This window comes from Massilia jejuensis (assembly GCF_042656795.1).
In the GTDB taxonomy this organism is placed as follows: domain Bacteria; phylum Pseudomonadota; class Gammaproteobacteria; order Burkholderiales; family Burkholderiaceae_D; genus Telluria; species Telluria jejuensis.
The window spans coordinates 114,443-229,785 of record NZ_JBHSMS010000036.1 but is presented as its reverse complement, the minus strand read 5'-3'; the positions used below and the strand labels follow the sequence as shown (position 1 = coordinate 229,785).

Below are 115,343 nucleotides of genomic sequence, written 5' to 3'. Positions count from 1 at the left end.
TGCACCAGGATCTGGCGCCGCGCCACGCCGCCGGTGCGCACCTCGCCGACGCCGGCCACGCCCTGCAGGCGTTTCACGATCACCTGTTCGGCCAGCGTCGACAGCGCGCGCATGTCGCGCTCGTTCGACGTGACCGACAGGCGCACCACCGGCTGCTGGTTCTCGCCGTCGGCGCGGATCACGAACGGCTCCTTCACCTCTTTCGGGAAGCCGGGCCGCACGCGCGCCACCTTGTCCCGTAAATCCTGCATCGCCTTGTCCATGTTGGTGGCGATGTGGAATTCGATCGAGACGCCGCTGCGGCCTTCCCACGAATTGCTGCGGATGTTCTTGATGCCGCTGACGGTGTTGATCGCCTCCTCCATCGGCCGCGTGACGTCGTTCTCGACCTGCTCCGGCGAGGCGCCCGGATACCGGGTCTCGACCCAGGCAAACGGAATCTCGACGTTCGGCATGCTTTCCACGCCGAGCGAGCGGTACGAGAACAGGCCGAGCACCATCAGGCCGACCATGACCATGGTGGCGAAGACGGGGTGGCGAATGCTGACTCTGGTGATCCACATGGTATCAGCCTTTCGGGGCGGGGAGGGCGGCGGCGGCCGGCGCCGCGGGCGCGGTACCGGTCCTGGCCAGCTTGACCGCGCTGCCCGGCCCGACGCCGTCGAGCGGCACGGCCAGCAGCACCGCGCCGGCTTCCACGCCGCCGGTGACTTCGGCCATGCCTTCGTCCTCGCTGCGCATGCCAAGCCGGACCGGCTGCGCCACGACCTTGCCGCCATCGACGCGGTAGACGACGTCGCGCGTGCCCTCCTTGCGCAGCGCCGCCAGCGGCACGATCGGGCGCGCGCCTGATCTGTCGGTCGCGATCTCGCCCTTCGCGAACATGCCGGCGCGCAAGCTGCCGTCGTCGTTGGCCACGTCGATATACACCATCATCGAACGCGAACCCGCCTCGGCGGCTGGGTTGATGCGCGCGACCTTGCCGGAAAAGACGCGCCCGTCGAAGCCGTCGACCTTGAAGCGCACCTCCTGGCCGGCCTGCACGCGCGCAATGTCGGAGGCCGGCACCTGGGCGTCGAGCGTCAGGCGCGCCAGGTCGACGATCGCCATCACCGGGCTATCGGGCGAGAGCTTTTCGCCGGCCTGCACGAAGCGCTTGCTGACCACGCCGGAGAGCGGCGCGCGAATGGTCGTGTCGTTCAGGGCGATGCGCGCCAGCGCGAGCTGGGCGCGCGCCGCATCCACCGCCGCCTGGGCCAGCTCGACGCTGTTGCGGGTGGTGTCGAACGAATTTTGCGAGATGTAGTTCTGCGCGAGCAGGGCCTGGCTGTTGGCTTCGTTCTTGGTCGCCATCGCCAGGCGCGCGCCGGCTTCCTTCAGCAGCGCCGCCTGCTGGGCCATGCGGGCGCGCGCATCGGCGTCGTCCAGGCGCGCGATGACCTGGCCGGCGCTCACCTTCATGCCTTCGCGCACGGTCGTCGCCAGCACCACGCCCGCGACCTTCGATTTCACCGTGGCCTGGGCCAGCGGCGCAAGCGAACCCGACAGCGGCAGGCGCAGCACCAGTTCGCGCGACTCGACCGTGACGACGTCGTTCTGCGCCAGCTCGAAGACGGCCGGGGCGCCGGGCTTGTTCGCCGCCGCGGCCGCCGGCACCGCCATGCCCTTGCCCTGCAACGCGAACCAGCCGCCGCCGGCGAGCGCCACGATGGCCAGTGCGACGGCCGGCGCGCGCCAGCGGCGCCGCGTGGAAAGAGAGAGGGCGGCGCCGGGCGGCAGGGGGTCGATGTTCATGGCGGCGATTGTTCGTGTTGTTCGGAGCTCGGGAGGGAAAAGGGACGCGCGTGCTCCACCTGGTCCGAAGCGAAGCGCCGTGCGCATGGTGGGGACTATATGAAATGACAAGTGCCGGCGCCATCGGGATGCGACAAGCAGCCGTTTCCCGACGCTGAACTGCGGAAAAAGCGGACGAAACGCGATGCGCTTGCATAATTTTATGCATGCGCGATACCTTTGCGTACGCGCAAACGAAATTACATCGGTGGCGCCAAGAATGGTCGACCAGGAAGCAGCGCCGCTTTCGTTGCATTCGAGAAAAGGATTGTTTGTGAGCAGCGATTTGCCCGAACCGCCCCTGTCCGCCTTTGGCGACGGGCCGGCGCGTGAAGTGCTGGACTGGTTGTACCGCTTCGTCGCGGCAATCGAGCTCAGCCCTTCGGTGGCGGTCCACAGCCAGGACCGGGACGGCATCGTGCGCTTCTGGAATCGCGCCTGTGCCGAGCTGCTCGGTATTCCCGCCAGCCAGGCGATAGGCCAGCCCTTCGTCAGGCTCGTCAAGCACATCGGCAAGGAGCGCGAATTCAGCGATGCCATCGATGCGGTCTGGCGCACAGGCGAGCCGGTCAAGGCACACGAATGGCATGTCGAGCTGGCCGACGGGCGCCGCTTGTGGTTGCATTCGAGCCATTTTCCGGTGCCGGGCGAGGGTCGCGGCCAGGACGATGCGCGCCAGGTCTTTTGCATGGAAGTCGACGTCACCGCGCGCAAGGCGCTCGAAGAATCGCTGCGCCAGGCAGGCCAGGTGTTCGACCACACGCGCGACGCCATCTTGCTGGTCGACCGCGAGCACCGCGTGCTGGCGGCCAACCGGGCCTACACCGAGCTGACCGGCTACCCGGCCGAGGAAGTGGTCGGCATCGAGCTGCCGAGCCTGCGCCTGGGCCTGCAGGACCGCGCCTTCTACGACCGCCTGCGCGACCACCTCGACGGCCAGCAGCACTGGGAAGGCGAGATGTGGGGCATGCGGCGCGACGGCGGCGCCATCCCGATCCGGGCGGCGCTCTCGCCGATCACCGACAGCGACGGCGCGGTGACGAGCTACATGGTCATGCTCACCGATATCAGCGAGCGCCAGCGGGAAGTCGAGCAGGCGCGCCACCTGGCCGAGCACGACCCCCTGACCGGCCTGCCGAACCGCACCCTGTTCATGGACCGCCTCGAGCAGGCCCTGGCGGGCGTGGCGCGCCAGCACCGCCAGTGCGCCCTGATGTTCATCGACTTCGACCATTTCAAGGCGGTCAACGACAACCACGGCCACGAAGTCGGCGACGCCGTCCTGCAGGAAATGGCGAACCGCCTGCGGCGCTGCGTGCGCCGCGTCGACACGGTCAGCCGCCTGGGCGGCGACGAATTCGTGGTGCTGCTGGCCGATATCGGCGGCGTCGACCAGGCCGCGCACGTTGCCACTACCATCATGCAGGCGGTCGCACGGCCGGTGCAGGCCGGGACCGGCGCCTTGAACCTGTCGGTGTCGATCGGCATCGCCATCTGCCCGAGCGACGGCGACGACCCGAAAACCCTGCTGCGCCATGCCGACGTGGCGATGTACCACGCCAAGGAAAGCGGGCGCAACGAATTCCACTTCTTCAGCCCCGAAATGAATTCGCGCGTGATCGAGCGCGTGCAGATGGAAAACCGGCTGCGCCGGGCGCTCGACAACGGCGAATTCGAGCTCGAATACCAGCCCGAGATCGACATCGGCAGCGGGCGCACGGTCGCTTTCGAGGCCTTGCTCCGCTGGCGCGACCCGGAACGCGGCCTCTTGATGCCGGACGCCTTCATCGGCGCAGCCGAGGAATCGGGCTTGATCGTGCCCATTGGCGAATGGGTGCTGCGCGAGGCTTGCCAGCAAGCGCGGCGCTGGCGCGACGCCGGCTTTCCGGTGGTGGTGGCGGTCAACCTGTCGAACGTCCAGTTCATCCACGACGACTTGCTGCGCTATGTCGACGAAGCATTGGAAGCGTCCGGCCTGGAACCTGCATTCCTCGACCTCGAAATCACCGAAAAAACCATCATGACCGGCGACGCGGCCACGCTCGACACCGTCAACACCTTGCGCGAGCGCGGCGTGCAGCTGACCATCGACGACTTCGGCACCGGCTTTTCCAGCCTGTCGAGCCTGCGCCGCTTTCCGCTGTCGAAACTGAAAATCGACCGCAGCTTCATCGACGACATCGTCACCGGGCCGGATGCGGCGGCCATGATCCCGGCCATCATCGCGCTGGCGCGCAGCCTCAAGCTCAAGGTGATCGCGGAAGGGGTGGAAACGGCCGAGCAGCTGAACTACCTGCGCCAGCACGGCTGCGACGCATACCAGGGGTTTTATGCGGCTGCCGCAGGAGCAAGCCTGGGAGCGCAGGCGGGCAATGAGGGCGCCGCGGACGCAGGCACGGGCGCGGGCGCCTGCGCCGCGGCCGGGCCGGACGCCGGAGCGCCGCCGGCCTCGAAGCCGCCTAGACGCCCGCGTCCATGAGGCCGTGGCCTTCGTCGTACAGGCGGATGCGTGCCAGCACCTGGCCATGGTCGGATGCCGCCGGCAGCGCCAGGTTCAGGTGGTCGTTCAGGTAGATCACGTCGACCACTTCGCCGATCGCGTTCGGCAGGGCGCCGTTGAATTCTTCCGATACCAGGATGTGGTCGATGGTCGAGCAATGGCCTTCGTGTACGCTCGAAAAGCCCAGGTGGCGCGCATGGTCGACGCGGCGCTGCACCTGGCTGGCGTCGTACAGGCGGTCGCCGAGCGGGGTGCCGGCGCCGAGCACGATGCTGGTCGTGACCGAATCGGCGACGTCGTTGAAGTCGCCCAGCACCACGCGCGGACGGCGGTTGGCGCGTCCCATTTCGGTGAGCAGCACGCGCAGGGCGGCGGCCTCGGTGCCGCGCCGGATCAGCGAGCGCAGGCAGGCCAGCGCATACAGGGCGGGGTCTTCGCCGGTGTCGCCGGTGCGGTAGTCGGGACGGCGCGATTTCAGGTGCACCACCACCACGTCGACCATCACGTCGGGCGAGACCGCGATGACCGCATGCAGGGGCGCGCGGGTAAAGCGGGCGGCATCGCGGCTGCCTACCGGCAGTTCTATGCCACGCGGAAATTCGACCATCGGCTTGGCAGGGCCGTGCAGCGGCAGGCGCGACACCAGGGCCACGCTCGGCGTCAGGCGCATGGCGGCCGGGTCCGGATCGAAGCCGAGGTGGAAGGCTTCGCGGTAGCGGCTGGTCCTGGCCAGCACTTCCTTCAAGGTCGCCTGCGAAAAAATTTCCTGGAAACCGATCACGTCGGCGTCGAGCAAATCGATCTGGTGCGCTGTCCAGCTCAGCTTGGCTTCGTATTCTTCAGGCGTCGTCGGCAGCAGGTTGTCGTACAGCTTCACGCCGGCCGGCGCCAGGTTGCACACGTTGAAGGTGGCAAAGCGTATTTCTTGCTGCATAATAGAAACCCTTTATTCCAGTGTTTAGCGTATCACGCATGGCCAAGAAAGAGCACGTGTCCGAGACACCCGCCACCAGCTTCCTGCGCAAGCATGCGGTCGGTTTTTCCGAGCATCCCTACGCCTACGAGGAACATGGCGGCACCGCGGTCTCGGCCCGTGCGCTGGGCGTGCCCGAGCACGACGTCGTCAAGACGCTGGTGATGCAGGACGAAGCGGCGCGCCCGCTGATCGTGCTGATGCACGGCGACTGCAAGGTCTCGACCAAGAACCTGGCGCGCGCGATCGGCTGCAAGTCGGTCGAGCCGTGCAAGCCGGACGTGGCCCAGCGCCACTCCGGCTACCTGGTCGGCGGCACCTCTCCCTTCGGCACGCGCAAGGCGATGCCGGTGTATGTGGAGGAAAGCATCCTCGCGCTCGGCAAGATCTATATCAATGGCGGACGGCGCGGCTACCTGGTCGGCATCGCCCCCGGCGTGCTGGTCGAGGTGCTCGGCGCCACGCCGGTGCAGTGCGCGCTGGCCGACTGACTATCGCCGCGCGCGGCGCTGGTGTATATTCACGAGCCCGCCAGAGGGGCATAACAGAGAGACAACAATGAACACCCTGATCTTCACCGTCCTAGCCTATCTGATCGGCTCGATTTCGTTTGCAGTCGTGATGAGCCGCCTGTTCGGCCTGTCGGACCCGCGCACCTATGGCTCGAAGAACCCGGGCGCGACCAATGTGCTGCGCAGCGGCAGCAAGAAGGCGGCCATCGCGACCCTGGTCGGCGACGCCGCCAAGGGCTGGCTGGCGGTATGGCTGGCGATCAGGCTCGGCCCGCAGTACGGCATCGGCGACGCCGGCGTGGCGCTTGTCGCGATTGCCGTCTTTCTCGGCCATCTGTGGCCGGTCTTCTTTCGCTTCGTCGGCGGCAAGGGGGTGGCCACCGCGCTCGGCGTGCTGCTCGGCCTGAACGTCTGGCTGGGCCTGGCGACCCTGGTCACCTGGGTGGTCGTCGCCTACGCCTTCCGCTATTCCTCGCTGGCCGCTTTGATCGCCGCCATCTTCGCGCCGTTCTACTACGGCCTGCTGTTCGGCGCCGACGAGATCCTGTTCGCGGTGATCGCCATGAGCGCGCTCCTGCTGTGGCGCCACAGCGCCAATATCGGCAACCTCATCGCCGGCAAGGAGTCGCGCCTCGGCAGCAAGGCCGCCGGCGCCAAGAAGAAGTAAGCGCGCCGGCCCGGACGGCCACGTGCCCCTGTTGATTCCCTCGCAAGCATCCCCATATCCGCTTGAAGCCGGCGCCCTTGCCGGCACCTAATCAGGAAGGCGGTATAAGGTGAGCAAGCAATTGAGGATTGATTTTGTCTCGGACGTGTCGTGCCCCTGGTGCGCGATCGGCCTCAAGTCGCTCGAGCAGGCGCTCGAACGCGTCGCCCCCGACGTCACCGCCGAGATCCACTTCCAGCCTTTCGAGCTCAACCCCGACATGGGCCCCGAAGGCCAGGACATCGTCGAACACATCACCGAAAAATACGGCGCCTCGCTCGAGCAGCAGATCGAATCGCGCGAGATGATCCGCCGGCGCGGCGAGGAAGTCGGCTTCACCTTCGACATGGCGCGCCGCGGCCGCATCTACAACACCTTCGATGCGCACCGCCTGCTGCACTGGGCCGCGTCGCAGGGCCGCCAGCATGCGCTCAAGCTGGCGCTGCTGGAGGCCTACTTCACCCATTGCGAAGACCCGAGCTCGCGCGCGCTCCTGGTGCGCGTGGCCGGCCAGGTCGGACTCGACACCGCCGAAGCGGCGCGCATCCTGGAAACCGGCGAATATGCCGACGAAGTGCGCGAGAGCCAACTGTTCTTCCAGCGCGCCGGCATCCGATCGGTGCCCGCGGTCGTCATCAACCAGCGGCATTTGATTTCCGGCGGCCAGCCGCCGGAAGTGTTCGAGCGCGTCCTGCGCGAGATCGCGGCGCAATCGGATGCGCCGTTGATGTGATGCCCGGGTTTCACGCGTTCGACCAGCGCGTGAAACCCGCGCCGGATCAGGTCCCCGGGACCAGGTCCAGCACCACCGGCTGATGATCCGATGCCGCCGTTTCCGACTGCACCTCCACCGCCGCCACGCGCCGCGCCAGGTCTTCGGTGACGAAGAAATAATCGTAGCAATCGGGCTTGTCCGGCCATGGGTAGCCATGCAGGCCGGTAGTGGGCGCGCGCACGCGCCCCGGGTGCTGGGCGGTCCAGGCGTCCACCAGCGCGGGTGCGCCGTCGAGGCCGGGGGCGAGCAGCGCCCCGTAGTCGGCGTCGCCGGGCGCCATGTTGAAATCGCCGCAGTAGATGGCCGAGGCGGGCCGCTCGCCCAGCTGATACGGCGCGTCCATGTCCGCATGCGCGGCGAAGATGCGGGCGCGGGCGCTCGCTTCGGCATGCAGCTCGCGCAGGCGCCGCACCTGGGCCGACCGCTGCAGCGGCGAGTGGTATTCGAGGTGGGTGGTGACGAGGCGCAGTTTCGAACCCGGCGTATCGAGCACGACCTCGATCGCGCCGCGCGGCATGCCCGGTGGGCTGTCGGGGTCGGCCGGCCAGGGCAGCAGGTGGCGGTGGGCCTGGGTGATGCGGTATTTCGAGAGGATCAGGTTGCCGAACAGGCGGGGGACGTTGTTGCGGTAGATTTCACTGGGTGCGTGCTCGACCGGATGAAAGCCGCCGAAGGCGCCGGCCAGCTGCTTGAACTGGTTGGCGGTGGCGCTGCCCTCGAGTTCCGGGTGGTTCGCGGCGACTTCCTGCAGGCAGATGATATCCGGGTTGAGCTTGCGCAGCACATCGATGATCGCGTGGATCCGGATGCGCCCGTCTTTTCCGCAACCCCAGTGAATGTTCCAACTTACAACGCGCATGGAGGACCTCCCAAAACTGAACCGCCAGAGTTTGCCACCGTTTGGGGCAGGGCGGTCACACGGTAGGATCGATGTCGGCGCTGCGAGTTCAGCGAAACCTAGGCCGCTTCCAGCTCGTCCAGCGGCCAGCGCGGACGCACGGTGAAGGCGTAATCGCGCGTCGCCAGCGCCGCATTCTTCTCCAGGCGCAGGGCCCCGGCGAAGGCGATCATGGCGCCGTTGTCGGTGCAGAATTCGAGCTCCGGATAAAAGACGCGGAACTTGCGCTTGTCCGCTGCCGCATCCAGCGACGCCCGCAGCTGCGCATTCGCGCCCACGCCGCCGGCGATCACGAGGCGCTTCAAGCCCGAGTGGCGCAGCGCGTTGACGCATTTGGCGGTCAGGACGTCGACGATGGCGTCGACAAAACCGCGCGCGATGTTCGCCTTGTCCTGCTCGCAGATATTGGCGACGACCTTCTCTTCGTGGTTCTTTACCACCGTCAGCACGGCTGTCTTCAGGCCCGAGAAGCTGAAGTTGAAGTCTTTCGAGTGCAGCATCGGGCGCGGCAGGGTATAGGCGGCGGGGTCGCCGAATTCGGCCAGGCGCGAAATCGCCGGTCCTCCCGGATAGCCGAGGCCGAGCAGCTTGGCCGATTTATCGAAGGCTTCGCCGGCCGCGTCGTCCAGGGTTTCGCCGAGCAGCGTGTAGCGCCCGACGCCGTCCACGCGCATGAGCTGGGTGTGGCCGCCCGAGACCAGCAAGGCGATGAAAGGGAAGGCCGGACGGTCGCTGGCCAGCAGCGGCGAGAGCAGGTGGCCTTCGAGATGGTGCACGCCGAGCACCGGTTTATCCAGCGCGAGCGCCAGGCTGCAGGCGACCGACGAACCCACCAGCAGCGCGCCGGCCAGGCCCGGCCCCTGGGTGTAGGCGATGGCGTCGATGTCGCTTTTCGCGATGCCGGCCTGCCGCAAGGTTTGTTCGAGCAGGGGCAGGGCGCGCCGGATGTGGTCGCGCGAAGCCAGTTCCGGCACCACGCCGCCGTACTCCTCGTGCATGGCGACCTGCGAATGCAGGGCATGGGACAGCAGCCCGCGCTCGGTATCGTACAGAGCCAGGCCGGTTTCATCGCAGGACGATTCGACGCCGAGAACAATCATGGGAAATGCCGGAAGGGAGAAGCGGAAGCTGGCATTGTAAAGCACATGCGGCGCCGCCGCCGGGAGCCGGCGGCATCGTCACGCTCAAGGACGCGCCAGCAGTTCCTTGTGCGCATTCCTCAGCATCGTCGCCGTATCGTCCCAGCCAATGCAGCCATCGGTCACCGAGCAGCCATATTTCAGCTGCGTCAGGTCGCTCGGAATCGGTTGATTGCCCGCCACGATGTTCGACTCGATCATCACGCCCACCAGCGACCGGTTGCCATGCTTGATCTGCTGGATCACGTCCGACATCACCAGGGGCTGCAGCTCCGGCTTCTTGTAGCTGTTCGCGTGCGAGCAGTCGACCACGAGGTTGGCCGGCAGGCCGGCCTTCTTCAAGGCTTGTTCGGCGATCGTGACCGAGACCGAATCGTAGTTCGGACGGTCGCCGCCGCCGCGCAGCACGACGTGGCCGTAGCCGTTGCCGCGCGTGCGCACGATCGAGACCGTGCCCTTGTCGTTGATACCCAGGAAGGCATGCGGATTGGCCGACGACAGCACGGCGTTGATCGCGATGCTCACATCCCCGTCGGTCCCGTTCTTGAAGCCGACCGGCGTCGACAGGCCCGAGGACATCTCGCGGTGGGTCTGCGATTCGGTGGTCCTGGCGCCGATGGCGGTCCAGGCAATCAAATCGCCCAGGTACTGCGGCGAAATCGGGTCGAGCGCCTCGGTGGCGGTCGGCAGGCCCAGTTCGCAGACATCGATCAGGAACTGGCGCGCGCGCTCCATGCCGACGTCGACCTGGAACGAGTCATCCATGAACGGGTCGTTGATATAGCCCTTCCAGCCGGTGGTCGTGCGCGGCTTCTCGAAGTACACGCGCATCACCAGCAGCATCGTGTCGGCCACTTCCTCCTGCAAGGCTTTCAGGCGGCGCGCATAATCCAGGCCGGCCTCCGGGTCGTGGATCGAGCAGGGGCCGACGACGACGAACAGGCGCCCGTCCCTGCGGTCGAGAATGTCGCGCAACGCGGCGCGGCCACCCATGACAGTGCCGAATGCGCGCTCCGACAGCGGCAGCTTGGCGTGCAGCTCGGTCGGGGTAGGCATGCGCCCGAACGAAGTAACGTTGGTATTTTCGATATCTGGAGTGATCAGCATGGGGCGGTCCGTTGGACAAAGTTCGATCGGCGAGTGTAGCGCCAAAAATGCTTGTCTGCAGCATGCAAGTCAAAAGCAGGGCAAACGCACGACAGTGTAAGCTGTCGGCATGGATACCGATACCCGCCTGCCTTCCTTCCCCGAACCCTTTCCGGCCGCCCGTTTCATCAAGGAGATCGGCCGCGGCGTGAAAGGCGCGCGCAGCATGGTGCGCGAGGACGCCGCCGCCCTGTACGGCGCCATGCTGGAGGGCCGCGTCTCCGACCTGGAACTGGGCGCGATCCTGCTGGCCATGCGCATCAAGGGCGAGTCGGTGGACGAACTGGCCGGCTTCATGGATGCGGCCGAAGCGGCGTTCGCGCCGCTGCCGGCGCCGCCGGGGCCGTTCGCGCCGGTGCTCGTGCCCAGCTATAACGGAGCGCGCAAGCTCGCCAACCTGACGCCCCTGCTGGCGCTGCTGCTCGCGCGCGAAGGGGTGCCCACCCTCGTGCACGGGGTGCGCAGCGACCCGGGCCGGGTGACCACGGCCGAGATCCTGGCCGAGCTGGGCTTGGCCGAGGCGGCCACCAGCGCCGCCGTGCACGATGCCTTCGCCGCCGGGCGCCCGGCCTTCATGCCGATCGAAACCCTGGCGCCCAGCCTGGCGCACATGCTGTCGCTGCGCCGCATCCTGGGCGTGCGCAACTCCACGCACACGATCGTAAAAATCCTGCAACCCTTTGAGGGCGCGGCCCTGCGCCTGGTGTCCTACACCCATCCCGAATATCTGCAGGCTCTGGGCGAGTACTTCATGACGGCCGCCAGGCCGGAGCGCGGCGACGCCTTCCTGATGCGCGGTACCGAAGGGGAGACCGTGGCCAACCCGCACCGCGCCCAGCAGATCGACTGGTTCCACGGCGGGGAGCGCACGCTGCTGGTCGAGCGCGACGCGCCGGCCGATACCCTGGCCGAAGTGCCCGGAGCGCGCGACGCGGCCGCCACCGCCGCCTGGATCGCCGCCGCGCTGCGCGGCGACGTGCCGGTGCCGCCCTCGATCACGGCGCAAGTGGCCGCCTGCGTGCGCGTCGCGCGGGCCTTGCGCGCCTGACGCTGCCAGCAAGAACCTAGCCGGGGCCTGGCGCTGGCCCGGCCTGGCGCCTCTTCCTCCGCCCCGCTCGCGGGCGATGCACTTCCCGAAGACGAAATTCTTACGTTTGCGCAAACGCAAGGATGAACCACGCGCCATCCATCACATTACTTCTAATAAATTTATCGGCGGAAACGCATTGATGATTTACAGCAAGAATGGAAAGGCGTTCTTGTTGCAGCATAGCAAGCGATACCGTAAGGCAACCCAATCGGTCACGTGGCCGATAACAATGTCGCGTTCGGTGTCGTCGCCAGACACGTCCGGCCCGATGGGCCGGTCCCCCAAAATGTGAAGGATGATCAGCATGACCAAGAACCCACGCTTTACCTCGAACGGTTTCCGTCTCGCCGTCCTGGCCCTGGCCTGCGCCGGCAACGCCAGTGCCGCAAGCGTCGCGGCCGATGCAAAAAGCACTGTCGTCGCGCCGATCCAGATCGTCAAGGCGGCCGACCTCGCCTTCGGCACCTTCGCCGCCGGCGCGACCGGCGGCACGGTCGCCATCGCCACCGCCGGCGCCCGCAGCAAGACCGGCGGCGTCACCCTGATCGCCACCAATCCGGGCGGCGCGGCGCAGTTCAACGTCAGCGGCCAGGGCGGCTTGAACTACTCGATCAGCCTGGTCACCAGCCCGCTGAACAAGGAGGGCGGCGGCGGCACGATGACCTTTACCGCGGTGAGCAACATTGCCAGCGGTACGCTGAGCGTGGGCCCCACCGGCACCCAAAGCTTCTTCGTCGGCGGCGAACTGACCGTTGCCGCCAACCAGGCGCCGGGCGATTACACGGGCTCGGTGACCGCAACGGTCGAATACAACTGACGAGCCGCATGGCGCCGCGATCGGCTCCGACCATGCTGGTACGCCGTTACCGCTTCTTTAGAAACGCGTGCATCGCACGCAGCGCCAGCCTGGTGCTGCTTGCGACCGCCGCGCCGGCTGCGTTCGCCCAGCAGGTCGTGCTGAGCAATATCCGCAGCCTCGATTTCGGCCGTTTCGTGGCCGGCAGCGGCGGCACCGTGGTCGTCAGTCCGTCCGGCCTGCGCGCGCGCACCGGCGGCCTGGTCCTGCTCAATTCCCCGGACGCCGGCCAGGCCGGATTCAATATCGGGAAATTCGGCAACGGCGCTAGCGGCGGCGAGGGCAAGGCCGTCATCGTTTCCCTGCCGGCCGACGGCGCCATCCGCCTCGTCAGCGGCGCCAGCAGCATGGCCATCGACGACTTCAACACGCCCGACACGCTGCTCCCGCTCCTGGCCGGCGGCACGACGCTGTCGGTCGGCGCCACCCTCACCGTGGCGCCGAACCAGGCGCCCGGCGCTTATTCCGGCACCTTTCCGCTGATCGTCAACTTCCAGTAATCCCGTACCGCCATCGCTCCCTGCGCAGTGAAAGGACACACCATGCTTTCCATCGCCTTTGCATCCGTTCTCGCCGCGGGCCGCCTGTTTCGGGCCGTGTTTGCCTGCATGCTGCTGGTGCCGTTCGTGGCGGCGCGCGCGGAGCTGATGCTGCATCCGACCCGCATCGTATTCGACAACAACACGCGCGCCGCCCAGATCGAGTTGATCAATACCGGCAGCAAGCCCGCCAGCTACCGCATGTCGCTGGTCAACCGCCGCATGACCGAGGCCGGACAGTTCGAGGCGGCCGAGACGGCGCAAGACGGGGAACGCTTCGCCGACCCGATGCTGCGGTATTCCCCGCGCCAGATCACCTTGCAGCCGGGAACGGCCCAGACGGTCCGGGTGATGCTGCGCAAACCCGCCGAGCTGGCCGCGGGCGAGTACCGCTCGCACCTGCAGTTCGACAAGCTGCCCGAGGTCGAGGGCCGGGCCAGCATCGAGAGCAAGGGCGCCGACCCCACCCGGATCGGCGTGGTGCTGAACGCGCTGGTGGGCGCCTCGGTCCCCGTCATCGTGCGTCACGGCGCCGCCGATGCCAGCATTGCGCTGGCGGGCCTGGCCTTGCGCAAGGACGAGGCCGGACGTGACCAGCTCGTCCTGCAGTTCGAGCGCGCGGGCGGCAATTCCGTGTACGGCGATGTCAGCGTCACCTTTACGCCCGGGAGCGGCAAACCGCACACCCTGGCCCGGATCAGCGGCATTGCCGTGTACACACCGAACCGCGTGCGCAAGGCCACCCTTGCATTGGACGTGCCGGCCGGCCTGGCCCTGGCCGGCGGGCTGCTCGAGGTCAGCTACCGCGACCGGCCCGAGGCCGGCGGCAAGCTGCTGGCACAGGCCAGCCTGCACCTGCCGTGAGTGCGCCTGGCCGCCTGCCCGGCCTGGCACTACCTGCGCCGTCGGCGATGACGGGAGTGGCCAAGCGTGCTCATGCGCCATGCTGTCATTTCGAACAGGCATTGTCCTCGCGGCGCTGACGCTGCCTGCGGCGCTGCCGGGGCCGTGCCTGGCCGCCGCACCGGCGCCCGCAGAACAGGCCGACGCCAACCTGGTCCTGCTCGAGGTGCGCCTCGGCAGCCAGGTGCTCTCCGACGCCGTCACGGCCTACGAGGCCGGACGCGACGTCTACCTGCCGCTGGGCGAGATGGCGCGCCTGCTGACGCTGGCCATCCGTGTCGCGCCCGGCGCCGGCCGCGCCAGCGGCTACATCCTGACCGAAGCACGCCATTTCAGCCTCGACGTGGCGGGCAGGGCGGCCGACATCGCGGGCCGGCGCGAAGCCGTCGATCCGGCGCAGCTCAGGCTGGAAGGCGACGAGATCTACGTCGCCAGCCGGCTGCTCGCGCGTTGGCTGCCGGTCGACTTCGACCTCGACCTGTCCAGCCTGGCGCTGAAGGTGCGCCCGCGCGAACAGTTGCCGTTGCAGGCGCGCCTGCAGCGGCGCGAGCGCGGCAGCCTGCCGGGCACGCCCGGCGGCTATGGCGATCCCGGCTATCCGCGCCTGGCCACGCCCTATCGCCTGGCCGGCGTGCCCTTCATCGACCAGACGCTCGGCTTTGCCTTCGACAAGCGCGGCAGCGCGCGTACTGCCGAGGCGTCCTGGAGCGCCTACCTGACCACCGATTTGCTGGGCATGGAAGCGGCGCTGTACGCCAGCCGCAGCCGCGACGGCCCTGCGTCGAGCCTGCGCCTGACGCTCGGGCGCAACGATCCGGACGGCGCGCTGCTGGGCCCGCTGAAGGCGCGCACCGCCTTGTTCGGCAGCGTGCCGGTACCCGGCGTGGCCAATATCTCGACCAGCAGCACGACCGGCAACGGGATTGCGCTCAGCAACCGTCGGCTCGACCAGCCGACCAGTTTCGACCGCCACACGCTGCAGGGCGACCTGGCGCCCGGCTGGGATGTCGAGTTGTACTACAACGACGCGCTCGTTGGCGTCCAGCCATCACGTCCCGACGGCAAGTACAGCTTCGCCGACCAGCCGCTGGCCTATGGCCCGAATGAATTCCGGCTCGTCTTCCACGGGCCGCTGGGGCAGTCGCGCGTCGAGCGCCAGTATTTCCTGCTGGAGCAGTCGACGCTGCCGCGCGGCGCCCTGTTCTACGACCTGGTCGGGCACCGCGACGACGCGGGGCGCACGCATGCGCTGGCCCAGGTCGAGTGGGGCATGAACCAGCATGTCAACCTCAGCGCCGGCTGGCAGCGCATGCCGCTGTTCGACGCCGCGCGCAGCTATGCCAGCCTCGGCCTGCGCGGCTATTACAAGGGCATCATCCTGACGGCCGACGCGGTGCGGGCCGATGACGGCGGCAAGCTGGCCCAGCTGGGATTGAAGACGCGCATCGGCAACGTCGCGTTCTCGGCAAGCCGGGCCCGCCTGGACGGCTTCACCAGCGCGTTCTTCGTACCCGGCGCCGACCCGGTGCGCACCCGCGACGAGCTGCGCGCCGAAGGCGTGCTCGCCTTCGGTGCGAATGTCTTCCCGCTGTCGCTCCAGCTCAGGCGCGACCTGCTCGGATCGCGCCTGGAACAGCGAGAAGTGCAAGCGCGCCTGTCGGCCTACCGCAACGGCACTGCGCTCAGCAATGCATTGCGCTGGCAGTCGCTGGGCGGCATCGAACGGGCCGACGGCCTGCTGCAGGCGAGCCGCAGGGTCGCCGGCATCGGCCTCACCGGCCAGCTGCAATACACGCTGGCGCCGCAGGCCGCCCTCGGCAGCGCGGCCGCCTCGGCCGATTGGTACCTGGCCGGCGGCTATGTGCTGAACCTGGGCCTGGCGCGCATGTTCCAGGAGCGGGAGCTGCGCGCCACCGGGTCGCTCAGCAAGAGCCTGGGCAGGTTCGGCCTGGGCGTGAGCGGCTTTTATGCGGGCCGCCACGCCTACGGCGTCGGCGTGCAAGTGTTCATGGCGATGGGACTGGAACCGCGCAGCCGGCGCCTTTTGAGGGAGGCCCAGCCGATGGCGAGCACGGGAGCGGCCTCGCTGCGCGTGTTCCTCGATAAAAACCTGAACGGCAGCATGGACCAGGGCGAACAGGGCCTCGCCGGCGCGGGCTTCACCGTCAACGGCGCCAACTACGGCGTACGCACCGACGCGGCCGGCCTGGCCTGGTTGCCGCGCCTGCCGGCCAACCGGCATATCGACATCGGGATCGACCCGAGTACGCTCGAAGACCCGCAATGGCAGCCGCGGCTGGCCGGCGTGCGCATCGTGCCGCGGCCGGGCAGGGTCAGCCAGGTCGACTTCGCGGTCGGCATCACCGGCGAGGTCGACGGCACCACCTATCTCTTCGCCAGGGGCGTACGGCGCCCGATCGGCGACCTCAGGCTCGAGCTGGTCGATGCCGCGCGCAAGGTCGTCGCCACCGTCGCCAGCGCCGCGGACGGCTATTACGTAATGACCGGTATTTTTCCGGGCGAGTATGTACTGCGCGTGGAACCGGGGCAATTGCAACGCCTCGGCCTGCGGGAGACCGGCATGCAGCGCATCACGATCGGACCGGACGGCACCGTGCTCAACGGCCGCGACCTCGACGTGCGCGGCCCGGACGAGGCCTGAACCGTTCTCGCCGCGCGCCGGCCGATTTGCGCCCCGGCCGCCGCAGTGTGCGTGCGAACGTTTACAATGGCGGGTTTGAATCTGGCGGCGGCAGCTCATGGCAAAACAATTCGATGTAGCGGTAATCGGCGCGGGCGCCGCCGGAATGATGTGCGCGGCGATCGCCGGCGCGCGCGGCAAGCGCGTGGTGCTGATCGACCATGCCGACAAGCTGGCCGAGAAAATCCGCATCTCGGGCGGCGGACGCTGCAATTTCACCAACATCAATGCCGGCCCGCAGAATTTCCTCTCCGAAAACCCGCATTTCTGCAAGAGCGCGCTGTCGCGCTACACGGCGCAGGATTTTCTGGCGCTGGTGAAAAAGCACCGTATCGGTTACCACGAAAAGCACCGCGGCCAGCTGTTCTGCAACGAGTCGAGCGAGCAGATCATCGCCATGCTGAAGGCCGAATGCAGCGCCGCCGAGGTCAACTGGCGCATGCCATGCAAGGTGCATGGCGTGACGAAAGAGCTTGATGGCTACCTGATCGACACCGACCACGGCGACCTGTTCGCCGGGAGCCTCGTGATCGCCACCGGCGGCCTGTCGATCCCGAAAATCGGCGCGACCGACCTCGCTTACCGCATTGCCACGCAATTCGGCCTGCCGCTGGTCGCGGCGCGTCCGGGTCTGGTGCCGCTGACCTTCGATGGCCCGGGCTGGGAAGCGTTCGCGCCGCTGGCCGGCATCGCCCTGGAGGTGGAAGTGTCGACCGGTTCCGGCAAGGGCAAGCATGCGAGGAATGCCAAAGGCGGCGGCCTGTTCCGCGAGGATTTGCTGTTTACCCACCGTGGCCTGTCGGGTCCGGCGATCCTGCAGATTTCCAGCTATTGGGAACCGGGCACGCCGATCATGGTGAACCTGCTGCCCGACAGGGACGTGGCCGAAGAACTGATCGGCGCCAAGACGACGGTCAAGAAGCAGCTCGGCAACGTGCTGACCCAATGGCTGCCGGCGCGCCTGGTCGATGGCTTGCTGCTGGCCAACGGCCTCGCGCCGGACGCGCGCCTGGCCGACATGCCCGACGCCAGGCTGCGCAAACTGGGCGACGCGATCAACCGCTGGGCCATCGTCCCGACCGGCTCCGAGGGGTATCGCAAGGCCGAGGTGACGCTGGGCGGCGTCGACACCCGCGCCCTGTCGCAGCAAACCATGATGGCCAAGGACGTCCCCGGCCTGTACTTCATCGGCGAAGCCGTCGACGTGACCGGCTGGCTCGGCGGCTACAATTTCCAGTGGGCCTGGGCTTCCGGCTTCGTCGCAGGGCAGAGCGTATGAGCCCTTGCAGGCAAGGTTCGGAGCCAAGTAGCAATTTCACTACACCAGCTTATTCTCTTCCACTGCTTGTCAAAAGCTGCTAGAATTTCGTTCTTCCCTAAATCCAACGGTTTGATTTTTACATGACCACTATCCGCCTTAAAGAAAACGAGCCGTTCGAAGTCGCAATGCGTCGCTTCAAGCGCACTATCGAAAAAACTGGTCTCCTGACGGAACTGCGCGCACGCGAGTTCTACGAAAAGCCGACTGCAGAGCGCAAGCGCAAGCTCGCCGCTGCCGTGAAGCGTCACTACAAGCGCATCCGCAGCCAGCAGCTGCCGAAGAAACTGTACTAAGACTGTCCGGCCGGGCTTGAACCGGTGACAGAGCAAAAGGCTCGTCCCGGCAGCCGCTAGGAAGTCCTGTGAACCCGCCCTGGTTGTTACCCCGGCGGGTTTTGTTGTTTCCATCTATCGATCCGGAGAAGCCATGAGTCTCAAAGAACAAATCACCAACGACATGAAAGCGGCGATGCGCGCCAAGGAAGCCGGCAAGCTCAACACGATTCGCCTGATCCTGGCCGACATCAAGCGCAAGGAAGTCGACGAACAGATCGAACTCAATGACGATCAAACGGTCGCCATCGTCGAAAAGATGATCAAGCAGCGCAAGGACTCGATCAGCCAGTTCGAAGCCGGCAACCGCCAGGACCTGGCCGACATCGAAAAGGCCGAACTGGCAGTGCTGGTGACCTACATGCCGGCCGGCTTGTCGGACGAGGAAATCGCCGCCGAAGTTGCCGCTGCGGTCGCCGCCTCGGGTGCCGCCGGTCCACAAGACATGGGCAAGGTGATGGCGATCGTCAAGCCGAAGCTAGCCGGCCGCGCCGACATGACCGTCGTTTCGAGCCTGGTCAAGAAAGCCCTGTCCGGCGCCTGATGCAACACAAGCGTGCTCCTTGCATCCAGGCTTGTTGTAAATCAATTTGCAGCGAGCGCTGCGGTATAGTCTGACCTTAGACAAACACTGTGTAAGCAACGTGATCCCGCAATCATTCATTACCGATCTGCTCAACCGCGTCGACATCGTCGACGTGGTCGGGCGCTACGTCCAGCTGAAAAAGGGCGGCGCGAATTACATGGGGCTGTGTCCTTTCCATAGCGAAAAATCCCCCAGCTTCACGGTCAGCCCCACCAAGCAGTTCTATCACTGCTTCGGTTGCGGCGCCCACGGCACCTCGATCGGTTTCCTGATCGAATATTCCGGCATGGGCTTCGTCGATGCCGTCAAGGACCTGGCCCAGAACGTGGGCATGGTCGTGCCCGAAGCCGACGACAAGATCCCGCCGCTCCAGCGCGCCGCCCAGCAGGCGCAATCGCAGTCGATGAGCGAAGCGCTCAGCCAGGCCTGCGACTACTACCGCGCCCAGCTGAAAAGCGCGGCCAATGCGATCTCGTACTTGAAGCAGCGCGGCCTGACCGGCGAAGTCGCGGCCCGATTCGGCATGGGTTATGCCCCGTCCGGCTGGGATAATCTGCGCACCATCTTTCCGGATTACGAGGCGCTGGCCCTGGTCGAATCGGGTCTCGTCATCGACAAGGTCGACGAGGACGGCGGCAACAAGAAGCGCTACGACCGTTTCCGCGAACGCATCATGTTCCCCATCCGAAACACGAAAGGGCAAGTGATCGGCTTCGGCGGGCGCGTGCTCGGCAGCGGCGAACCGAAATACCTGAATTCCCCCGAAACCCCGCTGTTCCAAAAGGGCCTCGAACTGTACGGCCTGTTCGAAGCGCGCCAGGCCATCCGCGACGCCGGCTATGTCCTGGTGACGGAAGGCTATATGGACGTTGTCGCCCTGGCCCAGCTCGGCTTTCCGCAAGCCGTGGCCACCCTCGGCACCGCCTGCACCAGTACCCACGTGCAAAAGCTGCTGCGCCAGACCGACAACGTCATCTTCAGTTTCGACGGCGACAAGGCCGGCCGCCGCGCCGCGCGCCGCGCGCTCGAAGCCTGCCTGCCGCAGGTATCGGACAACAAGACGATCCGCTTCCTGTTCTTGCCACAAGAACATGACCCGGACAGCTTCGTGCGCGCATTCGGCGCCGATGCCTTTGCCCAGGAAATCAACGACGCCATGCCGCTGTCGCAATTCCTGCTGCGCGAAGTGACGGGCGAACACGACCTGTCCACGCCGGAAGGACGCGCCGCGACCCAGTACGACGCCAAGCCCTTGCTGCAAGCGATGACACCGTCTTCGCTGCGCCTGCAGATCGTGCGCGGCTTGGCCAGCCTGACGGAATCGTCGCCGGCCGAGATCGAAAGCCTGTTCGAGTTGTCCAAGCCGGTGTCGAGCGCGCGCAAGGCGCCGCCGCGCCAGGGACGACCGGAACCGGTCGGCCTCGAGCTGCAGATCGTGCGCATTTTGGTTGCGCACCCGGCCCTGTCGCTGAACCTCGACGAGACGGCGCTGCAAGCGTTCGACTTTTTCGGCCAGGAATCAAGCGACGCCTTGCGCTACCTGGTCGGAGTTGCTCAGGCGCTTGGTGAATATGGCAACTTTGCAGCCTTGTCCGAACAGCTCAAGGAGGGCGGCAGCGACTATGACCGCATCATCGCCGAGATCGCTTCGGAGCCGGAATCGGACCCGGATGCAGACCGTGTCTGGCTGGTCAGCGCCGTGCGCCAAATCAAGAAAGACGCATTGAAACAGGAGTTGAACCAGTTGTTTTCCAAAGGGCTGACCCCAGATCAGGTGAGTGCTCGCTATCGTGAAATCACAGCCCAGCAGCAGCTCCTCGAGCGCGAAGAGGCTGCCGAGTTTAGCGCCCGTTAAGCCTGTGTCGCACAGTCAATAAGTGGGTTTTGTGCAACTTGGAAAAAGAGGGGTGCGTGCTATAATAAAACGCTAACTATTGCAACCTTTGAAACGACTTTCGTGTCAAAAGGGGCGTGGAGTTTCAGTTAGCGCAGCAGTGTTGTACGCTGTTTGCAGCGTGATGTAAAGTAACAAAACTTTATCTTTAACCATCGTAAAGTTCGTCGTTGTGACATCGAAAGCGCCTGTGCCAACCAAGAAACCCGAACCCAAAGTGGCTGCCAAACCCACCAGAGCGTCTGCCCAGGCAGACAACGCGCAAGACAAGGCGGATGTTCGCACAGCGGCCACCGCGCCGGTCGTCAGCCAGACCACCGATGCCGCCGCATTGGCCGCCATCGATACGTCGGGCTACGTGCTGCCGTCCGTGAAAGTCCCGGGGCGCCGCGGTCGCAAGCCAAAAGAATTTACGCCTGAGAACGACGAAGTCGCCGCGCTCAATGCCGTCGAACGCGCCGAACTGAAAGCCGTTGACAAGGCCAAGGCGAAGGACCGCAAAGCCAAGGAAAAAGCTCTGCTGAAAGATGCGTTCGCCTCGGACACCGAAGCGAGCGAGGAAGAGATCGAGCTGCGGCGCCAGAAGCTCAAGACGCTGATCAAGAACGGCAAGGAACGCGGTTTCCTCACTTATGCGGAAATCAACGACCACCTGCCCGACAACATCGTCGATCCGGAAGCGATCGAAGGCATCATCGGCACGTTCAACGACATGGGCATTGCCGTGTACGAACACGCGCCCGATGCCGAAACGCTGCTGCTGTCCGACAATGTCGCCACCGTCACCAGCGATGACGAAGCCGAGGCCGCCGCCGAAGCGGCGCTGTCCACCGTCGACTCCGACTTCGGCCGCACCACCGACCCGGTCCGCATGTACATGCGCGAGATGGGCTCGGTCGAGCTGTTGACGCGCGAGGGCGAAATCGAGATCGCCAAGCGCATCGAAGACGGCCTGCGCGACATGATCCAGGCCATCTCGGCCTGTCCGGTCACGATCGCCGAAATCATCTCGGCCGCCCAGCGCATCGAAGCCGACGAAATCAAGATCGACGAGATCGTCGACGGCCTGGTCGACGCCGAGGGCGCCGAAGAAACCTCGCCATCGGCCGTGGCCCCTGCCGGCGACGGCATGGACGAGGAGGACGAAGACGACGAAGCCGAGGAAGAGGGCGAGGAAGAAGAAGCCGCCGCCACCCCCGGCGCGGCCGGCTATTCCGCCGAGCAGCTCGAAGCGCTGAAACAGTCGGCCCTGGCCAAGTTCAGCACCATCGAGCAGCAGTTCGACAAGATGCGCAAGGCTTACGAGAAAGACGGCTACAACTCGAAAGCCTACGTCAAGGCGCAGGAAGCCATTTCCGATGAACTGCTGGGCATCCGCTTCACGGCGAAAGTCGTCGAAAAGCTGTGCGACACCCTGCGCGGCCAGGTCGACGAAGTGCGCCACATCGAAAAGCAGATCCTCGACGTGGCCGTGAACCGCTGCGGCATGCCGCGCGCGCACTTCATCAAGGTCTTCCCGGGCAACGAGACGAACCTGGAATGGGTCGACGGCGAAGTCAACGCCGGCCACGCCTACAGCGCCATCCTGGGCCGCAACATCCCGACGATCAAGGAATTGCAGCAACGCCTGATCGATCTGCAGGCGCGCGTCGTGCTGCCGCTGCCGGACTTGCGCAACATCAACCGCCAGATGGCGGCCGGGGAAATGAAGGCGCGCAAGGCCAAGCGCGAAATGACCGAGGCCAACCTGCGCCTGGTGATCTCGATCGCGAAAAAATACACCAACCGCGGCCTGCAATTCCTCGACCTGATCCAGGAAGGCAACATCGGCCTGATGAAGGCGGTGGACAAGTTCGAATACCGCCGCGGTTATAAATTCTCGACCTATGCGACGTGGTGGATCCGCCAGGCCATTACCCGCTCGATCGCCGACCAGGCGCGCACGATCCGTATTCCGGTGCACATGATCGAGACGATCAACAAGATGAACCGCATCTCGCGCCAGATCTTGCAAGAGACGGGCGCCGAGCCGGATCCGGCCACCCTCGCGATCAAGATGGAAATGCCGGAAGACAAAATCCGGAAGATCATGAAGATCGCGAAAGAGCCGATTTCGATGGAAACGCCGATCGGCGACGACGACGATTCGCATCTGGGCGACTTCATCGAGGACAACAACACGCTGGCCCCGTCGGATGCGGCCCTGCACGCCTCGATGCGCGGCGTGGTCAAGGACGTGCTCGATTCGCTGACCCCGCGCGAAGCGAAGGTGTTGCGCATGCGTTTCGGCATCGAAATGTCGACCGACCACACGCTGGAAGAAGTCGGCAAGCAATTCGACGTCACCCGCGAGCGCATCCGCCAGATCGAAGCGAAGGCCCTGCGCAAGCTGCGCCATCCCTCGCGTTCGGACAAGCTGAAGAGCTTCCTGGAAGGCAGCAGCTGATCCGATCAGCTAAAGCTTGACGGCGCAACAGTAAAAGCAATATCCTCTCGCCACTTCGTTCGGGACACCGCAGCGCGGTGGCGAGATTCTTCTTCCCATCTGTAACAAGTTTGGGCCTCTAGCTCATGCCTGGTTAGAGCAGCGGACTCATAATCCGTTGGTGCCGTGTTCGACTCACGGGAGGCCCACCATATAGAATAAGGGCTTGGCTCGATCCGGCAAGTTTGAAAAAGTAGGCTGAAGGGGCCGTGTAAGGGTAGTGTAGGAAGAAAGAAAGGCCCGATTAAGGCGGGGCAACAGGTAGGAGGCGTCCTGCCAGATGCGACCGACTAAACGCGCGCTGCTTTTGCTTCAATGGCTTATTTGGAGGTGTCGTGGCGCATCTCCGTGGAGCAGTGAATGTGCCGGCACAGCGCGGCCCGGAGCTGGTGTTATCGAGACCACGTCCCCCACGAACCTTCCTTGCCAAGTCAACGTCTGTTAGTCGATCTCATCTGCATATTCTGCTTAGTTGTTTGGCAGAGCCGCGAGTAGTCCGGCAAATTCGCCAGCTCGCACGGGGAATGATTTCGCCGGTTCGGGCCTTTTCTCGAGCTGTCCGTCAGGCCGGAGCGCCTGCCTGCCGGCTCGGCGTAGCCGCAGCGAACGCCGGATGGGCGTCGCAGGCCGCCATGATGCGGTCGATCGTCGGCGTATCCGGAATCGTAATCTTAAAAATCCTCACCATTTCCACAATGCTGGCCAGACAGATGTCGGCCATCGTCGGCGTGTCGCCATGACAAAACACGCCTGTCTGCGGCTCGGCGGCAAGACGTTGCTCGAGCGCGGCCAAGCCGGTCCCAAACCACTGGATCTGCCATGCACGCCAAGCCGTGTCGTCCATTCCAGCAGCGGCAGTCAAGTATTTTTTGACGCGCCCCGTGATCAGCGGATGCGTATCGGCAGCGAGCATTGCGGCGATTGAGCGGACTCGGGCGCGCCCATGCAGGTCCTGCGGCAGCAATGGCGGCGCTGGCTGGAATTCGTCCAGAAATTCCAAGATCGCCAACGACTGTGTCAGCGGCGCATGTCCGATCTCAACCAAGGCTGGGATCGCGCCGAGTGGGTTGATCTTCAAAAATTTTTCGTCGCGCTGCTCCCCGGCATCGATATTGACGATCCGTTCGTTCGCCGTCAGTCCCTTCAGGTTGAGGGCGACGCGCACCCGGTAGGTGGCCGAGGTGCGCCAGTAAGCATACAGTTCGAACGTGGATTGCGTGGTCATGGCTGATTTCCTTTGAGGTCAAACGTACATGTGGACTAATTGATCTATAATTATAACCATGTCCAGACTTTTACATCAACCCACACACAGCCTCACACAACAGACCTCCCCCGTGATGGGGCGGCCACGCCAGTTCGTGCCTGCCGAAGCGCTCAGGGATGCGCTAGCGGTATTCTGGGATAAAGGGTACCAGGCAACCTCGCTCGACGATCTGACCGCTGCCATGCACTTGAGCCGGTCGAGTTTTTATGCCTGCTTCGGTTCCAAGCACGCCGTGATGATGGCTGCTGTCGAACTCTACGCCGATGAGTTATTTGCCAGGCTCGAGACCGTGGCGTCGTCCATGCCCGCCGTCGAGGCCGTCCACGCCGTACTGGCGGCGATTGCCGAAGTCGATGCCGGCCGCCGTGGCTGTTTCTTTGTCAATAGCGTGACGGAACTTGCACCGCACGACGAGGCGCTGGCGGCCTTCGCTCAGCGCCACGTCGCCCGTACCGGCGCGCTGGTCGTCGGCTTGCTCGAGCGGGCCGGATTTACCCCGGCGCTTGCGCAATCGCGCGCCGCTGCCTTGCTGGCGCTGACGATCGGCACTATCACGCTGCGCAAAGCCGGCCTGCCGGTACCGGAGCTACTGACCATATTGAGCCAGGCGCAGCTGCTGCTCGCCGATACCACGCCTTCTACTTAACGGAGCCACCCATGTCACTACGCCTGCCTACTGTGTTCATCCCCGCCTTGCTGTGCGACGAAATGCTGTACCGAGATGTGATCGCCGTCCTCGGCGATGTGATCGAACCGCAAGTCTTGATGTCGCCACAAGCGAATTTGGCCGATAGCGCCGCTGATATTCTTGCGCGCGCGCCGCGCACGTTTGCGCTGGTCGGCACCTCCTACGGCGCCAATGTGGCGCTGGCAATTGCCCTCGCAGCGCCGGAACGTGTTTCCTCGCTTTGGCTGATGGGCTGCGATGCCAGCGCTCCAGCCGCCGGCGGGCCCGATCTTGCCGCCGGACTCGACGCGACGCCAGACGCGATCGTCGATTTTTTGGCAGGAATCGTCGTACGGCCGGCTGATCACGCAGCAAGTGCCGCCTTCAAAGCCATGGCGCACCGCGTCGGCGCGCCGGCTGGCGCGGCGCAGGCGCGTGCGCTGGCGAGCCGGGACGATATCTGGTCCAGGCTAAGCGAACTGCGCATGCCGGCGCTGATACTGACCGGTGACGAAGATCCGATCGCACCACCGGCGCGCGGGCAGCAGCTCGCGCAAGTGATGCCGCACGCGCGCTTTGAACTGATGCAGCAATGCGGTCACTTGCCGTCGCTGGAGCAGCCGGCGCGGGCGGCCGCGTTGTTCCACGCTTTTCTCGGTGAGAACGCACCGCAGCCGCATCCCGCCAGATAGGCGAAAGCGGAACCCGGATTCGCAATTCGTTACCTTTTCGAGCCACGCTGCAAAGCACAAGCGGAATACGCTATGAATACAATCACGACCAAGGACGGCACGCCCAGCTTCTTCATCGAGCGCGGCGCCGCCACCATCACGATTGGTACATTGTCTGCTATACGTGCGCGCTGCACGTTTTTCGTGCATCATTGATTAGTTTGGTGGCTCAAATTTTTGCGAAATGCATTAATACGCCGCCGTCACGAATAAAAATGGACCGCCACAAGAGCGCGCCACGGCCCGGATTCGATCCGGCGCCGAATGGCCGTCAGCGCCAGGAGACAGGCATGTCAGCAGCCGTACGCGTGTTACAAGGAAAGTTCGGGCGGGTATGCCTGCTCGACATGGATCGCCCGCTGGTCACCCATGGCCATTCGCAGTGCCACGTGCTGATCAAGGTCAGCGGCGAGGACACCTCGTTTACCGTCCGCGACAAGTCCTATCCGCTGACGGACCAGACCGCGGTGCTGATCAACTCGTGGGAGCCGCACGCTTACACTCACCATAATCCGGATGCGCCCGGCACCATCATCCTGGCGCTGTACATCGAACCGCTGTGGCTGGGCGAGATCGAGCGAGTCCTCATCTCCAGCGGCCAGCCGGGCTTCTTCCCGCAGTCCTGCGTCGAAATCTCCAAACCGATCCGCAACCTGTCCAACCAGCTGGCGATGCAGATGCTGTATGGCGACCAGCTCAGCGCCCAGAAGCTGGAAGTCGAGTTGTCGAATTTGATGATCGCGGTGATCGACGCGTTTTCGGAGTGGCGCCACCTGAACGACTTGCGCAAGGCCGACCTGCCGCGCATTGCCGACCCGCGCATCCGCCGCGCCATCACCTATATGCGCGCCAACGTCGGCGCCGAACTCGATATCGACAAGATGGCGTCGGAGGCGTGCCTGTCGCGCGCTCATTTCTTTAAGCTGTTCCAGCAGGACACCAGTCTGACGCCTAACCTGTACGTCAATGTGCTGCGCATGGAAAAAGCGATTGTGGGCCTGACCCAAACGCGCCTGCCGCTGGTCACCCTGTCCGACAGCCTCGGCTTCAGCGCGCAGAGCCACTTCACGCGTTTTTTTCAGCAGCACATGGGCGCGATGCCCAGCCAGTACCGCAAAGTAGTCGATCTGTACGACCACCACTGACCGCCCTGTCCAGTAAAAAAAGCGACTGTACGGTAAATCCAAACACCCACGGGTAACAGCTTTCGCACCACCCAGGAATACACTTTTTGCATCAGCCATGCCGCAAGAAGGGTATCCAAGTGAATCAGATTTCCTCAGTGCCAGTCGAAGGTTTCGCCGCGGCGGCCGATGCCGCGCCAGGCGGATACGTCGGCAAGGCGCTGCCCCGCGTTGAAGACGCCGCCCTGCTGACAGGGCGTGGCAGCTACGCCGACGACATCGGTGTCAAGCCGGGCACGCTGCACGCTGCCATCCTGCGTTCCCCGCACGGCCACGCCGAGATCGTGGCGATCGACAGCAGCGCCGCGCTGGCGCTGCCCGGTGTGCGTGCGGTGCTGACCGGCGCCGACGTCGCCGCCTGGTCGACACCGTTCGCGGTCGGCGTCAAGCAGCCGATGGAGCACTGGTCGATGGCAATCGAGCGCGCCCGCTACGTCGGCGAGCCGGTTGCGGTGGTGATGGCCGAAAGCTGCTACATCGCTGAAGATGCGCTGGAACTGATCAAGGTCGAGTACCGTCAGCTGCAGGCGGTGGTCGATCCCGAGGCCGCGCTGGAGCTTTCCGCGCCGGTGCTGCACGCTGCGGTCGGCACGAATCTGGTCAACGAGCGCCATTTCTCGTACGGCGAGCCAGCCGCCGCCTTCGCCGATGCCGCGCGCACGGTCAGCATCAAGGTGCATTACCCGCGCAACTCCTGCACGCCGATCGAATGCTTCGCCGTCGTTGCCGAATATCTGTCGGGCGACGAGGGCTACGACGTCATGTCGAATTTCCAGGGACCGTTTGCGCTGCAGCCGGTGATGGCGCGCTCGCTGAAGGTCGGCGGCACCCGGCTACGGCTGCGCGCGCCGCGCGACTCCGGCGGCAGCTTCGGCACCAAGCAGGCCGTGTCGACCTACATCGTGCTGCTGTGCCTCGCCTCGCGCAAGGCGGGCGCGCCTGTCAAGTGGATCGAAGACCGCCTCGAGCACCTGCAGGCATCGGTCGCCTCGACCAACCGCGTCACCACCATTGAGGCGGCGGTCACGCCCGAGGGCGAAGTCACCGCGCTGCGCTACCACCAGATCGACGACTGCGGTGCCTACCTGCGCGCGCCCGAGCCGGCCACCTTCTACCGCATGCACGGCATGCTGACCGGCGCCTACAAGGTGCAAAACCTGGAAGTGCATAACAAGGTCGTGCTGACCAATAAAACCCCGTCCGGCCTGGTGCGAGGCTTCGGCGGGCCGCAAGTGTATTTCGCGCTGGAGCGCCTGATGCAGCGCATCGCGGTGGAACTTGGCCTCGACCCGCTCGACGTCATCAGCCGCAACATGATCGGCGCCGACGCTTTCCCTTACCGCGCGCCGGCCGGCTCGCTCTACGACTCGGGCAACTACCAGCTGTCGTTGGCGATGGCGGTCGAGCGGGGCGGCCTGGAAGAACTGAAAGCGCGGCGCGATCAGGCGCGCGGCGAGGGACGCTTGTACGGCATCGGCTACGCCGCCGTGGTCGAGCCATCGATCTCCAACATGGGCTACATCACCACCGCGCTGACGCCGGCCGAACGCGCCAAGGCGGGCCCGAAGAACGGCGCCAACACCAGCGCCACCGTCGCCGTCGACGCGCTCGGCAGCGTTAGCGTGATGATCGATTCGGTGCCGCAGGGGCAGGGCCACCGCACGGTCGTCGCGCAGGTGGTCGCCGACGTGCTCGGCCTCGAACCATCGGATGTGCTGGTGAACGCCGAACTCGATACGCAAAAGGACGGCTGGTCTATCGCCGCCGGCAATTACTCGAGCCGCTTCGCCGGCGCCGTCGCCGGCACGGTGCACCTGACCGCGATTCAAGTGCGCGCCAAGCTGGCGCATATCGCCGCCTCGATCCTAAACGTGCCCCCCGCCGACATCGTGTTCGAAGGCCGCAAGGTGTTCTCGCGCGCCTATCCCGGCACCAAGCTGCCGTTCCACCGCGTCGCCGGTGCGGCGCACTGGTCGCCGGCCAGTCTGCCTGAAGGGATGGCGCCTGGCATTCGCGAAACCGTGTTCTGGACGCCGGTCCAGCTGCAGGCGCCCGATGACAACGACGTCATCAACAGCTCGGCCGCATACGGCTTCGTGTTCGACATCTGCGCGGTCGAAGTCGACAAGGTCACCGGCCAGGTACGCATCGACCGCTATGTCACGTCGCACGACGCCGGCCGCATCCTGAATCCGGCGCTGGCCGACGGCCAGATCCGCGGCGCCTTTGCCCAAGGCCTGGGCGCGGCGCTGATGGAGCACTTCGACTACGGCAGCGATGGCAGCTTCAAGTCCGGCACCTTCGCCGACTACCTGGTGCCGACCGCCTGCGAAGTGCCGGAGCCCGTCATCGTCCACATCGAAACGCTGTCGCCGTTCACGCCTCTGGGCGCCAAGGGCCTCGGCGAAGGCAACAACATGAGTACGCCCGTCTGCATCGCCAACGCGGTTGCCGATGCTCTGGGCGTGGCCGACCTGCGCCTGCCGCTGACGCCGTCGAAGATCCACGCGCTGCTCGGCGCCGGCGATCCGCCGCCGAGCAAGCCGCGCGCGGCGGCGCCAGTGAAAGCGCCACAAGGCGGCCACGCGCTGTCGATGTCCGGCTCGGTCGAACTGCCCGCCACGCCGGAGCAGGTGTACGCGGTGCTGCTTGACCCGGACGCGCTGGTCAAGGTCATCCCCGGCTGCCACGCACTGGAGAAAGTCGGCGAGAACCACTACCGCGCCGACGTCACCATCGGCATTGGCCTGGTCAAGGCGCGCTACGCTGCCGAGATTCGCTTGTCCGACCTCGATCCGCCGCATGGACTGGCGCTGGGCGGCAAAGGCGTCAGCTCCCTCGGCGCGGCCGAAGGCGCGGGCCGCATCCAGCTCCAGCCGGCAGGATCCGGCACGCTGCTCAGCTATGACTACAGCGCCGCCGTCAGCGGCAAGGTCGCTGCGGTGGGCGGACGCATGCTGGAGGGCGCCGCCAAGATCGTTCTGCGCCAGCTGTTCGAACAACTGGGGCGCCAGGCCGGCGGCGGCGTCGCCGCGCCCAAGCGCTCGCTGTGGCAGCGCATCCTGCATGCGCTGGGAGTGTCCAAATGAAGCCGGCCGCATTCGATTACATCCGTGCCGACAGCGCGCAAGAGACGGTGAGCCTGCTGGCCCGCCACGGCGAGGACGCCAAGATCCTGGCTGGCGGCCAGTCGCTGATGGCGATGCTAAACATTCGCCTGGCGCAGCCGGCCATGCTGGTAGATATCTCGCGCTGCCAGGACCTCGATTACGTACGCGTCGAGAACGGCCATCTGGCCGTCGGCGCCGCGGCCACCCAGGCCAGCGTCGAAACGCGCGCCACGCTGGCCTCCGAGGTGCCGTTGCTAGCGCTGGCGCTGCCATGGATCTCGCACTTCCAGATCCGCAACCGCGGCACCGTCTGCGGCTCGGTCGCACATGCCGACCCGAGCGCCGAGCTGCCGCTGTGCCTGACCGCGCTGCAGGGCGAAGTGGTGCTGCGCTCGCAGTCCGGCCGCCGCGTGCTGAAAGCCGACGACTTCTTCCAGGGGATGCTGATGACGGCCGTTCGCCCCGGCGAAATCGTCGAAGAAGTGCGCTTCCCGCTGCAGCAGCAGGGCGCGCGCTACGCATTCCAGGAAGTGTCGATGCGCCACGGCGACTTCGCCATCGTCGCGCTGGCCGCGGTGGTCAGCGACAGCGCAATCGAGCTGACTGTCGGCGGCGTTGCCGACCGCCCGGCCCGGAAACGTTGGGCGCGCATCTCCGGCGATGACCTCGACACCGCGCTCAACGATTTCGCCTGGGAGCTCGAAGCCCAGAGCGACGGCCACGCCAGCGCCGAATACCGGCGCCACTTGGTGCGCCAGCTGGGCCGTCAACTGATTCAAAAGGCAGGCACATGAAACACTACGAAAAAAACATCGAGTTTCCGGTGACCATCACGCTCAATGGCGTGACGCGCAGCGCGCCGGCCGAAGCGCGCATGCTGCTGTCGGACTTCCTGCGCCATAAGCTGGGCGCCACCGGCACCCACGTCGGCTGTGAGCACGGCATCTGCGGCGCCTGCACCGTACGCGTCGACGGCGTCGCCCAGCGCTCCTGCATGCAGCTGGCGGTGCAGGCCGACGGCCGCCGCGTCGACACCGTCGAAGGCCTGAACCATGGCGCGGGTGCGGAGCTGGGCGACCTGCAGGCAGCCTTCAAACGCCATCACGCGCTGCAGTGCGGCTTTTGCACCGCCGGCATCCTGATGTCGTGCAGCCATTTCCTCGAACGCGTGCCTGCGCCGAGCGAGCAGCAGGTGCGCGACATGCTGTCGGGCCACCTGTGCCGCTGCACCGGCTACACCAATATTGTCAACGCCGTGCTCGACGTCGCAGCGCAACGCCAGGCGGCCATTATCGGGAGTACACAACATGCTTGATTTGGGCCGCAGTTTTCTCGCATCGGTAGAACGCAGTCCGGGCCAGCTGGCGCTGGTGGACGGCGACCTGCGCCTGACCTACGGTGAATGGTTCGAGCGCGTCGCCGCAGTGGCGACTGGCCTGCAAGGGATCGGACTACAGCGCGGCGACCATCTGATCGCGCTGCTGCAGAACCGCTGGGAGATGGCCACGCTGCACTGGGCATGCCAGTTCGCCGGCATCATCGTCACCCCGCTGAACTGGCGCGCCAAGCCGGACGAAATCGACTACTGCGCCGGCGACGCCAACGCCCGCGCCATCGTGTTCCAGGACGTCTCGGCCGACGCGGTACGCGATTCCGCCGTCGCCCAGGGCTTGCCGCGCATTGCGGTCGGCGCCGCCGAAGGCGCCACGCTGGCGTTCGAGCACCTGCTGGCGGCGCTGCCCGCCGCGCACCTGCTGAACGCCGGCGCCGACGACTGGTCGCTGATGCTGTACACCTCCGGCACCACCGGTAAACCAAAGGGCGTGCCGCGCCGCCACCGCCACGAACGCGCCGCCGCGCTGGCGCACGTCGCCCAGAACCAGTACGGCCGCTTCGAGCGCACCCTTGGCGTGATGCCGCTGTATCATACCATGGGCGTACGTTCACTGCTGGCGATGGCGCTGGTCGACGGCTGCTTCGTCTGCGTTCCCAAATTTGACCCGGTGGCGGTGCTGGCGGCGATCGAGGCCGAGCGCATCACCAACCTGTACCTGGTGCCGACGCTGTACCACGACGTCATCGCCCATCCCAACTGCGCCACCACCGACCTGTCGTCGGTGCGCAAGCTGGGGTTTGCCGGCGCCTCGATGAACGAGGCGCTGCTGAAAAAACTCGATGCGCTGTTCGAGCCCGAACTGTTCGTCAACCACTATGGCTCGTCCGAGGTGTACACCTTCAGCATCGACCCGGACGCCGTCAAGAAGCCTGGCAGCGCCGGGCGCGCCGGTATCAACCAGCGCCTGCGCGTGGTGCGGCTCGACGGCGGTAACCCGGACCTGCCGGCCGAGCGCTACGAGGAAGGCGAGATCATCGCCGACCTGGCCGGCGACGAATCCTTCGAAGGCTACTGGAACCGGCCCGACGCGAACGCCAAGGCGCTGCGCGGCGGCTGGTACTTCACTGGCGACACCGGCTACCTCGACCGCGACGGCGACCTGTTCGTTTCCGGCCGCACCGACGACATGATCATCAGCGGCGGCGAGAACATCTCGCCGGTCGAGATCGAGAGCCTGCTGTCGCTGCATCCGGCCGTCGACGAGGTGGCGGTGGTGGGCCTGCCGGATCCGCGCTGGGGCCAGTGCGTCACCGCTTTCGTCAAGCGCCGCGCAGCGGTCACCGAAGCCGAACTCGATGCCCACTGCCGCACCTCCGGCCTGGCGAACTTCAAGCGCCCGCGCGCCTACGTCTTCGTCGTGGAAGTACCGCGTTCCCCGGTCGGCAAACTGCTGCGTCGAAAATTAGTCGCCAACGAATACGAAGCCGAAGCACCGAAGTGATTTTTTCCAGTCTAAACAATAAAGGAGACACCATGAAAACCGTATTCGCACGCAAGCTGTTGGCCGCCTCGATCCTGGCCGGTTTTGCCACCGCTGCGTCCGCGCAGGAAACGCCGATCCGCATCGGCGTCGTCACGCCGCTGTCGGGCACTTATTCGGCGCTGGGCCAGCAGGTCAAATGGGGCCTTGAACTGGCGACCAAGGAAATCAACGCCGCCGGTGGCATCATGGGCCGCAAGGTCGAACTGCTGTTCGAGGACGAGGAAGCCAATCCGTCGGTCGCCGTCCCGAAAGCGGAAAAGCTGTTCCAGGTGTCGAAGGTCGACTTCCTGACCGGCACCGTCAATTCGGCCTCGACGCTGGCGGTTGGCCAGCTCGCCGAGCGTAACAACCGCCTGATCGCGACCACGGTGTCGTTCTCAGACGCGATCACTGGCGACAAGTGCTCGCCCAACGTATTCCGCGTCAACGCCAAGGCCGGTCAGCAATCGGCCGCGCTGGCCGAGTGGCTCAGCAAGTCCAAACCGAACGCCAAACTGTTCTACCTCGGCCCGGATTATGAAATGGGCCGCAGCACCGTCGCCGCGTTCAAGAGCGCGGCCGAGAAGAAGGGCGCCAAGACCGTCGGGGAGGTGTTCGCCCCACTCGAAAACAAGGACTATTCGCCATTTTTCGGCCAGGTGCGCGCCGCGCGCCCAGATGTGATGTACACCTCGGTGGCCGGCAACGACGCGGTGCGCCTGTTTAACCAGATGTCCCAGTATGGCCTGCTGAAGAACATGACCGTGGTGGGCGCCTCCGGCACGCTGACGTCGCAGAACCTGGCGGCGGTCGGCAAGGCCGGCGAGGGCTTCGTCACCGGCGTCGGCTACTCGGTCGAAATCGACCTGCCGGAGAACCAGAAATTCGTCAAGGCGTTCACCGAGTTCGCCAAGGCAGCGCCCGACCTGTACGGCGCCGACTCGTACGGCGTGATGTTCTTCTACAAGGCGGCGGTCGAGAAGGCCAAGAGCACCGATACCGACAAGGTCCGCACGGCGATGCGCGGACTCGAATGGATGACCCCGCAGGGTAAGAAAACCATGCGCGCGGGCGACCACCAGGCGATCCAGGACATGTACGCGACGCAGATGACCAACGGGAAGTTCAAGATCCTGAGTAAAGTCGCCGGCGACGCCGCGATCGGTCCCGATACTTGCACCAAGTTTTGATCGGCTGAGAGGAAATCATGGGTGGCTTTATCGACACACTGCAATTCGTGCTCGCGCCGCAGGTCGTCAATGGTCTGTCGATCGGCGTGGCCGTGATCCTGATGGCGCTCGGGCTGACGATCATCTTCGGCCTGCTCGACGTCATCAACATGGCGCACGGCGAGTTCTACGCGCTCGGCGCCTACCTGGGCGTGAGCCTGGCCGCGGCCGGCGTCAACTTCTGGCTGATGCTGCTGCTGGTGCCGCTAATCATGGCGCCGATCGGCTACCTGTTCGAACGCATGCTGATCCAGCGCGTGTTCCACCACAAGGACCGCCACATCCTGACGCTGCTGCTGACGTTCGGCCTGGCGATCATCATGGAAGACCTGTTCAAGGTATTCTACGGCCCGCAGGCGCTGACCGCCGCCACGCCGATCGAGGGCGCCAGCGAAATCGCCGGCATGTTCTTCCCCAACTACCGCCTGTTCCTGATGGCGATCGGTACTGCCATCATCCTGGTCGTCTGGCTGGTGGTCTACCGCACCAGCCTGGGCGCGATGGTGCGCGCCGCCGCCTTCGACAAGAACATGGCGTCGTCGCTTGGCGTGCCGGTCTCGCACGTCTACGCCGGCACCTTCGCCTTCGGCGTCGCGCTGGCCGCCTTATCGGGCGTGCTGCTCGCCCCGGTGTACTCGGTGTTCCCGACCATGGGCAAGGACTTCATTCTGATGGCGTTCAGCGTCGTCATCGTCGGCGGCCTTGGCAGCATCAAGGGCGCGGTGATAGCGGGCCTGGTGCTGACCCAGATCCAGGCCATCGCCAGCTTGTACATTTCGCCGTCGTGGACCGACCCGCTGGTGTTCGCCATCATGGTGGCGGTGCTGATGGTGCGTCCGCAAGGACTGTTCGGGAGGCTCGGTCATGCTTGATAACGTCGCTCCAATCGGCCGTCATGCCAAACTCGCGCCAGTGCTCGGCGCAGTCGCCCGCCGCGAGCGCACCGCCCGCAACGCGGTGCGTTACTTCGCCTTCCTGTTCATCGCGCTGGCGCTGGTGTTCGCCGTCGTCGCCGCCGCGCTCAAGGATGTGTTCTTCTTTCGCCTCGCCACCGAGGCGCTGATCTACGGCGGCTTCGCGATGGGGGTGGACCTGTTGCTCGGGTTTGCCGGCCTGCTGTCGCTCGGCCACGCGCTGTTCTTCGGGCTCGGCGCCTACGTCTCCGGGCTGGTGCTGAAGGAATGGACTGCCTCGTTCTGGCTGGCGCTCGGAACCGTACTGGTGGCAGCGACCGTCGTCGGCAGCATCGCCGGTATCATCGCCATCCGCGCCCGTGGCGTCTACTTCGCGCTGATCACCTTCGGTCTCGCCGAGGTGGCATCGAAAGTGGTGTTCAACACGCGTCAACTGGGCGGCTCGGACGGTATTATCGGCATCCCTGTGGTGCAGGCCAACTTCCTGCTGTTCACGGTCGACAGCAGCAACGCCGGCAGCTTCTTCCTGCTGGTGCTGGTGCTGATCATGGCCATGTACTTCGCTCTGGAAGCGTTGCTGCAAACACCCGCCGGGCGCCTGGTGGTGGCGATCAAGGCCAACGAACACCGCGTGCCTTTCCTTGGCTTTTCGGCGCAGCGCTACAAGCTGCTCGCCTTCATCCTGGCCGCCAACGTCACCGCCATGTCCGGCGCCCTGTATCCGATGCTGCGCGGGTTCGTCTCGCCCGAGCTGATGTTCTTCCAGGCTTCCGGCAACGCCGTCATCACCGTCATCCTCGGCGGCGTCGGCACCCTGATCGGGCCGCTGTATGGCAGCGTGATCCTGTCCGCGCTGAAATCGATTGTCGGCTCGTACACCGAACACCATCTGATCGTCATCGGCGTGCTGTTCATGATTTCGGTGATCTTCTTCCCCAAGGGCCTGATCGGCTACCTGCGCCCGCGCCTCGAAGCGTGGCTGTCGCGAAAGGAGCGTCCATGAACGACCAGATCGTGCTGTCGGTACGCGACCTGACGGTGCGCTTCGGCGCCCTGACCGCCGTGAACAACGTCAGCTTTGACGCCAGGCGCGGCCACATCACCTCGGTGATCGGGCCGAACGGCGCCGGCAAAAGCACCTTGTTCAACTTGATCAGCGGCGCCATACGTCCCAGCAGCGGCAAGGTCACTTTCAATGGCCAGGACGTCACCGCGCGCGGGCCGGACCGTCTGATGAAGGCTGGCCTGGCGCGCTCGTTCCAGATCACCAACCTGTTCTTCGAATTGTCGGTGTTCGAAAACCTGCGCCTGGCCGCGCAGGCACTGGAAGCGCCGACGCGCGCGCTGCTGCCGGTGCGCCGCAGCGTCATCGCGCTGCAGCGCGCCGAAGAACTGATCGCACAGTTCGGCCTGTCGGCCAAGGCGCACGAACTGGCCGGCTACCTGTCGCACGGCGAACAGCGCCGGCTCGAGATCGCGGTGGCGCTGGCCTGCCGGCCAAGCATGCTGCTGCTCGACGAACCGACCCAGGGCATGTCGCATGCCGACACCGAGGAAACCGGCGCGATGATCAAGTCGCTGGCGGGCGACCTGTCGATCCTGCTGGTCGAGCACGACGTCGGCCTGGTGATGAATCTGTCCGACCACGTCGTTGTCATGACGCAGGGCGCCAAGCTGGCCGAGGGCCTGCCGGCCGCGGTGCGGGCCAATCCGGCGGTGCAGGCCGCCTATTTTGGACAGGGGAGCCACCATGCTTGAACTCGACAACGTCCATACCCACTATGGCCTCTCCCACGTGCTGCAAGGCGTGTCGCTGACGGTCGGCGCCGGCGAAGTGGTGGTGCTGTGCGGCCGCAACGGCGTCGGCAAGACCACCGTCATGAAAACCGTCGCCGGCTGGGTCAAGCCGAGCTCCGGCATCGTCCGCTTCGACGGCGCCGACATCGGCCCGCTGGCACCGGACCGCATCTGCCGCCTGGGCCTCGGCCTGGTGCCGGAAGACCGCCGCATCTTTCCCGGCCTGACGGTCGAAGAGAACCTCACGCTCGGTTTCCTGCAGTGCCCGGGCCGCAGCAAGGCCGAATCGCGCGTGGTGCTCGAACAGGCCTACGAGCGCTTCCCGCGCTTGAAAGAGCGCCGGCAGCAGCTCGGCACGTCGCTGTCCGGCGGCGAGCAGCAGATGCTGGCGATCGCGCGCGTGCTGGTCGGCGCGCCGCGGCTGCTGCTGATCGACGAACCGACCGAAGGCCTGGCCCCGATCATCGTCGACGAAATTTTCGCCATCATCTCCGGCCTGCGCGATGACGGCATGCCGATCCTGCTGGTCGAGCAGAATGTCCAGCGCGCGCTGGATGTCGCTGACCGCTTCTATGCGCTCGAACGCGGCCAGGTGATCCTGTCCGGCGACGCCGGATCGAGCAGTGACCGCAGCACCCTGCAAGAAGCCATCGCCGTTTAATTAGCCTCATACACAAAAAGGAACCTGACATGTCGCAACTCTCCCATCCCGCGCAAACCCTGCTCGAAAAGCTCGACGGCTTTGCCGTCATCATCGACGCCGCGCGCCAACGCGCCGACATCGTGCTCGAACGGCCTCCCTTCAACATCATCTCCATGGCCCAGCGCGACCAGCTGCGCCTGGTGTTTGAATCGCTCGACGAGAACCCGGCGGTGCGCGTGATCGTGCTGCGCTCGATCGGCGAGCATTTCTCCAGCGGCGGCGACATCCGCGGCTTCCTCGAGGCCACGCCGGAGCACGTGTCGAAGCTGGCGTGGAACATCGCCGCGCCGGCGCGCTGCAGCAAGCCGGTGATCGCCGCCAACCGCGGCTTTTGCTTCGGTGTCGGCTTTGAAATCTCGCTGGCGTGCGACTTCCGCATCGTCTCCGAAACGTCGCAGTACGCGCTGCCGGAGCAGAAGCTGGGCCAGATCCCTGGCTCGGGCGGTTCCGCGCGCCTGCAGAAAATGGTCGGCATCACCCGCACCAAGGATGTCGTCATGCGTTCGCGCCGCGTGCCGGGCCAGCAGGCGTACGATTGGGGCATCGCCACCATGTGCGTGCCGGATGCCGAGCTGGAAAAGGCCACCGACGCCTTGGTCGATGAGCTGCGGGCGTTCTCGCCGATCGCGCAGCGCACCGCCAAGAAGCTCCTCAACGACACCGAAGACTCGACCTTGGGCATCGCCATCGAACTGGAAGGCCATTGCTACAGCCGCCTGCGGGGGTCCGACGACTTCCGCGAAGGTGTCGAGGCATTCCACCAGAAGCGCAAGCCTGATTTCAAAGGAAGCTAATCCGCGCGACATCAAGCATCAAGTCGTCGCCGGCAAGGGATCGACTGCGCCGCAATCTGACTACATGCCGATCCTGGTGCGCAAGGCGCTGGCATCGGCTTCATGATCCGGGATGCTCACACTGATCCTGAATGAAATCGAAGGATCGATACTCTCATGAAAACAAGAGCGCCAGCAGGCGGGGGACCGCGTCTGCGCGCACTCAACCTGATCGGCGGCCAATGGCAGGCGGCCGCCGCAGCGCGCGAGGGCGACAGCATCAATCCGGCCAACGGCCGCGAGATCGGCAGTTTCGCCGCCGGCGAGGCTGCCGATGCGCGGCAGGCGATCGACGCGGCGCGGAGCGCGTTCGAGCGCGGCAGCCTGTCGCGTGACCCGGCGCAGCGCGCAGCACTGCTGCTGCGCTGGGCCGACCGGCTCGCAAGGCGCGGCGACCTGGCGCACTTGCTGACGCTTGAAAACGGCAAGGTGCTGGCGCAGTCGCGCCAGGAGATTGCCGCTGCTATCGCGTGCGTGCGGCAGGAGGCAGGAAGGCTGCTGCAGGCTGCAGGTGCTGGGATCATCTCGGCGTCAGTATCGCAGCCTGCAGGTGTGGTTGCGATCCTGGTTCCCTGGGATGCTCCTGTGGCGCTGCTGGTGGCGTCGCTGGCGCCGGCGCTGGCTGCCGGCTGCAGTGCCGTCGTCAAGCCTGCCCGGCAATGCGCGCAGGTCATCGCGGCGGTCATCGGTGAACTGGCGGCAGTGGAGGGATTGCCCCAGGGCGTGGTGAACGTCGTGTCGGAGACGGGGCAACAGGTGGCGTGCGAACTGGTCGCCTCGCGCGGCGTTGACATCTTGTGCTTCACAGGGGGGCGCGAGACCGGCCGCAGGATGGCGCAGGCTGCCGCTCCCAGCGCCAAGCGGCTGCTGTTTGACCTGGCCGGCAAGTCGTGCAGCCTGGTGTTTTCAGACGTCGACATGCACGTCATGGCAGGGAAATTGGCGACCGCGGCGCTGATCGCCGCCGGCCAGCACAGCGCCGCACCGAGTCGCATCCTGGTGCACGCGTCCTGCTTCGACCAGGCCAAGGCGGCGCTGAAACGAGCACTGGGGCAGGTCATCGTCGGGGCCGGTGACGACCTCGGCTGCGCTATGGGGCCGCTGATCGATGCCTCGGCGCTCGTTGCAGTCGGCGTACGCACCGAACGCGCATTGGAGCGCTGCGGCGAAGTGGTGCTGCAGGGCCGTCGTGCGGGCGGCGAGTTGTCCCACGGCTATTTCCTGTCGCCGACGCTGGTGGTCGAACGAGCTGGCGCTGACGCGTCCTCAGCCGAGGAAATTTACGGGCCATTTATCTCGATTGGCCGGTTCGAAGAAGACAATGAAGCGGTCGCCTGCGCCAATGCGATGTGCATGGCGCGCTCGGTCAGCGTATGGACCGGCGACCCGGCACGGGCGCAGCGGCTGGTACGCGCGCTGCGCAACGACGGCATCCTCATCAACCGGCATGACTGGCTGGCGGTGAATGGCTCAGCGGGTGGTGGTAGCATTGCCCCTCGCGGCACGCTGTCCGATTTCCTGGCCAGTCCGCGCCAATAGCAAAGGAGCCGACTTGCAGCATATTGCGATCGCGCTTGATGGTCGGACCGTCACACTTGAATATGAATTGATCAGCGGCCAGCGCGCCAATGCGCCATTGATTGTATTCCTGCATGAAGGACTCGGTTCGGCCGCGACGTGGGGGCGGTGGCCGCGCGCCTTGTGTGCTGCTAGCGGCTGCCGCGGCCTGGTCTTTTCGCGGTACGGTTACGGGCACTCGACGGCGCGCCCTGCATCTGGACAGGGCTGGCCAGTGGATTACATGGAGCGGGAAGCGCGCGAGCACCTGCCTGCGTTGTTTGTCGCACTCGGCATCGATGCCGCACGCGAGCCTCCGATTATTCTCGGACATAGCGATGGCGCCACAATCGCGCTGCTGTATGCCGCAGCATTCCCCGGGCATGCGGGTGCTGTGGTGGTGCTGGCCCCGCATGTGTTTGTCGAACAGTTGGCGCGCGAGCGCATCGCGCGGCTGCAGGCAAGCTGGCCCGACGGGCGGTTGGAGGCTCATCTTGCATGCCTGCACGACGACCCTGCCGGCGTATTCCAGGGTTGGAGTGATTGTTGGCTGTCTGCCGCGTTCAGCCGCTGGAGCATCGCCGAGATAATTCAAAGCATCGCGAGCCCGCTGCTAGCGATACAGGGCAAGCAAGACCAATTTGGAACGCTGGAGCAGTTATATGAAATACAGCGCCGCGTCCCCCACGCCGAACTGCTCGTTCTCGATGACTGCCGTCATGTACCGCACGAGGAACACCCTCACACCGCTTTGTCGGCGGTGACTGTCTTTTTGACAAAGTGTCGCGCTCAAGGCCACTGAGCGAGGCCGTTTTATTTGGGCGACGCTCGCCATCGAACCGATAGCAGAGAGCCGCCTTGAAATGGGTACCGAATTACGAGTCGCCGATTGCGAGGATTGATGGGTAGACTCAGTCGATTTCCATCGAGCCAACATCCCAGTGGACGTTTTCAAATTTCATCTCAAACCCCAGCAAAAAGATGGGAAGGGCAATCGCTATGCTCTGCTGCGAAACTATTGCACGAGGCGCGACAAGGGACGTGCGCCCGGATGTCGCTGCTGTTTCAGGACTCGTATCCGCCTCGACCTTGCCTCTGCGATAGCATGTTCGGCTGAAGCCCACAACGCCACCATCCGCAAGTCCACCACTGCGCTGGCTATCCTCCCCACTTGGGTGCGAATCCGGTACAGCAGCGGTACACTCGTAACGATCCGTAGATTGATCTATATTTCGCTAACCCATTGATTCGTTGTATACTATTGCCTTCACCAATCTTCGCTTACTTTACCTCGATTTCCCTACGGACATGCTTTCGCTGGCAAACTCATAATCCGTTGGTGCCCGGTTCGACTCCGGGGGGGCCTACCAATTAAATCAAGAGCTTACGTTACATTAGGCTCTTGTTTCTTTGCATCCTGAATCGCCACCGCTATTGCAGCCACCCCTGAGCCATAATTGGACTCGCGATCGACATGCGCGTCGCTCGCCTCGCGCATCGTTGGCCTACCGCCGATTCATCCCATGGCCGCGTTGCCACAAGCTGACACTTCGTAGGCCGTCCTTGCACACCACTTGTCGGCTGCTACACTGATTTGCATCATCGCTCTATCGACGCGGCGCCGACAAATAGCAAGAGCTCGCTTTTCAGCGTTGGCGATGCGCTGATACTCGGACCTGGCCACCCGTGTCCTGTCCCTCGGTCTCCTGCTGACGGCGAGCAAGCTGGGGGAGAACAACATGAACCACATGGAACGGGTACGCCGCGTGCGCTCGATGCTGCGGCAAGTATCTCCGGGCGACGATATCGAATCGCTTCCGATGCCGACGCCCGAACAGGCTGCCGCAACCGCGCCGCTCGAGGCGCCCGACGCGCCGCCCGGCGTGGCCGGCATCCGGCTCGGCTACGACGAAGCCATCGAAGGGGTGCGCAAGCTCAAGGAGCAGCGCGATGCCGAAGTCAGCCCCGAGGAATTGCTCAGCGTCGAGGCGATCGTGCTGGCGCACGACCGGCCGGCCGTCTTCGTCCGCGCCGAAACCTACGACCAGGTGGGCGGGGTCTGGTCCGCGCTCGATACCTCCGAAGTGCGCAGCCGTATCAATCCGCTGCTCGGCGCGATCGGCCGCATCGAACTGCCGAACATGTACACGGTGCCGTACGGCGGCACCGGTTTCCTGGTCGGCCCCTCGCTGCTGATGACCAACCGCCACGTCGCGCGCCTGTTCGCCGAGGGACTCGGCTCGCAGCGGCTGCTGTACCGGCCCGGCGACGCCCTCGTCGATTTCGAGTGCGAGTACGGCAGCCTGCCCGAGAACGCAACACCCTTCACTATCGAGCAAGTGCTCATGATCCATCCCTACTGGGACATGGCGCTGCTGCGGGTGTCGGGCTTGCCGGCGTCGTACCGGCCCTTGACGCTGTCGGTGCGCGCGCCCGAAGAGATGGTCGGGCGCGACATGGTCGTCGTCGGCTATCCGGCACGCGATCCGCGCAACGACCTGGCGCTGCAGGACCGCATTTTCGGCCGTGTGTATGACGTCAAGCGCTTGCAGCCGGGCAAGCTACGGCAGCGCACGCGCATCCGCAGTTTCGAGAACGAAGTCGATGCGATGGTGCACGACAGCTCGACCCTGGGCGGCAATTCGGGCTCGGCCGTGATCGAGGTCGGCAGCGGACGCGTGGTGGGACTGCACTTCGCCGGCGAATACCTGAAGGCGAACTACGCGGTGCCCAGCCACGAGCTGGCGCGCGACCGGCGCGTGCTCGACGCCGGCGTCAACTTCGACGGCAAGCTTGCCGTGACCGACCTGTGGCAAGGCGCCTGGGACCGGGCCGACGGCGCGCAGGCGCCGCAGCGCACCAGCGGCGCGCCGCAAGCCGATGCCGCCGGCGCCGGCTTGCAGTCCGCCGCGCCCGCACCCGTGCCGCAGCCGGCCGAAGGCGTCATCCAGATTCCGGTCACCCTGCGCATCGCCTTCGACCTCGGCACCGGCGAGGCGCAGGGCACCGCGCCGCCGGCGTCCCCGGTGGCGCTGGCGCCTGCCCACGGCGCGCCGGCAGGGCGGCGCATCTCGATGCGCGCGCTGCAGGAAATGGTGCGCAATCCCGACATCGACGACGCCGCGCTGCATCCGTACTTCGTGTTCGACGCGTCGGTCTCGCGCCCGTTCGCGCCGGCCGTGATCCCGAATCCCGCGCTGGTCGACGTGGCCACGCCGGCCGACACGGTCGAAGGCGCGATGATGATGGCGTGGGGGAACGGCTTGAGCCGGCTGCGCCGGCAAGAGATCTTCAAGGCCCGCATGGCGCGCGGCGACCGGCGCCCGGTGCTGGTGTCCGAAGGCGACTCCTGGTTCCAGTTCCCGATGCTGCTGGCGGACGTGGTCGACAAGCTGCGCGACGACTTCAATATCTGGAGCGTCGACGCGGCCGGCGACACGCTGCAAAACATGGTGCACGACAATGCCGAGTACATGGCGGCGCTGCGCCGCAACGCCGGCAAGGTGCGCGCCTTCCTGTTTTCCGGCGGCGGCAACGACATCGTTGGCGAAGACGCGCGCGGCGAGGCCGTGATCGGCAAGATCCTGAAGCGTTTCGAGGCGGGCAGGCCGGCCGCCTGGTACCTCGAAACGCCCGCCGTCGAACAGAAATTCCGCTTCGTCGAGGACTGCCTGCGGCGCGTGTTCGACAATGTGGCGCGCGAGTTCCCGCATCTGCCGATCGTCTGCCATGGCTACGACTACGCCATCCCGGGCGGCGCCCCCGGCGACACGCGCCGCCCAGGCTGGGTCGCGGTCGACAAATGGCTCGCTCGGCCCATGCGCGAGCAGCTGGGCATACGCGAGCATGCCTTGCAGGAGCAGATCGTGCACGCCCTGATCGACCGCCTGAACGAACTGCAGCGTCGCCTGTGCGGCAACGGCGAGCGCACCAGCGCCTATCCGAACGCCTGGCATGTCGACGTGCGCCGCGTCGTGGACGGACGCTGGGCCGACGAACTGCATCCGACCGACGCCGGCTTCGACGCGGTGGCCGGGCGCTTCGCGTCGATGCTGCGCCAGGCCCTGGGCGAAGGAGGGCACGTGCGTCCCGGCAGCGGCGCGCTCGAACGGGAACGCACGCCGAACCTGGACGACGACGCCGAGGCGGCGCTGGCCGAATTGCCCGACCTGGCCGAAGCGGGCGCCGACTGGCGCGTGGCGAACAGCCTGGCGGCGCTGCGCGACAAGGTCAACCGGCTGGCGCCGTGCAGGAGCCGGGCCGCCGACGGCACCATCGGCGACGCCAGCCACCGCACGCGCAAGTCCGACCACAATCCCTGGGTCGAGGAGGGGGGCCTCGGCGTGGTCACGGCGCTCGACATCACCGACGACCCGGGCAACGGCTGCAGCGCCGAAAAGCTGGCGCGCGCGCTGCAGGCGGCGCGCGACCCGCGCGTCAAGTACGTCATCTGGAACCGGCGCATCATGCATTCGCGCGCCATCGACGGCGCCGCCCCCTGGGAGTGGCGCAGCTATGGCGGGGCCAATCCGCACAAGGCGCACCTGCACCTGTCGGTCAAGCCGGACAAGGCGAGCTACGACTCGGGCGCCGACTGGCAGATCATGGTGTAGCCGGAAACGGCGACGCACGGGGAGGCGCGATGAGCACGATCGAGCAAGTCTATGCCGACGCGGCCCGGCGCTGGCAGGCGGCCATGCCCTCCATCGAGCGCACGCGCGCGCTCGGTCCGGCGGCCGAGCCGATCGAACGCAAGGAAGCCTACCTGAAGCACCAGCTGGAAACGGGCAACGGCGCGGCGCTCTGGGCCGGGGCGCGTGCGCCGGACCTGTTCGGCGCCTTCGGCACCGAGCGCGTGCTCGCCACCAACGACCTGCTCAGTTTCGACACCCTGCAAAAGGCCATCGCCATCGGCCGCTTCGTCGGACAGGTATGCCGGCGCGAGACGGTGGCCGGTCTCGACGCGCGCCTGATACCATTGGCGACCGGCTCGATGGTGTCGCCGCGCCTGTTCCTCACCAACCACCACGTGCTCGGCTCGGCGCAGGAGGCGGCCGAGGCGGTGGTGCGTTTCGACTACCAGCTCGGCGAGGAAGGCGACCCCCTGCCGACGTCGGTGTTTGCGTTCGAACCCGCTGCGTTTTTCGTGACCGACGAATTGCTGGACTATACGCTGGTGGCGCTCGCGCCGACGGCCCAGGAAGGCACGCCGCTGGCCCATTTCGGCTGGAACCGCCTCAATCCGCAGCAGGGCAAGATCCTGCGCGGCTATCCGGTCAACATCATCCAGCACCCCGAAGGCGACTACAAGCAGATTGTCCTGAGCAACAACAAGGTGCTCGACCTGGTCGACCATTATTTCCTGTACGAGGCCGATACCTTGCCCGGCTCCTCGGGCGCGCCGGTCTTCAACCGCCAGTGGGAAGTGGTCGCGCTGCACCGGCGCGGCGTGCCCTGCGTGATCGACGGCGCCATCGTGACCAGGGGCGGACGGGCCTGGACCCGCGGCATCCCGGAAAGCGAGATCCGCTGGATCGGCAACGAGGGCACCCGGGTCAGCAGCCTGCTGCATCACCTGGCGCGGGCGCCGCTCGCGGGCCGCCAGGACCTGCTGCGGCGCGAGCTGACGGACCTGCCCGCGCCCCAGCCCTTCCTGGTGGCGCGCCAGGCGCGTGCCGGGGCGGGCATTGCCCCCCGCCCGCAGCGCGACCGGCAGGTGGCGCCGGACAGGCGCGAAGCGCCGAGCCTGACCGTGGATATCGCGCTGCGCCTGACGGTGTCGGTGGGGCCGGTGACGATCGATCCGGGCGCGCGCTGAAGCGCGCTCTGGCCGGGGCAAAGCCGTCCCCGTGACAAATGGTGAGTGTTGGTCACCCATTCTGCTGTCACAATGGCGCCTCGATCAGTTCCGCAGGATGCGCATCGAAGTGAACACCATGGAAATCAACGCGCTCACCGGCGAATTCGCGCGCGCACCCAACGAAGCGGCTTTTCTCGCGCACAAGCAAGAGCAGACCCGCGCGCTGCTGGGCTTCACGCTCAGCTTCTGCACCGTGTTCTATCTCGGCTTTTTCGCCACCGACCTGGCCGCCCTCGGCTGGGGACCGGACACCATGGCGCTGCTGGCCGCGCGCATCGGCGTGGCGGTGACGGCCGGCGCCTGCGCCTGGCTGGCCTACCGGCGCCGCTTGCCGGTGCGCGCCACGCGCCTGGCCGCCTCGCTGGCCGAAGGCGTGGCGCTGGCCTGCCTCATGTTCATCAGCGTGCTGCGCCCGGACGAATTCCACTGGCATGCGATGTCGCTGGCGATCATGCTGGTGGTCGTCTACCTCTACATCCCGAACCGCCTGCGCTACGCCGCCGGCCTGGCGGTGGCGGCCACCCTGGCCTTCGTCGTGTTCGCCGGCCAATACGGCCACATGTCCGGCGCCGACAAACTGACGATGGGGATGCTGCTGGTGCTGGTCAATACCTTCGGCTTTCTCGCCGCGCGCCGCTTCAACCAGGTCTCGCGCGCGGAGTTCCGCTCCTGGTCGGTGCTCAAGCACGCCGCCGAGCGCGACCACCTGACCGGCTGCTTCAACCGCCGCTACCTGCACGAACAGCTGATGGGCGTGCCGGACGCCGGCAGCCTCACCGTGCTCCTGTGCGACATCGACCATTTCAAGCACATCAACGACACCCACGGCCATGGCGACGGCGACATGGTCTTGCGCAGTTTCGCGCGCATCCTGCAGGCCGCGATCCGGGACGGGGTCGACAGCGTGGTGCGCTACGGCGGCGAGGAATTCCTGATCGTCCTGCCGGGCACGGACCTGGCGGGCGGCCTCCACCTGGCCGAGCGCCTGCGCGCCACGTTCGCGGGCGCCGCGTTGATCTCCCAGGACGGCGCGACCGCGCTGCGCGCCACGGCCAGCTTCGGCGTCGCCGCTGTCGACCGGACCGCCCTGGCCAGCGACGCCCCGCTGCGGCGCCTGATCGCGGCCGCCGACGCGCTGATGTACCAGGCCAAGCGCAACGGGCGTGATCGGATCGAATCCTTGCAGCTGGCTTGATCAGGTATCGGTCAGCAGCGTCAGCACGCCATGGCGGTCGAGCGCGTACCGCTGCAAATCGCTGGCAAGGAACAAGTTTCCCCGGTACGCTGCGCGCGCCTCGGCCTCGATGTCCGCCATCGACGGCCCGTTGCCCGCCTGCTGGTAGCGTGGACTGAAATGCGTCAGGATCAGGTTCGGCAGGCCGGCCTCCTGTGCAAACGCAGCCGTGGCGCGCGCCGAGCTGTGCTGGGGGCCAGGTCCGATCTTCTGCAGCACGTCTTCGGTATAGGTCGCCTCATGCACCAGCAGCTGGGCGTCCTGCGCCTGTTCGGCGAGCAGGGACGGGGTATCGTTGTCGCCGGCCACGATGACCTTGCGCTGGCGCCGGCCGGGCAGCAGGTAGTCGGCGCTGCGCGCCACGCGGCAGTCGGGCAGGTCGATGTCTTCGCCGCGCTGGAGCTGGCCCCAGCCGGGACCGGAGGCGATGCCGTCGCGTTCGAGCTTGGCCGTGTCGAGGCGGCGCACAATGCTTTTTTCGGTAAACGCAAACGCGAACGAGGGCACCCGGTGCGACAGCGCCGCCGCCTCGATGCGGAAGTCGGGCAGCGTGGCGACCGTCCAACCGGCCTCGACCGCGGCGAATTCGACCGCATACGGCAGGCGCAGCCCGGTGCTCTCGATCACGCCGCGCACGAAGCGCTCGACCGCCGGCGGACCGGCAATCAGCAGCGGCTCGGTGCGGTTGAGGAGGCCGGCGCTGGCCAGCAGTCCCGGCAAGCCATAGCAGTGGTCGCCATGGATATGGGTGACAAATATCGCGCGCAAGCTGATCGGCGAGAAATTCGTGCGCAGGATGCGGTGCTGCGTCCCTTCGCCGCAGTCGACCAGATACCAGTGCTTCGATCCCCTCGCGCGCAGCGCCAGGCCCGAGACGTTGCGCGCGCGGCTGGGCGTGCCGGAGGAGGTGCCCAAGAACTGCAGTTCCATCGTCTATCCTTCGTTTTCTTTCATTATGCGTAATCGCGGCGAACGGGGCGGACAATTGCCGAGCGCGGGAAGCAGGCGCATTGACGACAGAAAATTTCAAAAAGAGCCAGTACATGAAATAATATGTCATGCATGGCGGGTAAAACGATGCCTGAAAACAACAACTATCAGTCAATGCTTGTGATGCAAATAGCACGACTGTAAAATTCAGCGCTTAATTTCTCGTCAACACTTGCAAGCCCGCCTATCGTGCCGGGTTTTCCCGGCCGATGCCTTCCCGAACTACATTTTCCCCACGCCCCTGGCGCGATGCCGGCGCTTATTTCCGGTCCAGCGTGTTGCGCCGCCTGGCGGTGTTGCTGGCCGTGGCGCTGCCCCTGGTCTGGCTGTTCATCGCCTACGAACGGGCGCAGCTGGGCCATGTCGCGCGCGACGAGAGCGAGCGTCATGTCGAGAACCTGTCGCGTGCGTTCGCCGAGGAAGTGCGATCGGGGATTGTCACGATCGATCTGTCGCTCAGCCAGTTGCGCCTGAGCTGGCGACGCAATCCGGAGCAGTTCGGCGCCATCGTCGCCGAACTCAACAGTTATATGCAGGGCCGCCTGCGCATCGACGTGGCCATCACCGATGTCGACGGCCGCCTCGTGTTTGCGAGCAGTCCCGATGCGCCATCGAAGCTCGACCTGAGCGACCGCGAGCACGTGAGCACGCACCTGCGCGGCGCCCCGGCCGACCGCTTGTTCGTCGGCCGGCCGCTCAAGGGCCGCCTGTCGGGCCGCTGGACGGCGCAGTTTTCGCGCCCCATCCTCGACGCCCGGGGCAAGCTCGCGGGCGTGATCGTCGCCGGCGTGTCGCCTGCCTATTTCTCGCGCTTCTACAACACGATCGATCTCGGCAAGGATGCGTCGATCGCGCTGGTGCGCACCGACGGGATCGTGGTGGCGCGCACCACGCGGGACGGGGTCATGCGCGACAGCGGCAAGGTGCTCGGCGGTTTCCCCTACGTCCCCGGCAGCGGGCCGGGCGGCACCTTCCAGCGCGTCAGCCGCCTCGATGGCGTGGAGCGCCATTACGGCTGGAGCGCGCTGCCGGAGTACGGCATGCTGGTGACCGTCGGACAGGCCGTGCGCGATGCCCAGGCGCGCTATGCCCGGCAAAAGCGCTGGCTGGGCTACACGGGCGCGGCCGTGTCGCTGCTGCTGGCGCTGGCCGGCTGGGCCGCGCTGGCCGCGCTGGCCGCGCTCGATCACCGCCGCCGTGGCGTCGCCTCGCTGGCGGCCGCCGAAGCGCGCTGGAAGCTGGCCCTGAATGCCACCGGCGAGGGCGTCTGGGATTACAGTTTCGGCAGCTGCCTGGTGACCCTCTCGCCGAGCGCCCAGGGCATCGTCGACGCCGAAGGCACGCTGCTGCCATTCGACCGCGCCGCCTTCCTTGCGATGGCCCATCCGGAAGACGCGGCCGCCGTCCTGCACGCGCTCGACGCCCACCTGGCCGGCGTCACGCCGGACTATACCGCCCAGTACCGCACCCGCCTGGGCAACGGCAACTGGCGCTGGATCCTGGCGCGCGGGCAGGTGGCCGAGCGCAACGGAGCCGGCGAGCCGCTGCGCATCGTCGGCACCGTGGCCGACATCGACGCCCGCAAATTGCAGGAAGAACAGATCCGCCACCTGGCGCACCACGACATCCTGACCGGCCTGCCGAACCGGCTGCTGTTCGGCGACCGCCTGCGCCAGGCCTTGCTGGCCGCCCGGCGCGAAGAGCACCGCCTGGCGCTCATCTTCTTCGACCTCGACAAATTCAAGCCGGTCAACGACAACTATGGCCATGCGGTGGGCGACGTCTTGCTGCAGCAACTCGCCGCGCGCCTGCGCGCCACCCTGCGCGCCTCCGACACGCTGGCTCGGCTCGGCGGCGACGAATTCGTCGTGCTCCTGCCGCGGATGGCCGGCAATGGAGATGCGAGAAAGGTGGCCGAGGATATCCTGCGCGAGCTGAGCCGGCCTTTCATGACCGAGGGATTGAGCTTGAGCATCTCGGCCAGCCTGGGCGTGGCCGTGTACCCGGACTGCGCGTCCGACGCCGACGCCCTGCTGCGCTGCGCCGACGCCGCCATGTACGAGGCCAAGCTGCACGGTCGCGGCCGCGTGGCCGAGCACGCCCCGAGCGGGCGCGGCCCGCTGCCGCCGCCGCCCTTCCTGCGCGACGCCGCCTGAGGCCGCTCAGCGCGGCCGCACCTCGGCGATCACGAGGCCGCTGGCCGGCAGCGCCGGCATGCGCTCCAGCCTGATCGAGAGATCCTGCGGCGGCACCGTGTAATCGATGGCGCCGGCCAGCAGGCGCAGCGCCGACTTGGTCAGCTCGATGGCGATCGTCTCGCCCGGGCAGGGCTGGCCCCGGGCCGGGACGGCGCCGCCTTGCCGGCCCTGGAACCGTTCCGGCCGGAAGCGCTCGGCATCCGGCCAGGTATCCGGATGGTGGTTGGTGCCGTACACGTCGAGCAAGACCCAGTCGTCCTTGTTGAACAGCATGCCGTTCCAGGCGAAGGCGTGGTTCGCGCGGCCGCCGATGGCCGGGAAGGACGGGTAGTAGCGCCGCACTTCCTCGACGAACACGGCAAGGTCGGCGTCGTGGCCGCCGGCCAGGCGCGCACTCCATTCCGGGTGCTCGTGCATGGCGAGGGCGCCGAAGACGATATGGCGGGCCACCGCCACCACGGGGCACAGCAAATGGATCAGCTCGGCCGCGGCGTCCGCCGTCGACAGCACTTCGCCTTGCGCATCGAGGTGAAAGGCGATCGCGGCCAGTGGACTGTCGGGGTCGGTCGGACGTCCTGCGCGCACCTGGGCGATGTGATCGTGCGCCCATTGCCGGGTATGCCGGCCCAGCGCCGAGCCCAGCCACTTGCGCGGCCCCATGCTGCCGGCGCCGTCGATCATGGCCGAAAATTCCGCGGTGCGCAGCACTTCTTCCTCCACGCTCGCCAGCGGCACGCCGGCCCAGGCGCAGGCGGCCCGGCACAGCACGGCCTGGGCTTCCTGCAGCAGCACCAGGCTGCGCTGGCGCGGCCAGCGTTCGAAACGGCCGCGCCATTCGCGCTCGGCCAGGTCGACCAGGCGCGTGCGCGCCGCCGGCGAGTGCAAGACCAGCAGCATCGCCTCGCGCACCTGGTGCATCTCGCCGTCCAGGTCTTGCGTGCTGCCATGGTCTTGCAGCATGGCCAGCGTGTTCGCGGGAATGGCGCGTTTGCGCGTGAAACGGCCCGGCTCGTAGAACATGCGCGCCGCCGCCGCGCCGCGCACGCACACCACGCGGCGCAGCAGCAGGCGGGTGGCGAAAATGTCCGAGCCGAGCGCGTCGCAGCGGTTGCCGATAAAGCGGTAACCCTCGCCGAGCAGCGCGGTGGTGTTGTCGAAGCCGGGCGCCGGCGGGATGGCGCGGTGGACAGGCAGGGCGGTGGATGGCGCGTTCATGGGCAATCTCCTTTACCGTGCGAGTGTGCCAGAGCGGCCGTGTTCCGAATGTGCGTTCGCGCGCGTACCGCGGACTTGTCGCGCTTTGCATACACGGGCCGCGGCGGTGGCGCTGGCGCTGCAGTGGTGTCCGAACCAGTGGTGTCCGAACGTCTTGCGCGGCGTCAGGCGCGCGGCAGGGCGCCGCGGGAACCGGCGCGGCGCCCGACGTTCCAAGAAGTGACACACCGACGCCTTTCGGAGAGTTTCATGAGCCGCTACCGCAAACGCTTGCCCCAACTCGACGGCCGCCTGTTCCTGGCCGACGCCGGACTGGAAACGATGCTCTCCTTCCAGCAAGGTTTTACGTTGCCCTGGTTTTCCGCCTTCGTGCTGCTGCGCGATGCGCGCGGGCGCGCGGCCCTGCGACAGTATGTCGAGCGCTTTGCCCGCCTGGCCCAGTCGCGGCGCACCGGCCTGGTCCTGGGAACTCCCACCTGGCGCGCCAACCTCGACTGGGGCGAAGCCCTGGGCTATAACGCGCTTGCGCTGGCCGACGCCAACCGGGACGCGGCGGCGCTGCTGGCCGAAGTGCGCGCGGCCTGCGACAGCCCGGCCACGCCGTTCGTCATCAGCGGCAACGTCGGGCCGCGCGGCGCCGGCTACCGCGCCGACCGCCGCATGGGCGCGGCCGCGGCGCGCGACTATCACCTGGCGCAGATCGCCACCTTGTCCGGCACCGAGGCCGACATGGTGGCCGCCTTCACGATGGCTTATCCGGACGAGGCGATCGGCATCGTCGACGCTGCCGCGGCCTGCGACATGCCGGTCGCGATCTCTTTCACGCTGGAGACCGATGGCCGCTTGCCGTCCGGCGACACGCTGGCCGACGCCATCCTGCGCACCGATGCCGAAACCGGCAGCCATGCCGCTTATTACATGGTCGACTGCGTGTATCCGGCCCATGTGGCGCCGGCGCTGCTCGGGGCCGGTCCCTGGCGCGCGCGCTTGCGCGGCCTGCGTGCGAACGCCTCGCGCCGCAGCCATGCCGAACTCGACGCGGCGACCGGGCTCGACGAGGGAGACCCGGAAACGCTGGGCGAGCAATACCTGGCGCTGCACAAGCGCTTGCCGCACATGAATGTGGTGGGCGGATGCTGCGGTACCGATGAACGGCACATGGAGTCGATCGCCCGCCATCTGGGGGCGCGCCCGGCCCAGGTGGGGCCGCCGTAGGCGCCCCGGCGCGCTCAGTACGTGGCCGGGACCGGGGCAGCGGCGGCATCGGCCGGCACGGCGGCGCGTGGCAGGTAGATGCTGATCGTCGTGCCGGCGCCGACCACGCTGGCAATCCGGATATGGCCGCCGCTCTGGCGCACGAAACCGTGCGCCATCGACAGGCCCAGGCCGGTCCCCTTGCCTTCGGGCTTGGTCGTGAAGAAGGGTTCGAAGGCGCGTTCCATCACTTCCGGCGGCATGCCTTCGCCGCTGTCGGAGACGGCGATGCGCACGTAGTCGCCGGGCGTGATTTCCGGGTCGAGCGCGGCGGCGGCGCTGTCGACGGCCAGGTTGTCGAGCGCGATCCTCACCTTGCCCTCGCCGCCCATGGCGTCGCGCGCATTGATGACCAAATTGAGCAGCACGTTTTCGAGCTGGTTGGGGTCGACCAGCGCCGGCCACAGGTCGCCTTCGCGCGCGAGGTCGACCTGCACCGCTTCGCCGGCGGCGCGCTGCAGCAGGCTGTCCATGCGTTCGAGCAGGTGGCCGATGTCGACCAGGCTCGGGTGCAGCGGCTGGCGGCGGGCGAAGGCCAGCAGCTGCGAGGACAGTTTCGCGCCGCGCTCGACCGCGTCGAGGATGTTGCGCAGCCGCTTTTCGCGTTTGTCATCGCTGGTGCCGGGTTTGAGCATCAGTTGCACGTTGGCGCTGATGATGTGCAGGATATTGTTGAAGTCGTGGGCCACGCCACCGGTGAGCTTGCCGACCGCCTCGAGCTTTTGCGAGCGCGCCAGCGCCATGCGCGCCTCGTCCAGGCGCTGCTGGCGCAAGTGTTCGCGCGCCTCGGCTTCGCGGCGCGGGGTGATGTCGCGCAGGAAGGCGCTGGCGCCGTGGCCGGCCTCGGCGGGCAGGGCGGCCACGACGATCTCGACCGGCACGTGGCGGCCGTCGCGGTGGCGCGCCATGACCTCGGCCGGTTCGCCCGTTACCAGTGGCCGGCCCTGGGGCGGGGCGCCGGCCGGGTCGCGCCCGGCGGCGTCCAGGCCCCGCCCGCCGTCGCCGGCGGCGGCGAATTGCGCAAAGCCGTGCTGGCCCGGCACGCGCTGTTCCCGCGGCACCAGCAGTTCGCCGACGTCGCGCCCAAGCGCTTCCTCGCGCGTCCAGCCGAATTGCTGGACGGCGCGCGGGTTCCAGTCGGTCACGCGGCCGGCGGCGTCGACGGCGACGAAGGCGTCGTAAGTGTTTTGCAGGATCGAGTCCATGCGCATGCGTTCGGCGTCGATGCGTTCGTAGGACTGGCGCAGTTCGAGCGTCATCGCGCGCGCCAGCTGCAACGCGCGGCGCCGGTCGGTGGCCAGCAGCCACACCACCACGCTCAGCAGGAAGCCGAGGCCGATGCCGGTGACGGCGATGATGCGCGGGCGGCGCGTGTCGAGGCGGGCCTCGAAGGCGGGCGAGGAGGCGATGTCGACCAGCCAGGGACGGCCGGAAATGGTGGCCGGCAGCGACCGCCGCAGCAGCGGCTGGCGCCAGGCCGTGGCGTCCTGCGAATGGAACAGCAGGGCATCCGGCTCGGGACGGGCGCCGTCGTAGATGGCCACCTGCAGGTCGGCCGCGTGGGCGCCGCCGATGCCGCGCATCAGGTCGGCCATCCGGAAGGGCGCGTACGCCCAGCCGACAATGGCGGCGCGGCGTGCGTCGACGCTGGCGGTGGAAGCGCCCTGGCGGTAGACCGGCACGTACATCAGGAAACCGGGGTGGGCGTTGCGCCCTTCCTGCACCAGCACCACCTTGCCCGACAGGGCGGCCGCGCCGCTGTCGCGCGCGGCCTGCATGGCGGCGCGGCGCACCGGTTCGCTGTGCATGTCGAAACCGAAGGCGCGCAGGTTGCGGCCGGCAAAGGGCTCGATACGGGTGATCGCCGTGGCGAAGGTACCCGCCGGCGCCGGATGGACGGCGTAGCCGCGGAAACCCTCGGCCCGCACGGCCGCCTCGTGCGCCGCCAGCTGGGCGCGCGGGATGATGCGCGCAATGCCGAGCGCCTGGATGCCCGGAAAGTGCTCCTGCAAATTCTGGCTCTGGAAATATGTGGCGAACTCGCGCCGGCCGATGTCGACGCTGCCGCGCATGAAGCCGCGCGCGCCGCGCAACACCTGTTCGTAGACGGCCATGCGGCGAACGGTCGTCGTGACCAGCGCGCGCGCGCGGTAATCGAACTGGAAGGCGAGGTCGGCGGCGGCGTCGCGTCGCGCGCTGTTCCACGCGCTCCAGGTGAGCAGCAGCGACAGCAGAAAGACCAGGCCGGCGAGTATCGGGGGTCCCCACCCCCGGCCGGCGGGCGCACCGGGGGTGGGGATGGTCTCGTCGGGGTCTGGACGCTGCATGTAGTGGGGGTCTGGGTACGGTCGCGCGGCGGTGGAATGATCGGCTCCCCGGCACGGGGCGCGGGGCTGTCTCAGGATACGCGGTCAAGCGCGGCGCGGGCGCACGAATGCCCCGCCGGCGGCCCGTCGCATCCCGCGTTTTGTTCACATAAATCAATATGCCCGATGCTACAATCCACCGCCCATCCATTCTGCTTGCCCATGTTTCCTCCCCATCCCGTCCTGCGCCGGCACTGGCTGCCGTGCGCCCTTGTCGGTGCTTTGTTGCTGGCGCTGCTGTACGGCGCGCTGGCGCCGCTGCGCACGCCCAGCCAGGAGCGTGGATTCACCTTCCCGGCGCCCCCTGCCTCGATGGCGGAGCGGCGCGCGCCGCCGCTCCCGCGCGAGGTGCGCCTGACGCTCGGGGTGCAGGATGTCCTGCTGCTGCGCAATCTGGACCGCAAGCCGCATGTCTTCGGGCCCCTGCAATTGCTCCCCGGGCAGGAATTCCGCTTGCCGTTCGAGTCCGCGGGCAGCTTCGCCTATGCCTGTCCGGACGTGGCGGGCGGCACGCTGCTGGTGCGCGTGGTGGGCCTGCCGGATCCCGGCTGGGACCGCCTGCGCTGGCGCCTGCAGGCGCTTGCGAGCGGGCTGCGCGCGTTGCCGCTGGTGGCGCCGCCGGCGTAAGCGTTCGGACTGAGGCGGAGGGCCTGTCGCCGCGTGAGCAATCGTGCTGCGGTCCGCCGGTCGATTCTGTCATGATGGGGCATGGCCACGATTTCCCTTCCATTGTTCCCACTGAGCACGGTGCTGTTCCCGGACGGGGTGCTGCCGCTGCAGGTGTTCGAGGCGCGCTACCTCGACATGGTCAGCCGTTGCCTGACCGAGGACACGCCCTTCGGCGTCGTCCTCCTGACCCAGGGGCAGGAAGTGCGCACGCGGGGCGGCCAGCCCGAGCGCTTCGTCGAGAGCGGCACCATGGCCACCGTCTGCGATACCGCGGCCACCACGCCCGGCTTGCTGCAGGTGGTTTGCCGCGGCGGCGCGCGCTTTGCAGTGGCATCGTCGCAGCAAAGACTGAACGGTTTGTGGGTTGCCGAGGTCGAACTGGTGGAGGGCGACCGCACCGTGCGCATTCCCGCCGAGCTGCAAGGGGCCGCCGACGCGCTCGACCGGGTGCTGGCTTCGCTGTACGACGTGCCGCAGGAACGCTGGCCGGTGCAGCCCCCGTTCCAGCTCGACGATTGCGGCTGGGTCGCGAACCGCTGGTGCGAATTGTTGCCTTTGCCGAATAACCAGAAGCACAACATGCTCATGCTCGACAACCCGGTCATCCGCCTCGAGCTGCTGCACGATGTGCTCGACGAACATGGCTTGATCACTTCCTAGCCGCCATGAAATTCTCTGACGAACTCTTGATCGCATTCGTCAACGGTGAGTTGGCCGAACCGGCCCGCGCGGCTGTCGAACGGGCGCTGCGGGCCGACCCGGCGATCGCCGCGCGCGTGTCCCAGCTGCGCGCCCGGCGCAGCCGGGTGTATGGGGTGGTGGCCGGCGGACGCGAGGGCGGCGCCCACGGCCATGCCCACGACGCGCCGGGCGCCGCGAAAGTGATCCAGCTCGACATGGTACGCGCCGCGCGCAACGGCCCGCTGCCCGCGCCGCCGCCGCCGGCCTGGACGCTGCGCCACTGGAGTGCCGTGGCCGTCGCCCTGGTGGCCGGGGCGCTGGCCGGCGGCCTCGGTTGGCGTGCCTGGCAGGGCGAAACCGAATTCGCTTCCCTTGGCGGCGCCGATGGTGTGCTGGTGGCGCAAGGCCAGCTGTCCTCGGCGCTGAGCGCGCAATTGTCCAGTCCCGGACCGTCGGGACGGGTACGCATCGGCATCAGTTTCCTGGCCAAGGATGGCAAGTACTGCCGCAGCTTCGTGATGGACACGACGGCCGGCCTGGCCTGCCGCGACGGCGGTCAGTGGAAGATTCCCGTGCTGGCACAGGGCGCGGCGGGCGCGGCCTGGATGGACGGCAACGGCTTGCCGCCGGCCGTGCTCGACGCCATCGACGGACGCATTGCCGGCACGCCGCTCGGTCCCGCCGCTGAACGCGCGGCGCATGCACGCGGCTGGAAACATAAAGGCTGAGTACTCCAATCTTGGAAAAAATATACTCCGATTCCGGAGTGGCCTGTTTTCGGGGAAACGGGCGCCGCCGCCGCGCTGCGAACCGGCCTGCGCTTGCGGCAGACCCGCCTGCCGTACTTTTCCCTGAAGCGGGCGCCGGTGCTGCCGGCGGTCGGCGCCGCGATCTGCTTCGTTCCCGTTGCGCACGAATCCATATACACTGTCGTGGATTTGAGGTAACCTTGAGGGCGATATATTGTGTCTCTACGTCTGCGCTCCGGTTTTGCCGGCGCAACGTGCCACCGAGCCGGCCACTGGCCGTGCCCCAGCTGGCGGCTCGCCCGCCCCTCCAGCAGTTGTCAGTGCCGGCCACGCCTGCTGGGCCCGCGCGGTCAGGCCGTCGAAGCAATGCCACGTAGAGCAAGTTGAATCAAAGGGCCCGATTCATGATCGGTTTCCCTACTCCCGGAAAGAACAATGTCTGAATTACCGAATACTGAAGTCGCGGCTGTCGAACCGGGCGTGACCTTTGCCGATTTCGGCCTTGCGCCGGAAATCCTGCGCGCGCTGACCGACCAGGGCTATGTCCATCCGACCCCGATCCAGGCCCAGGCGATTCCGGTCGTGCTGCAGGGCCGCGACGTCATGGGCGCCGCCCAGACCGGTACGGGCAAAACCGCGGGCTTTTCGCTGCCGATCATCCAGCTGCTGCTGGCGCACGCCAACAGCAGCATGTCGCCGGCGCGTCACCCGGTGCGCGCGCTGGTGCTGACGCCGACGCGCGAGCTGGCCGTGCAGGTGGCCGACAACGTGAAAGCCTATTCGCGCCACACGCCGCTGCGCTCGACCGTCGTCTTCGGCGGCATGGACATGAAGGGCCAGACGGTGCTCCTGAAGGGCGGCGTCGAGATCGTCATCGCCACCCCGGGCCGCCTGCTCGATCACATCGAACAAAAGAACGTCAGCCTGTCCCAGGTGCAGATGCTGGTGATGGACGAAGCGGACCGCATGCTCGACATGGGCTTCCTGCCCGACCTGCAGCGCATCATCAACCTGCTGCCGAAGAAGCGCCAGAACCTGATGTTCTCGGCCACGTTCTCGCCGGAGATCAAGAAACTGGCCAACAGCTTCCTCGACAAGCCGGTGCTGATCGAAGTGGCGCGCAGCAACGCCACCGCCGAGAAAGTCACGCAAATCGTCTACAAGGTCGAGGAAGAGCAAAAGCGCGACGTCGTCGAATTCCTGATCCGCGAGCGTCAACTCAAGCAGGTGATCATTTTCTCGAACACGAAGATCGGCGCGTCGCGCCTGTCGCGCCACCTCGAGCAGACCGGCATCAAGGCCTCGGCCATCCATGGCGACAAGACCCAGCAGGAACGCATGGCCGCCCTCGAGGCGTTCAAGCAGGGCGAGATCGAAGTGCTGGTGGCGACCGACGTCGCCGCGCGCGGCCTCGACATCACGGATTTGCCGTGCGTGATCAATTACGACTTGCCTTACAACGCCGAAGACTACGTGCACCGCATCGGCCGCACCGGCCGCGCCGGCGCCTCGGGTGACGCCTTGTCCGTGTACACCGAGAAGGATGAGCGCCTGCTGGCGGACATCGAAAAGCTGATCAAGCAGAACATCACGCGCGGCGAGCTGGCCGGCTTCGTGGTCCGTCCGCGCGCACGCGAATTTGAACGCGGCGAACGCGGCGAGCGTCCGCAGCGCGGCGAACGTCCCGAGCGTGGCGGCGAACGCAGCGAGCGTGCGCCGCGCCGCAGCGAGTCCGAAGTGCGCACCGAGCGTCCGGCGCGCAGCTATGGCGCCGGCCCGCTGCCGCGCCGCGAGAAGGTCGATCCGTGGTTCCTGAAGCCCTACGAGCCGGCCAGCGCGCCGCGCCCGGACGTCAACCCGGGCGTGTCGGCCGCTGCTTCGGCCAAGCCGAAGCAGAAGATCGCCGCCTTGCTGGGCGGGTTGCCGAAGCCGCAGCAGCAGTAGATCCGCGTTCGAAAAAACCCGCGTACCGAAAGGCCCGCGGGTTTTTTTACGCCGTTGCGACGTCCGTCCCGGCTCACGCAGCGACCGGCGGTGGCCGCCCGTATTCTTACCTGTCCTGCTTCGGCAAAATCGCCCGCACCCGCGCGAGCAGATCTTCCTGGCGATACGGCTTGCCGAGGATATCGAGCCGCTCCCCGCGCCCTATCGGCAACTCGTCCATGTAGCCTGTGGTTACCAGGACCGGTGTGCCGGGCCGGCGCGCGCGCACCTGGTCGGCCAGCTGCAAGCCGTTCATACCGCCCGGCATCATCACATCGGTAAACACCAGATCGATGGCCTGATCCTCCTCGAGCAAGTCGAGGGCCTGTTCGCCGCTCGGGGCCGACACCACGGCATAGCCGGCCGCTTCGAGCATCGTTTCGGCAAGCTCGCGCACATCCTCGTTGTCCTCGACCACGAGGATGCGCGCCTTGGCGCTTTCTTCCTCGGGCGGCGTGGCCTCGTCCGGCGCATGGACCAGGCTCTCGACCGGAAACACCATGCGCACCGTCGTGCCCTCGCCGGGCGTGCTGTCGATCTCGAGCCGGCCGCGCGACTGCTGAACGAAGCCATGCACCATCGCCAGCCCCAGGCCGGTGCCGGGCCCCTTGGTCGTAAAGAAGGGTTCGGTAGCGCGCTGCGCGACTTCGGGCGCCATGCCTTCTCCTTCGTCGGCCACGCATACCGCGACCTGGCCGCCGCCGGGGTCGTTGGCGGCACCGTTCTGGCCCGGCACCAGCGCTGTGCTGACGCGCACCTGGCCGCCGTTCGGCATGGCGTCGCGCGCATTGATCAGGACATTGAGCAGGGCCATCTCGAAATGCGTCGGGTCGAGCTTGCAGCTGGGCAGGCCGGGTTTCAGGTCGAGCTGGAGCGCGACCCGGTCGCCCAGGGTGCGCACCAGCAATTCCGAGAATTCGACCAGCAAGGCATTCAGGTTGACGCGTTTCGGTTCCAGGCGCTGCTTGCGGGCGAAGGTCAGTAGTTGCTGGGTCAGCTTGCCGGCCTTCATGGCCGCGCGCTGGGCACGCCGGATCGGCTCGGCCGCGCGGGTGGCCGAACCCAGGCCGAGCAGGGCCAGCTCGAGGTTGCCGTTGATAACTTGCAGCAGGTTATTGAAATCGTGGGCCATGCCGGCCGTCAGCTGGCCGATCGCTTCCATCTTCTGCGCCTGCAGCGTGGACTGCTCGCTCGCGCGGCGCTGGGTAATGTCCATTTGCGAGGCGAAAAAATACAGCAGTTCGCCTTCCTGGTCGAAGATCGGGCCGATGTACAGCGCGTTCCAGAAGGGGGTGCCATCGGCCTTGTAGTTCAGGATATCGAGCGCGATCGCGCGCCGTTCGGCCAGTGCATGGCGGATGTCGCCGACCGTGTCGGGATTGGTTTGCGGCCCCTGTAGCAGCCGGCAATTGCGCCCCATCAAGTCTTTCTCTTCGTACAGGGTGAGGTCGAGGAAGGCGCGGTTGACGAAGACGATCGGGTTGTCCGGTTGGCGCGGGTCGGTCACGATCATCGGCATGCGCGTCATTTCGACGGCGGCGAAGAAGATGTTGCCGCGATCTTGGAAGCCGGGCGCTTCGATGTAGCCGGCCTGCCAGTGCTTGCGGCCTACGCTGTTGCCGAGCGGATTAAAAACGCTACCCTCGAGCTCGCCCGCGGCGGGCACGCCCACGCTCTGCCCGTCACCTTGCCGGTCGAGGGGCTTGCCTGCGTTATCTTCGGGGGGGCGAGCCGGTTGCCATCATCCATCCTTGGGTAGCGTTTAGCACGCATTCGGCGTGAACGCGACGTGATGACCATGCTAGCGAAGCGATGACCTGCCTGACTGTGCGTCTCTTCACGCAAAAGGAATCGAGCAGGGAAGGGGCCTAGGCTGCAAGCACCTCGCCTTCCGCGCTTCGCCAAGGCGGCAAGGTGTTTCGGCCTTACTTGAAGAACGGGAATCGCAGGCGTTTCCCGTCCCGTGGCCTTGATTCCGACGCCGTGACGATTCCAGGGGCAGGAAAGCGACGGGGGCGGGAGTCGCGCCCGCCTCCCGGCTTATTCCATGCGTTCCTGCTCGATCTTCAGCAGGTACTGGCCATAGCCGCTCTTGGCCAGTGGCGCTGCCAGCTGGTGCAATTGGGCACGGTCGATATAGCCCTTGCGAAATGCGATCTCTTCGGGACATGAAATCTTCAGGCCCTGGCGCTTTTCGATGGTTGCAATGAACTGTCCTGCGTCAAGCAGCGAATCGTGGGTACCGGTGTCGAGCCAGGCGGTGCCGCGGCCCATCAACTCCACGTTCAACGCGCCCTGTTCCAGATAGATGCGGTTGATGTCGGTGATTTCCAGTTCGCCCCGTTCGGACGGCTCGATGCGCGCGGCGATGTCGCACACATCGCTGTCGTAGAAATACAGACCGGTGATCGCATAATTCGATTTCGGCCGGCGCGGCTTTTCTTCGACGCTGACGGCGCGCCGTGCGCTGTCGAATTCGACGACGCCATAGCGCTCGGGATCGGTGACATGATAGGCGAAGACCGTCGCACCCTCGGCGCGTTCGCCGGCGGCATGCAGCTTGCCGGCCAGGTCGGTGCCGTAGAAGATATTATCGCCAAGGATCAGGGTCGAGGGCGCGCCGTCCAGGAAATCGCGTCCCAGGATGAAGGCTTGCGCCAGGCCATCCGGCGACGGCTGGACCACATAGCTGAGCTCGATACCCCACTGGCTGCCGTCGCCCAGCAGCTCCTGGAAGCGCGGCAGGTCGCGCGGCGTCGAAATGATCAGGATCTCGCGCAGGCCTGCCAGCATGAGCGTACACAGCGGATAATAAATCATCGGCTTGTCGTAGACAGGCAGCAGCTGCTTCGAGACGGTGGTCGTGATCGGATGCAGTCGGGTGCCCGATCCGCCGGCCAGGATGATGCCTTTGCGTTGCAGCTTGCTCATGGTGCGTTCCTCTCCGGGGTAGCGCGGTTCGCGTAGTTGGTGTCCATCCACCCGAGGTAGTCGCCCGACTGCACGTTGCGCACCCAGTCGTCGTGCGCGAGGTACCATTCGACCGTCTTGCGGATACCCGACTCAAAGGTTTCGACCGGCCTCCAGCCGAGCTCGCGCTCGATCTTGCGCGCGTCGATCGCATAGCGCCGATCATGCCCAGGGCGGTCCTGGACGTGCACGATCTGGTCAAGGTAGCTGCCGGCCGCCTTCGGCGTCAGTTCGTCGAGAATGCCGCACAGGATGCGTACGACATCCAGGTTTGCCATCTCGTTCCAGCCGCCGATGTTATAGGTTTCGCCGCAGCGGCCCGCGTCGAGCACGCGCCGGATCGCCGTGCAATGGTCGGCGACGTACAGCCAGTCGCGCACTTGCTGGCCGTCGCCGTAGATCGGCAGCGGCTTGCCCTGGCGCGCGTTGGCGATGATGAGCGGGATCAGCTTTTCCGGGAAGTGATACGGGCCGTAATTGTTCGAACAGTTGGTCGTCAGCGTCGGCAAACCATAGGTGTGGTGGTAGGCACGCACCAAGTGGTCCGACGCCGCTTTCGATGCCGAATAGGGACTGTTGGGCGCGTAGGCCGTGGTCTCGGTGAACGGTGCATCCTCGGGTCCGAGCGTGCCGTAGACTTCGTCGGTGGAAACGTGCAGGAAGCGGAACGCCGCCTTGTCCCTGTCGTCCAGGCCCTGCCAGTAGCCGCGGGCTGCTTCGAGCAGCGCGAAGGCGCCGTTGACGTTGGTGATGACGAAGTCGCGCGGGCCGTGGATCGAGCGGTCGACGTGGCTCTCCGCGGCGAAGTTCAGGATCGCGCGCGGCTTGTGCTGCGCGAGCAAACTTGCGACCAGCTCCTCGTCGCAGATATCGCCCTTCACGAAGATATGGCGCGGATCGCCGGCCAGCGACTGCAGGTTGCCGAGGTTCCCCGCGTAGGTCAGTTTGTCGAGGTTGATCACCGGCTCGTCGCATTGCGCCAGCCAGCCGAGGACGAAATTGGAACCGATGAAGCCTGCGCCGCCTGTAACTAGAATCATTCGAATAGCTCAATGGTTGCGCCGGTCGGGCAGGGCCTGCGTCCGGCGGATAAGAAAATGCGGCGACAATCCGGCGCCGCGGGCGTCAGAGCGCTTCGGCCAGGGCCGCGACGACCTTGTCGAGCTGGTCCTCCAGGCCTACCCACAGCGGCAGGCGCAGCAGGCGTTCGGACAGTGCGTCGGTGTGTTCCATGCTGCCGTGGGTGCGGCTGTACTCGCGTCCGGCCGGTGCGCTATGCAGGGGCACGTAGTGGAAGACGGTGCTCACGCCGCGCTCCTTCATGGCGGCCATGACGCGCGTGCGCTCCTCGAGCGAATCGAGCAGGACATAGTACATGTGCGCGTTGTGCACGCAGTGCGCCGGCAGCACCGGGCGGCGCAGCTTGCCGGCCGCTTCTAGCGGCGCCAGCGCCGCGTGGTAGCGGTCCCACAGGGACAGGCGGCGCGCGGTGATATTCTGCGCTTCTTCCATCTGCGCCCACAGGAAGGCGGCGATGACTTCGCCCGGCAGGTAGGACGAGCCGACGTCGACCCAGGTGTATTTGTCGACCTGGCCGCGGAAGAATTGCGAGCGGTTGGTGCCTTTTTCGCGGATGATCTCCGCGCGCTCGGCGAACTCGGGCGCGTTGACCAGCAAGGCGCCGCCTTCGCCCGAAATGATGTTCTTCGTTTCGTGGAACGAATAGGCGCCGAGGTGGCCGATGGTGCCGAGGGCGCGGCCCTTGTAGGTCGACATGATGCCCTGGGCCGCGTCTTCGATCACGATCAGGTTGTTGCGGCGCGCGATGTCCATGATGGTGTCCATCTCGCATGCGACGCCGGCGTAATGCACCGGCACGATCGCGCGCGTGCGCGGCGTGATGGCTGCCTCGATCTTGGTCTCGTCGATGTTGAGGGTGTCGGCACGGATGTCGACAAAGACCGGTACCGCGCCGCGCAGGACGAAGGCGTTGGCGGTCGAGACGAAGGTGTAGGAGGGCATGATCACCTCGTCGCCGGGTCCGATGCCGGCCAGTAGCGCTGCCATTTCGATGGCGGCCGTGCACGAGTGCGTGAGCAGGGCGCGCCGGGTGCCGGTGCTGGACTCGATCCAGGCATGGCATTTCTTGGTGAAGGCGCCGTCGCCGGACAGGTGGCCGTTGGTGTGGGCCTGGGCGATGTACCAGAGTTCGCGGCCGGTCATGAACGGCTTGTTGAATGGGATGGTTTGCATGTTCAGCCTTGGGCAGCGATGACGGTTCCGGCGCAGATCAGGGCGACGCCGGCAATTTTGGTAAGCGACAGCGGTTCCTGGAACAGCCAGCCGCTCAGCATCAGGACGATGACGAAATTCAGGCTCATGAATGGATAGGCATGGCTCAGTGGGAATTTCGTCATCGCGCCCATCCAGGAGACCGAGGCCAGGAAGGCCGCCGCGAAGGCGCTGATGATCCACGGATTGAGCAGCAGGCGGATCAGGAACATGAGCTTGTCAGGTCCGGCTTCCGGCAAGGGGCCTGCTTGCAGGACCTGCATCTTGATGGCGATCTGGCCGAACACGGTCAGTGCGATGGTAATGGCGATGTAGAGATAACTCATGGAACGATCCGGTGGTAGATGTCTTGTGGATGTTGGAATGAAAAACCAAGCGACGCATACAGGTTGACGACGGCCACGTTCGATGCGGAAATCGAGCTTGTCACAGTCTCGTGTCCGGCGGCGAACAGTTCCTTGATGACCGCGTGCCACCAGTATTTCGCCAGCCCCTGACCGCGCATGGCGGGCGCGATTGCGTGCAGCACCAGGCTGTTGCCGCTCACGCCGATAAAGCCCCCCAGCTCCTGTTCACGGAACAGGCCATACACGCTGCCGGCATTGAGCAGCTGGCGCAGCCAGTTGTCATAGCGCAGGTCGGCATGCGCAGGCGAGAGCATGAAGTCGCGGTGAAAGCGGCCATGGCTGAAGGCGCCGTGGCAAATCGCGAGGCTTGCCTCGGCATCGACCGTTTTCGACACGTGCAGTCCGGGCAGCGTGTCCAGCGCCGTCAAGCGCGCGGCCGAGCCGGCGGTGGCGAGCAGGGTGTCACAGTAGTAGAAGCCGTGTGCATCCAGGAGCGCCTTGTTCGCCAGCGGCTCGACCTTGACCGTGTAATGCCCGGGCGTAAGTGCCGCAGCAGCCAGCGCCGCTTCGCTGTATTCGGTCAGTTCGAAGGTCGGCATGCCGAATGCCGCGCCATCCCAGGGCGTGGCCTTAATCAAGTTCCACTCCCGCACTGTCGGTGGCGCGGCGCACGATGTACAGCGGGCGCTTTTTAGACTCGTCGAACGTCTTGCCAAGGTAGACGCCGATGATCCCGAGGATGCCGATGATCAGGCCGCCGATGAAATACAGGGACACGATGAGGCTGCTCCAGCCAGGAATGGCGGAGCCGTGCCAGAGCGCGCGGCCTAGGATGTAAGTGCCGAAGCCGAACGACACTGTTGCCATGGCGAAACCGGCGCGCACGGCCAGACGCAGCGGTTTGTCGGAATAGGCGATGATGGTATCGGTCGCCAGCTTGACCAGTTTCCTGAAGGTATAGGTCGAGGTGCCCTCGAAGCGCTCGCTGTGCTGGATCTGGACCGATGCGGTGGGAAAGCCCATCCACTCGATATGTCCGCCGAAGAAGCGCAGCTGCTCGCGCATGCGCGTGAAATTGTGCACGACGCGGCGCGACATGATGCGGAAATTGCCGCTGTCGCCATCGACGTCGAGATCGGCCAGATAGCTGAACAGACGGTAGAACAGCCAGGACGTGAAACGCTTGAGCAGGGGATCCTTGCGCGGGCCGCGCAGGGCGAGCACGACGTCGAACCCTTCCTGCGCCTTGGCGTACAAGCGCGGAATCTCTTCGGGCTGGTCTTGCAGGTCGCAGTCCATCACGACGACCCATTGGCCGCTGCAATGGTCGAGGCCAGCCGTGATGCCGTAGTGCTGGCCGAAGTTGCGGCTGAATTGCAAACCGTGCACGCGCGGGTCGGCCGCGGCCAGGCGTTCGATCACGCTCCAGGAGTTATCGCCGCCGCAATCTTCGACCAGCACGATTTCGAAGCTGGCCGTGACCGTCTCGAGCGCCTGCGACAGGCGGCGGTAGAGCTCGTCGAGCATCTTCTCGGCCTTGTAGACTGGAATGACGACCGAAATCAGGGGCCGGGAGCGCGCGATTTTCACAGGATGGCCCGCCGATGGCGCAGGCTGGGGCAAGGTATCAGTTTTCATTGTCGTTCGCGAGTTGGACATTGTAGACGGTCAGTTCTCCGGCACCGGTGCTGATGACCCGGAACTCGACGGCGCTGGTGGATTTTTCGAGAACGAAAGGCACCGTTACGACATTGTCGCCTGAACGCTCGATCCCGGCACTGGCGAACACCCGGTTGTCGGCGACCACATCGACGTGGCCGAATTGGCGCACGCCGCTGCCGTGCGCGGCCAGGGTAAAGCTGGCGCGATAACGGCCAGCCGAGAGGCGCACGTACGGGCCGAAGCGCAGGATCCCGGCCTCGTTCTTCGATGCTTTCAGACCCATGGGATCCTTGGTCAGCCGGCCAATGATGTGCGGCGTATTGGCCACGCTTGGATACTCGACCGGGCCGCTAGGTTGCTGCATCTTCCAGGAAGGAAAACTGCGCGCAATATTATGGTCGAACACGGCGATTTTCCAGCCTTCGAACATGAGGATCCGCGGCACCTGCCCGGTGCGCTTGGCCAGTTCCGGCCAGTTGACCTGCTCGGTCTCGTCGGCGCCGAGCAGCAGGATCGATGGGCCGTTCCATGCGGCCGCTTCGTACCAGCGATTCGAGGACAGATGGCGCATGGGTTCCGGCAACCCATCGACGTAACGAACGGGCCGGATCTTCGTCGTCCCCTCGCTTAATACGGTTGTCTGGTTGGCAACCCAGAAATTGCCGTAGCCGTAATGCAATTTTTGCGACGCCAGGAACCGGACCAGCCGCATTTTGTTGTTAGTCGCGTCGAGCTCGCCTTGCGCCAGCCGGTTCGGAATTTCCGTCAGCGACAGCGATACCGGCGAGGTCAACACGAGCACTGCGATCGCCAGTGCGCCACAAATACGCTGTGGCACGCCGGCACCGCGGTCGTCGACAAGCACATACACCAGGATCAGTAGCAGACCCATCAATCCGGGCACGACATAGCGTATTGGCGCTTCCGGAATGCTAATATCGATGATCGAGGTGGTCACGAAAACAAACAGGGTCAGTGCTATCGACGCCAGAGAAGCGACCGCTACGAACAGGCGTGCCGGATGATTTGCGCGCAAATTGCGCAGCACGGCCCAGGGCAGCAAGGCCAGTAATACGATTGCCGAGAGAAACCGCAGTGCTGCGACGACCCCGGCGCTGGTGACGACCAGGGCGTCGGCTTGCGGCAAACCGCCGAGCAGACTGAGCAGGCCGCGGATCGCAACGCCGGCATTGCGCACCATCCCGTCATAGCCGAGCCAGCGGGGAGAGATGCCGGCTGGCTGGACACTATGCAGCTGGCCCATGGCCTGGCCGTAGAGGACGACGCCAACGCCCATGGCGGCCAGTGCCACGGCAACCAGAGCGCAGATCGCGCCGCCGTGGGGGCGCTTGATCGAACGATCGGCATGCCAGCGCAGCGCATACAGGGCTGCGCTGGCAGCAAGTAGCGGCAGTAGGTAATAGACGGCCGCACGTTGCGGGTTCGCCCATGCTTCGAGGAGCACCACGGCAGCGCTGCCCAGGGCCCAGCCGACGCGGGCGCGGCCCTTGCTGCCGAAAAAGCGCCAGGCGCTGTAGAGCATGAAGCACAGCATGTAATACATGGTGCCGTAGGCTAGTTGCCCGAACAGGTTCGAGGCCATGTTGGTCGATATGCCGCCTGCGACGAGCGCCAGCGTCAGCAGGCGGGCGCGGTATGACATGTCGATCATTGCACAGACCAGCCAGGTACCGTAAAGAATCAAGCCGGCACCGATGACACTGGTGGCGGCGCGCAATTCAAAACCATTCGGGAAAATACCCAGTAACGGAACGATCCAGCTATGGGTAAAGAATACCCATAAGTCGCCATTCACGTAATTCCAATGGCGTGGAAATAACTGGCCCGTTTCGAAAATTTCCTGCGCCAATAAATTAGCGACCGCATCGTCCGAATGAAACTCGCTCTTGTACGCTACCCAGATATAGCAAAGCAAAAGCGCAATGTTCAAAATGACCAATAAGGCCAATACCCGGTCTATCAGGGATTTTTGTACTGCTGAATTAGTCTGCATAAATCTGGGCTGGACAAAGAGTCCTGCATTATAGCCGCGAGGCGATACGACAACATAGCAGTTGTCCACCCGCCGGCAGCCTGCAGGCATCGGATTAGCGCACGTCCGCCGCTTGCACGGCATGCATGAGCCGGCGCCTGTCGCCTTCGCTTTTCTGTTGCGTAACGAACACAATGCCCCGTCGTCGCCGGGCCCGGCCATTCGGTAATCGCCTGATCGTCCAAGCGACGAAGCCAAGCCCGAGCCGCCTATTCACCATGCAGCCGCCGCCGGGTGCGCAGCCCGTTGCACAAAATCCCTGGCGCACGCCTGCCGGCGTGCGGCAGGCAAATGTCCCGGCGGCGGATGGGGGTGCAAGGACAAAAAGCAGTGACGCTGGCAACCCCTTGCCTTAAAATATCCCGCCGTCCGCGCCGCCTGGACAGTACTTGCATTCGATTCCCGGCGCCAGACCAGTTACAGCGTACTACTTGAAATTGAATCCTGCCGGGACCTGAACAATGAAAAATGGTGTGACTTCCGCTTTGCAGCATGATGTCGATGCGCTCGTTCTGCGCATGCAGGCCTTGTCTGGAACAACTTCCGCGCACAGCAATGGCGAGGACGCGCGCGCGCTGTCTGCGATGCTCATTGGTGACAACCGAGTCCTGATGGCGGCGCTGCAGGCCGACCGCGCCGCCGCGCACGCAGCCGTCGGAGTGCTGGCGCGCGCAGGTGAGGTAAGTGCCCTGTCCGCCTTGCTGGCCAACCTGGAAATCCCGCTGGACGACCGCAGCTTGCTGGAGACCGCCATCAATGCCGGTCTTGGCGGCGACATGGCCGATACCCACAAGTGGATGATCGACTACGACATCGTCGGTCAGCGCATCGAGATGATCGAAAGCGTGGTGCTGCCTTATCTCGATGCGCATTGCCGCGAGAAGACGCTATTCCGGGCGCTCAAGGAGTATGAGGCACAATCGCTCGCACTCAATACCGTGCTGGTCGACCCGCAGGCGATCCACGACGTCATCGGCGTGGCGCGCGAGGGAGGCGTATCGCGCACGGGCGGGTTTTCGCCGGCGAGCGCGGCCGGCGCGACCACCCGGCTGTTGCTTCCGAACAAGGTGTTCAACATTCTGTTGCGCCTGTCGTGGACGGCGCAGGACTACCTATTCGACCTGCACGAACGCTTCGATGCCGACGAGTTGATCGCGGTCGCCAGGACGCTTGAAAAAGTCGTGCCCGTGTACCTGATCCCGACCCACCTCGGCTACCCGATGGGGGGAGGGGAGAGCTTCCTTTACCAAACCTGCCGCATCCTTAGCGAGTTCGGCGTCACATGCGTTTGGGTCAGCTTCCTCGATCCGAAGTCCGGCTGGTACACGGCATCGTCCCGGACCATCACGCCGTATTATCTCGATGTGCGCCATGGCGGCGGATGCAGCAAGGAGGCGATCCAGCAAGCGGTCGACGAATTCCGTCCCGACCTGATCCATGCCCAGGGCGGGACCAGTGACGTGGCCATGGAAATCGCGGAAGAGAACCGCCTGACCACCATGATCGGCTACCACTTCTGGCATGGCCTGGCCGAGCTTGGCGCAAGCGGCAACCAGCATATCCTCGACAACATCACGCAGCACGCGCTGCGCAAGGGCGCGCCGCCGCAGTCGCGCCTGATCCACAAATATGTGGCATCGGAATTCATGCAGGAAGTCTACGAGCGGCTGGGCGGGAAGGAGCAGCTCCAGGTCATCCATCCAATTTCGGACGCGGCCCAGTTCCTGGCGCGCCGCGAGGGCCTGGGCGAATATGTATTGCAAGTCAATGTCTGTCGCCTGAAAGGGGGCGACATCTTCCGCGACTGCGTCAAGGCGCTCGGCGAGGATATTCCTTTCTTCGGCGTGCGCAGCGAGCCGGGCGACAACGAGTATTACGACGCGCTGCAGGCCGACGTCGACGCGCGTCCTCTGTCGCGTGTAGTGTCCTACGGCAATGTGCGCGAGTTCTACCGTGGCGCCCGCATCGTCATCGTGCCGACCCTGGTCGACGAGACCTTCTGCCGGGTGGCCTTCGAAGCGGCGATGAACGGCATTCCCGTACTGTGTACCGCGAATGGCTATCTGCCGTCGATGCTGGGCGAGACCGGCGTGTTCCTGCCCGAAACGTCGGAACAGTGGATCGACACCATCGGCGAGCTGTTTCACGACGAAGAGCGCCTGCGCCGCATCGGCGAAGCGCAGCGCGCACGCTTGACGGCCATGTTCGGCAGCGACTTCAGCGGCTTCACGTCCTCGGCCATGCGCCTGATCGACAGTGCCGCGACACGCAATATCGGCATCTTCACCGTCTGGGGCGACCTCGGTCTCGGCAACCTGAGCCACGTCCATGCCAAGCTGCTGCGCAGCGCCGGTTACCGCGTGCATATCTTTTCGTTCCAGCCGTATGCCTCGATCGGCAAGGGCCTGGTGCGTCAGCAGGATCCCGGAGACTGGAGCGTCCCACGGAATGCCGATTCAGTGTATTACTCGTTCAACCACCGGGAAGAAGTGACGGTCTATGAACTGTCGCAGTTCGTCCTGACCAACAACATCCATACGCTACTGGTGCCCGAGGTGTGCTGGCAGCCGAACTGGGAACGCCTGTTCGCGATCAAGATCAGCAAGCTCAAGATCTGCACGATTCCGATGATCGAGATCGTGATCCGCGACGAAGTGCCCAACCACAATCGGCTGACCACGACCCTGTTCTGCACCAGGTTGTCGGAGCAGGCGTTGACGGCCCATGGCGTGCATAACGGGGCCTTCCTCGGCTTCGGCATCGGCCGCCCGCTGCCGGCCGAGCGCCTGCAGGCCAAGCGCGAACGCCTCGCAGCCCGCAGCAAGATCCGTTTCCTGCACATCGCCGGCCACAACCCGCGTACCCGCAAGAACACCCCGCAGGTGATGGAGGCGTTCGCCAAGGCGCTTGCCCTGCGCGACGACATCGAACTGACCGTCACGTCGATGGACCCGCTTTCCAGCTACTATCCGCATGCGCTTCCGGCCGGGATTACCGTCATCGACCGCAGCCTGGCCCGCGACGAGATCGCCTCCCTGTACGAAGCGCACGACGTCAGCATCCAGGTGTCGTCGCACGAGGGCCTGGGGCTCGGCTTCTACGAATCGATCGCCTGCGGCACGCCCGTGGTCTCGCTCGACGCGCCTCCGCACAACGAGATCGTGCTTGAAGGCGAGACCGGCTGGCTGGTTCCAGCCATGCCGATGGCCATGCCGGACAACGACCGCTCGATCGTGTCGGCCTGGCGTTTCGATACCTTCGCGCTGACCGAGCGCATCCTCGCCCTGACCCGGGAACAGGTGGACCAGGTCACGGCGACGTCGGCACAGGTATTCAGGACCCGCTTCGACGAAGTGGCCTTGTTGACGCGCTTCCTGCAGGTGCTGCCAGCTACGCAGGTCGTGGCCCCGGGCGCGGTGGCGCTGCCGCAGCCCGGGATATCGCCGCTCGAAGAACGCGTCGTCACGGCCGAGCCGGTCGTCAACCTGCCGCCGCCGATTGCCGAGCCGGCAGCGGCCGAGGTGCCGCCGCCGCCGCGTGGCCCGAAAATCGTCGTCAAGCGCGTGCTGTACCTCTTCCTGCGCCGGGCGTACCGCAGCGTCAAGCCATTGACCGGCCGCCTCGCACAGCGTTTCCGTACCTTGATGGTCGAGGCGACCGGGGATTTGCGTCAGCAGGTGCAGTCGCTCGCCGAAGTTCAGGATGGCACGAGCCGCGATCTGTCCGCGGTGGCGCGCAGCCTGCACGAGACGACACACGGCATTGCCCAGGTCCAGTCGGCGCAGCTCGGCGCGATCAGCAGCGCCCTGGAGCAGATGAAGGCCGAGCAGAAAGCGTTCGCCGCCGCGCATGCGCAGGCGCTGGCGGGCGGGCAGGCGCAACTGAGCCGTGAACTGTTCGCGATCGCCCAGATGCTGCGCCAGGAATTGCAGGGGCTGGCCAGTGCATCTGGAAAGCTCGAGTCCAGCCTGGCAGCAAAACTCGAGTCGAGCCTGGCAACGCAACTTGAGTCCAGCCTCGCAGCGCAATTCTCTTCCAGCCTGGCAGGGCAATTGGCTCTCATCGACCGTAACGTCGGCTTCGTGAAGGACCGGCTGGCGACCTATGCCGGTCCCGGGGCCGTGCTCACCTACCTGCGCGACGAGAGCCCGCTGTTCGTCAATACCGGTGACCTCGGTTGTCCATCGCCGATTGTCAATGGCGGCGTCTGGGAGCCAGAAAACCTCGCTGTGCTGATGAGCTTTGTGAAGAGCGACACCGTGTTCCTCGATGTCGGCGCCAATGTCGGCTATTTTACGATTGCCATCGGTAACCGCCTCGGCAAGCGTGGGCGGGTGTATGCATTCGAGCCGCACCCGGAGCTGACCAACCTGATCGAACGCAGCATCCACCTCAACAGCCTGGAGGCGGTGGCCAAGGTAGTCCCGTGCGCCGTGTCCGACCGCGAGGGCAGCCTCGATCTGTTCTACCCCGAGGGCCACCTGGGACGCGGCACCGCGAGCCGTACGATCGACGAGCCGGGACGAACCGTCTCGGTGGCGGCGCGGCGAATCGACGACTTGTTGCCTGCCGGCCTGGCGGTCGACCTGGTGAAGATCGATGTCGAAGGACATGAGCTGCCGGTCCTGCGCGGCATGGAAGACGTGCTGCGCCGTTCGCCCGACATCAAGATCCTGTTCGAGAAATTGGAGAGCACGGACGGCGACGACATGGCCATCGCAGAGCTGCTCGGAAATTACGGGCTGTCGTTGTACGGCGTCGGTCCGAACGCCGTGCTGGTGCCCTTGTCAGGCGAGGCATACCGGACCTGGATAGGCGACGTGCTGGCCGCGCCCGGTGCGGCGGTCACCCAACTGGTGCGCACCGGCTTCTCGATCTATCCCGGACAGTTGTACGGGGAGGGTGAGAACCTGGGCACGCGCACCCGTTACCATGCGCAGCAGGATAAGATCGCCTTCTTCGGCCCGGACTGGCATCTACAGGCAGGGACGTGGGAACTGCGTCTGCATGCAGGCATCGATGGGCCGTTGCGCGTGTCGATCGTGGAAGAGCATTGTCGTGTGCTGGCCGAGCTCGACCTGGACGCGGCGCATCCGGCTGGCGTGTTCCAGCTTGACCATGACGTGGTGCATTTCGAGCTGCGCGCTCACTTGCCGGTCGGCACGACAGTCGACCTGGAACGGATCGAGTTCCAGCGTCATTGACGCGGGCTGCAGGAAATGAAATCGGGCTCCGCGGAGCCCGATTTTTTTGCCGGTACGGCCGTCAGGCGGCGATATCGCCGAAATAGTACGGCAGCACTTCCTCGGGGGCGCCGTCCATGCGGATCCTGCCGTGTTCCAGCCACAGCACGCGGTTGCAGGTCTTCATGATCAGGTCGCGCGAGTGGCTGGCGATGACCAGGATGCTGGTCGACTGGACCAGTTGCGTCAGGCGCTCCTCGGCCTTGTGGGTAAAGCCCTGGTCGCCTACCGACAGCCACTCGTCCATCAGCAGGATGTCGGGACGGACCATGGTCGAGACCGAGAACGCCAGGCGCAGGTGCATGCCGCTCGAATAGGTTCGCAGCGGCATGTCGATGAAGTTGCCCAGCTCCGAGAATTCGATGATCTCGTCGATGCGCTCGTTCATTTCCGCCTTCTCGATGCCCAGCAGGGCGCCGCGCAGGTAGATGTTTTCGCGGCCGCTCGCTTCCGGATCGATGCCCAGCGAAATATCGATCAGCGAACCGATTTCGCCTTCGATGCGGGCACGTCCTTCCGACGGCGCATACACGCCGCTGAGCAGGCGCAGCATGGTACTTTTGCCGGCACCGTTGTGCCCGACCAGGCCGAGCCGGGTGCCGTCGTGCAGCGAAAACGTCAGGTCTTCGAGCGGGCGTACCACGACGCGGCCCTGCTCGTCGGAAGCGATCTGGCCGCCGGTGGCGACCTGGAGAAGGCGTTTCTTGAGCGAGCGTCCACTCGCGTTGTAAATCGGGATGTCGACCGATACGTTGTCAAATTCGATGAATGCCATGATGGTCCTTCGTTACAGCCAATAGGCGATGCGGTTCCGGTAGCGCCCGAAGAACACGATGGCGCACGTCCATCCGACGATGGCCAGGCCGATCGACACGCCCCAGTTCAGGGTCGACGGCAGCTCGCCCAGCAGCGGCGCACGCACGATCTCGATCATGTGATAGAACGGGTTTGCGTCCAGCAGGAAGACGCCGGCGCGCGCCGGCAGCAGCTTCGGCATCCACATGATCGGCGTCAGGTAGAACACCACCTGCAGCACGCTGTTGACGATGTTCGGCAGGTCGCGGTAGCGCGCGCACAGGATGCCCAGGATAAGGGAAATCCAGGCCAGGTTAAGGATGGTAAGGGCCAGCGCGGGAATGCTTAGCAAAGCCAGCCAGGTAAGGGGCTTGCCCACGGCTAGCAGCACCAGCGGAAAGATGACGATGTTGTGGCCGAGAATGAGGAGATTACGCCAGATCATGCGCAGGATATGCACGAACAGCGGAATCGGCAGCTGCTTGACGATGGCTTCGGCGCTGATGAAGCCCATGCTCCCTTCCGCGATGACCGTCGACATGAAACTCCAGAGGATGGTGCCGATGGCCAGGAAAGGAAAGAAATCGTACAGCGGCGTCTTGAAAATCTGGCCGAACACGATGCCGATCGTCGCGATCATGACGGCCATGCCGATGGTGATCCAGAACGGACCCAGGGCCGAGCGACGATAACGCTGGCGCACATCTTGCCAGCCGAGCACGCCGACCAGGTGGTGGCGTTTCACGGCTGAGGTAATGTCGTTAAGGGCGAGCAAGGAGTTACTGTTGCGCATTGCTTGATTTCTGACACGTGAAAGGGAAGCATTTTAAACTGCAGAGCGCCACGGAGGGCGTTTTTCTCGCAGGCGGTGTCCTTCATGCTGCGCTGCAATACAGCGCTCTGGGGCCGGGCATGCGGGTTCTCGCCAATGACGTTTCAGGCCTGTCGGGCGGCAGGCACGGGCGCAAGGCGTGCCAGTATCTGCGCCACCTGCACGGTGCCGGTAGCGGCCTCATAGTGCTCCAGCTTCACGCCACGCGCCTGCCATGCAGCAGGCAGGGTTGTCGCCGTTTCCGGACCGAGGGCCAGCACGATATCGCCGACCGAAGCGTCGGCAACGGCGTCTTCGATCAGCAGATCCGCGCGTCCGATCAGGTCGAGCGTGAAGCGGCGCGCGTAGCGGTAACACTTGCCGTCGTAACGCACCGGTTCGACGCGCCAGCCCACCGGTGCCGCCTCCATGAGTACGGCAATCGCGGCGCGCTGCGCCGAAGCGGCGCCAGTGCCGGACGCGGCCAGGCGCGTCACGTCGACCAGCAACTGGTGCGGACCGCGCCGGGTCCGGTTGGCGGCAACCGCCGCTGCCGCCTGCATCAGGTCGGACCCGCCAGCGGCGCCGATGGTGGCGATGCCGCAGACCAGCCGCCGCTCATCGTTCCTGGCGCGGGCGCAGGTGAAGGCCTCGATCGCCTCCTGGTATAGCAGGCTGACCCTGGCAGGCGTGCGTGCCTCGACATGGACGCGGGCCGCCGCGCTCAGGCGCTCGCGCAGGCCGCGGTCGACGCGCAACGCATCAAGGGCCGTGACCAGTTCCGCAATGCTGAAATCGTCGGCGATTTGCAGGCAGACTGTAGCGGGCATCTCGACTGCGGAACCATGGGCGTTCACGATGGTCGGGAGGCCGTAGCTCAGGCAGTCGAGCACACTTCCGGAGGTCTCGCCGCGCGAGCCCCGGCGCAACTGGATCGCCCCGTCCGCCGCGGCCAGGTAAGTATTGTAGGACGCTTCGCTCACATACCCGGTGATGCGGATGCGCGGATGAGCGGCAATCCGCTGGCGCAGTTCAATGCCGAACGCATCGTTGCCGACCTCGCCGACGAACACCAGGTGGCAGCGCGGATCGCGGCCGGCGGCACTGTCGATCCAGGATTCGACGATGTCGTCGTTGCGCTTGGTCGCGGCCAGGATGCCGAACGAACAAATCAGGATATCGTCTTCCGCCACGCCAAGCTCGCGCCGCGCCGCGGCCTTGTCGACGACTGGCGGCAACGGACGCTGCAGCGGCAGGAAGCGGAATTTCCCGGCCAGATCGGGGCCGTACCAGCGCTGCGCCAGCTCGATCGAGTACATCGAATGGGCGATGACGCCGACTGCATGGTCGAGTACCGACTTATTGCATGGATAGGTGTGGCAGGAGGCAGCGCGGCCCAGACGCTTCTCTTCCGCCAGCGCGTGGTAGCCATGGGACTGGTAAAGCATGCGGCAATAATGGTTAGGCAGCGGGCTGTTGCCTTCTTCGTGGTTCAGGACACCGCTCAGGAAGAAGTCGTGCAGGACGACGATGCCTGGATGGCGTTCGAGCAAGCCGAACATGTGGGCATGGAAGGTCGAGTTCCCGAACTGATACACGATGCGGTCGAACTCATGCGCGTGCTGCTCGAACCAGTCGGCCGAACGCTGCGGGAATCGGTCGCGCAGGTTGGGATCGTCCATCTGATCCTGGGCCAGCACCAGCTCGATGTCGTAATAATTCGCCAGCTCCGGCAGCAAATCGGCACTGCAGTCGGCAATTCCCGAGCGTTCGGGTGGCAGCGGCGACACGAAGGCCAGGCGCGGCCGAGGCGCCGGTGGCGCGCCGACGGCGACGCTCGTACGCCGTGCGGCCTGCCTGCGCTGGTGGGTTTCCTCGAAGGCGGCGATGGCACGGCGCGCGCTCGCATCCCACGAAAAGCGGGTGGCCTGGACCAGGCCATGCGCGCGCAGGTCAGCCTGGCGCGCAGGGTCGTTCAGGACCGCGGCGATCGCAGCGCTGATGTCGTCGATGCTGTGCGGGTCGAACAGCGCGTCCGTTCTGCCGATTACTTCCGGAATGCTGCTGCTGTTCGATCCGATAACGGGTGCGCCGCACGCCATCGCTTCCAGCGCCGGCAGGCCGAAACCTTCATGCAGGGAAGGGAAGACGAACAGCGACGTGCAGTTGTAGAGTGCGACCAGATCGTCGTCGCTGACATAGCCGGTCAGGACCAGGTCGCCGGCAGGGAGGTCGCATCCCGCGGCAAGGCGCTGCAGGCGCTGGCGGTCGGCGTCCTGGACGCTGCATACGACTGCCAGCTGGTACTGGGCGCGCAGCGGCGCCGGCAGCCGGGCATAGGCCTCGATCAGGCCTTCGATGTTCTTGCGGTAGTCGATACCGCCGGTGTACATGATGAAGGAGCGCGTGAGGCCGAAGCGCCGCAATAGCGCTGCCCTGGCATCCGGCGCCAGGTCCAGGGGGCGGAAGATGTCGTCCACCGCCGAGGAAATATTCACGACCGCGTCCGGCGCCATGTGCAGCTCGCTGATGGCTTCTGCGCGCGCGCTGCCTGAAATGGCGAGCAGTAGCTGGGCGTTCTTCAGGCTTTCCAGCTTGCGGTGGTACCAGCGCGCGATGTTCGGGTCGCCCAGGTAGCGGTCCTGGCGCATCAGCGGAATCAAGTCGTACAGGGTCACCGCGCTGGCGAACCGGTCCCGGCCATGCAGCACGGAGACGACGGCGTCGTCGCTCAAGCCCTCGAACAGGCTGGCTACATGGACGATGTCGGGCTGCAGGCCGGCCAGGTAGTGCTCGCGGATGCGCTCGGCTGCAAGCAGGCGCCACATATTGTCCGGGCTCGCTTCGGCCGACGGTGCAGGCGTGGCGAAAGTCATGATGCTCGACGCGGGGACGAGGCCATCGAATGCCCGCCTCAGGCCGGTGACACTGGCGGGAAAGCGCTCGTTGAGCACGATGCGCAGGTCGTGTCCGACATTGTTGCGCGCCATGGCCTGTGCCAGCGCCAGCGAATAACGGCCAATGCCGCGGTGCATGCTGGAGGCCTGGCATGCTTGCAGATCGAGAAGGATGCGCATCAAAGAATGGTCATGGTTGGCGGGTACGTTCGAGCGCGCGTTTCAGGTCGTACAGGACCTGGCGCGCCGCATCGGTGAGTTCGGACTCGTCGGTCGGCAGTGTGGGCAGGGATTGCCAGTCGGCGCGGCGCGAGCGTGCGACAGCGGCGCGCACCCGTCCGGCCAGGACAGGGAAGCGAAACAGCTGGCGTCTCAGGAAACCGTCGAGGCGAGGACGCGCCACGACGAAAGCGACCGCGCGCAGCGCGATGGCCTTGGCGCCCTGGCGGGCCGTGCGTTTCAGGGAACGCAACGCGCCCGGAGCCGTGGCTGGCGAGGAATCCTGGGTCATGGCTGGCCTGTCGAATCCGCTTGCGCCTGGTCCGCGCAATGCGGACACGACATCCCATACACATACTGCGGCGAGAGCTGTTCGCGCGGCGTGACGACGGCGCGGCAGGCGAAGCACTGCGTGGTGACGGTCGGCTCGAGCTTCGGGTTGAGCGCGGTCCGGTAGTCGAAGACAAAGCAGTCGCCGTGATAATGGGCGCCGCCGACGTCCTCGAAATACTTCAGGATGCCGCCTTCTAATTGATAGACGTTGTCGTAGCCGATGTTCTGCATGTGGATCGCCGCCTTTTCGCAGCGGATGCCGCCGGTGCAGAACGTGACCACGGTCTTGCCCGCGAAGTCCTCCTTGTGGGCGGCGATCACTTCCGGAAATTCGGTGAACTTGGCGATCCGGTAGTCGACGGTATTGTCGAAGGTGCCGACGTCGACTTCGAAATCGTTGCGCGTGTCGACCATCACGACCGGCTTGCCGGCGTCGTCACGGCCCTGGTCGAGCCAGCGCTTGAGGGTCAGTGCGTCGACGGCCGGGGCGCGGCCCAGTTCCGGTTTGATCAGCGGCATGCGCATGGTGATGATCTCTTTCTTGATCTTCACCAGCATGCGCTTGTGCGACTGCTCTTCGGAGTAGCTGTACTTGACCTCGATGTCGGCAAAGCGCGCATCCAGGCGCAGCCAGGCCAGGTACCGGTCGATGTCGGCCGGCAGGCCCGACAGGAACATGTTGATGCCTTCGGGCGTGAGCAGGATGGTGCCGCGCAGGTGCAGCTGGGCGCAGATGTCCTGGAACTTCGGGCGCATCTCTTCGGTGTCGTCGAAGCTGACGAACTTGTAGGCGGCGATGTTGACGTAGTTGCCAGCGCCGGCGCCCGCGGTGGCGGCGCCGCTCGCGGCCGCCGTGTGATGGGTCGTGGTTTGCATGATTGCCAAGTAGCTCAATTCGGGTCAACCGCTATTATAAGCCGTCGGGCTCGCGCGGAAATCACCCCGGCCAGCCCGCCGGTCCCGGTGCCGCCGTTTCGGCCGCCAACTGTTGTGCAATCGCCTCCGAGGCGCACAGCAGGCGGTCGGCGCCTGCCGCCGCGCGCGGCGGCAGGCCGCCCTCGAGGGTCCGCACCATCAGGTTCACGCGCACGCCGCGCGCGCGCCAGGCCGCGAACAGGCCACCCTCGAAGGCCGCCTGCACCGACCGGGAGCCCGCATCCGGCGCCAGATACAGGTCGCTCGCGTGCACATCGACCACCGGCTCGTCCTGCGACGTCCAGTCCAGCCCCAGCACGCGCGCGGCGCTGTTGCGCGCCTGGCGATAGCGCGGAACGGTGCCGGCGGTATCGAGGAACACCGGCTCGACGCGCAGCTCCGGCGGCGCTTGTTCCAGCAAGCTGCGCAGCTGGCCGGCCACGAGCGGGTCGGGCACGGCGCCGGCCTGGACCCAGTCGCTCACGTCCACCAGCAGCTGGCGCCGCGTGGCCGGCTCGCTTGCGGCCAGGCCGGCGGCCAGTTCCCGCAGCGCTTCTTCGTTCGCCGGCGCAGCCTGTGCCAGGGCCGCACGCCAGGCCGCGTGCCGCGCCTCGGTGGCCGCGCGCGCGGCGGCGAGCGTCGCGAGATACAGCTGGGCGCACCGGGCCGGACGGAACCGTGCGTCGAGCAGGGCGACCGCGCCCTGGCCCAGCGCCGTGCGCCGCGCCGGGTCGCCGCGCAGCGTCTCGAGCGCGGCGCTCAGTTCGGCCACCGCGAAGGCGTCCGGTAACCGCCAGGCGGCGTCGGGCGGGAATTCGGCCATCGATCCGTTGGCATTGACGATCGTCGGCAGCGCATAGTTCATGCAGTCGAGGACGGCACCCGAACTCTCGCCATGGGCATGCGTGCGCAGCTGCACGCCGACATCGGCCGCCTGCAGGTACTGGCGGTAGACGGCGTCGTCGGTCCAGCCGGCGATGCGGATGTGCGCTCCCGGCCCGGCGGCGCGGATCAGTGCCTCGACCTCCATGCCATACGGGCTGTCGTGGTTGGCGCCGACCAGCACCAGGGCGCAGGCGCGGTCGGCGTGCAGTGTCGAACCGGTCCAGGCGCGCAACAGTTCGTGGGTCAGCTTGTTGGGGGCGACGAAGCCGAAGCTGCAGACGAGGAAGGTATCGGGAGCGATGCCGAGCGCGGCGCGTGCGGCGGCGCGGTCGATGGCTGGAGGCGGCGTGCGCGGGTGCGGGATGACGTCGATGTCGTGCGCGGCAGCCTGGCCGAACCAGTCGGCGGCGAGCTGGCGCGCGTGAAGCGAGTGGACGATGGTGCGGGTCGCGTTTTCCAGCACCGGCAGGCTGGCGGGCCAGTCCTTGTGCGCCTGGCCGCGCCCCGCCGCGCTCTCGCTGGCGCGCACGGCTGCATAGCCATGCGAATGGAACAGGGCATCGACCCAGGCGCGCGGATGCGCGCCGCTCATCTGCGCGTGCACCAGCGCGCCGCCCAGGAAGAAGTCGTGCAGCACGACGACGCCCGGATGGCGCGCCAGCAGCGCGAACATGTGGCTGTGGAAGGGGCTGTTGCCGAACTGGTAGAGCACCTGGTCGTATTGGTCGCCATGCGCGAGGAACCAGTTGGCCTGGCGTACCGGCAGGTGGCGCAAGGCCGGTGGCAGGATCACCTCGTCCTGGGCGACGACCAGCTCGATCTCGAAGTGGCTTGCCAGTTCGGCCAGCAGTTCGACCGCATAGGCGGCAACCCCGGTGCGCTGCGGCGGCAGCGGCGAGACGAAGGCCAGGCGCGGACACGCGCCCGGCTGGCGCGGCGCCCCCGCTTGCAGCGTGCGCAGCGAACGCAGGATCGCGTTCGCGCGCGGCGACAGGGTGGGGATGCCGTCTTCCTGGGCGTTGCCGGGCGCCGCGGCGGCGCTGCCCGATGCCATCATCATCCGGTAGGTGTGCTCATACAGCGCCGGGGAGCGTTTCAAGATGCGCAGCGCAAGCTGGCGTACCCGGGGATGGCGCAGCACGAGGCGCGCCGCCAGCATCACCGGCGCGGCCAGGCGCCGTGCCCCTGATCCCGACCGCGGAACGGGTGCCGGTGCCGCGTCCGGCGCGGCAGGCGGCAGGACGGCGATGGCGCAGCCGTCGACGGTGGAGCGCGCGCCCGCGCCAGGTTCCGCCGTGAGCAGATCGAGCAGGGTGGTCGGTGCCGCGCTCATCGGGACAGGCAAGGGACGGGCCGGGAACGAAGCAGCGGCAAGGCGGGAAGGGGGCGGCGGGACGGCACGATACGCATGGACAGTATTATAAGATGGCGCAGGCCGGGCGCGCTCCGAACGCGATGTTGTCTATTTGCAACTGGGGCCGCCTGGTCGTGCGGCAGGTTAAAATACGGCCATGACTTCCCCGACCTTCACCCACCTGCGCGTCCATTCCGAATACTCGATCGTCGACGGCCTGGTGCGCATCGACGACCTGGTCGGCGCCGCCGCCAAGGACAAGCAACCGGCCCTGGCCGTGACCGACCTGGCCAACATGTTCTGCATGGTGCGCTTCTACAAGGCCGCGCGCGGCAAGGGGATCAAGCCGATCGTCGGGGTCGACGCCTGGATCACCAACGACGATAACCGCGAGAAGCCTTCGCGCCTCCTGATCCTGGCAAAGAACCACACCGGCTACCTGCAGCTGTGCGATCTGCTGTCGAAGGCCTGGCTCACCAACCAGTACAAGGGCCGCGCCGAAATCCGCGCCGAGTGGCTGGAAGCGCTGGCGACAAGCGTGTCCACGCTGGAGCCGGGCGCCGACCAGGCCAACGCACTCATCGTGCTGTCGGGCGCCTGCTTCGGCGACGTCGGCCAGGCCATCGACAACGGCGACATCGAGCGCGCCGAACGCAATGCCGCGCGCTGGGCGCGCATCTTCCCGGGCCATTTCTATATCGAGATCCAGCGCGCCGGCGCGGCCAACCAGGAGCAGGCGGTGCGTCATTCGGTGGCGCTGGCCGGCCGCCTGGGGCTGCCGGTGGTCGCCACGCATCCGGTGCAGTTCATCAGCAAGGACGAATTCATCGCCCACGAGGCGCGCACCTGTATCGCCGAAGGCGAGATGCTGGCCAACGCCAAGCGCGTGCGCCGCTTCAACGAAGAGATGTGTTTCAAGACGCAGGCCGAGATGGCCGCGCTGTTCGCCGATCTGCCGGGGGCGCTGGCCAACTCGGTCGAAATCGCCAAGCGCTGCAACGTCGTGCTCACGCTCGGCAAGCCGCAGCTGCCGGACTTCCCGACCCCGCCGGGCATGTCGATCGACGAATTCCTCGTGGCGGAATCGCAAAAGGGCCTGGAAAAGCGCCTCGAACACCTGTACCCGGACCCGGTCAAGCGCGAGGAAGCGCGGCCGCGCTATGAAGAGCGCCTGAAGTTCGAGACCGATACCATCAACAAGATGAAGTTCCCGGGCTACTTCCTGATCGTGGCCGAATTCATCCAGTGGGCCAAGGACAACGGCGTGCCGGTGGGGCCGGGCCGCGGCTCGGGTGCCGGTTCGCTGGTGGCCTACTGCCTGCTCATCACCGACCTCGACCCGCTGAAATACAACCTGCTGTTCGAGCGCTTCCTGAACCCGGAACGCGTCTCGATGCCCGACTTCGACATCGATTTTTGCCAGGAAAACCGCGACCGCGTGATCCAGCACGTGAAGGACCTGTACGGGCGCGATGCGGTCTCGCAGATCGCCACCTTCGGCACCATGGCGGCCAAGGGCGCGATCCGCGACGTCGGCCGCGTGCTCGACTACGGCTACAACTTCTGCGACGGCATCTCGAAACTGATTCCCTTCAAGCCGGGCAAGCCCGTTTCGATCGCCGAGGCGATCGAGGAAGAGCCGCTCCTGAAGGAACGGCTGGAGAACGAAGAAGAAGTCAAGCAGGTGCTGGAGCTGGCCCAGCAGGTCGAAGGCATCACCCGCAACATCGGCATGCACGCCGGGGGCGTACTGATCGCGCCGGGCAAACTCACCGACTTCTGCCCGCTCTACACCCAGGGCGGCGACGCCGGCGTGGTCTCGCAGTACGACAAGGACGACGTCGAGGCCGTCGGCCTCGTGAAATTCGACTTCCTGGGCTTGACCACGCTGACCATCCTCGACCGCGCGGTCAACTACATCAAGGCGCTCGACCCGGCGGAGAGCGAATTCGACCTGGCCAAGCTGCCGCTGAACGACCGGCCGTCCTACAAACTGCTGTCGGACGCGAAGACGGTCGCCATCTTCCAGCTGGAGTCGCGCGGCATGCAGGGCATGCTGAAGGACGCGCGTCCCGACCGCTTCGAGGACATCATCGCGCTCGTCGCGCTCTATCGTCCGGGACCGATGGACCTGATCCCCGACTTCTGCAAGCGCAAGCACGGCGAGAAGTTCGACTATCCCGATCCGCGCACCGAGTCCATCCTGTCCGAGACCTACGGCATCATGGTCTACCAGGAGCAGGTCATGCAGATGGCGCAGATCGTCGGCGGCTATTCGCTGGGCGGCGCCGACATGCTGCGCCGCGCGATGGGCAAGAAGAAGGCCGAAGAGATGGCCGAGCACCGCGAGATCTTCCGCGCCGGCGCCGCCAAGGACGGCCTGTCGACCGAGAAGGCCGACGAGATCTTCGACCTGATGGAAAAGTTCGCGGGCTACGGTTTCAATAAATCGCACGCCGCCGCGTACGCGCTGCTGTCCTACCACACGGCCTACCTGAAGGTGCACCACACGGCCGCCTTCATGGCGGCCAACATGTCGCTGGCGATGGAAGACACCGACAAGATCAAGATCCTGGTCGAGGATGCGATCGACGTCTGCCGCCTGACGCTGCTGCCGCCGGACGTGAACGAATCGCAATTCCGCTTCACGCCCGAAGGCGAGCCGAAATCGGTGACGGGCAAGCAGGTCACGAATATCCGCTACGGCCTGGGCGGCGTGAAGGGCTGCGGCCAGGGCGCGATCGAGGCGATCGTCGCCGCGCGCAACGAGGGCGGCAAGTTCAAGGACCTGTTCGACTTCTGCAAGCGCGTCGACCGCAAGCAGATCAACCGCCGCACGATCGAATCGCTGATCCGTTCCGGCGGCATGGATTGTTTCGGCGTCGACCGCGCGATCCTGCTGGCTTCGGTCGGCTTCGCGATGGAAGTGGCGGGCCAGGAAGCGGCCGCGGCGAACCAGGTCAGCCTGTTCGGCGGCATTGACTCGGACCTGGTGGCGCCGCCCGAGTACGTGAAAGCGGTGCCCTGGACCGACCGCCAGAAGCTCTCGGAAGAAAAGACCGCGCTCGGCTTCTACCTGTCGGGCCACATGTTCGACATCTATGCCCAGGAAGTGCGGCGCTTCGCGCGCACCCGCCTGCAGGACCTGGAGCCGTCGCGCGAGCCGCGCATGCTGTGCGGCGTGATCACGGGCGTGCGCACCCAGATGACCCAGCGCGGCAAGATCCTGATCGTCGCGCTCGACGACAAGACCGGCGTGGTCGAAGTCACGGTCTACAACGAGGTGTTCGAGGCCAACAAGAACGCCTTCAAGGAAGACGAGTTCCTGCTGGTGGTCGGCAAGGTGTCGGAAGACCGTTTCAACGGCGGTCTGCGCATCACGGCAGAGAAGGTGTACGACCTGGCCAGCTCGCGCATCCAGTACGGCCACAAGCTGGAGATGGACCTGGCCTGCACGGTCAGCCCGGCAAGAATCGCCGAAGTGCTGGCGCCCTACAAGCACCCGGACGGCCTGCCGGTCAGCCTGCGCATCAAGCCGGCCAACGTCGACTGCGTCGTGCAGCTGGGCGACGAATGGCGCGTGGCGCCGTCGGATGCGCTCAAGCATGCGCTGGAGCTGACGCTGGGGGCGAAGGCGGTGGCGGTAGAGTATTGAGCCGCCGGGGCGATCGCATCGAAAAACGACGGCCGGGCGCCTCGGTCCTTACAGCTGGCGCGCCACCTTCATTGCTGCATCGCGCCTGAGCGCAGGATCACCTGACCCTGCGCCGCGGGAACACGGGCGAGCAGCGCGCGGGCCACGTCGGCGGCCCTGATTGCCCGGTAGTCGGCGGGAATGAGCGGCCGCAGCACGCCGGCCAGCAGCGCGCCGATACGCTCGCCGGGGCGCGCCGCCTGCCCCAGCGCGCCGCGGTCGCCGGTCAGCAGAGATGGCCGCGCGATCACGAGGCCCCCGAAGCCGAGTGCGCCCACCGCCTCTTCGAGTTCGCCCTTGACGCGGTTGTAGAAGACGCGCGAGCGGCTGTCGGCGCCCATCGCGCTCACCAGTCCCAGGCGCCGTGCACCGGCACGCCGCGCGGCGCGCGCCAGCGCCAGGCTGGCATCGAAGTCTACTGCGCGAAAGGCGGCCTGGCTGCCGGCTGCCTTGATCGTCGTCCCGAGCGCCAGGTAGGCTTCGTCGATGCCGGGCAGGTCGGGCAAGGCGGCGAAATCGACGACCTGCGCCGCCAGCTTCGGGTGGCGCATTGCCAGGGGGCGCCGCGCCAGCACCTGCACCGTGCCCACCGTGGCGTCGGACAGCAGCAGGCGCAGGATTTCCTGTCCGACCAGGCCGGTGGCGCCGGCCAGCAAGACCCGGCGCGCGGCCGGATTACCCGTGTTGTCCATGGCGGTGCGCGCGGCTCAGGCGGCCGGCAGCTTGTCGGTCGCCGCGGCCGGCGCCCGGGTGCCGTGCTCGCGCAGGCCGATGGCCGCCTGGGTTGTCTTGTGCACCATCCGTTCGAGGACGATGTGCTGGTTGCTCGAAGCCTGGTCGCGTTTCGCTTCGCGGTGCCACAGGTGGAACACCTCGGTCGCGTAGGCGCCGTCCTTGCGCATCACGCCGGCGTGGAACAGGCGCGCGACCGCGTCCGAATCCTCGTAGCCCCAGCCGCGGAAGCTCTCGTCGAAGCCGTTGACGCGTTCCAGGTCGCTGCGCCAGAAGGCCATGTTGCAGCCCTTGATGCGGCGGAAGCTGAAGCGGTGGCGCCGGCGGCCCAGGTCCGGCAGTTTCACCAGCAGCTGCGCCGCCTTGCCCAGGCCGCCTTGCAGGCGGTAGCGCAGCTTTTCGGCCAGGCTGAGCGCTTGCAGGTCGATCGCCTCGGCCAGCACGCGCTTGCTGAAGGCGTCGCTGAGCAGGATGCGGCTGCCGGTGACCATGTAGCCGGGTTCGGCCAGCGCGCGGTGGCGGGCGATGAAATCGTGCTGCGGCACGCAGTCGCCGTCGAGCGTGACGATATAGTCGCCGGTCGCGGCCAGGATGCCGTTGTTGCGCGATTCGGCCAGGCGAAAGCCGTCGTCGGGCTGCCACACGTGGCGCAGCGCCACCGGCGCGCGCGCCTGCAGTTCTTCCACCAGCGCGCGCGTCGCTTCGCCCGAGCCATCGTCGGCGATGATGATCTCGAAATTGCGGTCGCTCTGGCGGAAGCAGGCTTCGACGCAGGCGCGCAAGGCTGCCGGCCAATTATAGGTGGCGATGACGAGGGAAATGCGGGTGTCGTTGTCCATGCCGGCGCAATGCTGTGTGAAACGCTTATTGTGCAGCGCCGCGCCGCTGGATGCAATGTCCGTACAGCGCGCCCGCCAGCAGCAGGAACCAGTAGGCTTCGGTCGGGTCCCACAGCAGGCTGTTGAACAGCGAGGTGATGCCGTAGATCGCCACCAGCAGCGCCAGCGCATCGGCGCTCGGGTCGCGCCGCCACAGCGCGGCCTTGCCGAGCGCGCCGAGCAGGGCGAAATACAGTCCGACGCCGATCAGGCCGAGCTGAACGGCCAGCAGCAGCGGCTCGCTGTGCGGCTGGTGGCGCTTGTTCTGGTCGTGCGGGGAGCCGACCCAGATGCGTTTCGACTCGGGCGCGAAGACTTCGGAAAAGGAGCCGGTGCCATGGCCGAGCAGGGGGCGATCGACGACGGCCTGGGTGCCGACCTTGATGAAGCTCTTGCGCAGGCCGTTCGGCGAGGCTGCATTGTCGCTGCTCACTTCGGTCACCAGCAAATCCATGCGTGTCTTGAAATTGGGCGACACCATGTAGACGCCCGCGAACAGGACCGATACGGCCGCGGCCACCAATATGCTGCGCAGCAGTGTGATCCTTGCCCGCAGCAGGTACAGCGCGAACAGGCCGACGAACAGGCCGACATAGCCGGTACGGCCATTGCCCATCAGGATGGGCGCCGCGAAATAGACGCCCAGGACCAGCAGGCCGGCGCGCTTGGGCGCGTCCTGCGGATAGGTCGCGGCCAGGAAGGCGGCGCAGGCGGCGAACGAGAGCAGGATGCCGATCGTGATGTGGTTGCGGAAGGCGTACGGATCGCTGATGTCGCCCACGCGCCACCAGCCCAGGCTCGAGCTGGGCATCCTGTCGAGCCAGACCAGGTAGAGCGACGTGGCCAGCACCGCGCAGCCGGCCAGCGACCAGCGCAGCATGCGCGCCGGCAGGTCCGGCGCGCGCCAGCACAGGCAAACCGCCAGCGGCAGCACCAGCAGCTTGGCATATTTGCGCATCGCGTTCTGGACTTCGTCCGGCGGCGCGACCGACCAGGTGCCGCCGGCCAGCACCAGCGCCAGCAGGAGGAGTGCGCATAGCGACGCCGGCGTGCGCAGCGGCCGTGCCAGCGAACGGTCTGCAACGAGGGCCAGCACGAAGGCAATCAGGGCCAAGCCGATGAACACATTCATTAGCGCGGTCGAGAACGGGATGCTGAAGGCGGCGGGCAGCAGCAGCAGGCGCGCGGCGCGTTCGATGCGCCCGCCGGCGGCGGGGGAGGACGGGTACTGCATTGGTTCTTCCTTATTCAAGGCGGCGCGGCGGCGTGTCGCCACGGGGCAGCCGGCAAAATCCCGTGCATTGTACCTTAGACAATTTGCGCTTCGGCCAGCCGCGCGGGCGAACGTACGCGTGCGCGAGTATGCGAAAATGGCGAGCTGACCGTCCCCGCCAGCGGGCCGGAGTCCTTGCGGCGCCGCGGCGCCGCCACCGCATGCGGAAGAGAAAATTGGAAAACAGTGTCATCGTCAGGCGCCTGTGGGCGTTCATCAAACCCTACCGGTCGCGCGCCTGCATGGCGCTGCTGGCCATGGCGCTCACGGCGGCGACCCAGCCGCTGCTGGGCAAGGCCTTGCAGCTCTTGCTGGACAAGGGATTCAAGAACAAGGTCGAGTTTTCCCTGTGGTGGATTCCCGGCGTCCTGATCTCGATCTTCGTCCTGCGCGGGATCGGCACCTTCGCCACCGCCTACCTGAACAACTGGGTCATCAGCCGCGTGCTCAACGATATCCGCGCACGGCTGTTCGACCGCCTGTTGCGCCTGCCGGTGGCGCGTTTTCATGAAGAGTCGACCGGCAAGATCATCAACACCGTGATCAACGACGTGCGCCAGGTGGTCGACATGATCAACTCGGTTTTCGTCGCCTGCGTGCGCGACGTGCTGGTGGTGATCGGCCTGCTCGGCACGCTGCTCTACCTGAACTGGCGCCTGACCCTGGTCGCGATCGTCGTCATGCCGCTGACCGCCGGCATCGTGCGCACCACCACCAAGCGCCTGCGCCAGATGCACCGCGAGAACCAGCGCGTCACCGGCGAAATGACGCAAGTGGTCGAGGAAGCGGCGCGCGGTCACCAGGTGATCCGCGTGTTCTCCGGCGAGCGCTACGAGCGCCAGCGCTTCGACACCCGCAGCGAAGCGCTGCGCGGCTTTTCCCAGCGCAGCACCGTCGCTTTCGCCGCCACCACGCCGATCACCCAGGTTGCCACGGCCATGACGCTGTCGCTGGTGATCGTGCTGGCGATCCGCGCCAACATGACAGTCGGCGAATTCACCCAGTTCGTGACGATGATGCTGATGCTGCTCACGCCGCTCAAATCGCTGGCCGAGGTGAACGGGCCGATGCAGCGCGGGATCGCCGCCGCCGAAACGGTGTTCGAGATGATGGATTCGCCGGTCGAACGCGACACCGGCACGCGCGAACTGGCCAGGGCCAGCGGTCACCTGCGCTTCGAGAACGTCGTGTTCCGCTATCCGAACGCGGCTGCGCCGGCGCTGCAGGACGTCAACCTCGACATCCAGCCCGGCCAGACGGTGGCCCTGGTCGGCATCTCGGGCGGTGGCAAGTCGACCTTCGTCAACCTCGTGACGCGCTTCTACGATCCCGAAGGCGGTCGCATCCTGCTCGACGGCGTGCCTTACACCGACTTGCGCCTGGCGAACCTGCGCGCGCAGCTGGCGATGGTGAGCCAGAACGTGGTCCTGTTCGACGACACGCTGGCGGCCAATATCGCCTATGGGGTGGAGCGCATCGACTACGAGCGCCTGGCCGCGGCGGTGCGCGCGGCGCACCTGACGGACGTGGTGGCGCGCCTGCCGGACGGGGTCGAATCGATGATCGGCGAGAACGGCATGCGCCTGTCGGGCGGCCAGCGCCAGCGCGTGGCGATCGCGCGCGCCATCTACAAGGACGCGCCGATCCTGATCCTGGACGAAGCGACGTCCGCGCTCGACAACGAATCCGAACGCGCCGTGCAGGCCGCGCTCGACACCCTGATGGCCGGGCGCACCACGATCGTGATCGCGCACAGACTGTCGACCATCGAGCGCGCCGACCGCATCGTCGTGATGGAGCAGGGCCGCATCGTCGAGCAAGGCACGCACGAAGCGCTGCTCGCGCAGGGCGGCGTGTACGCCAACCTGTACCGGCTGCAGTTCGCGGCCACGGCGGCCGAAGCATGAACGGACGCACCCTCGTCATTTCGCCGAACTGGATCGGCGACGCCGTGATGGCGCAGCCACTGCTGCAGCGCCTGAAGGCCCGGCATCCCGAGCGCCCGATCGACGTACTGGCGCCGCCCTCGGTGGCGCCGGTCTGGCGCGCGGTGGTGGAAGTCGACACCGTGCTCGAAACGCCGTTCCGGCACAAGGCGCTGCAACTGCGCGAGCGCTGGAAGTACGCGAAGGTGCTGCGCGCGCGCGGCTATACGGACGCCTACGTGCTGCCCAACACCCTGAAATATGCGCTCATCCCCTGGCTGGCCGGCGTCAAGCGCCGCGTCGGCTACAAGGGCGAAATGCGCTATGGCCTGATCAACGTGATGCATCTGGACGACACCCCGCCGCGGCCGATGGTGCCTTTCTACGCGGCGCTGGCGAACGCGCCGGGCGCACCCCTGGCGCCAGCGCCGCGCCCGCGCCTGCAGGTGGCGCCCGCGCGCATCGAGGCCGCCATGGCGGGTGCCGGCCTGGCGCCGGACCGGCCCCTGGTCGTGTTCGCACCGGGCGCCGAATTCGGCCCGGCCAAGCGCTGGCCGCCGCGCCATTTCGCCGCGCTGGCACAGGCCATCCTGGCACACCAGCGGCATGCCCTGATCGCGCTGCTCGGCTCGCCCAAGGACCGCGAGACCTGCGACGAGGTAATGGCGCTGGCCGGCGCCGCGGCATCGGCCATGCTGAACCTGGCCGGCCGTACGCAGCTGGACGAAGCCTTTGCCCTGATCGCGCGCGCGGGTGCCGTGGTGGCCAACGATTCGGGCCTGCTGCACATCGCGTCGAGCCTGAACCGGCCCGTGATCGCGCTGTATGGCCCGACCGACCCCGACCACGCGCCGCCGTTTTCCGACATTGCCCAGGCGCTGTCGTTGCGCATCGATTGTTCTCCCTGCCGCCGGCGCGAGTGCCCGCTGGGGCATCACGATTGCATGGAGAAGATGGAGGCGCCGCTGGTGTGGAAGGCACTGGCGCCGATGCTCGCGCCGTGACGCGGTAGCCGCGACGGCGCAGGCATGTCCGGACACGAACGGCGCGTGGAGCCGGGACTCCACGCCGCTGAAGATCACCCGTGCCGGCTGTCAGCTCGCATAATGCGCCGCGCCCCCGACCATTTCCCCGTCATCGACCGCATGCTCTTCCAGCGCCCGGATATAGCGCGCCAGCGCATCGTCGAGCGAGGGCAATAACAGGGCGCGTTCGCTGCCCAGCGCCGAGTAGTGCGGACGCACCGCCACATGGCCCAGCTCCGTGGCTGGCCGCTCCTGCAAGCCGCGCGGGTCGACGCCGGCCACCGCGCAGGCCTTGCGCGCCAGCTCGGCCCAGGTGACGGCTTCGCCATTGGTCAGGTGCCAGATGCCGCGCTCGCGGTCGATCAGCAAATCGAGGCTGACGTTGACCAGGTCCGGCACGTAGGTCGGCGAGACCACCAGGTCGTTCGAGGCGGTGAACGGCCGGCCGCTGCGCAATGCGGCCAGCGCCTGCGTGACGAAATTGTGCTGGTCCCAGGGGCCGAAGAAGGAACTGGTGCGTATGACGAGGGCCTGCGGATCGGCTTCCAGGACGCGGCGCTCGGACTCGGCCTTGCTGCGCCCGTACACGCCGAGCGGCGCCACCGGATCGGATTCGACATACGGCGTATCCTTGGCGCCATCGAACACCAGGTCGCTCGAGAAGGTCATGAAGCGCAGCGCGTGGCGGATGCAGGCCAGGGCCAGCACCGTCGGGCCGTGCGTATTGCCGTCCATGCAGCCGGCGACGTCGGTCTCGGCCTCGTCGACGCGCACATAGCCGCCGGCATTGATGATCGCCCAGGGCTTGAAGCGCTGGATCGCCGCCTCGACCGAGGCGGGATCGGTAATGTCCATCTCCTGGCGCGTCAGCACGTGGTGCGCCAGGTTGCGCTTTTCGCAGATGCGGGCGAAGGCCGAACCGAGGGTGCCGGTGGCGCCCGCGATCAGGATCGGCTGGACATGTTGCGACTTGAACTGGCCGCGCACCGCGATGTCGGCCACCGCCGTGCGCGTGGCGACCGGCCTGCACAGGAAGCGTCCGGGGCGGCGCCACCAGCCCTGGCCTTGCAGCACGGGGTGCGAGAGCGGACGGCCGCTGGCCAGTTCGCGCATCAAAATCGCCACCGCGGTCGGACGCGGCACCGGGCCGCGCACGTCGAACGGCCCCGGTTCGTAATAGCCGCGGCATTCGGTGACCAGGCAATTCCAGTCGTAGGAGCCGAGCAGGGCCCAGACCGTGACGGCGCGGATGTCGGCGCCGTTCGCCTTGATCTTCTTGGCGGCGTTCCAGATCTCGAGCAGCCAGCGCAGCTGGTCTTCGCGGTTGGCATCGATGTGGGCTTCGGTGATTGCGATCGGCAAGCCGTAGCGGTCCCAGGTTTCCTGCAGCAGCGGCCCGATGCCGGGCGTCGGCGTGGCCAGCGCGCGCGGGGTCTCGATGTCGGCATGCAGGTGGCCGTCGTAGGCGTGCACGCGGTCGGCCGGATAGCGGTCGGTGCGGTGGTCCAGCCAGCGCTCGCTGGTGGCGTAGTAATTGACGCCGATGATGTCGGGCGGGCAGGGGTTGTCGCGGAACCAGAGCAATTCGTCGGGCGAGGCGCCGGAGTCGAGCAGGTAGCCCCACAGCGCATGCTCGGGGTCGACTTTCCCGCACAGGAAATCCCAGGCCAGCCAGCGCCGCTCGTTGAAGAAGTTCGCCAGCCAGGCCATTTCGGGCGTGCTGTAGGTTTTCGACAGGTCGTCGGTTTGCACCAGCCTGGCATCCGGGTTGACGGCGCGGATCGCGCGCATCGACAGCACGGTCGCGCGGCATTGATTGAGCAGGGCGCGGACAAAGGTCGCGTGGCTCTTCCCATGCGGATACCAGACGCCGGCCAGGCCGGAGAAGCGCGCCGTCGTCAGGGGTTCGTTGACGGGGGTATAGAACGCGACCCAGGGATAGCGCCGGGCGACCGCGCCGGCATACTCGGCAAGCTTTTCCGGAAAGGCCGGATCGATCAGGCTGGTGTGTTCGGGGCCGCTGCCATGGTGGATCAGACCGACGATCGGCGTGACGCCCAGGCGCTGCAGCGCCGGCAGGCGCGCGTCCGGCCAGGACCAGTCGGCGTCGTCGATGCCGTTCGGTGCGGTACGCTCCCACAGCACCGGATAACGGATCGCCTTGATCCCCAGCGAGGCGAAACGTTCGATGTCTTCGACACGGTCGGCGTGGCCATTGCGTTCCATCTGGCTGAAATAATGGTCGCCCACACGGTTGACCGTGCATTCGAGCCCGCCCCACAGCGCCAGCTCGTTGTCGGACTCTGGCTGGAAGTGCTTGTCGATGTTCATGAGAAATACCTGCTAGTTATGAGACAGGCCCTAGCCTAGCGGTGCAGCGCAGCATGCTATGTGAAACGGCCAACATATAGAGAACATTTCGGACTAATCCTACTTTTTCTCTTCATATCCATTTCCTCTGCTAAATATCTGCTATCTGCATCGAAATCGTGCGCTTCTGTTTTGTGGTGGGAGGCAAACTTTGCTACAATGTTGCCTGTTCGGCAATTTCGTCAAAATGCGCTTGTTGGAGCAGGGTATGTACATGGTGTATTGGACAGTTATTGAGGAAACCGACCCTCGTCCGCATGCGCAGGGATTTGGCACGGACGAGATGGTCAAGGCGATGGGCTTCATGGAAGACTTGCGGCGGCGCCAGCGCGCCGGCGAGGGGGTACGCTTCATCACCATGTGTTCCGAGCACCCGGATGCGGTCGGGCATCCGGGGGTGGATGTGACGGGGGCGGATTACGACTGGAAGAAGCGGCGGCGGTGAAGGAGGCCGTGATCGCGGGGCGTTTTTTACCGGGGGCGCTTCATGCGACACCGCCACCGGCAGCGATCGCGCGGATCGATGCCTCGACATAGGGGCGTTCGGGGCCGTGCACCAGGCCATGAAACTGTTTCGCGGCCGCCAGTACGAACTTCATGCGCTGCTCGGCTACCCACAGTTTGGCGTATCTGTTGGATGAAAAAGGAAAAGCGAATTCCTCTTTCGCCTTGCATTGGGCGGACAGTGTCAGTTCGATTTTTTCGGCTTCGCCAGTCGGGAATCCAGTGACCAGGGCATACTGGTTCAGGTCGAGTAACTTCTGCAGGACGGGATCGTTGTACATGATTTTTTGCAAAATGTTCACCTGTTCATGCCGGGCAAGGCGCTCGACGCTCGGCGCCAGATCTCCCGATTCGATGAGATCGAATCCGGCCCGGATTTCTTGAAATGGCGTACCGAACCGCAGCGTATTTGGATCGGCAGCCCACACCACCGGATATTTGTCGTTCCGCCTTTTAGCGAGATACCTGCTGAATTCCTCCCACCCCCGCTCCATGAAAAACCTGTGCAGTGGATAGATATCCAAAAACAGGTGCGCGTTCCCGCAGCTAAGCTTTCCGTACACATACGCCGCCCCAAGTTCCGTTGCCGCTTCAGCCCCGGCCGCCGCCTCCGCCTCCGCCTCCGGCATGGCGCCAGCAATCGACATCAATAGCGCTTGCCTCGCAAGCCGGTTCTTGTCGATCGTCTCGGCCGAGTGCAGCAGCCCGCAGCCGACCTGCTTCGATGCGAACGCTGCCAGTCCCGCCCATTGGAAGCGGTTGTCGGCCAGCCACAGCTTCGCGTAGGCGGCATTGATGCGTTTATTCCGTTCGCGGTCGTTGCCCTCGACGCTGCCATTCACCATGAGGATGCCTTCCGCCTCCGCCTGGAAACTGCCCCACAGGTGTTCGGGCGTAAGGATGGGAACGGCGATCGCCTTCTGCACGGTGGCGGCCGGGCCGACGCAGTGGTGCAGCTTGCATTCGCCGATCGGCTTGAGGTTGCCGTTGACAGGAATGCCGTGGTACTTGTGGCGTGCGAACCAGGGGTTCGGCGCTCCGGGGACATAGCGTGCCAGCATGGAGACGCTCCTCAGGTGCAGGCTTTGTCCGCGAGCCAGGTCACGGTGCCGGCGCGCTGCGCGGCGGCCAGCGGCTCGGTGCGCCCCTGGTCGTCGAGCAGGTCTTCGAGCGGCCCGTCCGGCAGGTCGAGCCGGTAAGAACCGCTTTCCAGGGGGGCGTGCGTGTCCGGGTCGACCAGCACCAGGGGCAGCACGTCGGCTTCGTCCGGATCCATCGCGGCGGCGTTGGCGCGCGCTGCCGTCTCGGTGGCCGCAGCAAGCTTGCCGGCATACCAGTCGCTGTCGATCGACTGGCATGCCAGGGCCTGGGCGGCGACCAGGCGTGGCGGCGGGCTGCACTGGCAGACGCACAGGTCGTCGTGCAGGGCGGGCAGGCGGCCGTCGACGGTTTCGTCCAGGCGAGGCCCGTCGGGCACGATGACGCCCTCGGCCAGGCAGGCGGGGCACCAGCAGGTGTCGCCGGCGAGCGCCAGCGGCGCCCCGTCGATCGTCCTGAAGCGGCTGCCTGAAGTGACCTTGCCGCCGGCCGTGGTCGGCGCGCCCAGCGTGATGAAATATCTGTCCAGCATGGCGTCCTCTTGCCCGTGCAGGCAAAGACTCCAATCTAGCGATGGACGAGGCTGCTTATTTGCGCGCGCGCAGGGCTGTAATGACGAGCTCGACGGACGGGGCATGCGGTGCGCCGGGCGGCGCGGCGCGAAAGCAACGCTTGCGCCGTGCCCGCCTCATGTTCGCGGCGAAAAGGCGTCGGCGATCGCGACCAGCTCGCCCGTGCCGGTGGCGTCGTAACCGGGCAGGGCGGCCACCAGGCGGTGGTAGGCGGGGTCGCGCATGATGGCGAGCAACTGTTGCATGGCCGGTTCGTCGACGGCATCGGTGCGTAGCGCGAAATAATAGTCTTCGCGAACCAGGGGCGCGAAATCGAGCTTGAACTGGGCGGCGGCGGCGCACATGCCGATGCCGGCGTCGGCCATGCCGCTGGCGATATAGGCGGCCACCGCCGAATGCGTGAACTCGGCGCTGTTGTAGCCGTTGATCGATTCGAGTGGCGGGCCGTCGGCGGCGAGCATCATCTCGAGCAGCATGCGCGTGCCGGAGCCGGCCTGCCGATTCACGAAGCGCACTTCGGGACGCGCCAGGTCGGCCAGGCCGGTGATGCCCAGCGGATTGCCGCGCGCCACGATCAAGCCCTGCTGGCGGCCCGCCACGCGCACCAGGCAATGCAGGTTCGGATCGAGCCAGCGCATGTACCAGGCCGCCGTGGCGGCCTGGAAACGCCCGAGTGGAATGTGAAAGCCGGCCACGTCGCATTCGCGCCGCGCCAGCGCCGCCACGGCATCGGTGCTGGTACGATAGCGCAGGTCGAGCGGCAGCGTGTCGCGGTCGATGCGGTTGATCAGGGCGGCGACGGCAAAGCCGTGGCTGCCGTCCATGCGCAGGGTGCGGATCTTGTTGGCGGCCATGCGCCCGAGTTCGGCTTCCAGTTCGGACGCCAGGCTGTGCAGCGTCGGCGACAGGCGCGCGGCGATGCGGCGGTCGGCCCAGACCAGTTTTTGCGCCAGCGGCGTGAGCAGGGTGCCGCGTCCGCGCCCGGTCTGCAGCAGTTGCTCGCCGAACAGGGTTTCTGCCGAACGCAGCAGGCCCCAGGCATAGCGGTAGGACAGGCCCACGCTTTTTGCGGCCTGGGCAATCGAGCCCGTATCCTGGATCGATAACAACAGGCCGAGCAGGTCGGCCGTGTCGAGCGCCTTTTCTCCCTTGACGCTGATTTCCCAATGCGGGCGGATGTGGACTTTTAGCATATGCTTAAAATAGCCTATTTATAGGCCAAATGCATCATGCTAACCTCCGCAGGCAATAAAAAATGCCTGATATATATGCGCAAAAAAGCATATTCAGAAACCAAAAAAACCGGAGGGGACATGGGTTTATTCGATTTTCTAAGTAAGGAGCGCACGATTGCGGGGCCGGGCTTCAACCGCTGGCTGGTACCGCCCGCGGCGCTCGCCATCCACCTGTGCATCGGCATGGCGTACGGCTTCTCGGTGTTCTGGCTGCCGCTGTCGAAGGCCATCGGCATCACGGAATCGGTGGCCTGCGCCGCCGACATGGGCTTCATGGCCCAGATCTTCTCGACCACCTGCGACTGGAAGATTTCGATGCTCGGCTGGATGTACACGCTGTTCTTCGTGTTCCTCGGTCTTGCAGCATGGCTGTTCGGCGGCTGGCTCGAGCACGCCGGTCCGCGCAAGGCAGGCATCGTCTCGGCGGTGTGCTGGTGCGGCGGCCTGGTGATCTCGGCCTTCGGCATCTATACCCACCAGATCTGGCTGATGTGGCTCGGTTCCGGCGTCATCGGCGGCATCGGTCTCGGCCTGGGTTACATTTCGCCCGTCTCGACCCTGATCAAATGGTTCCCGGACCGCCGCGGCATGGCGACCGGCATGGCCATCATGGGCTTCGGCGGCGGCGCCGTGATCGGCGCTCCGCTGGCCGACAGGCTGATGAAGCATTTCGCTACCGCCAACTCGGTCGGCGTGTGGGAAACCTTCCTGGCCCTGGCTGCCATCTATTTCGTCTTCATGGTCGCCGGCGCGCTGACCTACCGCGTGCCCGCCACCGGCTGGAAGCCGGAAGGATGGACCCCGCCGGCCAAGTCGGCCAACACGATGATCACCTCGAAGCACGTGCACGCCAGCCGCGTCTGGGGCATTCCGCAGTTCTGGCTGGTCTGGGGCGTGCTGTTCCTGAACGTCTCGGCCGGCATCGGCATCCTGGGCATGGCCTCGCCACTGATCCAGGAGATGTTCGGCGGCCGCCTGATCGGCGTCGATGTGGGCTTCAACGACCTCGATACGGCGCAAAAGGGTCAGATCGCGGCCATCGCCGCCGGCTTCACCGGCCTGCTGTCGCTGTTTAACATCGGTGGCCGCTTCGTGTGGGCATCGTGCTCGGACTACATCGGCCGCAAGGCGACCTATTTCATCTTCCTGGTGCTCGGCTTCATCCTGTACGTGTCGATTCCGTCGCTGGCGGCAGCCGGCCAGCTGGCCTTGTTTGTTGCCTGTGCTTGTATCATCCTGTCGATGTATGGCGGTGGTTTTGCCACCGTGCCGGCCTACCTGGCCGATCTGTTCGGTACGCAGATGGTGGGCGCGATCCACGGCCGCCTGTTGACGGCCTGGGCTGTTGCCGGCGTGGCTGGTCCGCTCCTGATCAACTACCTGCGCGAATACCAGATCGCCAATGGCGTGCCGAAGGCGCAAGCGTATGATGTGACGATGTATGTCCTGTCCGGCCTGGTCCTGCTGGGCGTCCTCCTCAACGCAATGCTGCGTCCGGTGGCCGACAAGTACTTCATGACCGATGCAGAACTGGCGGCCGAGAAGAAACTGGCGCACGAGCGTGACATCAGCACGATGACCGGTACCCGCGGCAGCGGCAGCGGCAGCGTCGCCACCACCAGCCCGGCTGTGACGGCCTTCGCCTGGCTGGCTGTCGGCATCCCGCTGGCGTTCGGCATCTGGGTGACGCTGCAAAAGGCGTCGGCATTGTTCAGGTAAGTAAGTTGCTGTAGAAGCGGGTCGGACGCGTGAACGGGAGCACCGTCCACGCGTCCGACCCCTTGGAAACAGCGTAGCGCATCCATCACCGAATTCTTGATCATTTAATGGGACGCCCCATGAACCACCCCATCATCCCGATCGCCGTTGCCGGCGCGACCCGCCAGCGCAAGCGCGAAGCCCCGAAGGGCCGCCGCGTCGATCCGCAAGCGCTCGCCGAGGTCCAGGCGCTGCTCGGCGCGCAATCGCGCCAGCGCGACCTGCTGATCGAACACCTGCACAAGATCCAGGACCGCTTCGGCTGCCTGTCGAGCGCGCACATGGCCGCGCTGGCGCAGGAAATGCGCCTCGCGCAGACCGAAGTCTACGAAGTGGCCACCTTCTACCACCACTTCGACGTGGTCAAGGAGGGCGGCACGGCGCCGGCCGCGCTGACCGTGCGCGTCTGCGCCGGCCTGTCGTGCGAGATGGCGGGCGCCCAGGAACTGCTGGCCAGGCTGCCGGCGCTGCTCGGACGCGAGGTGCGCGTCCTCGAAGCGCCGTGCATCGGCCGCTGCGAGCAGGCGCCGGCGGCGGTGGTGGGACAGCATGCGATCCCGAACGCCACCGTCGAGACGGTCGTGGCAAAAGCCGCGGCCGGCGAGACGACCGACCTGGTGACGCACCACGTCGACTTCATGGATTACCGCAAGGACGGCGGCTACCAGCTGCTGCGCGCCTGCGCCGCCGGCGAGCACACGGTTGAGGACGTCATCAAGACGCTCGAAGCGTCCGGCCTGCGCGGCCTCGGCGGCGCCGGCTTCCCGCTGGGCCGCAAGTGGCGCATCGTGCGCAACGAAACCGGTCCACGCCTGATGGCAATCAACATCGACGAAGGCGAACCCGGCACGTTCAAGGACCGCGTGTACCTCGAACGCGACCCGCACCGCTTCCTCGAAGGCGCCCTGATCGCGGCCTGGGCGGTCGGCATCGAAGCCATCTATATCTACCTGCGCGACGAATACCACGGCTGCCGCGCCATGCTCGAGGCCGAGCTCGACAAGCTGCGCGCCGACCCGCCGGTGCAGGGCATGCCGCCGATCTTCCTGCGCCGCGGCGCGGGCGCCTATATCTGCGGCGAAGAGTCGGCCATGATCGAATCGATCGAGGGCAAGCGCGGCATGCCGCGCCTGCGTCCGCCTTACGTGGCGCAGGTGGGCCTGTTCGGCCGCCCGACGCTGGAACACAATTTCGAGTCGCTGCACTGGGTGCGCGAGATCCTGGAACGCGGCGGCGACTGGTTCGCCGGCTTCGGGCGCAATGGCCGCCGCGGCCTGCGTTCGTTCTCGGTCTCGGGCCGCGTCAGGAATCCGGGCGTGAAGCTGGCTCCGGCCGGCATCACGATCACTGAACTGATCGAGGAATTCTGCGGCGGCATGCAGGACGGGCACAGCTTCTACGCCTACCTGCCGGGCGGCGCCTCGGGCGGCATCTTGCCGGCATCGATGGGCGACATCCCGCTCGACTTCGATACCTTGCAACCCTACGGCTGCTTCATCGGCTCGGCCGCGGTCGTCGTGCTGTCCGACCGCGACAGCGCCACCGCCGCCGCGCGCAATACCCTGGCTTTCTTCAAGGACGAGTCCTGCGGCCAGTGCACGCCCTGCCGCAACGGCACCGCCAAGGCGCTCGACATCATCCGCAAGCCCGTCTGGGACGTGCCGCTGCTGGGCGAGCTGTCGCAGGTCATGCGCGACGCGTCGATCTGCGGCCTGGGCCAGGCCGCACCGAATCCTTTCGACTGCGTCATCAAATACTTCCCGCACGAGCTGGCTAGGTAAAGCTCAGTGAAGCTCAGTAAAGCTCAGTAAAGCTCAGTAAAGCTCAGTAAAGGTTACCGCCATGAACGCAATGACTCCTACCGTCGCATTCGAACTCAACGGCCGCCTGGTGGCGGCGCTGCCGCACGAGACCATCATCGAAGTCGCGGACCGCGAGGGCATCGAGATCCCGCGCCTGTGCTACAAGGAGGGCTATGAAGCCGTCGGCAACTGCCGCTCCTGCATGGTCGAGATCGACGGCGAGCGCGTGCTCGCCCCGTCCTGCTGCCGCAATCCAACCGCCGGCATGAAGGTCAGCACCGATAGCCCGCGCGCGCTCGCATCGCAAAAGATGGTGCTCGAACTGCTGCTGGCCGACATGCCGGAAGCCGAGTACACGCGCAAGAACGATGTCGACGTCTGGGCCGAAAAACTCGGCCTGGGCCTGTCGCGCTTCCCGCGCACGCGGCCCCAGCCGCAGCGCGACGACACCCACGCGGCCATTACCGTCAACCTCGACGCCTGCATCCAGTGCACGCGCTGCGTGCGCGCCTGCCGCGACGAGCAGGTCAACGACGTCATCGGCCTGGCCTTCCGCGGCGAAGGCGCCAAGATCGTGTTCGACCAGGACGACCCGATGGGGGCGTCGACCTGCGTGGCCTGCGGCGAATGCGTGCAAGCCTGCCCGACCGGCGCCCTGATGCCGGCACGCGAAGTGGCCTTGAGCGTGCCCGACAAGCAGGTCGACTCGGTCTGCCCGTACTGCGGCGTCGGCTGCCAGCTGACCTACAACGTCAAGGACAACAAGATCCTGTTCGTCGAAGGTCGCGACGGCCCGGCCAACCAGAGCCGCCTGTGCGTCAAGGGCCGCTACGGCTTCGACTACGCGCACCACCCGCACCGCCTCACGAAACCGCTGATCCGCCGCGCAGGCATGCCCAAGACCGGCGACTTCACGATGGACCCGGACCGCGTGCTGGAAGTGTTCCGCGAAGCGACCTGGGAAGAAGCACTGGCGCTGGCCGGCGGCAAGCTGGCGACGATCCGCGACACCCACGGCGGCAATGCGCTGGCCGGCTTCGGCTCGGCCAAGGGCAGCAACGAGGAAGCGTACCTGTTCCAGAAGCTGGTGCGGACCGGCTTCGGCACCAACAACGTCGACCATTGCACCCGCCTGTGCCACGCCTCGTCGGTCTCGGCCTTGCTCGAAGGTATCGGCTCGGGCGCGGTCTCGAACCCGGTGATGGACGTGACGCGCGCCGAAGTCATCGTCATCATCGGCGCCAACCCGACCGTGAACCACCCGGTGGCAGCCACCTGGATCAAGAACGCCGTACGTACCGGCGCCAAGCTGATCCTGCTCGACCCGCGCCGTTCCGAGCTGGCGCGCCATGCGCACCGCTACCTGCAGTTCAAGCCGGACACCGACGTCGCCCTGCTCAACGCGATGATGCACGTGATCGTCACCGAAAAGCTGGTCGACGAAGCCTTCATCGCCAGCCGCACCATCGGCTACGAGCAGCTGGAAGCGAACGTGGCCGAGTACAGTCCGGAAGCGATGGCGCCGATCTGCGGCATCGATGCCGAGACCATCCGCTACGTGGCGCGCCTGTATGCGACCTCGAAGGGATCGATGATCCTGTGGGGCATGGGCGTGTCGCAGCACGTCCACGGCACCGACAACGCGCGCTGCCTGATCGCGCTGGCCCTGATGACGGGCCAGATCGGCCGTCCCGGCACCGGCCTGCATCCGCTGCGCGGCCAGAACAACGTGCAGGGCGCGTCCGACGCCGGCCTGATTCCGATGATGCTGCCCGATTACCAGCGCGTCGACAATCCGGTGGCGCGTGCCAGGTTCGAAGCCGCCTGGGGCGCGACGCTCGATCCGAAGCCGGGCCTGACCGTGGTCGAGATCATGGACGCGATCGACCATGGCCAGATCAAGGGCATGTACATCATGGGCGAGAACCCGGCCATGTCGGACCCGGATGCGAACCACGCGCGCGCCTCGCTGGCCGCGCTCGAACACCTGGTGGTGCAGGATATCTTCCTGACCGAGACGGCCTACCTGGCCGACGTGATCCTGCCTGCCTCGGCCTTCCCGGAAAAAACCGGTACCTTCACCAATACCGACCGCCTCGTGCAGCTGGGCCGCCAGGCGATCGAACCGCCGGGCGACGCGAAGCAGGACCTGTGGATCATCCAGCAGATCGCGAACCGGCTCGGCCTGCCGTGGAACTACGGCCACGTGTCGGAAGTGTTCGACGAGATGCGCCACACGATGGCCAGCATCGGCGGCATCACCTGGGACCGCCTGGAAAAGAATGGCGCCGTGGTCTACCCGTGCGTGAACGAGGGCGACGTCGGCCAGCCGGTCGTGTTTACCGAACTGTTCCCGCGCGAAGGGGGCAAGGCGCGCTTCGTCCCGGCCGACATCATCCCGGCCGACGAGCGTCCGGATGCCGAGTATCCGCTCATCCTGATCACCGGCCGCCAGCTGGAACACTGGCATACCGGCAGCATGACGCGCCGCGCCTCGGTGCTCGATGCCATCGAGCCCGATCCGGTCGCGCTGGTGCACCCGCTGGACATGGAACGCATGGGCATCACGCCGGGCGCGCCGATCACGATCGCATCGCGCCGCGGTGAAGTGGTGCTGTATGCGCGCGCCGACGACAGCTCGCCGGTGGGCGCCATCTTCGTTCCATTCTGCTACTACGAGGCGGCGATCAACCGCCTCACGAACGCCGCGCTCGACCCGTTCGGGAAGATCCCGGAGTTCAAGTACTGCGCGATCAAGGTCACGCCGGGCGGGGAGGTTGCGCACCAGAGCAGCTATGGTGGCGGCCAAATCCTCGCCGGCATGGCACAATTGGCGAGATGAGCCGCCTAGACCTGTTACGCTACCGCCCGCAACTCTCCGACGCGCGCGCCCACCTCACGCACGAGGTGAGCGCGCTCGACGAACGGGGACGCGCGTCCACGATCTCGATTCCGGCCGAGCGCCCGCTGACGGTGTATGTCGACAAGCGCGAGCTGGTCACGCTGATGACGCTTGGCGGCGCGCCCGAAGCCCTGACCCTGGGCTACCTGCGCAACCAGCGGCTGGTGCGCTCGATCGAGGACGTGGTCTCGGTGCAGGTCGACTGGGCGGTGGACGCGGTGGCGGTCGTGACGCGCAACGGCATCGCCGACGTGGAAGAGCGCACGGCGAAGAAGGTCGTCACCACCGGCTGCGGGCAAGGGTCGGTATTTGGCGGATTAATGGATGAGGTCGAGACTATTTCGCTGAGTGATACCGCAAAGCTCGGCCAGGGCGTCGTCTACCGCATCGTCGACACCATCCGCACCCAGTCATCGATCTACAAGCAGGCCGGCTCGGTGCACGGCTGCGCGCTGTTCTCGAACACCGGGGAACTGCTGTACTTCGTCGAGGACGTCGGCCGCCACAACGCGGTCGATGCGATCGCCGGCCTGATGTGGCTCGAAGGCATCGAGGGCGGCGACAAGGTGTTCTACACGACCGGCCGCCTGACGTCGGAAATGGTCATCAAGGGCGCCCAGATGGGCATTCCCTTCCTGCTGTCGCGTTCGGGCACCACCCAGATGGGGCACATGGTGGCGGAAAAAGTCGGCATGTCACTGCTGGCGCGCTGCTCCGGCAAGCACTTCCTGCTGCTGGCCGGGCAGGAGCGGCTCGTCTTCGAGCCCGAACTGCTGGACCTGCCGCACGTCCCGCGCAGCGCCTGAACGACCGCTTCGCATGTCCCTGTTCGACGCCACGGTGCACGCGTTCGCGCTGCTGTTTTCCGGCGACGCCGCGCTCTGGCGCATCATCTGGGTGTCCCTCAAGACCAGCATCATCGGCCTGCTGCTGGCCACGCCGCCGGCCGTGCTGCTGGGCTACGCGATCGCCATGCACCGCTTCCCGGGGCGGCGCATCGCGATCTGGCTGGCGCAGTGCGCGCTGTCGCTGCCGACGGTCCTGATCGGCTTGCTGCTGTACCTGCTGCTGTCGCGGCGCGGGCCGCTCGGACCGCTGGAGTGGCTGTTCTCGCAGTCGGGCATCATCGTCGGCCAGTTCATCGTCGGCCTGCCGGTGCTGCTCGCCTTTACCCTGGCGGCGGTACAGGGGCTCGATGCGCGCTATGCCGAGACCGCGCGCGCGCTGGGCGCCTCGCGCTGGCGCACCATGACCACCGTGCTGCACGAGGCGCGCTACGGCGTGATGGCGGCCGTGATCAGCGGGTTCGGACGCGTGATCTCGGAAGTCGGCTGCGCGCTGATGGTGGGCGGCAACATCGAAGGCGAGACGCGCACCATCACCACTGCCATCGCGCTCGAGACGAGCAAGGGCGAGTTCGCGCAGGGGATCGCGCTGGGCATCGTGCTGGTCGCCCTGGCGCTCTTGATGAACGGCGCGCTGATGCTGCTGCAGGGCGAGGCGCATACGGCGGGAGGGCGGGCATGAGCCAGGAGACACACGCTTTGCTGGCAGTGCGGCGTATCGCCAAGCGGCACGGCGAGCGCCTGCTGTTCGATATCGACGGCTTGCGTCTCGACGCCGCCAGCGCCTATGTGCTGACCGGCGCCAACGGGGTCGGCAAAAGCACGCTGCTGCGCGTGCTCGCCGGCCTCGAGACCGCCCAGGTGGAAGGCGCCGTCTTCGAGGGCAAGCCGGTCACGCTGCATCCGTATCCGGCGCTGCTGCGGCGCGCCGTCGTCTACGTGCACCAGCACCCGATCATGTTTTCGACGAGCGTCGCGCAGAACATCGCCTACGGGCTGGCCGCGCGCGGCGAATCGAAGGCGCGGGTGGCCCGGATCGTGGAAGAGGCGATGGACTGGGCCGGCGTGGCCTACCTGCGCGACACCGACCCGAGCCGCCTATCGGGCGGCGAGAAGCAGCGCGTGGCGCTGGCGCGCGCGCGCGTGCTGCAGCCGCGCCTGCTTCTGCTGGACGAGCCGACCGCCAACCTCGACGGCGCCGCGCGCGAGCAGGTGATCGCGCTGATTCCGACCCTGATCGACCAGGGCTGCACCGTGGTGATGGCCTGCCACGACCGCGACCTGATCGGCCTTCCCGGCGTGCGCCGTTTGAAACTGCGCGACGGGCATCTCGAATACCGACCAGTTAAACACGAATCCCAAGGAGAACATGATGAAACGCCGTAATCTGATCGCTATACTGCTGTGCGCCAGTCTCGCCTCGCCCCTGGCGACGGCGCAGGAGACGCTGCGCCTGTCGACCACCACCAGCACCGAGAACTCGGGCTTGCTGACGCAGCTGTTGCCCGCTTTCGAGGCCAAGACCGGGATCAAGGTCAAGGTGATCTCGGTCGGTACCGGCAAGGCGCTCGAGCTGGGCAAGAACGGCGACGTCGACCTGACCCTGGTACATGCGCGCCAGCTGGAAGACAAGTTCGTGCTCGATGGCTGGGGTGTCGACCGGCGCGACGTGATGTACAACGACTTCATCGTCGTCGGCCCGGAAGCGGACCCGGCCAGGATCAAGGGCGGCAAGGACGTGATCGCCGCGTTTGCCAGGATCGCCGCCAGCGGCGCCCGCTTCATCTCGCGCGGCGACAATTCCGGCACCGACGTCATGGAAAAGGGTTACTGGCAGACGGCGGGCACCAAGCCGGCGGGCAGCGCCTATGTGGCGGCCGGCCTGGGCATGGGCGAGGTGCTGAACATGGCCGCCGAAATGCGCGCCTACACGCTCACCGACCGCGCCACCTACGGCGCCTACAAGGCCAAGACCGGCCTGGCGATCCTGGTCGAGGGCGACAAGCGCATGTTCAATCCCTACGGGATCATCGCCGTCAATCCGGCCAAGCATCCAGGCGTGAACTACCGGGGCGCGCGGCAACTGATCGACTGGATCACCTCGCCCGAAGGCCAGGCGCGCATCGCCGCCTTCAAGCCGGCCGGGGAGCAGCTGTTCTTTCCGACGGCGCCGCGCTGACCGCTGCGCGGTGACCGACGTAAAAAAAGCGGCCGAGGCCGCTTTTTTCATGCTGATACCGGCTTATTTCGAGCGCGTGGCGCGCTTGCGCGACGCCGCGCCCACCGCCAGCAGGGCGATGCCGAACAGGGCGAAGGAGCCCGGCTCCGGCACTTCGGCGACCTGCGCCAGCTTGAACTGGCCGTTCGAACCGATGAAGAAATATTCCCTCGAACGGTTGCGGTAAGTGCCGCCCGCGCAGCCGGGACCGGTGAAGCCGGCGAACTGGCAAGCCACTTCGTCGACCAGGCGGCGCGTCGGCGTGCCCAGGGTATTGGCGTTGGTGAAGGCGAACGACAGGATCGCTTCTTCCGACAGGTCGTCGCCGTTGCTGTTGAAGAAGTAACCGGCGTCGAGCATGCCCGGCGCGGCCTTGGCGAAGACGCTGACCTGGCCGTTCCTGGTCGGGACGCCGTTGGTGTCGACGATGCCGCCGCCGCCCATGAGCACGTCGAATTCGGCGATGACATTGCCGAGGTTGGCGCCGTAGAAGCCCTGGGTGCCGGCGTACTGGCCGTCAACCGGGTTCTGGTACATGCGGATCGTACCGCTCTCGAAGCTGAAGGTGCCGCCGTAGTCGCCGTTACCCTTGGCCTCGAAGGTCGCGGTGATGTTTCCGCCGGAATAGTTCAGCGGGAACAGGCGGCCATTGCTGTCGGCCTGGGTAATATTGAAGACCCCTGTTTCCGTGAAGGAGAACGAGGTGCCGCCGGTGGGGGTCAACTGGATGAAGGCATTGCCGTTGATGTCCAGGTATTCATTGATGACCTGGCCGCCGGCGAAGCCGCCACCGATCGGGTTGAATACCCAATTATTCAGGACCGGGCTCGCGACCGCGGCACCGGTCGTGCACAGCGTCATTGCTGCAGCACACACTAGTTTCTTGAGGAAATTCATTGTTAATCTTTCGACAAGTTGTCGTCAGGGGTGGATGAACTTTAAGTAAAGCAATCATCATGCCTGAAGAAAATTCATGTGATAAATCAATTGCTTACAGTAATTCAATTTAACCTTTGTACTTACCTGTAAAAGTTCTCGACAAGTCGTTGTTTCTATTGAGAATTCTTTGTTATAAAAGGCGGTGGAAAAGGCTTCGAAAGATTCTCAAATGCATGCATTAATTGACAATGTTTTTAAAAAGATGAATGTCAAAACAACCAAAAGTGTTGATGTGCATTCATTTCTATAGTGAACATCGGCGGTCGATCAAGTATAAAAACCGCCAGATGAGGCATCGATCCGCGTCGCGCTACCGTAGGGAAGAAGGAAAACTGGCGTTGGTAGCGCAGCATTTTCACCGGCAGCCCGTCCATGGCAGTGAAGAACAGCGCCTTGCGCCCGGGAGTGCCAGGGCCGAACATGATTTGCTGGGCGAATGTGGTCTTGCCGCTGGCGGGAGGGCCGCCGATAACATTGAACGACCTCTCGGGCAAGCCACGACCGAGGATAGTATCGAGTTCGGGTACGCCCGTCGCCAGCAGGCGCAGGTAAACTTTGTCGGCCATGCCCCTTACTTCTAAGTACTGTTGTCGGTAGCGTGAATGGGAAATGCCGCTTGCAGGAAACGTGTCGTCACGCCGGCGCCGATCGGGTCGGCCAGTCCCGTTGCGTTGGACAGGAGCAAGGCGTGGTTGACTGAAACGATCGCGTCGGGCGTGCGATCGTCGAGGCTGCGTTCCCTTCTCTGGGAACGAACCGTCCAGTCAACGCCGCAAACAACTCGTTCGGTACAGACATGGCGTTGGGGCAGCAACATGGCCCATCGACGATCGTTACGGCATGTCCCGGCCGGGTGAATGAATGTGTCTAAAAACATCATTCTGTCCGATCGCTGCCCGGCTGGCGGAGTCCGTGGACGGAGCAAGGACCGGAATTTTCAACAGCACCTCGGTGCCGTGCGAGCGGGCGCCTTTGACGATCAGTTCGCCGCCATGCCCGGCGACACGTTCTTGCAGGTCGAGCAGGCCGAAGCTGTTCGCCTTGCGCGGCGCGCCCGGGTCGAAACCGATCCCGTTGTCGATGATACACATGGTCAGTAGGCCGTCGGCGGCGGCCAGGCGCACGCGGACCCGGCTCGCCAGCGAATGGCGGAACACGTTGTTCAGGCATTCCTGCAGCGCGCGGTAGAGGGTGAGCAGCGCTTCCTCGTCCAGGACCAGGTCGTCGATGCCGGACGCGCCTTTCAGGTCGCAGGCGATGCCGCTGGCGCGCATGAACTTGCGCAATTCCATTTCGACCGTGGCAACGAGCCCCAGTTCCAGGCCGGACGGACGCAGTTCGCCCAGCAGTTCCTTGACCGAGCGCAGCGTGACGTCGACGTTGTCGAGCGCGGCGCCGATGCGGTCGCGCAGGCGGTAGTGGCGGCTGGTGGTGCGCTGGTGCAGCATGACGATGTCGATGCGCAGGGCCAGCAGGTTCTGTCCCAGCGAATCGTGCAGTTCGCGCGAGATGCGCTTGCGCTCGTCCTCGCGCGTGGCCCGCTGGTGCGCCAGCAGGCTGTGCAATTTTTGCTCGGAAGCGCGCAAGGCCGCCTCGGCCCGCTCGCAGGCGAAGATTTTTTCAACCAATGCCTGGTTGACCAGCATCTGGTCCTGGGTCAGGCGCAGCATCGCCGCTTCGTGGTCGGCATTGACGTCGGCGAGCGCGTCGGCAATGGCGTCGGCAGTGTCCGGCGGGTAATCGCCGTGCCCGTCGTGCTGGTCTCCCTGGCGCTGGCCATGCGCTGCGCTCTTGCGGCCGGATGGTTGTGTGCGCATATCGAAAAGCAGGTTAATTCGACGCAAAGAACGCTGTGATGTACAACAGCTACCCAGTCCAGACGCTATGGATTTTCGTTCGCTAAGTCAAGCAGAAAAGCTGACCGTGTGGCAAATGCGGCAACGCAAAGATGTATTGCTACGGCCGATCGGCGTATTTGGCATAGGTTGGAGCCAAGCAATAGGAATGGTCCACTCATGGGCCTCCTTGGAAGCCCGCCTTATGCCCAGGCGCGTGCCTGAGCGTGAACGTGGCACCGCAATGGGCTCCGGATTAGCTGCCTCGCTGTATGGTATGCGGCCTGTTATTTCGACCCCGCGATTTCCCCGGAGGCACGCACACGATTCAATTGCAGTCATCGAACGGTCATATTTCTTAGATAGCATCCGGCTCCTTTAGAGGTGACTTCCAATTCAGGAGAGCAGGAATGAAAATGAAATGGTTCGCTGTGGCGACGATGTCCGCCGTGGCTTTGGCAGGATGCGACCGGTCGGGTGACAGTAACGATACCAAGCCGGCACCGGTTGCTGCGGTACCGAAAAACGTCATCTTCTTCCTCGGGGACGGCATGGGGCTCACTACATTGACCGCGGCACGCGTCTACGCAGTCGGCGAAGACGGTGACCTCACCATCGACACGCTGCCAGAGTCGGCGTTCGTGAAGACTTATTCGAATGACGCCCAGGTCACTGACAGCGCGCCCTCAATGGCCGCCTATATGACCGGCGTAAAAATGAACAATGAGGTGTTGTCGATGTCGGCAGACACGGTGGCGATCGAACCTGTGCTCGATGCCAACGGCAACAAGCTGGGCAACGCATGCGGCGCTAACAACGGCAAACCGGTCCCCTCTCTTCTTGAGCTGGCAAAGAGCCAAGGCTTGGGCACGGGCGTCGTCACCACGACCCGCGTCACGCATGCCACCCCGGCATCGACTTACTCGCATATCTGCCACCGTGACCTCGAGAACGACATTGCGGCAGCGGTTGTTCCAGGTGGCGCTGGCTTCAATGCCGCCCTGGGCACCGGCGTGGACGTGCTGCTTGGCGGCGGTAACCAGTTCTTCTTACCTAAGGAAAAGGGCGGCAGACGCGCCGACGGTCGTGACTTGATCACCGAAATGAAAGCAGCGGGCTATACCTCAGTTAGCAATTCGAGCGAGTTCAGCGCGATCAACGCGGCATCCACCAATCGCCTGTTGGGTTTGTTTACTTCCAGTCACATGAGCTATGACCTCGACCGCGACCCATCCAAGGAGCCCAGCCTGGCCGAGATGACATCCAAGGCAATCGACATGCTCAGCAAGAACTCAAAAGGTTTTTTTTTGATGGTGGAAGGTGGCCGCATCGACCACGCGCTTCATGAGACGACCGCCAAAAAAGCGCTGCAGGACACGGTGGCGTTCGATCAGGCGATCAAAACGGCGATTGACAAGGTGCGTCAGATCGACCCGGAGCTGAAGAACACCCTGATCGTCGTCACCGCCGACCACGACCATACTCTGGTGCTCAACGGCTACGCCAAGCGCACTGGCAAGACCAGCGCCACCAACGCCGGTGTGCTGGGCTTGGTAAAGAACTACGCCGACGGTTCGATTGCGAAGGATGCCGAGGGCGCACCGTTCACCATTATCGGCTTCGGCAACGGTGAGAACCGAACCCAGGGTAGCCGCTCACTGATGGCGAACCTCGACGACGCCACCGTCAGCGGCAACACCTACCATCAGGAAGCTGTAGTGAGAATGCCTGCCGGCAGCGAAACGCACGGCGGCACCGATGTCTTCCTCGGTGCGATCGGAAAGGGTGCGGACACTTTTACCGGCACCATCGATAACACGCAGGTATTCGGACTGGTTAAAAATGCTTCCGGCCTGTAACCGGTTGCCATTTGGGAGATACAACATGATTAAACAGACTTTACTCACGACCTCGCTGGCAACCGCGCTAATGGCGGGCTTCGCGCCGCACGCGTACGCCACCGGCGAAGCCAAGAACATTATTTTCTTCCTTGGCGACGGCATGGGCCCGACCACGGTCACCGCTGCCCGCATATACAAATACAAGGAAGAAGGCCAGCTCAACTTTGAAAAGTTCGCCCGCACCGCACGCATCAAGACTTTCTCGAATGACGCCCAGACCACGGACAGCGCACCTTCGATGGCTGCGTATATGACCGGCGTGAAGATGAACAACGAAGTGCTCTCCATGTCATCCGAAACGAAGGCGGTCGCGCCGGGCAAGGATGCCAACGGCAACCTGGGCATTAATAACTGCGCCCCGAACAACGGCCAGGCCGTGCCCACCATCCTAGAACTGGCCAAGGCCAAGGGCAAGGCAGTGGGCGCGGTGACCACCACCGAGCTGACCCACGCCACCCCGGCAGCCACTTATTCGCACATCTGCCATCGCGACGCGGCATATGCCATCGCCGCGCAGGCCGTCCCGGGCGGCAGCGGCTTCAATACGGCGCTGGGCGACGGCGTTGACGTGCTGATGGGCGGTGGGCGCAATTACTATACACCGTACGACGCCAGCACCAATACAAAAGGCCGGGCCGACGGCCGCAATCTGCTGACCGAGCTGGCAGCGAAGGGCTACAGCATCGCCGCCACCAAGGCGGAAATGGCCGCCGCTCCAAATACCAGGAAGTTCATCGGCATATACAGTAGCAAGAGTCACCTTGAGTATGAGCTGGATCGGGTTGCGCACGTCGGCGAAGGCGCGACCCAGCCGAGCTTGGCCGAGATGACCGTCAAGGCGATCGACATCCTGTCGCAGAACCCGAACGGTTTCTTCCTGATGGTGGAAGGCGGCCGTATCGACCATGCCTTGCACGCGACGAACGCGAAGCGCGCGATCGTCGACACCATCGCCTTCGACGATGCTATCCAGGCCGCTCTGGACAAGCTTAAGCTGATCGACCCGACGCTGGCAAACACCCTGATCGTCGTTACCGCCGACCATGACCATACGATGACGTTCAACGGTTATGGCAAGCGCGGCAACCCAATCCTGGATATTAACCGCAGCTACCGCGACGGCCAGCCGTCGAAGGATGCGGACGGCAACACGTACACCACGCTGGTCTTCGGCAACGGCCCGAATCGCCCTAATGTACGCGCTAACCTCGACAGTGCAACCGTGATGGCAGATGGCTACCTCCAGGAAGCCGGCGTACGCCTGTCGTCCGAAACGCACGGCGGAGGCGATGTCAAGCTGCTCGCCACCGGCGCAGGCGCAAAGCCATTCAAGGGTACGCTCGACAACACCAAGGTTTTCAACCTGCTGAAATCCGCCTTCGGCTTCTAACCCGAACCCTGCTCCGGCGAGCCTGCGTGCACTGCGCAGGCCCCCGGTCATCGTGACCGAACACAATGTCCATGATTGCCTTTTCCAAGCTTTATCGAGCGGTCCTGTTCTGCGCCGCCCTGTTCCCTTCCTGGGCATCGCACGCCGCGCCCATGCTGCAGGGCCCGGATCTCGACCTGTCGATCCAGCACTACAGCCGTGTCATGACCGCCGAAGGCGTGCTGCGCGAAACCCGCTACGATGAAACGATGATGCGCCGGCCGGGCCATGTGTGGCTGGCGCGCGTGCTGCCCGCGTCCCACCGCGCGAAGCACAGTTACGGCCATCAGCCCGCGGCGAAGAAGTCCCACAACCATAAGCACCCCAATTACGAAGTGCTGCCACGGCACGTGATGCTGGACCGTGACAAGATCCGGCTTGAAGTTGTCAATGCCGAGGAACGCGACATCATTTTCGTTCCGCCAGCCGAGTATGATAACGCGAACTTCGATGGCTCCTGGGTCAACGCCTTCTTCCTGATGGACCCGCAACGCGTGGCAGCCCTGCCGCTATCGAAGCGTCCCTCAGCCGTAGCCGGAGCACGCTGGCGTGAACAGGAAAAGAATGGCTTGTTCCAGCGCGTGCTGTGGGACGATACGCGCATGGTGCCGCTGGTCGTGGAAACAGGTGATCGCGCGGGGACTTTCTTCGAGCGGGTCACAATCCGACCGCTCCCAACGTTGGCAAAGTCGCTGCCATGGACAAAAACCAAGGGTTATGCACAGCGAGAATATTCAGATTTTCTTGACTAATAAGGTGCGAACAAAAGCAACACTGAGCTTTCCGCAACCCTTGCATTCATCGGGAGATAACGCTTACTCCAGCTTTTCCCCGGCTCGGCCACCAGCCCGGTCGCAATGTCCGCGCCAACGTGTGCCTTCATGCCGAAGTGCCAGTCCTTGCCTTTCTTCGACTGATGCATCTCCGGCTCGCTTTCGTTGTCGCGGTTCCTGGTCTACGGTGGCGCTGCGGTCAAGCTGGCGTCCACGATGGTCGCTGCGCGCAGTCAGGCCCTTGCTGGCAAGGGGGCCCCTGATCTTCATCGCCTTCGACTTACAGCTCTTTGAACCTATCTTAGGGTAGGTTATCAGGACGATAGGCTCGCTTACCATTCCCAGGGTTCATTAAACGGTCACATTGCTAATATAAACTCGCGTCTCGCGCAGACGGGCTCCGCCAGTCTGGCCGAGCGGGACCTGCACAAGCTTGCGCAGCAGTGGCGTGGTGTACATAATGAAATCTGCTTTTTCTTCACTTTCTCACACCAACTTTTTTCTGGCCGTTTTGTGGCCGGTGCTTGCCGCGCTGTGCTGTATTGCACTCTGGATAGTGACGCTAGCGCGCGCCGATACAGAAGCGGAGCGAGCCGAAACGCTGGTTCTCAAGGAAGCAGACACTTACGCGCAGGCCTATGAGCAATACGTAACCCGCTCAATTGCACAAATGGACCAGATCACCATGCAGCTCAAGTATGGCTGGGAAAACTCGCGCAGGCCGGGCCTAATTGAAGACATGCGGGCCGGCGGCATGTTCACCGACCAAGCCTTCGTTTCGGTCAGCATCGTCGGTGCGGACGGCGCCGTGCTTTCTTCCAGCAGGGGCGCAGGGATGCCGCCATCAATGGCCCAAGCTGCCTTTTTTCTCCAGCACAAGAACAACAATTCCACCGCGCTACGCGTTGACGTTGCGCCTGTCGGGTTCCAAGCCGATCGCCAGCAGGTCCTGTTCACGCGCAGGCTCGAGCGTGCCGACGACGAATTCGACGGTATTGTCGTAATGGCGGTCGACGGCAGTTATTTCACCTCCTTCGTGAGCGCCTCCTCACTCGGACAGGACGGGGTGCTGGCCCTGGCGGACAGCGGTGCCAAGTTCTGGATTGAGCAGGGAGCTGCTGGACGCACTGCGAACACACAAGTCCTGGATCTGGACGCCGTCGGCATCGTCGGCGATGGAGCGCGGCTGCTTGGCGCCGAGGCTTTTCGCGACGGCATCGCACGCGCAGTGGGCTGGCGCGATTCCCCGGTCTATCCTGTAGTGGCCGTCGCGGCGCTCTCGCGACAAGAGGGCAGTGCCGCCGCACGCCACTATTGGGAAGCTAGCCGCGACCGTGCCGTGGTCGCCAGCGCCTGCCTGGTGCTGCTCTCCGCCCTGGCCGGCGTCCTATCGCTGCGCGCGGCCGCGCGCGAACGCGAATACGAGGCAGTACGCTTGGCGTATCGCACTGCGACCGAAAGCGCGAACGATGGTTTCTACATGGCAGCACCTGTGCGCGATCGCAAGGGCCAGATGGTCGACTTCCGCATCGTCGATTGCAACGAGCGCGGCGCAGCCTTTTACGGTTTCCGGCGTGCCGACCTGGTAGGGCGCGCACTGTCGACGCTCGATCGCGGTATC

Annotated in this window: 90 protein-coding genes, 1 tRNA gene and 1 pseudogene (2 of these 92 running past the window's edge); 56 read left to right on the top strand and 36 right to left on the bottom strand. The window is 65.7% G+C overall.

Annotated elements, in window-relative coordinates; translation table 11 throughout:
- A protein-coding gene (locus ACFPOU_RS11610) for an efflux RND transporter permease subunit (protein ID WP_379721034.1) crosses the window boundary here: on the bottom strand, nt 1-563 show its 5' end (the start). Its footprint begins 2,557 nt before the window's first position; 563 of the gene's 3,120 nt are visible here — the first part of the coding sequence; it begins with the start codon at nt 561-563; its stop codon lies off the left edge, out of view.
- A gap of 4 nt (nt 564-567) precedes the next feature.
- On the bottom strand, nt 568-1,794 hold the full coding sequence (locus ACFPOU_RS11605; RefSeq protein ID WP_379721031.1) for an efflux RND transporter periplasmic adaptor subunit: 1,227 nt from the start codon (nt 1,792-1,794) through the stop codon (nt 568-570).
- Nucleotides 1,795-2,107: 313 nt separating this feature from the next.
- On the opposite strand from ACFPOU_RS11605, the gene ACFPOU_RS11600 reads away from it, so the two are divergent.
- Complete coding sequence (locus ACFPOU_RS11600; protein ID WP_379721028.1) at nt 2,108-4,312, top strand: putative bifunctional diguanylate cyclase/phosphodiesterase; 2,205 nt, start codon at nt 2,108-2,110, stop codon at nt 4,310-4,312.
- On the opposite strand, the gene ACFPOU_RS11595 is transcribed toward ACFPOU_RS11600, so the two are convergent.
- The gene (locus tag ACFPOU_RS11595) at nt 4,293-5,267 is read right to left on the bottom strand and encodes an endonuclease/exonuclease/phosphatase family protein (protein ID WP_379721025.1); all 975 of its coding nucleotides are present in this window, start codon (nt 5,265-5,267) and stop codon (nt 4,293-4,295) included. The two genes, ACFPOU_RS11600 and ACFPOU_RS11595, sit on opposite strands and share 20 nt — an antisense overlap.
- Nucleotides 5,268-5,305: 38 nt before the next feature.
- On the opposite strand from ACFPOU_RS11595, the gene ACFPOU_RS11590 reads away from it, so the two are divergent.
- The 3 genes from ACFPOU_RS11590 to ACFPOU_RS11580 all read left to right on the top strand — a co-directional run bounded on the left by ACFPOU_RS11590 (nt 5,306) and on the right by ACFPOU_RS11580 (nt 7,257).
- The gene (locus ACFPOU_RS11590; protein ID WP_379721022.1) at nt 5,306-5,797 is read left to right on the top strand and encodes an aminoacyl-tRNA deacylase; all 492 of its coding nucleotides are present in this window, start codon (nt 5,306-5,308) and stop codon (nt 5,795-5,797) included.
- A 67-nt stretch (nt 5,798-5,864) separates the two neighbouring features.
- The gene (plsY, locus tag ACFPOU_RS11585) at nt 5,865-6,485 is read left to right on the top strand and encodes a glycerol-3-phosphate 1-O-acyltransferase PlsY (protein ID WP_379721019.1); all 621 of its coding nucleotides are present in this window, start codon (nt 5,865-5,867) and stop codon (nt 6,483-6,485) included.
- A gap of 109 nt (nt 6,486-6,594) precedes the next feature.
- A complete protein-coding gene (locus ACFPOU_RS11580; RefSeq protein WP_379721016.1) occupies nt 6,595-7,257 on the top strand; it encodes a DsbA family oxidoreductase in 663 nt (220 codons plus the stop codon).
- Between the two features lie 46 nt (nt 7,258-7,303).
- Here ACFPOU_RS11580 and ACFPOU_RS11575 read toward each other — a convergent pair whose 3' ends face one another.
- From ACFPOU_RS11575 to ACFPOU_RS11565, 3 genes are all read right to left on the bottom strand, one after another.
- A complete protein-coding gene (locus ACFPOU_RS11575) occupies nt 7,304-8,158 on the bottom strand; it encodes an endonuclease/exonuclease/phosphatase family protein (protein ID WP_379721013.1) in 855 nt (284 codons plus the stop codon).
- 98 nt (nt 8,159-8,256) lie between these two features.
- A complete protein-coding gene (gene tsaD, locus ACFPOU_RS11570; RefSeq protein ID WP_379721010.1) occupies nt 8,257-9,297 on the bottom strand; it encodes a tRNA (adenosine(37)-N6)-threonylcarbamoyltransferase complex transferase subunit TsaD in 1,041 nt (346 codons plus the stop codon).
- Nucleotides 9,298-9,381: 84 nt separating this feature from the next.
- Entirely contained in the window at nt 9,382-10,443 is a 1,062-nt protein-coding gene (locus tag ACFPOU_RS11565) for a 3-deoxy-7-phosphoheptulonate synthase (RefSeq protein ID WP_379721007.1), read from the bottom strand.
- A gap of 109 nt (nt 10,444-10,552) precedes the next feature.
- On the opposite strand from ACFPOU_RS11565, the gene ybiB reads away from it, so the two are divergent.
- The 11 genes from ybiB to ACFPOU_RS11510 all read left to right on the top strand — a co-directional run bounded on the left by ybiB (nt 10,553) and on the right by ACFPOU_RS11510 (nt 23,341).
- Nucleotides 10,553-11,530 carry a DNA-binding protein YbiB gene (ybiB, locus tag ACFPOU_RS11560; protein WP_379721004.1) on the top strand — a complete coding sequence of 326 codons (978 nt, stop codon included), beginning with the start codon at nt 10,553-10,555 and terminating at the stop codon, nt 11,528-11,530.
- 346 nt (nt 11,531-11,876) lie between these two features.
- Nucleotides 11,877-12,389 carry a DUF4402 domain-containing protein gene (locus tag ACFPOU_RS11555; RefSeq protein WP_379721001.1) on the top strand — a complete coding sequence of 171 codons (513 nt, stop codon included), beginning with the start codon at nt 11,877-11,879 and terminating at the stop codon, nt 12,387-12,389.
- A 32-nt stretch (nt 12,390-12,421) separates the two neighbouring features.
- Nucleotides 12,422-12,928, top strand: coding sequence for a DUF4402 domain-containing protein (locus ACFPOU_RS11550; RefSeq protein ID WP_379720998.1), 507 nt, complete (start codon nt 12,422-12,424; stop codon nt 12,926-12,928).
- A 42-nt stretch (nt 12,929-12,970) separates the two neighbouring features.
- A complete protein-coding gene (locus ACFPOU_RS11545) occupies nt 12,971-13,831 on the top strand; it encodes a fimbrial biogenesis chaperone (RefSeq protein WP_379720995.1) in 861 nt (286 codons plus the stop codon).
- Nucleotides 13,832-13,910: 79 nt separating this feature from the next.
- On the top strand, nt 13,911-16,532 hold the full coding sequence (locus ACFPOU_RS11540) for a hypothetical protein (RefSeq protein ID WP_379720992.1): 2,622 nt from the start codon (nt 13,911-13,913) through the stop codon (nt 16,530-16,532).
- A 97-nt stretch (nt 16,533-16,629) separates the two neighbouring features.
- On the top strand, nt 16,630-17,850 hold the full coding sequence (locus ACFPOU_RS11535; protein ID WP_379720989.1) for a BaiN/RdsA family NAD(P)/FAD-dependent oxidoreductase: 1,221 nt from the start codon (nt 16,630-16,632) through the stop codon (nt 17,848-17,850).
- 122 nt (nt 17,851-17,972) lie between these two features.
- Nucleotides 17,973-18,185: a 30S ribosomal protein S21 gene (rpsU, locus tag ACFPOU_RS11530; protein ID WP_005665410.1), complete on the top strand. Its 213-nt coding sequence runs from the start codon at nt 17,973-17,975 to the stop codon at nt 18,183-18,185.
- A gap of 133 nt (nt 18,186-18,318) precedes the next feature.
- On the top strand, nt 18,319-18,768 hold the full coding sequence (locus tag ACFPOU_RS11525) for a GatB/YqeY domain-containing protein (RefSeq protein WP_379720986.1): 450 nt from the start codon (nt 18,319-18,321) through the stop codon (nt 18,766-18,768).
- 100 nt (nt 18,769-18,868) lie between these two features.
- Complete coding sequence (gene dnaG / locus ACFPOU_RS11520; protein ID WP_379720983.1) at nt 18,869-20,665, top strand: DNA primase; 1,797 nt, start codon at nt 18,869-18,871, stop codon at nt 20,663-20,665.
- Between the two features lie 256 nt (nt 20,666-20,921).
- Nucleotides 20,922-23,150, top strand: a complete 2,229-nt coding sequence (gene rpoD, locus ACFPOU_RS11515) for an RNA polymerase sigma factor RpoD (protein WP_379720980.1) — start codon at nt 20,922-20,924, stop codon at nt 23,148-23,150.
- 112 nt (nt 23,151-23,262) lie between these two features.
- A tRNA-Ile gene (locus tag ACFPOU_RS11510) sits at nt 23,263-23,341 on the top strand.
- A 410-nt stretch (nt 23,342-23,751) separates the two neighbouring features.
- On the opposite strand, the gene maiA is transcribed toward ACFPOU_RS11510, so the two are convergent.
- Nucleotides 23,752-24,414, bottom strand: a complete 663-nt coding sequence (gene maiA / locus ACFPOU_RS11505) for a maleylacetoacetate isomerase (protein ID WP_379720977.1) — start codon at nt 24,412-24,414, stop codon at nt 23,752-23,754.
- Nucleotides 24,415-24,472: 58 nt separating this feature from the next.
- Between maiA and ACFPOU_RS11500 the strand changes: the two genes are divergently transcribed.
- The 19 genes from ACFPOU_RS11500 (at nt 24,473) to ACFPOU_RS11410 (ending at nt 47,094) form a co-directional block, all read left to right on the top strand.
- A complete protein-coding gene (locus tag ACFPOU_RS11500; protein WP_379720974.1) occupies nt 24,473-25,102 on the top strand; it encodes a TetR/AcrR family transcriptional regulator in 630 nt (209 codons plus the stop codon).
- Between the two features lie 11 nt (nt 25,103-25,113).
- Nucleotides 25,114-25,815: an alpha/beta fold hydrolase gene (locus ACFPOU_RS11495; protein ID WP_379720971.1), complete on the top strand. Its 702-nt coding sequence runs from the start codon at nt 25,114-25,116 to the stop codon at nt 25,813-25,815.
- 72 nt (nt 25,816-25,887) lie between these two features.
- Nucleotides 25,888-26,010, top strand: coding sequence for a hypothetical protein (locus ACFPOU_RS11490; RefSeq protein ID WP_379720968.1), 123 nt, complete (start codon nt 25,888-25,890; stop codon nt 26,008-26,010).
- 134 nt (nt 26,011-26,144) lie between these two features.
- Entirely contained in the window at nt 26,145-26,999 is an 855-nt protein-coding gene (locus ACFPOU_RS11485) for a helix-turn-helix domain-containing protein (protein ID WP_379720965.1), read from the top strand.
- Between the two features lie 128 nt (nt 27,000-27,127).
- Nucleotides 27,128-30,127, top strand: a complete 3,000-nt coding sequence (locus ACFPOU_RS11480) for a xanthine dehydrogenase family protein molybdopterin-binding subunit (RefSeq protein ID WP_379721243.1) — start codon at nt 27,128-27,130, stop codon at nt 30,125-30,127.
- Nucleotides 30,124-30,942, top strand: coding sequence for an FAD binding domain-containing protein (locus ACFPOU_RS11475; protein WP_379720962.1), 819 nt, complete (start codon nt 30,124-30,126; stop codon nt 30,940-30,942). Before ACFPOU_RS11480 ends, ACFPOU_RS11475 begins: the two co-directional genes overlap by 4 nt.
- On the top strand, nt 30,939-31,463 hold the full coding sequence (locus ACFPOU_RS11470; protein WP_379720959.1) for a (2Fe-2S)-binding protein: 525 nt from the start codon (nt 30,939-30,941) through the stop codon (nt 31,461-31,463). Before ACFPOU_RS11475 ends, ACFPOU_RS11470 begins: the two co-directional genes overlap by 4 nt.
- Complete coding sequence (locus ACFPOU_RS11465; protein WP_379720956.1) at nt 31,456-32,985, top strand: AMP-binding protein; 1,530 nt, start codon at nt 31,456-31,458, stop codon at nt 32,983-32,985. The genes ACFPOU_RS11470 and ACFPOU_RS11465 overlap by 8 nt, the downstream gene beginning before the upstream one ends.
- Nucleotides 32,986-33,017: 32 nt before the next feature.
- Entirely contained in the window at nt 33,018-34,196 is a 1,179-nt protein-coding gene (locus tag ACFPOU_RS11460) for an ABC transporter substrate-binding protein (protein ID WP_379720953.1), read from the top strand.
- A gap of 17 nt (nt 34,197-34,213) precedes the next feature.
- On the top strand, nt 34,214-35,107 hold the full coding sequence (locus ACFPOU_RS11455) for a branched-chain amino acid ABC transporter permease (RefSeq protein WP_379720950.1): 894 nt from the start codon (nt 34,214-34,216) through the stop codon (nt 35,105-35,107).
- Nucleotides 35,100-36,152: a branched-chain amino acid ABC transporter permease gene (locus ACFPOU_RS11450; RefSeq protein ID WP_379720947.1), complete on the top strand. Its 1,053-nt coding sequence runs from the start codon at nt 35,100-35,102 to the stop codon at nt 36,150-36,152. The genes ACFPOU_RS11455 and ACFPOU_RS11450 overlap by 8 nt, the downstream gene beginning before the upstream one ends.
- Nucleotides 36,149-36,907 carry an ABC transporter ATP-binding protein gene (locus tag ACFPOU_RS11445; protein ID WP_379720944.1) on the top strand — a complete coding sequence of 253 codons (759 nt, stop codon included), beginning with the start codon at nt 36,149-36,151 and terminating at the stop codon, nt 36,905-36,907. The genes ACFPOU_RS11450 and ACFPOU_RS11445 overlap by 4 nt, the downstream gene beginning before the upstream one ends.
- Nucleotides 36,900-37,607: an ABC transporter ATP-binding protein gene (locus ACFPOU_RS11440; RefSeq protein WP_379720941.1), complete on the top strand. Its 708-nt coding sequence runs from the start codon at nt 36,900-36,902 to the stop codon at nt 37,605-37,607. The genes ACFPOU_RS11445 and ACFPOU_RS11440 overlap by 8 nt, the downstream gene beginning before the upstream one ends.
- Before the next feature lie 29 nt (nt 37,608-37,636).
- A complete protein-coding gene (locus ACFPOU_RS11435) occupies nt 37,637-38,443 on the top strand; it encodes an enoyl-CoA hydratase/isomerase family protein (RefSeq protein ID WP_379720938.1) in 807 nt (268 codons plus the stop codon).
- 156 nt (nt 38,444-38,599) lie between these two features.
- Nucleotides 38,600-40,021 carry an aldehyde dehydrogenase family protein gene (locus ACFPOU_RS11430; protein ID WP_379720935.1) on the top strand — a complete coding sequence of 474 codons (1,422 nt, stop codon included), beginning with the start codon at nt 38,600-38,602 and terminating at the stop codon, nt 40,019-40,021.
- Nucleotides 40,022-40,034: 13 nt separating this feature from the next.
- Complete coding sequence (locus ACFPOU_RS11425; RefSeq protein WP_379720932.1) at nt 40,035-40,841, top strand: alpha/beta fold hydrolase; 807 nt, start codon at nt 40,035-40,037, stop codon at nt 40,839-40,841.
- Nucleotides 40,842-41,778: 937 nt separating this feature from the next.
- Nucleotides 41,779-44,652, top strand: a complete 2,874-nt coding sequence (locus ACFPOU_RS11420; protein WP_379720929.1) for a trypsin-like serine peptidase — start codon at nt 41,779-41,781, stop codon at nt 44,650-44,652.
- Between the two features lie 29 nt (nt 44,653-44,681).
- On the top strand, nt 44,682-45,857 hold the full coding sequence (locus ACFPOU_RS11415; protein WP_379720926.1) for a trypsin-like serine peptidase: 1,176 nt from the start codon (nt 44,682-44,684) through the stop codon (nt 45,855-45,857).
- A gap of 118 nt (nt 45,858-45,975) precedes the next feature.
- Nucleotides 45,976-47,094: a GGDEF domain-containing protein gene (locus tag ACFPOU_RS11410; protein WP_379721240.1), complete on the top strand. Its 1,119-nt coding sequence runs from the start codon at nt 45,976-45,978 to the stop codon at nt 47,092-47,094.
- Here ACFPOU_RS11410 and ACFPOU_RS11405 read toward each other — a convergent pair whose 3' ends face one another.
- A complete protein-coding gene (locus ACFPOU_RS11405; RefSeq protein WP_379720923.1) occupies nt 47,095-48,063 on the bottom strand; it encodes an MBL fold metallo-hydrolase in 969 nt (322 codons plus the stop codon).
- Between the two features lie 335 nt (nt 48,064-48,398).
- Between ACFPOU_RS11405 and ACFPOU_RS11400 the strand changes: the two genes are divergently transcribed.
- Nucleotides 48,399-50,279 carry a sensor domain-containing diguanylate cyclase gene (locus ACFPOU_RS11400; protein ID WP_379720920.1) on the top strand — a complete coding sequence of 627 codons (1,881 nt, stop codon included), beginning with the start codon at nt 48,399-48,401 and terminating at the stop codon, nt 50,277-50,279.
- Between the two features lie 6 nt (nt 50,280-50,285).
- On the opposite strand, the gene ACFPOU_RS11395 is transcribed toward ACFPOU_RS11400, so the two are convergent.
- The gene (locus ACFPOU_RS11395; protein WP_379720917.1) at nt 50,286-51,536 is read right to left on the bottom strand and encodes a cytochrome P450; all 1,251 of its coding nucleotides are present in this window, start codon (nt 51,534-51,536) and stop codon (nt 50,286-50,288) included.
- Nucleotides 51,537-51,785: 249 nt separating this feature from the next.
- Here ACFPOU_RS11395 and ACFPOU_RS11390 point away from each other — a divergent pair, with 249 nt between their 5' ends.
- Nucleotides 51,786-52,751, top strand: coding sequence for a homocysteine S-methyltransferase family protein (locus ACFPOU_RS11390; RefSeq protein ID WP_379720914.1), 966 nt, complete (start codon nt 51,786-51,788; stop codon nt 52,749-52,751).
- A 14-nt stretch (nt 52,752-52,765) separates the two neighbouring features.
- On the opposite strand, the gene ACFPOU_RS11385 is transcribed toward ACFPOU_RS11390, so the two are convergent.
- Entirely contained in the window at nt 52,766-55,117 is a 2,352-nt protein-coding gene (locus ACFPOU_RS11385; RefSeq protein ID WP_379720911.1) for a CHASE domain-containing protein, read from the bottom strand.
- A 201-nt stretch (nt 55,118-55,318) separates the two neighbouring features.
- Here ACFPOU_RS11385 and ACFPOU_RS11380 point away from each other — a divergent pair, with 201 nt between their 5' ends.
- The 4 genes from ACFPOU_RS11380 (at nt 55,319) to ACFPOU_RS11365 (ending at nt 59,199) form a co-directional block, all read left to right on the top strand.
- Nucleotides 55,319-55,783, top strand: coding sequence for a hypothetical protein (locus ACFPOU_RS11380; protein WP_379720908.1), 465 nt, complete (start codon nt 55,319-55,321; stop codon nt 55,781-55,783).
- 81 nt (nt 55,784-55,864) lie between these two features.
- Complete coding sequence (locus ACFPOU_RS11375; protein ID WP_379720905.1) at nt 55,865-56,485, top strand: LON peptidase substrate-binding domain-containing protein; 621 nt, start codon at nt 55,865-55,867, stop codon at nt 56,483-56,485.
- A gap of 5 nt (nt 56,486-56,490) precedes the next feature.
- Nucleotides 56,491-57,234, top strand: a complete 744-nt coding sequence (locus ACFPOU_RS11370) for an anti-sigma factor family protein (RefSeq protein ID WP_379720902.1) — start codon at nt 56,491-56,493, stop codon at nt 57,232-57,234.
- 456 nt (nt 57,235-57,690) lie between these two features.
- Nucleotides 57,691-59,199, top strand: coding sequence for a DEAD/DEAH box helicase (locus ACFPOU_RS11365; protein ID WP_379720900.1), 1,509 nt, complete (start codon nt 57,691-57,693; stop codon nt 59,197-59,199).
- Between the two features lie 106 nt (nt 59,200-59,305).
- Here ACFPOU_RS11365 and ACFPOU_RS11360 read toward each other — a convergent pair whose 3' ends face one another.
- The 8 genes from ACFPOU_RS11360 to ACFPOU_RS11325 all read right to left on the bottom strand — a co-directional run bounded on the left by ACFPOU_RS11360 (nt 59,306) and on the right by ACFPOU_RS11325 (nt 68,523).
- Nucleotides 59,306-60,910 (bottom strand): histidine kinase famiy protein, encoded by a 1,605-nt coding sequence (locus ACFPOU_RS11360; protein WP_379720897.1) that lies wholly within the window; start codon nt 60,908-60,910, stop codon nt 59,306-59,308.
- Nucleotides 60,911-61,278: 368 nt separating this feature from the next.
- The gene (gene rfbA, locus ACFPOU_RS11355) at nt 61,279-62,169 is read right to left on the bottom strand and encodes a glucose-1-phosphate thymidylyltransferase RfbA (RefSeq protein ID WP_379720894.1); all 891 of its coding nucleotides are present in this window, start codon (nt 62,167-62,169) and stop codon (nt 61,279-61,281) included.
- Nucleotides 62,166-63,248 (bottom strand): dTDP-glucose 4,6-dehydratase, encoded by a 1,083-nt coding sequence (rfbB, locus tag ACFPOU_RS11350; protein ID WP_379720891.1) that lies wholly within the window; start codon nt 63,246-63,248, stop codon nt 62,166-62,168. Before rfbB ends, rfbA begins: the two co-directional genes overlap by 4 nt.
- 85 nt (nt 63,249-63,333) lie before the next feature.
- Complete coding sequence (rffA, locus tag ACFPOU_RS11345; protein ID WP_379720888.1) at nt 63,334-64,461, bottom strand: dTDP-4-amino-4,6-dideoxygalactose transaminase; 1,128 nt, start codon at nt 64,459-64,461, stop codon at nt 63,334-63,336.
- Nucleotides 64,462-64,463: 2 nt separating this feature from the next.
- Nucleotides 64,464-64,826, bottom strand: a complete 363-nt coding sequence (locus tag ACFPOU_RS11340) for an EamA family transporter (protein WP_379720885.1) — start codon at nt 64,824-64,826, stop codon at nt 64,464-64,466.
- Complete coding sequence (locus tag ACFPOU_RS11335) at nt 64,823-65,485, bottom strand: GNAT family N-acetyltransferase (protein ID WP_379720882.1); 663 nt, start codon at nt 65,483-65,485, stop codon at nt 64,823-64,825. Before ACFPOU_RS11335 ends, ACFPOU_RS11340 begins: the two co-directional genes overlap by 4 nt.
- Complete coding sequence (locus ACFPOU_RS11330; RefSeq protein ID WP_379720879.1) at nt 65,478-66,485, bottom strand: glycosyltransferase family 2 protein; 1,008 nt, start codon at nt 66,483-66,485, stop codon at nt 65,478-65,480. Before ACFPOU_RS11330 ends, ACFPOU_RS11335 begins: the two co-directional genes overlap by 8 nt.
- A complete protein-coding gene (locus ACFPOU_RS11325; protein ID WP_379720876.1) occupies nt 66,475-68,523 on the bottom strand; it encodes a hypothetical protein in 2,049 nt (682 codons plus the stop codon). Before ACFPOU_RS11325 ends, ACFPOU_RS11330 begins: the two co-directional genes overlap by 11 nt.
- Before the next feature lie 512 nt (nt 68,524-69,035).
- Between ACFPOU_RS11325 and ACFPOU_RS11320 the strand changes: the two genes are divergently transcribed.
- Entirely contained in the window at nt 69,036-73,766 is a 4,731-nt protein-coding gene (locus ACFPOU_RS11320; RefSeq protein ID WP_379720873.1) for an FkbM family methyltransferase, read from the top strand.
- Nucleotides 73,767-73,827: 61 nt separating this feature from the next.
- Here the strand turns inward: ACFPOU_RS11320 and ACFPOU_RS11315 are convergent, their stop codons facing one another.
- The 6 genes from ACFPOU_RS11315 to ACFPOU_RS11290 all read right to left on the bottom strand — a co-directional run bounded on the left by ACFPOU_RS11315 (nt 73,828) and on the right by ACFPOU_RS11290 (nt 81,993).
- A complete protein-coding gene (locus ACFPOU_RS11315; protein WP_379720870.1) occupies nt 73,828-74,580 on the bottom strand; it encodes an ABC transporter ATP-binding protein in 753 nt (250 codons plus the stop codon).
- A 12-nt stretch (nt 74,581-74,592) separates the two neighbouring features.
- Nucleotides 74,593-75,393, bottom strand: coding sequence for an ABC transporter permease (locus ACFPOU_RS11310; RefSeq protein WP_379720867.1), 801 nt, complete (start codon nt 75,391-75,393; stop codon nt 74,593-74,595).
- A 143-nt stretch (nt 75,394-75,536) separates the two neighbouring features.
- A complete protein-coding gene (locus ACFPOU_RS11305; protein ID WP_379720864.1) occupies nt 75,537-78,446 on the bottom strand; it encodes a glycosyltransferase in 2,910 nt (969 codons plus the stop codon).
- A 52-nt stretch (nt 78,447-78,498) separates the two neighbouring features.
- A complete protein-coding gene (locus ACFPOU_RS11300) occupies nt 78,499-78,819 on the bottom strand; it encodes a hypothetical protein (RefSeq protein ID WP_379720861.1) in 321 nt (106 codons plus the stop codon).
- Nucleotides 78,816-79,736, bottom strand: coding sequence for a sulfurtransferase (locus tag ACFPOU_RS11295; protein ID WP_379720858.1), 921 nt, complete (start codon nt 79,734-79,736; stop codon nt 78,816-78,818). Before ACFPOU_RS11295 ends, ACFPOU_RS11300 begins: the two co-directional genes overlap by 4 nt.
- A gap of 61 nt (nt 79,737-79,797) precedes the next feature.
- On the bottom strand, nt 79,798-81,993 hold the full coding sequence (locus ACFPOU_RS11290; RefSeq protein ID WP_379720855.1) for a glycosyltransferase family 4 protein: 2,196 nt from the start codon (nt 81,991-81,993) through the stop codon (nt 79,798-79,800).
- Between the two features lie 178 nt (nt 81,994-82,171).
- Here ACFPOU_RS11290 and dnaE point away from each other — a divergent pair, with 178 nt between their 5' ends.
- Entirely contained in the window at nt 82,172-85,669 is a 3,498-nt protein-coding gene (gene dnaE, locus ACFPOU_RS11285) for a DNA polymerase III subunit alpha (protein ID WP_379720852.1), read from the top strand.
- Between the two features lie 68 nt (nt 85,670-85,737).
- Here the strand turns inward: dnaE and ACFPOU_RS11280 are convergent, their stop codons facing one another.
- From ACFPOU_RS11280 to ACFPOU_RS11270, 3 genes are read right to left on the bottom strand one after another with little or no spacing between them, the layout of a single operon-like run.
- Nucleotides 85,738-86,400, bottom strand: a complete 663-nt coding sequence (locus tag ACFPOU_RS11280) for an NAD(P)H-binding protein (RefSeq protein WP_379720849.1) — start codon at nt 86,398-86,400, stop codon at nt 85,738-85,740.
- 15 nt (nt 86,401-86,415) lie between these two features.
- Nucleotides 86,416-87,279: a glycosyltransferase family 2 protein gene (locus tag ACFPOU_RS11275; RefSeq protein ID WP_379720846.1), complete on the bottom strand. Its 864-nt coding sequence runs from the start codon at nt 87,277-87,279 to the stop codon at nt 86,416-86,418.
- A gap of 25 nt (nt 87,280-87,304) precedes the next feature.
- Nucleotides 87,305-88,552, bottom strand: coding sequence for an O-antigen ligase family protein (locus ACFPOU_RS11270; RefSeq protein WP_379720843.1), 1,248 nt, complete (start codon nt 88,550-88,552; stop codon nt 87,305-87,307).
- A gap of 281 nt (nt 88,553-88,833) precedes the next feature.
- Here ACFPOU_RS11270 and msbA point away from each other — a divergent pair, with 281 nt between their 5' ends.
- Both msbA and waaF read left to right on the top strand, forming a co-directional pair.
- Nucleotides 88,834-90,498, top strand: a complete 1,665-nt coding sequence (gene msbA / locus ACFPOU_RS11265) for a lipid A export permease/ATP-binding protein MsbA (RefSeq protein ID WP_379721237.1) — start codon at nt 88,834-88,836, stop codon at nt 90,496-90,498.
- Nucleotides 90,495-91,520 carry a lipopolysaccharide heptosyltransferase II gene (gene waaF / locus ACFPOU_RS11260; protein WP_379720840.1) on the top strand — a complete coding sequence of 342 codons (1,026 nt, stop codon included), beginning with the start codon at nt 90,495-90,497 and terminating at the stop codon, nt 91,518-91,520. Before msbA ends, waaF begins: the two co-directional genes overlap by 4 nt.
- A 90-nt stretch (nt 91,521-91,610) precedes the next feature.
- Here the strand turns inward: waaF and ACFPOU_RS11255 are convergent, their stop codons facing one another.
- Nucleotides 91,611-93,872, bottom strand: a complete 2,262-nt coding sequence (locus ACFPOU_RS11255; RefSeq protein WP_379720837.1) for a family 1 glycosylhydrolase — start codon at nt 93,870-93,872, stop codon at nt 91,611-91,613.
- A 247-nt stretch (nt 93,873-94,119) separates the two neighbouring features.
- Here ACFPOU_RS11255 and ACFPOU_RS11250 point away from each other — a divergent pair, with 247 nt between their 5' ends.
- Entirely contained in the window at nt 94,120-94,356 is a 237-nt protein-coding gene (locus tag ACFPOU_RS11250; protein WP_379720834.1) for a hypothetical protein, read from the top strand.
- A 40-nt stretch (nt 94,357-94,396) separates the two neighbouring features.
- On the opposite strand, the gene ACFPOU_RS11245 is transcribed toward ACFPOU_RS11250, so the two are convergent.
- The 3 genes from ACFPOU_RS11245 to ACFPOU_RS11235 all read right to left on the bottom strand — a co-directional run bounded on the left by ACFPOU_RS11245 (nt 94,397) and on the right by ACFPOU_RS11235 (nt 97,278).
- A complete protein-coding gene (locus ACFPOU_RS11245; protein WP_379720831.1) occupies nt 94,397-95,476 on the bottom strand; it encodes a DUF2515 family protein in 1,080 nt (359 codons plus the stop codon).
- An 11-nt stretch (nt 95,477-95,487) separates the two neighbouring features.
- Nucleotides 95,488-96,045, bottom strand: a complete 558-nt coding sequence (locus tag ACFPOU_RS11240; protein WP_379720828.1) for a PAAR domain-containing protein — start codon at nt 96,043-96,045, stop codon at nt 95,488-95,490.
- 156 nt (nt 96,046-96,201) lie between these two features.
- Nucleotides 96,202-97,278: a substrate-binding domain-containing protein gene (locus ACFPOU_RS11235; protein ID WP_379720825.1), complete on the bottom strand. Its 1,077-nt coding sequence runs from the start codon at nt 97,276-97,278 to the stop codon at nt 96,202-96,204.
- A gap of 120 nt (nt 97,279-97,398) precedes the next feature.
- Here ACFPOU_RS11235 and ACFPOU_RS11230 point away from each other — a divergent pair, with 120 nt between their 5' ends.
- The 7 genes from ACFPOU_RS11230 to ACFPOU_RS11200 all read left to right on the top strand — a co-directional run bounded on the left by ACFPOU_RS11230 (nt 97,399) and on the right by ACFPOU_RS11200 (nt 106,806).
- Nucleotides 97,399-99,039 carry an OFA family MFS transporter gene (locus ACFPOU_RS11230; RefSeq protein ID WP_379720822.1) on the top strand — a complete coding sequence of 547 codons (1,641 nt, stop codon included), beginning with the start codon at nt 97,399-97,401 and terminating at the stop codon, nt 99,037-99,039.
- 119 nt (nt 99,040-99,158) lie between these two features.
- A complete protein-coding gene (locus ACFPOU_RS11225) occupies nt 99,159-100,859 on the top strand; it encodes an NAD(P)H-dependent oxidoreductase subunit E (RefSeq protein WP_379720819.1) in 1,701 nt (566 codons plus the stop codon).
- A 61-nt stretch (nt 100,860-100,920) separates the two neighbouring features.
- Nucleotides 100,921-103,722, top strand: coding sequence for a formate dehydrogenase subunit alpha (fdhF, locus tag ACFPOU_RS11220; RefSeq protein ID WP_379720816.1), 2,802 nt, complete (start codon nt 100,921-100,923; stop codon nt 103,720-103,722).
- Entirely contained in the window at nt 103,719-104,588 is an 870-nt protein-coding gene (locus ACFPOU_RS11215; RefSeq protein WP_379720813.1) for a formate dehydrogenase accessory sulfurtransferase FdhD, read from the top strand. The genes fdhF and ACFPOU_RS11215 overlap by 4 nt, the downstream gene beginning before the upstream one ends.
- A gap of 13 nt (nt 104,589-104,601) precedes the next feature.
- Nucleotides 104,602-105,309: an ABC transporter permease gene (locus ACFPOU_RS11210; RefSeq protein WP_379720810.1), complete on the top strand. Its 708-nt coding sequence runs from the start codon at nt 104,602-104,604 to the stop codon at nt 105,307-105,309.
- Nucleotides 105,306-106,013: an energy-coupling factor ABC transporter ATP-binding protein gene (locus ACFPOU_RS11205; protein ID WP_379720807.1), complete on the top strand. Its 708-nt coding sequence runs from the start codon at nt 105,306-105,308 to the stop codon at nt 106,011-106,013. Before ACFPOU_RS11210 ends, ACFPOU_RS11205 begins: the two co-directional genes overlap by 4 nt.
- Nucleotides 106,000-106,806: an ABC transporter substrate-binding protein gene (locus ACFPOU_RS11200; protein ID WP_379720804.1), complete on the top strand. Its 807-nt coding sequence runs from the start codon at nt 106,000-106,002 to the stop codon at nt 106,804-106,806. The genes ACFPOU_RS11205 and ACFPOU_RS11200 overlap by 14 nt, the downstream gene beginning before the upstream one ends.
- A gap of 63 nt (nt 106,807-106,869) precedes the next feature.
- Here the strand turns inward: ACFPOU_RS11200 and pepA are convergent, their stop codons facing one another.
- The 4 genes from pepA to ACFPOU_RS11180 all read right to left on the bottom strand — a co-directional run bounded on the left by pepA (nt 106,870) and on the right by ACFPOU_RS11180 (nt 109,601).
- The gene (pepA, locus tag ACFPOU_RS11195) at nt 106,870-107,742 is read right to left on the bottom strand and encodes a flocculation-associated PEP-CTERM protein PepA (RefSeq protein WP_379720801.1); all 873 of its coding nucleotides are present in this window, start codon (nt 107,740-107,742) and stop codon (nt 106,870-106,872) included.
- 251 nt (nt 107,743-107,993) lie between these two features.
- Nucleotides 107,994-108,350, bottom strand: a complete 357-nt coding sequence (locus tag ACFPOU_RS11190) for an RAD55 family ATPase (protein ID WP_379720798.1) — start codon at nt 108,348-108,350, stop codon at nt 107,994-107,996.
- A gap of 11 nt (nt 108,351-108,361) precedes the next feature.
- Nucleotides 108,362-108,601, bottom strand: a complete 240-nt coding sequence (locus ACFPOU_RS11185) for a hypothetical protein (protein WP_379720795.1) — start codon at nt 108,599-108,601, stop codon at nt 108,362-108,364.
- A 16-nt stretch (nt 108,602-108,617) separates the two neighbouring features.
- Nucleotides 108,618-109,601 carry a sensor histidine kinase gene (locus ACFPOU_RS11180; RefSeq protein ID WP_379720792.1) on the bottom strand — a complete coding sequence of 328 codons (984 nt, stop codon included), beginning with the start codon at nt 109,599-109,601 and terminating at the stop codon, nt 108,618-108,620.
- A gap of 434 nt (nt 109,602-110,035) precedes the next feature.
- On the opposite strand from ACFPOU_RS11180, the gene ACFPOU_RS11175 reads away from it, so the two are divergent.
- From ACFPOU_RS11175 to ACFPOU_RS11165, 3 genes are all read left to right on the top strand, one after another.
- Entirely contained in the window at nt 110,036-111,478 is a 1,443-nt protein-coding gene (locus ACFPOU_RS11175) for an alkaline phosphatase (RefSeq protein ID WP_465263285.1), read from the top strand.
- Nucleotides 111,479-111,503: 25 nt separating this feature from the next.
- On the top strand, nt 111,504-112,910 hold the full coding sequence (locus tag ACFPOU_RS11170) for an alkaline phosphatase (protein WP_379720786.1): 1,407 nt from the start codon (nt 111,504-111,506) through the stop codon (nt 112,908-112,910).
- A gap of 65 nt (nt 112,911-112,975) precedes the next feature.
- Nucleotides 112,976-113,701, top strand: a complete 726-nt coding sequence (locus tag ACFPOU_RS11165) for a hypothetical protein (RefSeq protein ID WP_379720783.1) — start codon at nt 112,976-112,978, stop codon at nt 113,699-113,701.
- Nucleotides 113,702-113,790: 89 nt separating this feature from the next.
- On the opposite strand, the pseudogene ACFPOU_RS11160 reads toward ACFPOU_RS11165, so the two are convergent.
- Nucleotides 113,791-113,955 (bottom strand): annotated as a pseudogene (locus ACFPOU_RS11160) (IS5/IS1182 family transposase); the annotation flags it as partial.
- Between the two features lie 227 nt (nt 113,956-114,182).
- Between ACFPOU_RS11160 and ACFPOU_RS11155 the strand changes: the two are divergent.
- On the top strand, nt 114,183-115,343 hold the 5' portion of the coding sequence (locus tag ACFPOU_RS11155; protein WP_379720780.1) for a bifunctional diguanylate cyclase/phosphodiesterase. It continues 1,512 nt past the right edge of the window; only the first 1,161 of its 2,673 coding nucleotides appear in the window; its start codon is at nt 114,183-114,185; its stop codon lies off the right edge, out of view.

Excerpts from the sequence above, each read along its gene's own strand:
- ACFPOU_RS11605 (WP_379721031.1), bottom strand. The coding sequence starts at position 1,794 with ATGAACATCGACCCCCTGCCGCCCGGCGCCGCCCTCTCTCTTTCCACG.
- ACFPOU_RS11595 (WP_379721025.1), bottom strand. The coding sequence starts at position 5,267 with ATGCAGCAAGAAATACGCTTTGCCACCTTCAACGTGTGCAACCTGGCG.
- ACFPOU_RS11590 (WP_379721022.1), top strand. The coding sequence starts at position 5,306 with ATGGCCAAGAAAGAGCACGTGTCCGAGACACCCGCCACCAGCTTCCTG.
- plsY (WP_379721019.1), top strand. The coding sequence starts at position 5,865 with ATGAACACCCTGATCTTCACCGTCCTAGCCTATCTGATCGGCTCGATT.
- ACFPOU_RS11575 (WP_379721013.1), bottom strand. The coding sequence starts at position 8,158 with ATGCGCGTTGTAAGTTGGAACATTCACTGGGGTTGCGGAAAAGACGGG.
- tsaD (WP_379721010.1), bottom strand. The coding sequence starts at position 9,297 with ATGATTGTTCTCGGCGTCGAATCGTCCTGCGATGAAACCGGCCTGGCT.
- ACFPOU_RS11565 (WP_379721007.1), bottom strand. The coding sequence starts at position 10,443 with ATGCTGATCACTCCAGATATCGAAAATACCAACGTTACTTCGTTCGGG.
- ybiB (WP_379721004.1), top strand. The coding sequence starts at position 10,553 with ATGGATACCGATACCCGCCTGCCTTCCTTCCCCGAACCCTTTCCGGCC.
- ACFPOU_RS11555 (WP_379721001.1), top strand. The coding sequence starts at position 11,877 with ATGACCAAGAACCCACGCTTTACCTCGAACGGTTTCCGTCTCGCCGTC.
- ACFPOU_RS11550 (WP_379720998.1), top strand. The coding sequence starts at position 12,422 with ATGCTGGTACGCCGTTACCGCTTCTTTAGAAACGCGTGCATCGCACGC.
- ACFPOU_RS11545 (WP_379720995.1), top strand. The coding sequence starts at position 12,971 with ATGCTTTCCATCGCCTTTGCATCCGTTCTCGCCGCGGGCCGCCTGTTT.
- ACFPOU_RS11540 (WP_379720992.1), top strand. The coding sequence starts at position 13,911 with ATGCTGTCATTTCGAACAGGCATTGTCCTCGCGGCGCTGACGCTGCCT.
- ACFPOU_RS11535 (WP_379720989.1), top strand. The coding sequence starts at position 16,630 with ATGGCAAAACAATTCGATGTAGCGGTAATCGGCGCGGGCGCCGCCGGA.
- rpsU (WP_005665410.1), top strand. The coding sequence starts at position 17,973 with ATGACCACTATCCGCCTTAAAGAAAACGAGCCGTTCGAAGTCGCAATG.
- ACFPOU_RS11525 (WP_379720986.1), top strand. The coding sequence starts at position 18,319 with ATGAGTCTCAAAGAACAAATCACCAACGACATGAAAGCGGCGATGCGC.
- maiA (WP_379720977.1), bottom strand. The coding sequence starts at position 24,414 with ATGACCACGCAATCCACGTTCGAACTGTATGCTTACTGGCGCACCTCG.
- ACFPOU_RS11500 (WP_379720974.1), top strand. The coding sequence starts at position 24,473 with ATGTCCAGACTTTTACATCAACCCACACACAGCCTCACACAACAGACC.
- ACFPOU_RS11495 (WP_379720971.1), top strand. The coding sequence starts at position 25,114 with ATGTCACTACGCCTGCCTACTGTGTTCATCCCCGCCTTGCTGTGCGAC.
- ACFPOU_RS11490 (WP_379720968.1), top strand. The coding sequence starts at position 25,888 with ATGAATACAATCACGACCAAGGACGGCACGCCCAGCTTCTTCATCGAG.
- ACFPOU_RS11485 (WP_379720965.1), top strand. The coding sequence starts at position 26,145 with ATGTCAGCAGCCGTACGCGTGTTACAAGGAAAGTTCGGGCGGGTATGC.
- ACFPOU_RS11475 (WP_379720962.1), top strand. The coding sequence starts at position 30,124 with ATGAAGCCGGCCGCATTCGATTACATCCGTGCCGACAGCGCGCAAGAG.
- ACFPOU_RS11470 (WP_379720959.1), top strand. The coding sequence starts at position 30,939 with ATGAAACACTACGAAAAAAACATCGAGTTTCCGGTGACCATCACGCTC.
- ACFPOU_RS11465 (WP_379720956.1), top strand. The coding sequence starts at position 31,456 with ATGCTTGATTTGGGCCGCAGTTTTCTCGCATCGGTAGAACGCAGTCCG.
- ACFPOU_RS11460 (WP_379720953.1), top strand. The coding sequence starts at position 33,018 with ATGAAAACCGTATTCGCACGCAAGCTGTTGGCCGCCTCGATCCTGGCC.
- ACFPOU_RS11455 (WP_379720950.1), top strand. The coding sequence starts at position 34,214 with ATGGGTGGCTTTATCGACACACTGCAATTCGTGCTCGCGCCGCAGGTC.
- ACFPOU_RS11450 (WP_379720947.1), top strand. The coding sequence starts at position 35,100 with ATGCTTGATAACGTCGCTCCAATCGGCCGTCATGCCAAACTCGCGCCA.
- ACFPOU_RS11445 (WP_379720944.1), top strand. The coding sequence starts at position 36,149 with ATGAACGACCAGATCGTGCTGTCGGTACGCGACCTGACGGTGCGCTTC.
- ACFPOU_RS11440 (WP_379720941.1), top strand. The coding sequence starts at position 36,900 with ATGCTTGAACTCGACAACGTCCATACCCACTATGGCCTCTCCCACGTG.
- ACFPOU_RS11435 (WP_379720938.1), top strand. The coding sequence starts at position 37,637 with ATGTCGCAACTCTCCCATCCCGCGCAAACCCTGCTCGAAAAGCTCGAC.
- ACFPOU_RS11430 (WP_379720935.1), top strand. The coding sequence starts at position 38,600 with ATGAAAACAAGAGCGCCAGCAGGCGGGGGACCGCGTCTGCGCGCACTC.
- ACFPOU_RS11420 (WP_379720929.1), top strand. The coding sequence starts at position 41,779 with ATGAACCACATGGAACGGGTACGCCGCGTGCGCTCGATGCTGCGGCAA.
- ACFPOU_RS11415 (WP_379720926.1), top strand. The coding sequence starts at position 44,682 with ATGAGCACGATCGAGCAAGTCTATGCCGACGCGGCCCGGCGCTGGCAG.
- ACFPOU_RS11410 (WP_379721240.1), top strand. The coding sequence starts at position 45,976 with ATGGAAATCAACGCGCTCACCGGCGAATTCGCGCGCGCACCCAACGAA.
- ACFPOU_RS11405 (WP_379720923.1), bottom strand. The coding sequence starts at position 48,063 with ATGGAACTGCAGTTCTTGGGCACCTCCTCCGGCACGCCCAGCCGCGCG.
- ACFPOU_RS11395 (WP_379720917.1), bottom strand. The coding sequence starts at position 51,536 with ATGAACGCGCCATCCACCGCCCTGCCTGTCCACCGCGCCATCCCGCCG.
- ACFPOU_RS11390 (WP_379720914.1), top strand. The coding sequence starts at position 51,786 with ATGAGCCGCTACCGCAAACGCTTGCCCCAACTCGACGGCCGCCTGTTC.
- ACFPOU_RS11385 (WP_379720911.1), bottom strand. The coding sequence starts at position 55,117 with ATGCAGCGTCCAGACCCCGACGAGACCATCCCCACCCCCGGTGCGCCC.
- ACFPOU_RS11380 (WP_379720908.1), top strand. The coding sequence starts at position 55,319 with ATGTTTCCTCCCCATCCCGTCCTGCGCCGGCACTGGCTGCCGTGCGCC.
- ACFPOU_RS11375 (WP_379720905.1), top strand. The coding sequence starts at position 55,865 with ATGGCCACGATTTCCCTTCCATTGTTCCCACTGAGCACGGTGCTGTTC.
- ACFPOU_RS11370 (WP_379720902.1), top strand. The coding sequence starts at position 56,491 with ATGAAATTCTCTGACGAACTCTTGATCGCATTCGTCAACGGTGAGTTG.
- ACFPOU_RS11365 (WP_379720900.1), top strand. The coding sequence starts at position 57,691 with ATGTCTGAATTACCGAATACTGAAGTCGCGGCTGTCGAACCGGGCGTG.
- rfbA (WP_379720894.1), bottom strand. The coding sequence starts at position 62,169 with ATGAGCAAGCTGCAACGCAAAGGCATCATCCTGGCCGGCGGATCGGGC.
- rfbB (WP_379720891.1), bottom strand. The coding sequence starts at position 63,248 with ATGATTCTAGTTACAGGCGGCGCAGGCTTCATCGGTTCCAATTTCGTC.
- rffA (WP_379720888.1), bottom strand. The coding sequence starts at position 64,461 with ATGCAAACCATCCCATTCAACAAGCCGTTCATGACCGGCCGCGAACTC.
- ACFPOU_RS11340 (WP_379720885.1), bottom strand. The coding sequence starts at position 64,826 with ATGAGTTATCTCTACATCGCCATTACCATCGCACTGACCGTGTTCGGC.
- ACFPOU_RS11330 (WP_379720879.1), bottom strand. The coding sequence starts at position 66,485 with ATGAAAACTGATACCTTGCCCCAGCCTGCGCCATCGGCGGGCCATCCT.
- ACFPOU_RS11325 (WP_379720876.1), bottom strand. The coding sequence starts at position 68,523 with ATGCAGACTAATTCAGCAGTACAAAAATCCCTGATAGACCGGGTATTG.
- ACFPOU_RS11315 (WP_379720870.1), bottom strand. The coding sequence starts at position 74,580 with ATGGCATTCATCGAATTTGACAACGTATCGGTCGACATCCCGATTTAC.
- ACFPOU_RS11310 (WP_379720867.1), bottom strand. The coding sequence starts at position 75,393 with ATGCGCAACAGTAACTCCTTGCTCGCCCTTAACGACATTACCTCAGCC.
- ACFPOU_RS11305 (WP_379720864.1), bottom strand. The coding sequence starts at position 78,446 with ATGCACCGCGGCATTGGCCGTTATTCGCTGGCGCTGGCACAGGCCATG.
- ACFPOU_RS11300 (WP_379720861.1), bottom strand. The coding sequence starts at position 78,819 with ATGACCCAGGATTCCTCGCCAGCCACGGCTCCGGGCGCGTTGCGTTCC.
- ACFPOU_RS11295 (WP_379720858.1), bottom strand. The coding sequence starts at position 79,736 with ATGCAAACCACGACCCATCACACGGCGGCCGCGAGCGGCGCCGCCACC.
- ACFPOU_RS11290 (WP_379720855.1), bottom strand. The coding sequence starts at position 81,993 with ATGAGCGCGGCACCGACCACCCTGCTCGATCTGCTCACGGCGGAACCT.
- dnaE (WP_379720852.1), top strand. The coding sequence starts at position 82,172 with ATGACTTCCCCGACCTTCACCCACCTGCGCGTCCATTCCGAATACTCG.
- ACFPOU_RS11280 (WP_379720849.1), bottom strand. The coding sequence starts at position 86,400 with ATGGACAACACGGGTAATCCGGCCGCGCGCCGGGTCTTGCTGGCCGGC.
- ACFPOU_RS11275 (WP_379720846.1), bottom strand. The coding sequence starts at position 87,279 with ATGGACAACGACACCCGCATTTCCCTCGTCATCGCCACCTATAATTGG.
- ACFPOU_RS11270 (WP_379720843.1), bottom strand. The coding sequence starts at position 88,552 with ATGCAGTACCCGTCCTCCCCCGCCGCCGGCGGGCGCATCGAACGCGCC.
- msbA (WP_379721237.1), top strand. The coding sequence starts at position 88,834 with ATGGCGCTGCTGGCCATGGCGCTCACGGCGGCGACCCAGCCGCTGCTG.
- waaF (WP_379720840.1), top strand. The coding sequence starts at position 90,495 with ATGAACGGACGCACCCTCGTCATTTCGCCGAACTGGATCGGCGACGCC.
- ACFPOU_RS11255 (WP_379720837.1), bottom strand. The coding sequence starts at position 93,872 with ATGAACATCGACAAGCACTTCCAGCCAGAGTCCGACAACGAGCTGGCG.
- ACFPOU_RS11250 (WP_379720834.1), top strand. The coding sequence starts at position 94,120 with ATGTACATGGTGTATTGGACAGTTATTGAGGAAACCGACCCTCGTCCG.
- ACFPOU_RS11245 (WP_379720831.1), bottom strand. The coding sequence starts at position 95,476 with ATGCTGGCACGCTATGTCCCCGGAGCGCCGAACCCCTGGTTCGCACGC.
- ACFPOU_RS11240 (WP_379720828.1), bottom strand. The coding sequence starts at position 96,045 with ATGCTGGACAGATATTTCATCACGCTGGGCGCGCCGACCACGGCCGGC.
- ACFPOU_RS11235 (WP_379720825.1), bottom strand. The coding sequence starts at position 97,278 with ATGCTAAAAGTCCACATCCGCCCGCATTGGGAAATCAGCGTCAAGGGA.
- ACFPOU_RS11230 (WP_379720822.1), top strand. The coding sequence starts at position 97,399 with ATGGGTTTATTCGATTTTCTAAGTAAGGAGCGCACGATTGCGGGGCCG.
- ACFPOU_RS11225 (WP_379720819.1), top strand. The coding sequence starts at position 99,159 with ATGAACCACCCCATCATCCCGATCGCCGTTGCCGGCGCGACCCGCCAG.
- fdhF (WP_379720816.1), top strand. The coding sequence starts at position 100,921 with ATGAACGCAATGACTCCTACCGTCGCATTCGAACTCAACGGCCGCCTG.
- ACFPOU_RS11215 (WP_379720813.1), top strand. The coding sequence starts at position 103,719 with ATGAGCCGCCTAGACCTGTTACGCTACCGCCCGCAACTCTCCGACGCG.
- ACFPOU_RS11210 (WP_379720810.1), top strand. The coding sequence starts at position 104,602 with ATGTCCCTGTTCGACGCCACGGTGCACGCGTTCGCGCTGCTGTTTTCC.
- ACFPOU_RS11205 (WP_379720807.1), top strand. The coding sequence starts at position 105,306 with ATGAGCCAGGAGACACACGCTTTGCTGGCAGTGCGGCGTATCGCCAAG.
- ACFPOU_RS11200 (WP_379720804.1), top strand. The coding sequence starts at position 106,000 with ATGAAACGCCGTAATCTGATCGCTATACTGCTGTGCGCCAGTCTCGCC.
- pepA (WP_379720801.1), bottom strand. The coding sequence starts at position 107,742 with ATGAATTTCCTCAAGAAACTAGTGTGTGCTGCAGCAATGACGCTGTGC.
- ACFPOU_RS11190 (WP_379720798.1), bottom strand. The coding sequence starts at position 108,350 with ATGGCCGACAAAGTTTACCTGCGCCTGCTGGCGACGGGCGTACCCGAA.
- ACFPOU_RS11185 (WP_379720795.1), bottom strand. The coding sequence starts at position 108,601 with ATGTTGCTGCCCCAACGCCATGTCTGTACCGAACGAGTTGTTTGCGGC.
- ACFPOU_RS11180 (WP_379720792.1), bottom strand. The coding sequence starts at position 109,601 with ATGCGCACACAACCATCCGGCCGCAAGAGCGCAGCGCATGGCCAGCGC.
- ACFPOU_RS11175 (WP_465263285.1), top strand. The coding sequence starts at position 110,036 with ATGAAATGGTTCGCTGTGGCGACGATGTCCGCCGTGGCTTTGGCAGGA.
- ACFPOU_RS11170 (WP_379720786.1), top strand. The coding sequence starts at position 111,504 with ATGATTAAACAGACTTTACTCACGACCTCGCTGGCAACCGCGCTAATG.
- ACFPOU_RS11165 (WP_379720783.1), top strand. The coding sequence starts at position 112,976 with ATGTCCATGATTGCCTTTTCCAAGCTTTATCGAGCGGTCCTGTTCTGC.